Here is a 115343-nt window from a genome sequence, read left to right on the forward strand (position 1 = left end):
CAGAACTTTTATTGGCTACTTCCCCTCAAGTTGATCAAAAATACATTAGAGCTATTAAGAGTGCTGATAATAAACTCTACGATGATACAAATTTTTCATATTTGCTTTCTACTTGCATATCATTAACTAAAACTAGAAATCATAAATTAGTGAAATATCTTATTGATAAAAAAGAAAATTTAGAAAAAACATGTGACATTGATAATAGTCTTTTGTTAATCAATCAAAAAGTATTTTTATATGACAAGGTGGGAAATGATTTTAAAATGGGAAAGGCTTATCTAGTTAAAAATGACAAAGTCCAAGTTAAGGATTATTTTTTTAAAAAGAATGAGTTATGGCTGTATGTTGATTACAATAATTCTGTAAAAAAATGGATTCCAAGTAAGTCAGTGAATTTATAAAGGATCCTATACCTATTACTTAAAAGATTATGGCTGTAAAGACATGAATAAATTATTTCATGGGTTTTGATACTCCTTGAAAATTAGTGAACTGTTCAATTGGGCTATAAAAATACTTTAAGCACTTGGATGAGCCCTCTACCTCTGTATTGATAGTGGTTAGGGCTTTCTAAAGTAATAATTTTTTATGTTGTCATTGTTTATTTTCTTAGTTCTGTTTTTTGATGCTCTGTGTGCCGTAGAACAAGAGTGAATGCATTAATCCACTGCAAGGATACTTTCGGTACTTGGCTAAAAACAATATAAAATAATGATTTGTATCTGGATGGTCTTTGTATTTTTCTAACCAAACTATTTGACTGTATACTCATAGTTCAAGTTATATAATATAAAAAAGAAGGCTGTTTTTCCTAAGATTAATCGAGACGTATCTATGATGAAAGTACTGTCAATCTTATTCATAAGTTTAGTTTGTTCAATGGGGATTTTAGCTCAACAGCCAAATCTTGTGCCTCATCAGGTAAACTTAAAAAATGGGAAGCGCTTTTCTTTAAATCTTCCAGCAAATTACGAAATTATTCCAGCGGCTGAGGGCATAAAGCGAGTTCGTTTTTTTAGTAAAGCTCCCGATGGCAGAATGTTTGTAACAGATATGCACGATTTGACTGATAATAAAAAAGGCATCGTTTATATTTTGGATGAATGGAACCCTGAAACGGGAAAATTCGGCAAAATTATTCCTTATATGACGGGGTTGAAGAACCCTAATTCAGTTCAATTTTATACAGATTCTTCCGGGCAAGATTGGTTGTATTTAGCGGAAACTAATCAACTAACCCGACGAAAATTTACCAAAGGTGAAATTAAACCAACCGATAAAGCCGAAGTTTTAGTGACTTTTCCTGACTACGGTTTAAGTTATAAATATGGTGGTTGGCATCTAACGCGAACAATTGCTGTGGGTGGGAACGGGAAAATTTACGTTTCAGTCGGCTCAAGCTGCAATGCTTGTACCGAGAAAGAAAAAGTTCGGGCAACAGTATTAGAAATGAATCCCGATGGTTCGCAACAAAAGATTTTTGCTACAGGTTTACGCAATGCAGTCGGTTTGAAATGGGTTGGTAATTTTTTATTTGCCACCAATCAAGGTGTGGACCATTTAGGTAAAAATAAGCCTGATGAAACTTTTTATGCACTCAAACGTGATGCAGATTATGGCTGGGCTTCATGTTATTCGTCGAATGGTAAAATTTTGGCAGATCCAAAATTTAAACGTCCGTCAGGTTGCAAAAATGTATTGCCTCCTTATGCCTATTTCCCTGCGCATTCATCTGCACTTGGTTTTGACTATTTTGATCATCCCAATACAGACGACACCATCAAAAATTCTTTTTTAGTTGCTTTACATGGTTCTACCGATGCCACAATTGGTCATGGTTATAAAATTGTGATTATGCGTAAAGGGCAAAAATTACAGACATTTATGGATGGTTTTTTAGTGGGCAAAAATGTCTATGGGCGGCCTTGTGATATTTATCGGGTAGATGAAAATTCATTTTATTTTTCTGATGATAAGAGCGGTGTGATTTATTATGTTCGGCAAAAAGCATCTTCCTAAATTTTCAACTTTTCTAAAAATTTAGGAGTTAGTAAAAAGAACATGGCTGAGGATACAAAATTCAGGTGAAAGTAAAAATATAAATTGTCGATAAATCTTTGGAAGCCGTACTAGATTAGCAAAGTATTCATCTATGAAAATGAATCTAACCTATTACTATTGTTAAAGTTGTTGTGATTGTCTCAATCATTTTATTCTCTAAATAAACCTACGAAGTTGTAGGTTTATTATTGTAATCAACTTTGAGAAATTACTGCGGTCTCGCCACATCACCACTTAAGCTTTCAGGCAATGCTAAAACAGTCACGTCTAACTCTTCTAAAGCGTCAGGACGGGCAACCACAAGCGCAATATAACCATTTTCAAATGCTGCACTGTTTACCACTTGAACACCTTTATTCAATTGTTCAGCTTGAGCAGGGGCAGGACCTGTACCTTGAATGACATGTAACCATGCTTTTGGTTTTGCCTTAAACCAGAGGCGTGCAATCACTTCCTGACCAAGGTAACAGCCTTTGTCATAATTGATTCCTTCACGTTGGTGTAAGCGTAATTCTTGTGGTTGAAATACATGTTCAATTGCTTGATTTATATAAGCCTGACCAGTTTGAATTGCAGCAATTTCCCATGCTGAAATATCGGTTTGTGTCGTTGAAAAATCTGTCGTTGAGCCGTTCAATGTTGGAAAAACTTGTCCAGTTTCTTCAAGCTTCATTTTAGAAAAAGCGCCGTATTTTTTAATATGTTTAGCAAATTCTTCGGCTTGATCTTGAGTCGTAACAATCTCTAAATGTTCAGGATTAATTTTTTTAAGCCATAAGCCAAAATGGATACGGCCTTTAAGATCACAAATCGCAGTGTATTGGGTGATATTTTCAGCCAAAGCTTCAACGTTTACAGTAACTTGACCTTGTAGAAATTTGATTGCATCAACACCAATCAAGGTAAATGAGGAGAAAGCTAGATCGCTCATGAATTGCTCGCTTATCTTAAATCTAATACTAAAGAATTAATCTTATTTTCAGCTATTTTTCAAAAAAAAGCAGATTTAGTGCAAATATTTTAATGAAGTTGTTACTAAATATTTCCAAAACCCCTGTTTTTATATCTAAGCTTATGAAATATAAACGATTTGGGAAATGGGTTTTCGACAGTGTACTATGCCAATCATTAGACACGCAGTACAAAATGATGCAAGAGGCACAAAACTAATGAATAACAACTATCGTAAACCACTGCAAGGTACCCAGCTCGAATACTTCGATGTGCGTCAAGCCGTAGAAGACATCCAGCAAGGCGCATATGCAAAACTTCCATACACATCAAAAGTATTGGCTGAACAGCTGGTACGCCGTTGTGATCCAGCCATTCTCGAACAGTCTTTAAAAGAACTGATTAATCGTAAACAAGACCATGATTTCCCTTGGTATCCAGCACGTGTGGTATGTCACGACATCCTCGGACAAACAGCATTAGTCGACCTTGCAGGTTTACGTGATGCGATTGCAGACCAAGGCGGTGACCCTGCTAAAGTTAATCCTGTTGTACCAACGCAGTTGATCGTTGACCACTCTCTAGCAGTGGAATACGGTGGCTTTGATCCAGATGCATTTGAAAAAAACCGTGCTGTAGAAGACCGTCGTAATGAAGATCGTTTTCACTTTATTGAATGGACTAAAACAGCATTTGAAAATGTCGATGTGATCCCAGCAGGCAACGGCATCATGCACCAAATTAACTTGGAGAAAATGTCTCCAGTGATTCAAAACCGTGAAGGTATCGCATTTCCAGATACTTGTGTCGGTACAGATTCACATACACCACATACTGATGCGCTAGGTGTAATTTCTATTGGTGTTGGTGGTTTGGAAGCTGAAAATGTCATGCTTGGTCGTGCATCTTGGATGCGCCTTCCAGACATAATCGGTGTGGAATTGGTGGGACAGCGTAAAGCTGGTATCACGGCAACAGATATTGTTTTAGCGCTTACAGAATTCTTGCGTAAAGAACGTGTAGTGGGTGCATATTTAGAATTCTTTGGTGAAGGTGCGGACAGTATGTCTGTAGGAGATCGCGCAACGATTTCCAATATGACTCCAGAATATGGCGCAACTGCGGCAATGTTCTATATCGACCAAAACACCATTGATTATTTAACCTTGACTGGTCGTGAATCAGACCAAATCAAATTGGTAGAAAGTTATGCCAAAGAAATTGGTCTTTGGGCATCAGATATGCAACAAGCAGAATACCCTCGGGTACTTCGTTTCGATCTTTCAACGGTAACACGTAATATTGCAGGTCCATCAAACCCACATGCACGTGTATCAACAGCAGATTTAAAAGAGAAAGGCATTGCAGGCGTAGTTGAAAACCGTACTGATGGTTTAATGCCTGATGGTGCAATCATTATTGCCGCGATTACCTCTTGTACCAATACCTCTAACCCTCGTAATACAGTTGCCGCAGGTTTGTTGGCACGTAAAGCAAATGAATTGGGCTTAGTACGTAAACCTTGGGTGAAATCATCATTTGCACCAGGCTCTAAAGCTGCTGCACTTTATCTTGAAGAAGCTGGCGTACTGGAAGATTTAGAAAAGCTTGGTTTTGGTATAGTGGCCTATGCATGTACGACCTGTAACGGTATGTCTGGTGCTTTAGACCCAAAGATTCAGCAAGAAATTATTGACCGTGATTTGTATGCCACTGCGGTACTTTCAGGTAACCGTAACTTTGATGGTCGTATCCATCCTTATGCAAAACAAGCATTCTTGGCTTCACCACCATTGGTGGTGGCTTATGCAATTGCAGGCACAATTCGTTTTGATATTGAAACGGATTCATTGGGTAATGACAAAGATGGTAATCCAATTTACCTAAAAGATGTTTGGCCATCGGATGCTGAAATTGATGCGCTGGTTAAAGAATCTGTAAAACCTGAACAATTCCGTAAAGTGTATATCCCGATGTTTGATTTGGGTGTGACAGAAAAATCAGAAAGCCCGTTATATGATTGGCGCCCGCAAAGTACTTATATTCGCCGTCCACCGTATTGGGAAGGGGCTTTGGCTGCACCACGTACATTGTCAAATATGCGTCCACTTGCAATCTTACCTGACAACATTACCACGGATCATTTATCACCATCGAATGCAATTATGATGGATTCGGCAGCGGGTGAATATCTGCATAAAATGGGCGTACCTGAAGAAGACTTTAACTCCTATGCAACGCATCGTGGTGACCATTTGACCGCGCAACGTGCAACTTTTGCCAACCCAAAACTGTTTAATGAAATGGTGGTTCGTTCTGACGGTACCATCAAGCAAGGTTCTAAAGCGCGTGTTGAGCCAGAAGGCGAAGTGATGCGTATGTGGGAAGCAATTGAGATTTATATGAATCGTAAGCAACCACTGATCATCATTGCTGGTAAGGATTATGGTCAAGGCTCTAGCCGTGACTGGGCTGCGAAAGGTGTTCGCCTTGCTGGGGTTGAAGCGATTGTGGCTGAGGGCTTTGAACGTATCCACCGTACTAACCTTGTTGGTATGGGGGTGTTACCACTTGAGTTTAAAGCTGGTACTGACCGTAAAACCTTAAAGCTTGATGGTACTGAGCTGTATAGTGTGATTGGTAATATTGCACCACGTACAGACTTAACTTTGGTGATTGAGCGTGCCACGGTTGATGGTAAGAGTGAAGTGATTGAAGTTCCTGTAACTTGTCGTTTGGATACTGAAGAAGAAGTGCATGTGTATGAAGCGGGTGGGGTATTACAACGCTTTGCACAGGATTTCTTGGAAGGGCAAGTGGCTTGATTGAGTTCTATTCTTTAAATCCTCCCCAACCCTCCTTTGAAAAGGAGGGAGTTCTGCTCTTTTAAAAAGAAGATTAATTGAGGATTAAAAGTAATTGATAGTGTTGTAAAAAAGCCCTACTGTTAAGTGGGGTTTTTATTTGGGGAATAAAATGTCTTTATTACGAAAAACTCAAAGTGATACGGTAAATTCTGATGAATCAATCACAGCTGAGCGCCTTTTAAATGTATTGTCACAGATGCCTGATGATTTTTATGAGGAAGAAAGAACAGATGAGCCACCTCAAGAAAGAGAAGAGCTTTAAATGGTTTACGATACTTAATGATTAAGCTGTAGCTCTCAAAAACAATAAATTTCTCTCTTGAAATCATTTCTTGCAAAAATGACACCATCATTTTTGGAAATAGACAGTAGACATACATCAAAATATGGTTATACTTTATTCACCATTTCTAAAACCTATGGAGAACAAAAATGGTTACTGCTGGCGAAAAACCCGGAACAGGCTTCTATTTTTGTGTCCAATGCGGACATCGCACTTACTTAGAAATTGGTACAGATCGTTTACCCCAGTGTACCAAATGCCTTGGCAATCAATTTAAAAAATAAGATTGCTAAGCCGCACAGATAAAACAGATACTCCCTGTTTTAAGCAAAAGCCCTATCCAGTGATAGGGCTTTTTGTTAATTTAATAATAGTTGAAAAGATAATGAGAAAAAGGCAGATAAATCATTATGGAAACAATCCTGAGTCTATGTATTGGCATTGGTTTAAGTGCCGCCTGCGGTTTTCGTGTATTTGTACCGTTATTGGTGATGAGTGTTGCATCACTGATGGGCTGGTTTGAGCCAATGAAAGGTTTTGAGTGGTTAGCGATACCATCGGTATGTATTGGCTTAGCTGTCGCAACCATTTGTGAAATTGGTGCGTACTATATTCCTTGGGTAGACAATGCTTTAGATACCATTGCAACGCCAGCAGCGATGGTGGCTGGAACATTGACCACCATGGCGGTCAGTACAGGTGAAATGTCACAGTTTGCGAGCTGGGCGGCTGCGATTATCGTTGGTGGTGGTACAGCAACAGCTGTACAAATGGGCACGGTTGCGGTTCGTGGTGTATCTACTGCAACGACAGGTGGAATAGCCAATCCTTTGGTGTCTACAGGTGAATGGATTGGGGCAATCGTGGTATCGGTATTATCACTTATCGTTCCTGTATTGGTGGTGATTGTTGGTATTATTTTGATGGTGCTAGCGGTTCGCTGGTTAAGAAAGAAAAAACAAGAAAGCGTTGTTCATCCATTGTAGTTAGTGTGTTTTAGCATTTGTGAAACAAGTGTTTATCAAGATTCAAAGAGGATAATGACTCAATTCAATTGGGTTGAGTCATTAAATTGGATTAAGTGTTTTCTGTTTTTTGACATAGGAAGTTGATTCACTCTAAATCGAATACAAAGACAAATTTCCCCAACAATAAATCAATAAAAGAGAGATTGATTTTTGCATCATAAAGGCATACTTTTATTATGGGATTAATAAAAACATCGTTTTTACGGATTTAATCTCAAGGTCTTTTTAAGAGTATTGGGGGAAACTTTTATGATGGACAAATTTATTATCAATGTAAATGCGCAAGCCAATGGTGTATATGAAGTACATAATGCAAGCAAAGCTTGTGAGCATTTACCTAAGGCGGAAAATCAAAATCTACTGGGTTTTTTTGCGACAAGTGAGTTGGCAATTAAACGAGCAAAGATGAATTGGCCTCGTGAAAAAATTAAGGGATGTGTTTGCTGTTGTTAAGAAGCTCATAGCCTTTAACCAGCACCAATTTTACCTGCTGTTCCATCTTTATGTGGTGGAACTGCATAACATTAAAAGGGATAGAACGTATATCTATTCAATTGAAATGTAAATTTTAAACGTCAATTGTTTGAAGTCACGACGAAAGCTTATGCTGACTCATTTTTTTAAATAACTTGAGAATTGAAAGATGCTGATACTTTTTACTGGTTGATATAAAAATAGAAAAATTAATAAAAACTTCATCAATAAATAATCTGATTTTTGTGATGAGTGTTTGATAAAAAGTAATAAATTTTAATGATTTAACATAAATATTTGTTTTAAAACAAAGATATAAATGCTATTAATAGCTCATAATATAAACATCACATGGATAGGTGAGAACAATGAGAAAGTTCGAGGTCGAGATCAATTTGCCTGCACAAGATATCGTATCATTTGAGGCAGAGGACATTGAGCAAATTCGTGCAAAATTTTATGCGATCAATTGGCGCCGTTTATTCCTGACACAGGGACAAGTTGAAAATTCTGATATTTCCTTTGCTGTACAGGACACGGAGACAGAACTTTATTTACATATCCAGTTAAATACACACTCGAGTAAAGCAGACCCTGTTTTTCAGATCGATAGCAATATCCAACTGGTTGTTGAAAGTAAAGAATTTTTGGGATTTTTAACGCGCAAAAAGAAATATGATGTGGTGTATAAAAACTTAAACCAAGCGCAAGTTTCAGATCAGCTCAGCTTATTCCTAAATGGGCAAATCGAAGAGATGACAGAACAATATCGACAATTGATGCATAAAAAAATGCTGCAAGAGCATCGTTTGGCATAATGACTAGAGATCGACATCTTTTATAAAAAGTAAGGAAGCTTGAGCTTCCTTATTGATCTGTAAAAAAAAGAATAAACGGGTTTGATTGTTTGCCCAAAAGATAAAATACACCTAGTGCATATAAAAATTAAATATAGTGATAAATTTTACAATTTGTAATTTAAAATCAATGATTAATTTATAATTTTTTGATTGGAGTCGTTATTAATTTTAAAGAGTGTTGTTACACTACAAATAGATTTTAAGGGTATGCGTTATAAAATAATGAACAAGTTTGAAATTCAAATTCAGTATCCTAATCACACCGATGAGCGTGAGATGGAGCAAGAGAGCGATTTAGACATTGCTGAGATATTGGCGAAATTTGAAAGTATCAGTTGGCGCCGTCAACGCGTTTTGCAATTACAATTGGATGGTCGAAACACTATTTTTACAGTGTTGAACTCAGTGTCAGAAGCATTTTTAAAAATTACATTAAATGCTTATGCAAAAAGTGAGGATTTTGAATTTAAGATAGAAAGCAATATCAAATTGATTTTTCAACAACGTGAATTATTTGGCTTGATGACACGGAAAAATAAAGAAGTATTTGCAATCAAACACAGTACGCTTGAACAGGTAAAAGCGAGTTTAACCGCATTTTTAAATCAGGATACCCAAGGCTTGGAAGATATTTTGCGTGATAGTAAAACAACCTCGCTAAAAGATGCGTCTTAAGTTAGTAGATTAAAGCGTGTGATCATTTAAATAGAATGACTAAAATGCAAATTTATAAATTAAATTTGCATTTTTTTTAGAATTTATGCAATAAAAAATCATTAAATAAGCTTTGTTGAAAAATTTTCTTTATTAAGTAACTTTTAAAGGAAAATTTTCCTAAAAAATAAAAAAATTAATCTATCTTAGGAAAATAATCCCGAGTCGATTTGGCTAATATTTATCTCAAGGATGTAAGGGATCGAAAAGAGTAGATTGCTGCCAGTTGCGTACAGCGTGAGTGCAGTACTTACCCACAAGGTCTCGATTCGGCTTAGGACGCTATAAACCATAAGTTTGTAGGCAATAGGATTAAAACTTACCAAGTTTTAATAGTTGAAGTAAACCAGAGTTGTTTTCCCACTCATCCTGAAAAATTCGATAAAAATAATGTGAAAATCTCAAATAAGACTCATCAATTAAGCCTATTCAAAAGTATTCAAAACATCAGAAAAATACATCAAAGCAAAATGATTTCATCACAGCATCACATTAAAATAAGTTCTATACTTTATTCAAATAATGACAGATATTGAAACCAAACAATGATAAAGAGTATTGCAATGAATGATAAAAATGAAAATCATATTTGCTTGATATGTAATCAAACTTTTTCACATGCGAATGTTGTTCCGCTCGGGGCTATACGTAAGGTTATTACTGAAGAAATTGCACGAGATTTTCCCAATTGGTCTGCGCAGGATTATATTTGTAAAGCAGATTTAACCAAATATCGTATGCAGTATGTGCAATCTTTGCTTCAATCGGAGCAGGGGGAGGTGTCAAACCTAGAGTATGAAGTGCTTAATAGTATGCAACAGCATGAATTAATAACAAAAAATACTGAAACACAACTCGAAAAAAAATGGACCATTGGGGAAAGGCTCGCAGATAAAATTGCGACTTTTGGCGGAAGTTGGACGTTTTTAATTTGTTTTATGCTTTTTTTAGTTGTTTGGATTTTATTAAACACAGTTGTGATCGTAAAACAACCTGCTGATCCTTATCCTTTTATTCTATTAAATCTTATTTTATCTTGTCTTGCTGCAGTACAAGCACCAATTATTATGATGAGCCAAAACCGTCAAGAAGCCAAAGACCGCTTACGCTCCCAAAATGATTATCAAGTCAATTTGAAAGCTGAATTAGAAATCCGTCATTTGCATGAAAAAATAGATCATTTACTCATTCACCAGTGGGATAAACTGGCAAAAATTCAGGAAATTCAATTGGATTTATTATCGGAAATGAATAAAAGAGAAATAAAAAAAGACGAGTGAAAGATTAAAAATACAGAAAAAGCTTTTGAGCGTTACGGCTCTTTGGGGTTTGCATCTTTGTTGATAAGAACAGAAATATATTCTCGATTTTTTAAATTAGTTTGCAATAAAAAATCATTTTAGAAATATAAAAGATAAAAAATCCTGAGATTGTGTTTGATTGCGGGAAATAATTCTAAATTTCACGAGAAAATCTTAATCTTAGGAAAATAATCCCGAGCCGATTTCGTTAATATTTATCTCAAGGATGTAAGGGATCGAAAAGAGTAGATTGCTACCAGTTACGTACAACGTGAGTGTAGTACTTACCCACAAGGTCTCGATTCGGCTTAGGACGCTATAAATCAAAAGTTTATAGGCAATAGGATTAAAACTTACAAAGTTTTAATAGTTGAAGTAAACCAGAGTTGTTTTCCCGCTCATCCTGAAAAATTCGATAAAAACTATATTTTACAATTCCATTTATTTGATCTCATTAACTTACCGACAAAGCAATTAACAAATTACCTATAAGAAGCTAAAAATCATCATATTCAAAACTTTACTTTATTGCATATTTTAACTATAAGTGACTCATTGACGTCTAAATTCGATTATTAAAATTAATTAAAACATCGATTTAATTGGATTTTTGAAGTGTTGTTGTTTTGGGTTCTGCAATTCAAGCTGTTGTAAAAGCTTGCTACTATTGGACAAAGGATGATGTCTAAATGATTAAACAATTGGAGACCTATCTGTTGATGAGTTCGATGGTTGTACGTCGTATTAGTTTGCTTTTTATCATCATCATTTTAGGTGCAATTGATCTGGCGACTGGCTATGAATACTCATTTGCAGTGTTTTATCTGATTCCTGTTTCTATTGCTGCTTGGTATGACAACAGGCATATCGCGATGATTACGGTTATTTTATCGGGGATTACTTGGTTATATGCTGACTATAGTGCAGGGCACCAGTATACAAATTCGATTATCCCTTTCTGGAATGCTTGTGTAAGGCTTGGCTTCTTTAGTGTTGTGGCTTTTTTATTGTTGAGAATAAAAAATAATTTGAATGAAATGACTTTAATGGCAATGAAAGATTCTCTGACATCGCTGAATAATACTCGTGCCTTTAATTTAGAGTATCAGGCACTAAAAAAGCGATATTGCAAAAAAGAACATACCTTAGCTGTCGCTATTATAGATTTAGATGGCTTTAAAGCGGTAAATGATACCTATGGACATAGCAAAGGTGATGATGTTTTAGTCGAGTTCGCTCATGTATTGCAAGCTGCGACACGCCATTCTGATGTGGTTGCTCGTATGGGAGGTGATGAATTTGTAGTGATCTTACAAGATACTGATTTAAAAGGAATCGAGGACTACGCAAAACGACTTAGAAATAGTTTCTTATTTAGTGGCTTAAAGCAAAAATTCGGTATTGATTTTAGTATGGGAATCCGTATTTACAATGAATTACCTGACAATGTCGATGATGCAACACATCAGGCAGATTTATTGATGTATCAGTCTAAAGCACAAGGTAAGTCACAAACAACAATTCATGCAATCTTATAGACAGTAGCCTTACAAGCAGTAATAAGGCTAAAGATTTTATTCCTTTATGCTATCAAGTGGATTCGATTTTATTTCCCCATTGCTTAAATAACGGCTTTCAATATAGTTAACCTGTCAAAAAACGCATACACAAGAATATAATTTTTATTAATTAATTAAATAAATTATATGAAAAAATCAATTGTTTAATTATAAAAAAGCTTGCAATGCCACACCTTAAATTCAACGTTTAAATCCCTTTGCGTAGGCGATGCCTCACTTTTCAGAGATGAAAAGTGACAAAAATCTTTTGTTTGGCGAGGGGTACGTCCTGTACCCCCGCCCAACGGCGACATCCATGTCGCCCCGCGGTAGGATAACCATCTAGGATTCAAAAGCACAAAAAATGAATTGTTAACCAACAGTTTCTAAAAGTTCATACAAAACATGAGCTTAATTTCTGATCAATGACTTGATAGATATCACTTATATGAATAATTAACTGGTTTAAATATAGTGACTTTTGAGTATCCGAATACGCTTCCAGTAAGCGGATACATATCAATAGTCTATAAATATTTTACTTCTAATGTGGTGATCAAGGTTTCTAAGAGTAATAACACATCAGTTTTCTTGCGTGCATCAATAAAAAATACAGGTAAATTTAGATTACGTTCCATCAACCATTGACGGTATTGGTGCGTTGGCTTATTCATATCATCATCGATATGGGTGACTCCAATCACAATGTTTTCACCATATTGTTTAAAAATATTGAGGTAATATTCGAGTTCATCTAAGGGGGTTGCTAAGCTATGATCAATCAACAGAATCGTACCAATTGCGCCTTTGCATATCACGCCCCACATAAAGTCAAAGCGACCTTGTCCTGGTGTGCCATACAGCCCAACTTTACTGCCATCATCTAGGGTTACTTCGCCATAATCGATTCCCACGGTTGTGTTTAGTTTTTTATGGCTACGATCATCGGTGTTAAATGCTTCTGTTGCTAATACAGGTACTTCTGATAATGATTTAATCGCTTCAGTTTTACCTGCCCCCATTGAGCCTGCAAAAACAATTTTATACTTTTGAATAATCATCGTGTATTTATCCCTTAAAATTTAAATCGACTTTTTAATTTGTTAAAAAAGCTTTTTAAAATCCCTTTTTCTTCCGTTTGCTCAGTATTACTTGGTGTTTTATCAAATAGACTTTCTTTTGCTGAAATCAGTTCAGCGTTATGGATGGCTAGATTCGCAGCAACAAAGTGCTGCACGGTTGCGACTGGAATGTTGAGTTTGTCTGAGACATGTTGGATCTCAGCCCCAGAAATAAAGCATGCACTTAGTTGTAACAGTAATTTCTTATCCAACTCATTGGGCTGAATCCAGAATTTGAGACGATAATATTTATCAGCCGCAGGTACGGTGATTAAATTGGGGTTTTTCCAAATTAGGTTAAATAACCAATTTTCTAAGTTGAATTGTCGTTTACGAGAAACTTTTATAAAGTCTGCAGTGACTGCCGCGGTATAGTGTATCGAGCGATCTGTTTGGTATTCTTCACGGGTGGCTTCTAGCCATGCCAGATGTGCATGATGGTCGATAATCGCAATCGTGCCGAGATGATCATTTAAAATGACTTTGCGACTGTCGTGATGGAAAAGCGCTGCAAAAAAATCAATTTCTTTGATTTCAAGTTGATCCTCAGCTTCATCATCGGGAACTTGGCTAAGTTCCAGCTGTTCTGTTTCGGTCTTATGCAGTAATTTGATATTGACCCAGTTTTTCAATGTGAATTCGTCATAAATCGGGATGCAGAGTAAATTGTCTTCGGCACTTTCTTTATGCTCACTATGTTTTGAAATTTTTAAATAAGGAATATTTTTATTTTGGATAATATTCTGGATATTATTATTTTCAAAAAACTGCTCATTGATCAAAATACAATTTATATTTTGATCTGAAACACTTGTCCAATTTATACCAATATTGGTTGGTAAAATTTTTCTAAGTCTTATTTTAAGATCGTCAGAGGTGGTTAAACCTAAGCCTGAAATTGCGATATTGATACATTGATTGTTCATAATATCACTTATCTAATATTAAAAAATTAAAGTGTAAACTGTTTTTTAACGGTCGCAGTTAGTTTAAGTTAACGCTAGATTTGTTCTTTTTCCAGTAAAATCATTTTTTTAATGTTTAATTGCTTGGCATTTAATCAGTATATTTCTTACATTATTATCCTCCTGTGTAAACTATTAATTTTTCTTAACGTTTAGAGAGTTTCATAGCTTTAAATTAACATTAGTTATTATAAAAAATCTATCTTAAAGTTAAATAAATTGCTTAGTTATTTTTATCAATAAAAGCTTAACTTAATAGTGATTTGAATGTTTATTATGATTGTGCATATTTTATCATTTATAATATTATTACTGTGATTTTAATCACGTGAAATGATTAAAATTACTTAAGTATTTTTTACATGAAAAAAAGCGATCATTTCGATCGCTTTTTATAATTTTTGATTATCAGACTAAATTAAGCAAAAAGCTTCGTCGCTGCTTCAAAAAGAATATACAAAACCACAAGTGCCACCACAGGTTCTGCAATTTTAGCCCAAGTTGGGTTTGCCGTTTCGGTTACTACGACATCTTGATGATCTGTATGAAGATCTGCTTTTTGAACATTGACCATTTGATTAAACTCCTTCATCGTTTCATCTAATGATATCTCTTCTTCGGGTACAGGTTGAGAGCCAATCAGTTCGGTTAGTTCGTTTGTTGACCAAACCCAATCTTTCGCCTGACCTGATAGGTGCTCAATTTGCCCAATCACCAATTCTCGAAGCCCTCGCTTACCTAAACTTCCAGCTGTTTCAAGCTGCTTTAATTCAGCAAGCTGTAGTTCAAGAATTTCCGTTGTTGCTGGTTCAAGTATAGATTTATCTAAACTGGATTTATTCTGAGTAGAGGTGGTGAGGTGTCGAGAAATTTCTTGGCTGTACAACTGATCTTGCGAAAGAATTTCTTGATACAACGCATCATCATCTTTACGCCATAGCGTAATGAGTTTACCCAACGTTAAAGCATTGAGTTCTTCAATATGTGCTATACGTTGAGCAGGCTCTAATTGAGATAATAGCTGAGGCTTTTGAATCTTTATCTGCTCAGCAAAGTATTGTACGAGATCAAAAGCCATTCAGTTCTCCTTGTTCTATTCTAAAATTCTTAAACTTGGTTTTTTCTTTGGTGCCTCAGTTTTAGTTTCTACTTCTTCACTAGTATTTGATTCTAAAACATCTTCATCTATTTGCACATTGGCATATTCATCAGGATCAAAGAATAATCCTTGTCCATTTTCGCGTGCATACAAGCCTAATACTGCATTTATAGGCACATAGATATCTTTAGATGCACCACTAAAACGAGCAGAGAAGGTAATTGCTTCATTGGTCATATTTAACATATGCACAGAATGTGGTGCGATGTTCAATACAATTTGCCCATCTTGTACAAATTGTTGTGGTACATCGGTATAGGGTTTGGTTGCGTCAACAAGTAAGTATGGCGTTAAATTGTTGTCGCAAATCCATTCATATATTGCGCGTGCAAGGTATGGTCGAGTTGGGGTTAAGTTCAATTCTTGTTCAGACATTAAAAAATACTCTATTGATTTGCGATCTAGAATTTTGCCAAAAATTCACTATATCTGTTTTTCTCTTTAAAAGTCATCGACTTTAAAAAAGCAGGGCGGCTAAAAATCCGTTGGCAATATAATAAAATTGGACGAGATTGCTGTTTCGGTAATTCAATTCCCATATGTTTTAACCGTATGAAAATTGGCGCTAACATGCAATCTAAAATTGTAAAGTTTTCAGACATAAAATAAGGATAATGTTGAAAAAGTGGGGTCAGGGATACCAAAGTATCTTTTAATTGTTTTTGTGCATTCTTTTTTGCAGCTTCATTAAGTGTATCCGGGTGGCGTAGCATAATGTCTGCAAGTTTCAGCCAATCTTGTTCAAAGCGCCAAATATACTGTCTTTGCTCTGCGCGTGGTGCAGGGGCATCCGCATAGAGTTTGTTTTGTCGATAACGGTCATCTAAGTATTCAGAAATAATACTGGTATTAAACAGCTTTAAATCATTTTCAATCAGCATAGGTAGTTGATTATATGGATTTAAACTGGCTAAATCTTCATCATCTTCTTCGACAATGATTAAGGTGTGTTTAATTTGTTTTTCTGCAAGAAGAAATCTAATCCAATGTGAACGAAAGTCATCCTCGTGGCTATACAACGTAATCCCTTGTTGAGGTGCATTTTCGACAGGCATATTCCAAAAACTAAGTGAAGTGAATAGAGTAGAATACTAAAAATAGACAATAAAATCATCTTAACTTTAATAAGCTTATGGTGGGTATTGCTATCAAGTAGATAGAAAACAAGGATAAACCTATGAATTTAATAAATAAGCACAGTAAATTAGCTTTGGCATTGCTGTTGATGATGGGTATTTCAAATACATATGCAAAGAAGCAATCTGTAGATGCTCAAGTACAAGAGGCTGCTGCTGAAGCAACCGAAGCCGCTGGAGCGGAAGTGGCTGGAGCAGGGGCCTTATGTAGTGCAGACGAGGCCTGTGATGTTGCGTCTGCTGCTTCTGAAGATGAAATGTATGGTGGGATCAAACAAGAATATGTCGTAAAAGGTTGTAAGGTGACGATCTATAACGATGGACCCGTGAAAATGGTCAATGTAAAGACCGATAAGCCGTGTAATGCACCGATCCCGAAAGATCATAAGTTTTCTAAGGAAACTCGAACTTATCAGGAAAATGGCTGTACGATTACAGAATCAAAAGCTGCTGATGGGATTTCTGACGCTGTCATGGACTGTTCTAAGCGAGATAAAACAAAATAACTTCGAATAGTTACCACATAAAAAAACCTCGGCAAATGCCGAGGTTTTTTGTCCGATTCGGTAAACGAATTAACGTTTAGAGAATTGAGGACGTTTACGAGCTTTACGTAAACCAAGTTTCTTACGTTCAACTTCACGAGCATCACGAGTAACGAAACCAGCTTGACGAAGAGCAGGTTTTAAAGTCTCGTCAGAAGCGATCAATGCACGAGTAATACCGTGACGGATAGCGCCTGCTTGACCACCGATACCACCACCAGCAACAGTGATGTAAAGGTCAAATTTTTCAGTAACTTCTAAAAGCTCAAGTGGTTGACGAACAACCATACGAGCAGTTTCACGACCGAAATACTGTTCAAGAGTGCGGTTGTTGATTACGAGTTTACCAGTACCAGCTGATAGGAAAACACGTGCAGTTGCGGTCTTACGGCGACCTGTACCATAGTTAGTAGCCATGTGCTGTATCCCTTAGATGTCCAAAACTTGTGGCTGTTGAGCAGTATGAGGATGCTCAGTACCAGCGTACACTTTCATTTTCTTGATCATCGCGTAACCAAGAGGACCTTTTGGCAACATGCCTTTTACAGCACGTTCGAAGATTTCTTCTGGTTTGTGAGCAACTAATTTTTCGAAATTAGTTTCACGAATACCACCAGGGAAACCAGTGTGGCGATAGTATTTCTTATCAAGTGATTTTTTACCAGTCACTTGTACTTGTTCAGCATTGATCACAACGATGTAGTCACCAGTGTCAACGTGAGGCGTATAAGAAGTTTTGTGTTTACCGCGTAAACGACGAGCGATTTCAGTCGCAAGGCGACCTAAAGTTTTGCCAGAAGCATCAACAACATACCAGTCGTGTTGAACTTCAGCTGGCTTAGCGCTGAGAGTTTTCATTAAACCACTACCTATTATAGTTGGTTTGGACTATGGAATCTGTCCAAACAAAAAGGAGTGCGAATTCTATCTGAAAAGAGTTAGAGTCGCAATTGAAATATTGAATTTCAAGCGCATCATTATATGGATAAACGTACCCAAAAGCAAAGCTTAGTTTGGATAAAATGTTGTAAGGTTTTCTGATTTATATTGGAATTGTGACGGGATTCATGAATAATTAAACTGATATAAAGAAAATAAGTCAGGCAAAAATGAAAATAATAAATTCAATAAAATTCGTTCTACTGCTATTGGGTATAGGTAACTTAAACCTGAGTTTTGCTCAAGCGGATTTTCTGGATCAGCAAGCCCAGTTCAATCAATTGAATTCAAAGAACATACTAGAAAATGAAAAAACATTGGGAAATGAAAAAATAAAACAAATCGGAAACACTAAGGAAGGAAAAGTAGCAAGAAAACAACAGCGAGAAGAACTGGATACGATTATAGATGCCAAATGGATGACGGCCGATTTTAGTGAAGAAATTCAATCCGCATATCCTTGCCAAGCGGTTGGACTGCTTATTCAAACGCAACACATCCCTATTGGTGAAGAAGTCGATGCAGTCGTGCAATGGAAGGATGATGACGATAGAAGCCGAAGTGGCGAATATACAGTCTATGGAAAAGTTGAACCTGACCAACGGGTTAGAATAATCTTTGATCAACATGTTGACCCAGCCAAGTGTGGGAAAGAGGTTGAATCGATGTTTGATTTCTCTGAGATCGATCAAGAGCAAGCTCAACCAGAAACTCGGCCAGCGACTAAAAGTCAGCTCTAAAGGATTCTAAGTTTCAATCATCTAAGTCTGATGAAATACAAAAATTGTTTACAATGGTCTTATATAGGTGGTTTGAGACATTGTTTTTGGTTTTTTTTTACATGATTTAGTTATATTCAATATAAAAATGAATTTGAATTAGAAATGATAATTTAGAACCGATGTATACTGTCTATGCAAGGTCTGTTAAAAGAGTTCTAGATGCTTCCTTTATATATAACCAGTGGTGAGCCTGCTGGCATTGGCCCAGATATTTGTTTAGATTTGGCAGATCGTATTGATGATCGTCCAGTTGTTGTATTGGCTGATATCAATATGTTGAGGGATCGTGCCAAAATTTTAAACAAAAGTATTCAGCTTATTGAATATCAAGGGCAGAGGGAGTGTTTGGCTCAAGGTCAGCTCTATGTGGAACATGTTCCTTTAGCCGTGGATGTTGTTTTAGGGATGTTAAACTCGCAAAACTCTGCATATGTGATCGAACAATTACGCCGAACTGCATACTATGCCATGCAAGGACTCAGTGTTGGTGTTGCTACAGCGCCAGTACAAAAGTCAATTATCAATGACGCAGGGATCCACTTCAGCGGTCATACGGAATATTACCAAGAGTTTGCTGGTGTGGAACGTGTGGTCATGATGCTTGCAACAAAAACCTTAAGAGTTGCTTTAGTGACCACGCATTTACCACTGCGGGATGTTGCAGATGCGATAACCAAACAGCGTCTCCATCAGGTAATTGATATTCTTATTCATGATTTAAAAACAAAATTTAAAATTAATCATCCGCGTATTTTGGTGTGTGGCCTAAACCCGCATGCTGGAGAGGGTGGCTACTTAGGTCATGAAGAAATTGATACGATCAATCCAGTGCTTGAAAGTTATCAAGCGCAGGGTATAGACATGAGTTTAAGTATGCCTGCTGATACTTTATTTACTGTGGATCATTTAAAAGGTACTGATGCTGTTTTAGCGATGTATCACGATCAAGGTTTACCTGTGTTAAAATCGCAGGGATTTGGCGAAGCCATTAATATTACTTTGGGTTTACCTTTTATTCGGACCTCAGTTGATCACGGTACTGCGCTCTCCCTTGCAGGTACAGGCCTTGCAAAAAGTTCAAGTTTGCATGTCGCTGTCGATTTAGCGCTTGATCTCGCTCGCTCGAATTAACTTTATTGAATAATAATTATTTGAATTTCAAACAAATGGAAAATGAGTAATGTCAATCATTAAGCATAAGAACAACCATATAACACCACAATCCATGAAGCGTTGTATAAAAAATAGCATAGCGGCTGTATTGATCGCCTCTATGCTATCTGCTTGCTCGAACCTTGCAATGGATCACAGTGTATGTGATTTACGGGTTTTATCACTGCAAATTCCAAGACAGTCACAAGATGTTGTGCAATATGCTGGTTCACTCACTGTAGATAATTTAAAGAACAGCCAAGAAAAATTTAATCAAGCATTGGCAATGGTGCATAAAAAATATGCGAATCATAGTGGCATGGATAAAATGCTTAAAGACGGAGAAGCAATCAATGCTAATATTGATCTTCTGGTAAAGCATCGAGATAAACTAATGGCTTTACAAGACTTCAGTATTTTTGTTCAAGAAATTATACCTGGTATTCAAGCTGAATATAATTTAGTGACAGATCGAATGGTTCGCTTAAACTACCCATCAGCTCAAGTTATCGTCTCGAAATATCAAGTTTTTGTGGGTGAACGTATGTTACGTTCAATGCAAGAAATATCCAGAGGTGGTAGAAATTCAGCGACCAGTATGGAAGATTTTCTGGCTGATTTTGAGGTATTGAATATCTACCTTGAAGCACAGCTTAAAGGAAATACTGAACTGGGTATAGATCGTGTTAAAGATGCAGAGATGCGTGAGGGCTTAGAGTCAATTCAAGAAGATGTTAAGAAAATCTTAGCGTCTGAGGTTATGAATCTTCTTCGAAAACCAGAGAATCTCGCTTTAGCATACAAAGCAGCGAGTGAAAATGTGACTAAATCTGATGAAATTTTTAATAGTCTAAGCAAGTTAGAGTCGAATACGCAATAGTGGTCATCAATCAATGTGGAGAATTTTATGTATCAAATTAATGCCCTAAACCCTAAAGATGAAGGGCATCATACGCGTAAGCGTTTTGGACAAAACTTCTTACATGACCAACGTGTGATTGCCAAAATTGTTCGTTCTGTTGCCCCGCGATCAGGGGAAAATATTGTTGAAATTGGACCGGGTTTAGCCGCTTTAACTTCACCTTTAAATGGTGAATGTGATGCTTTGACAGTGCTAGAACTGGATCGTGACTTGGCAGCAGGCTTGCCGGGTCGAGTACCACATCCTGAACGCCTCACCATCATTGAAACTGATGCGTTAAAATATGATTTTACTGAATTATTTCAGGAAGGTCGTCCTTTACGCGTGGTCGGAAACCTACCTTATAATATTTCAACCCCTTTGCTTTTCCATCTCTTGGAGTTTGGTGACAAAGTCAAAGACATGCATTTTATGTTGCAAAAAGAAGTGGTTGATCGTATTACCGCATCTCCAAACACCAAAGAATATGGGCGTTTGTCGGTGATGATTCAATACTTCTGCAAACCTACTTTCTTATTTGAAGTGCCACCGGGATCATTCAATCCACCACCAAAAGTAACATCTGCGGTATTCCGTTTAGAGCCTTATGCGACTAAACCAATTGTTGCTAAAAGTGAAAAATCCTTGGCTCGTTTGGTATCGCATGTGTTTACCCAACGCCGAAAAACATTACGTAATAGCTTAAAAGGCATGTTGGTTGAAGACGGTTTTGAAAATGCTGGTGTAGATCCAATGGCACGCCCAGAAACCTTAACATTAGCTCAGTTTGTTGCATTATCTGACCAAATGGTGGCTTAAATGGCGCTGGAAAAAGTCAGATATAATTATGTGATTGGTGATGTACAAGGGTGTTTTGAAGCACTGAAAGCACTGCTCAAAGAAATTCAGTTCGATGCTGATCAAGATTTTATTTGGTTTGCGGGCGATTTAATCGCGCGTGGTGAAAATTCAGTGGGTGCATTACGCTTTATCAAAAAATTATGCGAACAAGGCAATGCTGCGACAGTCCTTGGCAATCATGATTTAAATCTGCTGGCGGTTGCACGTGGGATCAAAAAACTCAAAGAAAAAGACCATATTGATGATGTTATTCATGCTTTAGAAAGTGATGAGTTGATTGATTGGTTGCGTAAACAGCCTTTGTGTTTATTTCCCAATGAAAAGACGATTTTGACCCATGCGGGTATCCCGAATATTTGGGATGCGGAAAAGACTGCCGCGTTGGCCAAAGAAGTAGAAGCAGTCTTAGCGCATGATGACTTTGCTGTGCTCGATTCATTTCTAAAAGAGATGTATGGCACTGAGCCAGATTTATGGGTTGATGATTTACAAGGTCATGCTCGCTTACGCTGTATTACCAATTATTTAACCCGTATGCGCCTGACTGATGCACAAGGTCGTTTAGAGTTTAGCTTTAAAGATGCTTTAGATGAGCCGATGCCAGCAGGTTTTCAGCCATGGTTTAAATTTGAATCGCAGACAGCAAAAACTCATCAGATCGTTTTTGGACATTGGGCAGCGTTGCAAGGTGAGCGCATCAATGCGCAAATCCAAAATGTCGATGGTGGTTGTGTTTGGGGGCATCAACTGCTGGCTTATCGACTAGAAGATCAAAAACTTTTTAGTGTCGATAATCCTGTTTTTTGATATGAATAAAGCCACAACATGTGGCTTTTATTTTGGGCAATATCACAAGATTCAAGCATAGTGCCAATGCACCATTTTCAATGATTTTAATCTTTTAAATGGCGAATTTATCTATCAATTAAAAAGCAAATTATTCTTGTCGAATCCATGTCTGACTTCGACCAATCAGCGAAATACCAAGATAGCCACGTAAGGTCAGGCGGTTTCCACTTGCATTTAAGCGGGCTTTGCCATGATAAATTTTTCCTCCGCGAGGATCCAGAACTTCACCACCGATATAGTTGTTTGGATTGTTTGGATCAGCTTTTAACTTTTGTAAAATAGTTAAGCCAATAATGGGTTTATTGGTAAAGGGTGCGGGGCAATTGCGACATTGTGTTAAAGCAGTTTCGCCAGGTGCAGGAAAATCTTTAATGATTTTGCCGACATAAGTATCATCTTTTAGTTTCTCGATTTGAATATGTGCACGAACATAACCTGTTTTATCATCAACAGTGCGCCATGTGCCAGTGATGTCAGCTGCATGTGCCCAGCTGATCATTCCCAGTAGCATACAACTGAAAATTCCTTTTTTCATAAGCATACCTATTTTCTTTTAAGTTTAAATGTTGTGATCAGTGAATAAAACCTTATTCACGAATCCAAGTTTGACTACGACCGAGTGCAGACACCCCGACATAACCTCTTAACATCAAGCGATTACCGTTTGAGTTGAGTTTGGCTTTCATGGAATAAATCTTACCTGTAAGTGGGTCAATAATTTTTCCACCGACATAATCTTCTTCACTGGTTTGTTTGAGATTTTTAAGAACATCCATACCTAAAATGGGCTTATTGGTATAAGGCGCTGGACAGTCTATACAGGTTTCTTTTGGAGTATAACCAGGACGTGGGGTAATTTTGATGATTTTACCGGTATATGTGCCATTGGCTTCTTTGCGTATTTCAAGCACAGCTTTAGATGAGCCAGTTTTATCATCGATATTTTTCCAAGTACCAGTGATATCTTTTGCCATACTGCTACAGCTTAAAACAGAAAATAATGTCCCTAAGATGAACTTATTAAACCTCATTTATTGATTCCTTATCAAAATGGGGGAAAGAATAGTTCATCTTAAGCTGAATAATTACTCTAGGCAATCATGTGAAAAGTAAACTAATTCACATTTATTTTATAAAAAGTATAAATGTTGGCAACCAGATGGCTGTGAACACCGCATTTACTGCCATTCCAAAGGCTGCATAACGACCTGCAACTGCGCCACGTTGCCAAGCTTGGGCCGTTCCGATGGCATGTGCAGCCAGTCCTAAAGCCAAGCCAGACGCACGTTCATCATTAATATTGCGTAAAATAATTGATGAAAATGCGGCTCCAATCACACCCGATAAAATAACGATCAAAATCACTAATGTGACTGGTGAGTGCAATAAAGTTGCAATATTGATTGCAATTGGCGTAGTCACAGCACGTGTGGCAAAGGCCATAATGGTCGGTTCCGACATATGCAGTAAATAAGCCAAGCTCATGGGTAATGCGACAGCACTGATACTGGCAAACACCAAGATCCCCACAACAGATTTCAGTGGTAAATCATCATAACGCATTGCGGCTAATGGAATAGCCAAGGCCACAGTGACATAACCGAGTAGGTGGCTAAATAGACCATTCATATCGGTATTGTATTTTTCATAAGGAATTTTAAAGATCATTAAAATTCCAATTACAAAAAACATGCCAATGACCAGAAGCGGAATTTGAGGAAAGCGTTTATTAATTGGTTTCGCTGCCAAATAGGCAATTAGCGTGATTAAAAACCCAGTGAGTACACTTAACATATCAGCCTCCTATAGCCACTTCTTCGCCATTTTTGCATAAATCCAGAGTGGAATCAGTGTGCTGACAAACATCACAACCAGAAATAAGGGGATCTCTTTTCCCATACTGACCAGCATGATTAATGAACCCGCACATATCGGTAGGAAGGCAAAGCCACTTTCTCTCATTAATTTATTATTGGTATCGACCAGACGGGCAGGGATTTTTTTGAATCTACGCCATAAAACCAACACAAACAGTAAGCTGAGTAGACCTGTTAAATTGCCCAATTCAGGATGATTAAATTGTGACATCACCAACACAGAAGCTTCACGAAAGAAGATGATAAGTCCTATTGTGAAGATCCATGCTTGCCAATCGATACCTTTTAACTGATCCATGTGTGTTTATTTATAAAAATTGATCTTTCACGTTTTAACCGATTTAGCGCTTTATTTCAAACTCTTCTAACGGCCTTTTAAATTGTTCTGCCTTATTTCCAAGGATTTCAACGAGCGGTAAATGTGCCTGATTGATGAGCTGTTCCAGTTTTTGTGGTGCCATGGCAACCACCAATTGTAAGTTGCCTTCATCATCATAATGCTCAGATTCGATGACGTTAAGATCGTAAAGTTGATTTTTTAACTTGCCATAAGCGGGTTTTAATTGCAGTTCAAAACGTTGAATTTGCCCCATCAAACATTCATGTACCGCTTTACGTAACAGGTCTAAACCTTGTTGTGTATGGGCTGAAACATAAACACGCTCAGGTTGGTGCGGTTTGGCATAAACGATTTTGGCTTCTTCTCCGCTTTGATCGATCTTGTTATAAACTCTTAATATTGGAACATCAGCACCAATTTCATTTAACACCGTTTCTACGGCATCAATCTGTTCCATAACATCTGGACTACTCGAATCGATGATATGTAGCAGTAAAGTGGCTTCTAAAGTTTCTTCCAAAGTTGCCTTAAAGGATTCGACTAAAGAATGAGCGAGATTGCGCACAAAACCAACAGTGTCTGCAAGAACAAGCGTGCCAATACCATCCCAATCTAAACGGCGTAAGGTTGGATCGAGTGTGGCAAATAATTGATCCGCTGCATAAACATCACTATTTGCTAAAATATTAAAAAGTGTTGATTTGCCTGCGTTGGTATAACCGACCAAAGACACAGTTGGAATATTGGCTTTTTGGCGCGCAGCACGGCCTTGAATACGTGTTTTTCGGACTTTTTCCAAACGATCTTTAAGCTGTTCCATGCGGATGCGTAATAGCCGTCGATCTGTTTCAAGTAAGGTTTCACCAGGTCCACGTAGACCAATACCGCCTTTTTGACTGTCCAAATTGCTACGGCTGCGGACTAAACGTGATGAAAGGTGATCTAACTGAGCCAATTCAACTTGCAGCTTACCTTCATGGGTACGGGCACGCTGCGCAAAAATATCCAGAATCAAACCAGTACGGTCAATCACACGACATTTTAAAATACGTTCTAAATTACGTTCCTGAGCGGGTGACAGTGCTTGGTCGAAAATAACCAACTCGACTTCATCTGCCTCAACTTGTTCAGCAATTTCTTCTGCTTTACCTGAACCAATAAAGAATTTAGGATCGGGTTTAATCCGTTGTACGCTTAAATGCTCTAATATATCCGCGCCCGCAGATTTAGCCAGTAATCGAAATTCTTCTGCATCAAGATCTTCTAAGATTTGAACATTCACACTGACTAAAATGGTTTTTTCACCACCTTGATTTTGATCAAAGTATTCCACAGATTGTAAAACTCAGACATTAGATTAGAAAAATCATTCTAAAGGATATTCTGTGTTAAATCCTAAGCCGTATGCAAAGTATTGCAATAAAATTATAAATATATGAATTTATGGTGAAATCTTAATTTGGGTTTTCCTGTTGTTTTAACAGGGGAGTTAAAATTTAGTAAAAATCCATAGCTGCTTGATGGCGCGTAATTTTGCCACAATTTAGCGTTGAGCTGATTTGGCTATTCATTTCGCACAGTAAATCAATGTTGTTGTCTTTAATGATGAATGCAAGTTGATTTAGATATGTATACAATAGTGTCAGTTTAATATGACATACATTTTGTTTAGTGAATATCTATGACTCAACAACAAGCAATCAAAAAGTCAAAATCATCGAAATTAAGTGCTTTATCTAAAGTCTTTTTGTACAGTAAAAAACTGGCATCAGGAACATCTGCTGTTGCAGAAGGCTTTTATCTGGTTTACCGCCATCAACTCTATAAAGATCCCAATAATCCTAAAAATACCCGTTATGTTCAGTATTTTTGTCGCCGTTTAAGTGAAGTATTTAATGTCGATGTGCGTGTACATGGTGATATTCCGCGTGAACCAGCATTGTGGGTGAGTAATCATATTTCATGGTTGGATATTGCTGTTTTAGGTTCAGGGGCGCGGGTATTCTTTTTAGCGAAAGCTGAAATTGAAAAATGGCCAGTTTTTGGCAATTTGGCTAAAGGTGGTGGAACCTTATTTATTAAACGTGGTTCAGGGGATTCGGTGCGTATCCGAGAGCAAATCGCTGAGTTCTTAAGTAAAGATATTCCAGTGTTGTTCTTTCCTGAAGCAACCACCACTGATGGTTCAAAAGTCAAAAAAGTACATGGTCGGATCTTAGGTGCAGCAATCGAAGCCAAGAAACCCGTACAAGTATGTGTGATTTGCTATGTAAATCAACACGGGAAATTAGATACCGTGGTACCTTTTATTGGCGAAACCACATTTGTTGAACATGTTCAAGCTGTGTTGGAAATGCCAAAGGTTGTGGCGCATCTCAAAACCTTTCCTGCGATTGCAACAGAAGGGCATACGGTTGAAAGCCTGACGCAACAAGTGCAAGTGATGATGCAAAAAGGTTTGGAAGATCTACAGAAAGAAGTCCTAACAGATTAACGATCTATTCAAAATGATGTCTCTGACTGTTTTGAATAGGCCAAGGGAAGCTGTCTGCGAGAGTGTGTAGGTTTATAAAACGTCTTTACTCAGCAGACAGAATATTTGTCACTGGAGCATAGTCATAACGAGGATTGTTCGAAAAAGAAAAAGTTAGGACGCCTGATTCCAGATTCAAAAATACAGTGAAGGCATTATTTTTTCTCAACGATATTGCCTCACTCATGCTCAACGTTTTTTAGATATTATACCGATCAATATTATTAACTTGACATAAATAAAATGGTTTTTGCTTTTTCCATCAGCCGATTTTACCTGACATCGCTATCGCGTTTGGCGGCATGGATGCCGCCGTTGGTCAAGGGTGATAAGGATATCCCCTTTGACCAACAAAGGGCTTTTGCTACTTTTCGCCCGAGAAAAGTAGAGCATCGCCTACGCAAATCGATCTAAACTTTTCTTAAAATATAAGGCAGTGAAAACACCATGTATTATGCAAATTTTCATGAATGGTCTTACTTTGCTTATTGAGTGCTTATACCATATATGTGAAACTATTCAGGATTACATAAAGCCCTCAATCGGCAACCAAGAAATCACCTTAATTCCTGCTTTTTGCCACCACTTCATTTTTGGCTCTTTTCTTAAAGTGACAATACCTTGAGGCGTTTCTTTGAGCCAGTTGATTTTATTCTGTGAATCTAAAACCAGCTTATAAGCATATTTTTTTAAATTATCGTCCATAGTTTTATGTACGGCAATCGCCAACGGTGGACTGTTGATAATGACCCCAATCTCAGTATTTAAGTTGGCTGAACGCGGGTCGAAATTAAATGAGCCAATAAACACTTGTTTATTATCTACAGCCATCAGTTTGGCATGCAAGCTAGAACGGCTTAAGCCTTTTAAGCTAACTTTGGCTTTCTTTGAGATTTCTTCTGAATTGGCATAGAGATTTTCTTCAGAAACGGCAGGCAGAAACTCATAAAGCTCGACCCCATTTTTTAATAAGTTATCTCGATATTTTGCATAAAATGCATGCACCAACGCGACATCATTGGCTTTGAATGAATTGGTCAGGACACGTACCTTGACGCCCTCATCTGCTAACTCGACCAGTTTCTTTGCGCCTTTTTTTTGCGGAACAAAATAAGCAGAAATCAGATCAACATTTTGAGTCGGGATATCTAAGCGTTTCACCATTTGGAAGTTAAGATGCTGTTCTTTTTTGGCCTTGGCCTGAATTTTATCAGGAGCATCTTTGACCACCTCTGCTTTGACCCAATCCAGTTGAATATTCTGATTGAGCCACTGATCAAAAGCATGGGTACGATTACTTAAATTCAAATAATTTTGAACCGTAATTTCTTGGTAATGGTGGGTCAATTGTTCTTTTAGACTGTCATAACGTAAGGTGTAGGTACTGTGATTGACAATATTTCTCACCGGATAAGCGTAGCTATGATTCCAGTATTCATCAAAGGAGTGGGTAATATCATCTACCGCTTGCCCCACCAACATCACATCTACATCTGAAAATTGGTAATTGTCACTGACGTTATAATATTGATTACTCATATTACGTCCACCAATTAATGAAATTTGATTGTCAGCAGTAAAGGTCTTGTTATGCATGCGACGATTGATACGTTTTAAATCCAGCACCATGTCGATGGGGCGAATACTTCTAAAACGGTAAGGGTTAAAAAGTTTTACTTCAATGTTTGGGTGTTGATCTAAGGCGAGATAAACCCCTTCCATTTGTTTGGCATTATTATCATCAATCAGTAAACGAACTTTAACACCGCGATCTGCGGCTTCAATAATTTTGTATAAAGCCAATGAGCCAATTTTGTCATTGTCCCAAATGTAATATTGCAAATCTAACGTTTTTTGTGCTTTTTCAATCAAATTGATGCGTGCTGCGATCGCTTCCAGTGGATCATACAGCACGTGATAACCAGTTAACTCTGGGTTTTGCGCTTTTAACGGGGAAATAATTTGCGCCAAAGGAGTGTCTTTGGTTTCTATATCATAGGCATATTCGGGTGTAATATTTTCTTGTCGAGGAAGGGTTGAACAGGCAGAAAGGCTGAGTAATAGGCAAGAACCAATCATCACCCAAAATTTTGACACATGGTGATTGTGAGCTTTTTGCTGTAATTGGGTATTACGATTGATCGTTCTTTGCATAATATTTTCTAAGATTTCTCAGAGCTAGAGTATAATTGCCTGAGGATATATTGACAATTCGTCGATGTTTGCCGAAATGCAATCCATTTATGAAATGCCAATGTAGCCTTTTCAAAAGATAAATAAAGAGATGACAAGTACACGCGACTTGCGAGATTGAATATGTTTCCAACCCTAACTGTTACATCAATTTTTTATCTCTGCTTCATTGTGCTTGCGATATGGGGAATAAGCCAAGCATGGTTAAGTCAATCTAGAACTGAAACGATCCATCCTTTTAAGTCTTTCGTCCATTTACTGGCATTCTACCTGTCTTATTTATTAATTCCGTTGTTATTTTTTAGCATTTATGCAGGATATATCGGAAAATTCTCATTACATGAAAGTATTTTTATTTTCTTGCTCAGTGCATTGCTGATTTATGCACGCTTTATTGAACCACATCGAGTTCATGTTCAGCATATACAATATTCGTTGGGGCAGGAGAAAACCTTCACTCAACCGATTAAAGTTGCGTTGCTTGCAGATTTACACATTGGTCTGTTTTCTGGACATGAGCGACAGCTTAAAACAATTGTCAAAAAAATTAATTTGGCTCAACCCCATTTTGTCGTGGTTGCAGGGGATTGGACCTATGAACCTGAAAATAAATTGGTTGAAGAACTGGCGATTTTAAAACAGATCGAAGCTCCGGTTTATTCAGTAAATGGTAATCATGATGAGCAGTATCCGGGACCACCGATTCAAGCCTTATTGGCCAGTGCCTTAGAGGCCAATAACGTTATGGATATTGAAGGTAAAATTGTTGAATTTGATGATTTTCGCTTAATCGGTGTCGGGGACTTATGGGCAGGCAAGGCGGATATGCGTTATATGCCCGATTTACCTCAAGACAAACCGTGGTTAATTTTGTCACATAACCCCGATACGGTAGATATGGTGCCACAGTTGCCTACACGTCCGTTGATGCTGTCTGGACATACTCATGGTGGGCAAGTTGAATTGCCGTGGTTGACCAGTTATGTGATGAAAAAAGTTTCTATCCTCGGTCATAAACGAGGCTTGTATCAGCATGAAAATGCCGATGTATTTGTCAGTGTCGGTACCGGTATGGTGGGTGTGCCTTTTCGGTTTAGAGTACCACCAACCATTGATATTATTGAGCTGAGTTAATTTTCGTACTAATCAATCATGTTTTAAAATAGTAAAAGGCTGCAATCCCAATCAAAACAAGAAACCCAATCAATAGCAGCATGCTGCTGGACTTATTCTGATGACTCAAGTCTTCCACCCCTGAGGTTTGAACCGAAGCGTGAGTAGGGCTTGTTGAATCATAAGATGAAGACTTTGCTTGTGATGAGGTATTTTGCGTCTGTCCTTGCATAAAATTTTCGGCAAATTTGGATAAAGCATCTGGTTGAGTCAAATCGATTTGGAATTGTTTTTTGATCTCTTGCCAGTCGGGATGTTGATCATTGATTTCAATGGTTTTACCATCCTGATTGGTCATTTTCACCGTACTTGATGAAAAGTTGAATTCGAAGGAGTTGCTTTCATTTTTTATATTCGGCATTTCGCCTGATAAAATTTGAGGGTTTGCTTTAAAAGCCTGAAGCGCATCTGATGATTCGTATAGGATGCGGACTAATTTTTTTGCTGCGGTTGGATCTAGTTGAAGTTGTGCAATAAGGAATTGTTCTGCTTGTTCTGTTCGATGGTGTTCAAGCAGATCAAGCAATGTTTGTAATTGTGTTTGATTCAATTGGTACATACGCACCTCGAATAATTTAAATGCTGAGGACAATAGCGTTTAGTTGAATGGCTTTCTTTTGGCTGTTTTAAACTTTATTCGTCATCCTGCATTGCACATTCAATTTTATTGCCATGTTAAATTTTATCGCGGTGTTGCATCTTATTGCTTGATAAAAAATTGATAGGCAATCACAGCAACAATCACAATAACAACAATGCGTATAAAAATAGCTAAGCCTTTTTTCTTGGTTTGATCTTCAATACCGACAGGTTGGGTTGTTGCGCTGGATGGGCGGGGAATTGACTGAACATTATGTGTCGAATTGACAGCGCTATCACGTGCTTTGGCTTTCATTGCAGCAATGTAGGCAGCAGCCGAATCATATGTTTCACCTTGCGTAAAATGACGCATAATTTCATCCCAGTCAGGATGATGTTCATCAATCAACACTTTTTGATGATCTTGGTATAACACATAGATTTCACCAGTTTCAAAATTCGACTGAATTGCTTTATAGCGAGGATGCTGACTGTCATAAAAATCATCATCGAACTGAAACTGATTGATTGCTAAATTGGGATTTTCAGTGAGCTGTTCTACAAAGTCTTTGGCATCTTTTAGCCCAAGGTTTGAATTTTCCATGACCAGTTTAATCGCTTCAATTTTACGATTTTGTTGGATCAGGACAAGAATGTCTTGTTGAGGAATTTGCAAGTGTATATCACGGGAACTATCACTTTGAGCTGTATCTGCAAATGCGAAGTTGTATGCGCTTTCTGTCAGATTTTCTACATAATCCTTGGCTTCTTTCAAGCCTAAATCTGAATGGTCTTTGACCCATTTAACTGCTTCAACTTTACGACCTTGTTGAATCAGTAACAGAATTTCTTGTCGTTGTTGTGGGTTAAAGTTTGGCATCATGCACCTTTCATTATTGGTTTAATCATCAATGAATATTGATCAACAACAGACCCTAATCATAGAATTAATTCAATTTTTATTACAAATTGATGCCAAATAAAAGTAGTAATTTGTGTGCGAATAGGCAATATTTTAAAACTGTCATAAAACTTTGCTATTGTAAAAGTCATAATATTTATAACCTTAAAAGAGGGCTTGGCCATGACTCGTGATTTTGAAAAATTCCCAGAAGATGATAACGGTAATCTACTTTGGCAAATGCACGAAGATGGTGATGATTTAGAAGAGGTACATGAAATCGAGTTTTCTGTGTATTTTAAAACACAAGAACTCGCTGAAAAATGTGCAATCTATCTTTTACACGAAGAGCAAAAAATTTCACTGTATTTGGATGAAGAAGTGCAACCCAATGAATGGGTGATTACGGTATATGTTCATCTGATTCCAGACTACGAAGATGTTGTTGATTTAGAGCAATGGTTTAGTAAAATTGCTGAGCAGTTTGAAGGTGAATATGATGGTTGGGGATGTACAACCTATATATTTGATGATGAAGACGATGAAGAATAACAGTCTTTAGATGACGCATATTGTTTTAAAAGCATATCCTTGTTGATATGCTTTTTTTTAAGTTTCAGACTACTCAAACCATACAAATGAAAGCTTTGTACAGCGCTAAACTTGATTTTCAACAACAATAATAGTCAAGGAAATGAGTATGAGTAATACGGTAAAGTTACATCGCGTTTTTAGTGCACCACCAGAGCGAGTCTATAAAGCTTTCTTAGACCCAGATGCAATTGTAAAGTGGATGCCTCCACATGGTTTTACAGCAAAACTTCATCAAATGGATGCAACGGTTGGTGGTTCTTATCGAATGTCATTTACCAATTTCTCTACAGGTACAATCCATTCATTTGGTGGAACTTATGCAGAGCTGATTCCCAACCAACGCATACGATATTTTGATCGATTTGATAATCCTGAACTCGCTGGCGAAATTGAAGTAATCATTGAAATAAAAGGTGTGCTTGTCGGAACGGAAGTCAATATTACCCAGTCAGGTATTCCTAAAGTGATTCCTGTTGAGGCTTGTTATTTGGGATGGCAAGAGTCTTTGCAATTACTTGGTCTCTTGGTCAATCCAACAATTCCAGATCAATAAACTTGCGTGAGTGACCTATAAACTATCGCTATAGATCTCTTTGGTATTTATATCATTCATCTATCATCCATTAAACGGGCAATACAATTCAATCATTGATTGCCTGAGTAAGCACCAAGCCTCGTCTATGTTTGCAGACGCAGGCTAAGCTTTGATGGGGACAAGGTGTTTTTATGACCCCATTGTCACTTTGCACAACTATATTTCTCATCATTTGGAATAATTTTAGAATAACTTCGGTTCGGAATAACAATGACGATTTATAGCAAACGAATTTATGATGCGGTTTTAGAAACAGATGGTCAACGAATTCTGGTTGATCGCTTGTGGCCACGTGGTATTAAAAAAGACGATGCTAAGATTGACTTATGGCCGAAAGAAATTACCCCATCAAATGAACTCAGAAAATGGTATCACGAAGATAGCGAAAACCGTTGGGATGAGTTTCAACAACGTTATCGCGTTGAATTATCACAGGTTACAGTACAGTTAGAAGAACTGCGGAAACTTATAGCACAAGGTCCTATAACCTTATTAACGGCGGCCAAAAATCAAGGGCGAAATCATGTCAGTGTTTTGCTGGATGTGTTAAATCATAAAGCCTAGTTTTAATGATCACGGTTGATTTTAAATTATTCCTTATATTTATTATGGTTTTTAAGTTGATGAAAAATCTTAAAATGCTATGATTGTGATTTGAACCAAAGTTGAGCTTATTATGTCTTTGCCACATTGTCCAAAATGTAATTCAGAATATACCTACCAAGATAGCGATTTATTGATTTGCCCAGAATGTAGCTATGAATGGAAAGATGGCGAGCAAGTAACAGCAGATGACAGCGTGACGATTAAAGATGCTGTTGGCAATATCTTGGCAGATGGCGATTCAGTGACAGTGATTAAAGACTTAAAAATTAAAGGTTCTTCTGCAGTGGTTAAGGTAGGAACTAAAGTCAAAAGTATTCGTTTACTGGTAGACAGTAATGATGGGCATGATATTGATTGTAAAATTGATGGCATAGGTCCCATGAAATTAAAGTCAGAATTTGTGAAAAAAGCTTAATTTTTTTGAGGTTCATCAATGATCACAGCAATTCAACTGTGATCATTTTTTTGTCTATATCATTTTTCTCGAATAATAATTTTTGAGGTCAGTTCTGCTTTGGAGCTAACGCCTAACTTTTTCATTAAATTTGCTTTATGCACTTCTATGGTCCGATGCGACAGCTCTAATTTTCGTGCAATTTCTTTACAAGTAAATCCATTGACAATCAATTGAGTAATTTCTGATTCACGTTTAGTCAGTTTTTGCTTAGAAGACAACACCTGATCTTTACGTTCAAAATGCCAGACCATCAATTTAAAGGGGTCTTCAGGTGTTAAGGTTTGCCCATGGGTATGTGTCCAAAAGATTTCGCCATTTTTGTGCTGCATAAAGCGCTGATCAGAATAATAATGGCTTTTTTTTAACAATAAGCTTTGCAATGCATCATTCCCGACCTTTTCATAATCCTCAAGGCTAGGAAAAATTTTGACTATGGATTGCTCAATTAATTCACCACGCTCATAGCCAAACAGATTGGCAAATGCAGCATTCATTTCCATCATGTGGCGATAACTTAATACAACAATCGGTGCAGGGCTAAAATCAAATGCGATTTTATTATAGTTCATAATAAGCATCCTTACTTAGTATAATAATGAATATAACGCGATAGCGAGAAATAACAAGTATTCGATCGTTGATTTTTTATAATAGGATGAAAACTAAATAGATTATTTTTGTGTTGTTATACATATAAATTTAGTATTTTGAATAGTTTGTAATGGATCACATTTTTTATATTTAACTTTAGTCTATATTGGTGGATTTTTGTATAAGTAATTGTATTTGATTTATTTTTTGAGTTTTAAAAACTACTTAAGTAATTAAGGGTGTTGACTGAAAAAAGCAATTGATTCACATTGATGATAAGAAGCACTCAGGTTATTTAGAATTTTTTATCAGGATAAATCAATATTAATCTTGGCTTCTTATTTTAAGTTATTTGTGTAAAAAGAATTAGATCACCTTAATAAATATAATCAGGATGGATTATCTCTAAGGTGATGAATGGATGACAATACTAAGAATTGGGCGAGGTAGCGATGGAGCATATACAAGGATCAGGTCCTCAACAACCGAAAAAGTCTTCACACCGTCTGGCGGGTATCTCCAGCATGGTTGGAACGACAATAGAGTGGTACGACTTTTTTATTTACGGTGCAGCCGCAGCATTAATTTTCAATAAACTGTTTTTCCCCAACCTTGATCCATTAACAGGTGTCTTGGCTGCGTTTGCCACATACGCTGTTGGCTTTATTGGACGTCCGTTGGGAGGCATTATCTTTGGTCATTTTGGGGACAAAATTGGTCGAAAAACCATGTTGCTAACCACACTGATTATGATGGGGATTCCGACCGTTTTAATTGGTCTATTGCCAACCTATGAAAGTATTGGATATTGGGCGACATTTTTTCTGGTGATTTTACGTTTTGTTCAAGGTATGGCAATGGGCGGCGAGTGGGGCGGTGCCGTGTTGATGGCTGTGGAGCATGCTCCTGAAGGCGGTAAAGGCTTTTGGGGAAGTTTGCCTCAAGCAAGTGCTGGTGGTGGTTTAATGTTGGCCTCGATTGCATTGGGTTTGGTTTCACTTTTACCCGAAGCAAGTCTATTTAGTTGGGGCTGGCGTCTGCCTTTCCTTGCCAGCATTTTATTATTAGGTGTGGGTTGGTATATCCGTGTCAAAGTGCCTGAGTCACCAGATTTTGAAAAAGTAAAACAACAAGCACAAGAAGTTAAAGTTCCAGCAATGCAGGTCTTTAAAAATCATCCGCGCGAATTACTCACGATTATCTTTGCCCGTGCTGCTGAAAATGCATGGTTCTATATTGCCTCTACTTTTGCCTTAGCCTACACCACAACCAAATTAGGTATTCCTCGCCAAGACATTTTGTTTGCAACGATTTGTGGTGCAGGCTTAATCATGGTGATGACGCCATTATGTGGACATCTATCCGACAAAGTTGGGCAGCGTAATATGTTTATGTTTGGTCTAGTGGTCCTTGCATTGTATTGCTATCCGTTCTTTAGCATGTTGGATACCAAGGACCCAGTCTTGGTATGGACCGCAATTGTTTTAGCAATCGGTGTGGTGTTCCCGATCATGTATGCGCCACAGTCTCAGTTATTTGCTCGACAGTTTCCTGCCGAAATTCGCTACAGTGGCATCTCGATTTCAGTTCAATTCGCAGGTGTATTAGGCGGTGGACTGGCACCATTGATTGCCACCAAATTACTAAGTATTGGTAATGGTAGTCCGCATTTGATTATTACCTACATCATGAGTATGGCGATTTTCGCAATCTTCTGTAGCTTCTTTATGAAGCGTGATGATCTTAGCCCCGCGAGACAGCGTAAATCAGTGAAAAGCAAATTGTCTGTTTAATGCAAAGTAGTGATTCAAAGCAAAGCATTGCAATCAATCATTCAATTTACCACGCTTAATTTTCAGGAATGAATATGAATATTTCCTTTATCGGTCTTGGGAATATGGGGCTTCCTCGCTAAAGCGGTCATGGAAAGACCGACTTCAGTAGCATTTTAAATTTAGTTTCAGTCGCAATGTGAAGGAAAAATCAGGATGAACACTTTGATCGGACATTATATTTCAGGTCGTCATATCACAGAAACTCAACATTCAGGCCCAGTATTTAATCCCTCTACAGGTGAAGAAATTGCGCGTTGTGCTTATGGCGATGCAACCGTGATTGATACTGCCGTAAAAGCTGCGACATCAGCAAATGCAAAAAAATGGGCAAAAGCTTCACATGCTACACGCTTGCAAGTTCTGTTTAAATTACGTGAATTAATGATTGCCAAAACAGCTGAATTGGCAGAAATCATTGGTCGTGAACATGGCAAAACCATTGCCGATGCAATCGGTGAAATTGGCCGTGCGATTGAAGGAATTGAATTTGCCTGTAATGCACCGCAGATTACAAAGGGTGAATATGCACGTAATGTTGCAGGCGACATCGATGTGTTCTCTGTACGGGTTCCTGTGGGTGTGGTGGGCTGTATTACCCCGTTTAATTTTCCCATCATGATTCCTGCTGTCATGATGGCCATGGCTGTTTCTGTGGGGAATTCAATAGTTTGGAAACCGTCTGAAAAAGTGCCTTCGGCTGCATTATTTTTTGCAGAGTTATGGAAAGAAGCCGGTCTTCCAGACGATGTATTTAATGTTGTACAAGGGGATAAAACAGCAGTCGATGCATTACTTGAACACCCTGAAATCGCAGCTGTGAGCTTTGTGGGTTCTACCCAGATTGGTGAATATGTTTATCAAAAAGGTACCTCACATAACAAACGTGTTGCAGCATTTACTGGTGGGAAAAATCACATGGTGGTGATGCCTGATGCCGATCTTGAAGCGGCTGCAAATGCCTTTGTTTCAGCAGGGTTTGGTTCAGCCAGTCAGCGTTGTATGGCGGTATCATTGTTGATTCCCGTAGGTGCTGAAACGGCAGATCACTTACGCCAACGTATCGTAGAAAAAATCAAAGCATTGAAAGTTGGAGCATACAATGATCCGACTGCAGATTTTGGTGCGGTGATTAGTGCGCAATCGCAACAATCTGTTTTAAAGGCAATTGATCAATGTATCGCAGATGGTGCTGAGTTGGTGGTGGATGGTCGTGATTTTAAACATCCAGAGTATGCCAACGGCTATTATATTGGTCCGACTTTATTTGATTATCTATCTATGGATATGGATTTTTATCAACAAGAAGTTTTTGGCCCAGCGCGAGGAATTTTACGCGTCAATAGTTTAGATGAGGCAATTGCTGTGACCAATAGCCATGAATATGGCAATGGTTCGGTGATTTTTACCCGTGATGGAAAGTCAGCACACCGCTTCTTTATGGAGGTTGAGTCCGGCATGATTGGTGTTAATGTGCCTGTACCACTCCCAGTGAGTTATTTTAACTTTGGTGGTTTGCGACGTTCAAAATTTGGTGAGTCGCATTTATATGGTCCAGATGCCGCTCGTTTCTATACCAAGTTAAAATCTGTTTCACAAAAATGGCCTGATCCTGAACAACAAGATCAAGCCATTTCTTTGGCATTTAAAATCACCTAATTGACTTAATGTCGATGATCAGCCAGCAGATGCTGGCTTTTTTAGCTGTGAGTGAAAGTCAGATATATTGAGTGTTGTGTTCTTTATAATGTTGCGCTATGAGTAAACCGTCCCGAAACATTGCATAGATCAAGAACTCAAAGCTGCAAGTCGATTGCACTGTGCAGCTTTGTTCATCCCTTAAATATTATTGGCTTGCTGCAATTCCGATTTTTTTAACATTTAATCGTTGTGCTGCTGCCATTACCATTGCCACATCCTTATATTCAGTCAGTTTATCGGGCTGCACTTTAATCGGATCTTGATCTGATTTCTGTGCAACACCTGCAAATAAAACTTCTAGCGCTTGTTTATTTTCTACAGCTTGATCATTCCAAAAGACTTTACCTTGAGGGTCAATACGTAAGGTGACTGGCTCAGGTGGCTTCTCATTGGTTGGTGGTGGTGCGCCATTGGGCAAGTCAATATTGATCGCATTATTTGGAATTGGGATGGTGATAATAAACATAATCAACAACACCAACATCACATCAATAAGTGGTGTCATATTGACATCTAACATCACATCATCATCGTCTTTATTGGCACCTACATTCATACCCATAAACTGTTCCTTTTTTCGATTATGGTGCGGCAACAGGTGTCGTGACAAACGCGATTTTGCCGATACCTGCTTGCTTAGTAGCACTAATGACTTCATCAATCGCTTCAAATTTTGTCACTTGATCACCACGAATATGTACCTCTGGCTGTGGGCGTTTTGCTGCCTCAGCCTGTAAACGGTTGATCAGTGTATTTTTATCTGCGATATACTTTTCGTTCCAAAAAATATCCCCCGCTTTATTGACGGCGATTTGTACATTAATCGGCTTGGTGACATATGGTGTATTTTTTTCCTCAGGCAACTTGACTGGAACCGTGTGAATGGCAACGGGGACGGTGATTAAAAATATAATCAGCAGAACCAGCATAATATCCACCAAAGGTGTGGTGTTAATCGCAGAAATTACATCATCTTCGTCATTGCCTGAATTGACTGTCATGCTCATAATAGATACCTCATTTATTTCGCATCACCACTGTTTTTGATCTCGCCACTGAGTAGAACAGTATGTAAGTCAGAACCAAAAGTACGTACATTATCCAATACTGCTTTATTACGGCGGGTGAGCCAGTTATAACCAAGTACCGCAGGCACGGCTACAGCAAGACCGATTGCAGTCATGATCAGTGCTTCGCCGACAGGTCCAGCAACTTTATCAATAGAGGCCTGACCCGAAATGCCAATTGCAGTAAGTGCATGATAGATTCCCCAAACTGTACCGAACAAACCAACGAATGGTGCGGTAGAACCGACAGTTGCAAGAAATGCTAAACCACCACTTAAATGACTTTGGATTTTATCAATTGCACGTTGAATCGACATTGTGACCCAAGTGTTAAAGTCGATACGTTCAAGTAGGTTTCCGCCATGTTTTTTGGTTGAGTTAATGCCTTTTTCAGCAATAAAACGGTAGGCACTTGCTTCGCCTAGTGTTCCCGCAGCGCCGTCAATTGATGCAGCATCCCAAAATTTGGCTTCAACTTCTTTACCTTGACGCTTAATTTTTGCCTGCTGAATAAACTTGGTCACCATGATGTACCACGTTCCAATCGACATCAGGACCAAGATAAATAAGGTTGATTTAGCAACAATATCACCTTCGCGCCATAGTGCTTCTAAACCGTAAGGGTTGTGAACAGCTTGTGTTGTTGCTGGTTTAGGTGGTGGTGTATGTGTTTCACTGGTTGTTGTATTGGTTGCCGTTACAGTCGCAGGCGTTGTAGTGGTTTCTTCTGCAAATACACTAGATACAGGCAGTAGGGTGCTTGCAGTCAAAATCCCAACAGAAGCAAATAGTCGTACAGATTTCAGCGTTTTATTCATCATTTATCTCCAAATTTTTATTTAATTGATTACTGCAATACAAATTCATAAGGTATGTCGTACCAAGAATCTTGAGGTTCACCATTCTTTAACGCAGGTTTAAACGTACATAAGCTATAAGCTTTCGCAGCCGCTTTATCTAAGCTTTTACTCCCACTCGATTTTTTAACTTTGGCCTCTTTAACTTTTCCATCACTACCCACAAATACCGAAATAAGCACTTCACCTTGCTCTTCATTTTGTAAGGCTTCACGCGTGTACCCTGGTGCTTTACAACCCGCTTCTCCACTCGATACACCGCGTGTTTCACCTGCAGGTTTGGGTTTTGCAGGTTCAGGTTTTGCTGTCGTTTCTGGCTTTGGCGTCGGTGTCGGCTCAGGACTTTCTGAGGTTTTTGGCGTTGCTGTGGGTGTCGGTGTAGCCGTCTGCTTTGGTGTTGCTGTAGGTTTTTCCATTGGTTTTTCAGTCGGCTTTGGCTCTGGTGTTTTCAACACTTTCTGCACCAACTTTGGCAGTTCTGGTGGCTTTTCAATGGGTTTAGGTTTTTCTGGTTCAGGTTTTTTGTCCTGAATAATCAGTAATTCAACAGGTTCATCCGCTGGTTTTTCAACTGTCTTGGATAAACCCGTAATCAAGCCATAGAGAATGATTAGATGCAGTAAGATGACTGCTCCAATCCCGATCAGGCGTTTGGAAGAATTATTTTCTAATTCTGAAAAATTCTTGCCCATTGCTACTCCTGAAATGAGAGACAAACAATAAATAGTAAAAGAGAGACGATAAAAAAATTCTGTTCAATTCTTTTGTTTGGCTAAGTGAATGAATCAATTTCGCAAACACCATGACTTGATTAGGCCTAGACAATGTTTGCGAAATGCACAATTAGAATTTATAAGTTGCTCTGACGTAATATGCGCGACCAGTTGGGTCTGCATAACTAGAGTCATAACCGTATTGGAAGTTATCAGTCACGTTGGACGCAGGCGGATCTTGGTCAAAGATATTTTTGATCCCACCAGTGAGTTCTAAGTTCTTGAATCCGCTATAAGTGCCCGCAATGTTATAGAGGATATAGTCGCTAACTCGATGGTTATCATATTTGGCTTCACCAATAGAATTTGAGTCTTTATAACCACGGCTAAACTGTTGCTCAAAGATCATTTTCCAGTTGTCGTAACTCCAATTGACATTGGCAACATGTTTCCAGCGGGAATAGACTTGTTGGTTATAATAGCTACCTGCACGGCTGATCCATTCACCGCCTTTCTCTTCTTGTTTGTCATATTTAATGACATAGGTCCCATCAATACCAAAACCAAAACGTCCTGTTTTAGTCACAGGCGTAAGATAGTTCAAACTTAAATCAACCCCTTGAGTTTTAATTCCACCCATATTGATCAAAGTGGTACTCACATATTTGATTCGTCCATCTGCATCTCGGACAAATAAGCTTGAATATTTACTTGGGTCAGCAAAAATAATTGAATCGGTAATCGTATCAATCAGATTGTCTACTTTGATGTTGTAGTAATCTGCTGTAAATACCAGATTTTTGATTGGCTCAAACACAAGTCCAGCAGTATAAGATGTTGACTCTTCAGCTTTTAAGTCGGGATTTCCACCTTGCATACGTTTAAATTGAACATTACATTCAGTTTGGTATTGTGGTGAAGTTGCAGTACCACCGGGGCAGAGCACAGGGTCATTGTATTTTGAACCTGTAAAGGTCTGACTTTGAGGTGAGTTGATGTCATATAAGCTTGGTGCACGGAAACCTGTGCTGTATGAGGTACGGAACATTAATTGCTTTAACGGTTCCCAACGTAAAGCGACTTTTGGATTGAAGGTATCGCCAAAATCACTATAGTCATCATAACGTGCTGCAAGCTGCGCTTCTAAATTGGCTAAAATCGGGATATGTAATTCAGTGAATACTGCAGAGATATCTCGATCACCCTTACTCACAGGTTTATCTGGATCTATACCGCTACTAGGTACTTGTCTGACGATCTCAGCATTAATTTTTTGATCCCAATTTTGTTTGGTAAAACTACCACCTAAGGCAAATCCAACCTCACCCGCGGGTAGTGTATAGATTGGACGAGATACAGTGACATCAAAAGAGGTTGAGTCTAAGCTGGCTTTATTAGTATCCCCATTGACTTCAAAAGATTTCCAAATATTAGCATCAGCGGAAGGGCCAAATGGATTGAGTGAACCGTCATTTAAAGCAGCTTGAACTTTACTTTGATTGAGGTAACCCGCATTAAAGCTATCGGTTGCTTCACTTTTTGCATAGGTTAAACCTGCATTGATATCCCAACCATAAGCTTCACCCTCAATTCCTGCAAATGCACGATGTGAGTCATTGGTTGTTTTGCCTGAACGGTTTCCACCTTGCGAACGCAGATAGAGTTGTAAATCTCCATCGCTGAGTCCAGTTACTGCGGGGACAATGCCTTTGCCAGGATAATATTGACTTGTCGAGGGTAGAGTGACTGAACGGCTATATACATCAGGCGCGATCGAAGTGGTAACTTCGTTACGCGAGAAGATATATTCTCCAATCAGATTAAATTTATCTGAAAGTTTAAAGGTTCCGCGGCCAAGTGCTGAAATTGTTTCAACTTCTGGGGTAATCCCAATCAGTGCTTGGGTATTGAGATAACATAATCCGCCATCGGCAGCGACATTTGGTGTGTTATTACAATTTGTATTGCCGTATGGATTTGCCAAAATATTGTTTTTGGGATCAAAAATATTTGCTGGGAAGGCATTTGCTGAGCTGGCATCTAGGCCGAGCTCAGGAATTACACCACCACGGCGACTGATCTTGCGGTCTTTTGCCATGATATTGTTGGTTCTACGATAATCGACTACACCATAAATGTTAAAGCCTTGTTCATCCAGATTGCCATAACCCCCAAAGATGGAAATATCTTGTTTATCACCACCACTGGCTTCGGGTTGAGTTGCACCCACACTGATGTTGAGACCTTCAAAAGATTTTTTGGTTATAAAATTGATGACACCACCAATTGCATCGGCGCCATAAACCGCAGATGCACCGTCACGGAGAACTTCGATACGTTCAACCATTGCCATTGGAATAATATTGAGGTTGGTGGTTGATGTACTAAACGGGCTATAAGCCAGACGACGACCATTCAATAAGACCAGGGTTTTATCTGTGCCTAATCCACGTAAATTGGCTGATGAACCCTCGGTATTACTTGCCCCCACATTTTGAGAGGTAGAAAAACCAGCTTGGTTGGAACTGACTTTGGTCAGTGCTTCTTCGACAGTGGTTACCCCTTGTTTGGCTAGATCTTCACCTTTAATAATCGTAATGGGAGAAGCACTTTGAGCTGCAACCCCTTTAATTGAAGACCCTGTAACGGTGACTTTGGCTACTTTTATTGGCTGTGTTGTTTCTTCAGTTTCTGCTGCATGCGCTAGCGATAGGCACATCATACTTAGACTAAGCGTACTTAATTTTAGTAACGTTTTCCCCATCGTTGGCGATCCCAAAGTGCAAACATTTTTGTTTACTTTCATATTTTCAGACATCCGTTTTTTTTTGTACTTAGCGATATTGCTGCATTGCTTTCTAGCAATTCAAGTGCCAACTATCTAATTATATGTTTTAAAAATATACAAAAAAATGATAAGAATTTACGTGACTAGTGTTTAATCTCCTTATTCATCCGTGACTTGATAGTAGAAAAATAAGTTTGGAAGTCGCCCTGATTAATGTTAATACAATATGAAGATGTGATTAAAAAATACTCAATAGACTTTAGTTTTTCTTTATATTTGGTTGTTAATTAAAGAGTTTAACTATATTTAATGAGTGGTATAACTATTAATTATGGCTTTATTTTTGCTATTAATTATTTTAAATCAAAAGATTAAATGAGTATTTATAGTGTTTGATAAAATAAGTGATCAATTTTGGAACGTGTGTGTACTTAAATTGTGCATTATGAGTAGTTCTGATAAATGATATCTGAATTTAATATTTAGATTGGTGCTGAAGATGACGATAGGATGTCAGTCACAGATAATCATTGAATAAATGTGATTTTATTACGGTAAAAATAAACAAAATTTAGAAGAGGTAAGTGTAGTGGCATGATATTCGCTTTGTATTTAATACTGTTATATCGTTCAATTTTTCACTATTGTTAATTTAACGTTCTGGTTCGGCACCAAAGCAGCAATCGACAGGATGATGGTGCTGCCAGTATTCTGTTTAAATAATTTGATGAATAAAAATACATAGGTGTGAATTTGGAATCCAAGCTTTTACAATTTGCGTTGTTGGTCGGTGCAATGGGTTGTGGGGAAATGGCGATTGCGAAAACGCCTGCACAACCGAATAAAATCCTGAATTTGGCTTTTGAAGCACCAGATGATGGTTTTGATATGGTGAAAACCTATAATTTCTACAGTGGAAATATTGCGGAGGCGATATTTGAACCCTTACTCAAATATGATTATCTGGCTCGTCCCGTGGTATTGGTGCCCAATACGGCACAAGCCTTGCCAAAAATAGAACAAGAGGGCAAGGTCTATACTTTTAAAATACAACCCGGTATTTATTTTACCGATGATCCTGCGTTCAAAGGCAAACGACGTGAGCTGACTGCCCAAGATTACATTTATTCGATTCAACGTGTGAGTGATCCGAAAAATCATTCGCCTACCTATTCTTTTATTGATGGCAAAATCCAAGGCTTAGAGCAAGTGGTTGCCAATGCGAAAAAGACAGGCAAGTTTAATTATGATGCGCCCATTTCAGGGCTTAAAGCTTTAGACAAATACACCCTACAATTCACCTTAACCCGTGCAGATTATAATTTCCCTTATATTTTGGCCTATGTCACTTTTAGCGGAACAGCGCGTGAAGTTGTTGAGTTTTATGGTGATCGTATCGGGCAGCATCCTGTAGGTACAGGCGCTTATCAACTGAGCAAATACGTACCACGCAGTAAAATTGAGCTGGTGGCAAATCCTGACTATCGTGGCTTTATTTGGAATTATAAATCGACAGGAACGGCATGGGATAACCAACTTGTCAAAGAGATGTCGGGTAAAAAAATGCCCCAAGTCGGTAAGGTTGTCGTGAGTATTATTGAGGAAGAACAGTCAAGGTGGTTGGCATTTAAGTCAGGTCAATTGGATTTTGACAAATTAACTTCAAATGCGGTTCCACAGGCTTTAAACGGCACACAATTAAAACCAGAACTTAAACAGCAGGGCATTCAACATTTTCCCAATAAAGACCCTGAAATCACCTATACCATGTTCAATATGAAAGATCCGATTGTGGGGGGGTATAGTCTAGATAAAATTGCACTACGCCGTGCTATTACCTTGGCATATAATCAACAGGAAGCGATTAAGCAACTTTATAAAGGTCAAGCGGTTAGAGCTGAAATGTTGGTACCAGATGGGGTACAAGGGCACAATGCTCAATATAGAAGTAGTGTTGCCTATAACCCGTTATTGGCCAATAAATTACTGGATCGATTTGGTTATAAAAAAGGCAAAGATGGTTATCGAACTTTACCCAGCGGGAAGCCGTTTACGCTGAAATATAATACTGAAAATAGCTCAAGCTCAGTCATTCATTCTGAGTTGTGGAAGAAAAACTTAGATGCTATTGGGGTGCGTGTTGAATTTAAGGTCAGTAATTTTGCCGATAATTTAAAAGAGGCCATGCAGTGTAAACATATGATTTGGGGTGGGGCATGGATTGCTGATTTTCCTGAAGGAGAAAATTTTGCCCAATTGCTTTATGGTCCAAACTCAGGCAAAGGAAATTTAAGTTGCTATCAATCCAAAGCTTATGATGCACTGTATCAGCAAGCGTTAACTTTACCGCCACAACAACGAACGCCGTTTTATGAAAAAATCAGTCGGCAGATAGAGGCAGATAACCCTTGGATTATTCATAGTACCCGTATTCGCAATTGGCTGTTGCAACCACAAGTTCAAGGCTATAAAGCACATCCAATGATCAATACCGTTTGGCAATACCTTGATGTTCAGCCAGTTAAAAAATAACCAGATGAAGTTGAATAAAATGATGAAGGATGATTTAAAGCAAAAGTTAAAGCAGATTGGGGTTAGTGCATTCTTGGGCGGTATGCTCCTGACAGGCACGATGAATGTATTTGCCAAAAGCCCAGCGGATCCAAATAAAGTTTTACGTTATGTTTTCCCCGTTGCAGAAACAGGTTTTGATCCAGCAGGCACCCAAGATCTTTATTCTGCACATGTGCATAATTCAATATTTGAAGGCTTATATACCTACGATTATTTAGCAACACCCGCCAAATTAGTCCCCCGTACCGCGGTGAGCCTGCCTGAAGTCAGTGCTGATGGTTTAACCTACACCTTTAAAATTCAAAAAGGTATTTATTTTGCCAAAGATCCTGTATTTAAAGGCAAAGCCCGTGAATTAACCGCGCAAGACTATGTTTATTCTTATAAACGGTTGTTAGACCCTAGCTTGCATTCGCCCAATAGTTGGTTGTTTGATGACAAAATTCTAGGCATGGACAAAGTGCTTGAGCAAGCTAAAAAAACAGGCAAGTTTAATTATGATCTACCTGTTGCGGGGCTTCAGGCCACAGATCGTTATACCTTGGTGATTAAACTAAAACAAGTTGATCAAAACTTCCCAATGTTGTTGGCACATCAACCAGCTGGTGCAGTGGCACGAGAAGTGATTGAACACTATCGAGATCGGTCTGGTTTTGCCATGGCCCATCCTGTCGGAACAGGTCCCTATGTCTTGGCAAAATGGACACCTGGCTCACGGATTATCCTGAAAGCCAATCCAGATTATCGTGGTTATGTTTGGGATTTCAAAGCATCCACGCCAGAAGATCAAAAAATTGTGGATGCGATGAAAGGCAAAAAAATGCCGCAAATCGGTGTGGTCGATATTCAAGTGATGGAAGAATCACAATCACGCTGGTTATCATTTAGTAAAGATGAAACTGATTTATTTGTGTTGGATGGTGATCTCAGTGTTCAAGCCATCCAGGATGGTCAGCTTAAACCCGAACTTGCTAAAAAAGGTATTCAACTTTCCCGTATTGCCGATCCTTCAATTGATTATTATTACTGGAATATGCAAAACCCTGTTGTTGGTGGTTTGAGTAAAGAAAAAATTGCTTTACGCCGTGCCATGGCAATGGCCTTTTCACCTGATAATCAAATTAAGATTTTGATGAAGGGTGATGCACAACGCTTACAATACCCCATTCCTTATGGGGTGATTGGGCATGATCCAAACTATAAAACCAGTATTCCTTATTCCGTTAAAGCGGCCAATCTACTGTTAGATCGTTATCACTATAAGGTTGCTGCCGATGGCTGGCGTACCTTGCCGAATGGCAAACCCTTGCTGATTGAATTAACTGTTTATGGAAATAGTACACGTAGTCAGCAAAGTGCTGAATTTTGGAAAAAGACTTTAGACAATATCAAGGTCAAAATGACCACCAAATCCTTGCCTTTTGCGGAAGGTTTAAAAGCTGAAAAACAATGCAAAACCATGTTTAAGGGATCAGCTTGGATTGCCGACTATCCCGATGCCGATAACTTTATGCAGCTGTTTTATGGAAAGAATATCCATGCAACCAATAGTGCATGTATGAAAATTCCTGAATATGATCGCTTATATGAACAAACCCAAAAATTGAAACCGGGTCCTGAGCGTGATGCTTTATATCATAAGATGGCGCGAATATTAGAAGTGTATATGCCGGTACAAATGGCATCGACGCGTTATCGCAATGCTTTGGCGCAACCGCGTGTCATCGGCTTTAAAAAGCATCCGATTATTCCATCGGAATGGATGTATTTTGATATGAAAAAATAACCTCTATCAAAAGCTTAAAAATAAACAGATTGAAATTTGAAAATGAATAAATGAAAGATTGGAGAAAATGAAAATGAAGCGATTTAAATTAACCACACTCTGTATGTTATCCATGGGTATGGGGCAATGGGCCTTTGCAGAAACCGAACGCAGTACTTTACCCAAGTTTCAGGCCAAAGATATCCCGGCCCAATGTGATGCAAAAATTGCAGACGTTAAAACCAAGTTGGCTGAATTTGCCAAAGTTAAACTCAAAAATAATGCGCCTGCTGGAGCAGTATTGGCAAAGTGGGATCAAATTTTTGCAGAGTTTGAAGATTTTTATGGGCCAATTAATTTAGCCAGTAATGTTGACCCAAGCGCAGATTTACGTAAAGCCGCAGAAGATTGCGAAGTTAAAATCAGTCAGTTTCAAACTGAAGTGTATCAAGATGGAAAGCTTTATCAGCAAATTAAAAAAACCAAAGCCAGTGATGAGATTGACCGTAAATATCGCCAAGATATTTTAGATGGTTTTGAAGATACAGGGGTACAACTTCCCGCAGAAAAACAAGCACGTTTAAAAGTGATTTTAGATGAATTGACCAAGATTCAACAAGAATATGCCCGCAATATTCGAGATAATCCTGAAAAATTAGAATTTACCCCAGCCGAATTAAAAGGCTTACCAGAAAGCTATATTGCCAATCTAAAGAAAAATGAAAAAGGCAATTACCTGTTGGGTTTTGACTACCCAGAATACCGTCCTTTTATGGAGTTGGCAGACAGTGATGATGCGCGTAAACGTTATCAAATTGCTTATACCCGCCGTGGTACTGAAAAGAATTTAGTGTTGCTTAAACAAGCGATTGATTTACGGCATGAACTTGCACAATTATTCGGCAAAGCCAGTTATGCCGATTGGGCATTGAAAAATCGTATGGCCAAGAATCCTGAAACGGTCAATAAATTCCTCAATGAGGTACATAGTAGGGTTGCGCCATTAGAGAAAAAAGAAGTGCAAACACTGCGTGAATTTAAAGCCAAGACCTTAAATATCCCAGTGGAAAAAGCGGAAATTAACCGTTGGAGTGAGGGCTATTGGAGCGAAAAATTACGCCAAGAAAAATACAAAATTGACCAAGAAAAAATGCGTGAATATTTCCCGACCCAAGCATCACAAGATTGGTTATTTGCAATTTCATCAAATCTATATGGGATTGAATTTAAGCCTGCCAAAGTTGATGTCTGGCAAGATGAAGTTGAATATTACGATGTCACAGATCGGAAAACAGGTCAGCTTTTAGGTGGTTTATATATCGATAAATTTCCACGTGAAGGAAAGTATGGTCATGCAGCGGTGTGGGGAGTTAAGGGTGGCAGTACCCTGACCCAGCGTAAACCGATTTCAGCCTTAGTCACCAACTTTAACCGCAAAGGTTTAAACAGTGATGAACTGGAAACTTTTGTGCATGAGTTTGGACATGCCTTACATGGAATTTTGTCAAACACCCGTTATGCCTCGCAATCTGGTACTTCAGTCGAGCGAGATTTTGTTGAAGCACCGTCACAGATGTATGAAGAATGGGCACGCCGTAAAGAAACGCTGTCGACCTTAGCCGATTATTGCAAACCAGCCTGTCCACGTGTCGATGATGAATTGATTGGCAAATTAAAAGCCGTGAAAAACTACGGTCGTGGCTTGTTCTATTCTCGTCAAACCTTATATGCACAATACGATATGGCACTGCATACCGCAGATGCTTTAAAAACCCAGCCTTTAGAAGTATGGAAAAAACTCGAAAATCAAACCGCCTTAGGGTATGTACCAACCACAGAATTTCCAGGGCAATTTGGTCATATTATGGGCGGATACCAAGTCGGCTATTATGGCTATATGTGGTCTGAAGTGATGGCCTTAGACATGCTTTCTGCTTTTGGCGATAACTTAAATAATCCAGAGGTTGGAGCACGTTATCGTAAAGCGATTTTGTCACAAGGTGGACAAAAGAAAGCAGAGCAGCTGGTGGTTGATTTCTTGGGCAGAGAACCGGATAACAAGGCATTCTTTCAAGAAATTACTGGTCAACGTGATTAAAAGGAATTAGAACTATGCTGGCATATATCACGCGCCGTATATGGCAAATGATTCCGACCATGTTGGGAGTCGTGTTGCTGATTTTCTTTCTATTTAACTGGGTTGGCGGAGATCCTGCTTATATCCTTGCTGGAAAAATGGCAAACCCTGAACAGATTGAAAATATTCGTCAGCAACTTGGGGTAGATCAACCATATTACGTTCAATTGTGGATTTTTATTAAGCAAATCCTGACTTTTGATTATGGCAATAGCTGGAGTACTGGGGAATCGGTTTCAAACATTATCCTGACCCGTTTAGGTCCATCGCTGACCATCATCATTCCACTGACAATTTTACAAACCGTGATTTCAATCATTCTGGCCTTGGCTGTTGCATCTGTACGTGGTTCATTGACGGATCGTATGGTGATGTTGTTATGTACCATTGGGATGTCGATCAGTATTTTGGTCTATATCATCGTATTTCAATACGGTCTTGCCTATAAGCTGGGATGGTTCCCTGTACAAGGTTGGAGTGATAGTCTCAGTGAAAATCTATTGCAATACGCACTATTGCCGATCTTAATCATGTTGGTGGTGAGTATTGCACCGACTTTACGTCTATACCGTAGCTTTGTCTTGGATGAAGTCAATCAGGACTATGTCCGTACTGCACGGGCAAAAGGGGTCGGTGAGGGACGTATTTTAGGCGTACATGTGCTGCGTAATGCATCTATTCCGATTATTACCGATGTGATGTCGAGCCTGCCAGCGTTATTGATTGGGGCATTTTTAATTGAGCGATTTTTTGGTATTCCGGGGATTGGGCGAGAAGTCATTATTGCAGTAGAACGAAGCGACTTTCCAGTGATTAAGGCAATCACGGTCTATGTTGCCGCTGCGACCATGATTTTTAACCTGATCGCTGATTTGATTTATAAAGTGGTTGATCCACGCGTACAGTTGAAGTAGGTGGGATGATGCTCGGAATTTTATCGAAAAAAGTAGACGCCCAAGAACAACAGACTTCTCCCGGTTTATGGCGATTGGCAATGCGACGTTTAAAAGCAGATCGTATCGCTATGCTGTCGTTATTGGTGTTGCTGTGTTATTTCATCATATTGGTACTCTCCATGACGGGTGTGGTTGCATCAAATTGGAATAAAGAAGTAGCTGTGAGTTATGCGCCACCTACATTTATCGGGGCAGATCAAAATACACAAGATTCTGCAAAGAAAGCCGCAACTGTAGAGGCCTTACCTGAAAATCCTGTTGATCCTTTAAAAGATGTGATCAAGGAGTTAAATACTGAAATTGCAACAGAACAAGCTTCAGGTGGCGCGATTGACTACTACGGTATTCAAGATCCGCTTGCAGAAGATATGAAAGCTATTGATCAGCAATTGGGTGGGCATTTACTTGATCAGCAAAGTGAACTCAAACAAACCTTGCCTTTTGGTGCGGATAAATGGGGACAGGATGTTGTACTCAAAACCATTAAAGGCGCAGAAACGTCAATTATTGTGGGCTTGGTCTCGGCGTTATTGGCCGTGGTAATCGGCACATTCTTAGGGGCAATTGCTGGTTACTTTGGTGGTTGGGTCGATGATGTTCTAAACTGGTTTTATAACATTTTTACCTCGATACCTTATCTATTGTTGGTGTTGGCGATTGCAGCTGTATTGCAACAAAAGGGCATTCTTTCCATTGTTTTAATTCTTGGATTAACGGGTTGGACTGGGGTATTTCGTTTAATTCGTGCTGAATATATGAAACATAATTCACGCGAGTATGTGCTGGCAGCCAAAGCGATTGGTGTCAGTAATACCCGACGGATGTTTGTGCATATTTTCCCTAATGTAAGCCATATTGCTTTGGTTCAGATGTCGATCTTGGTGGTTGCATTTATTAAGTCTGAAGTGATTTTAAGCTTCTTGGGCTTTGGTGTACCTGTGGGTGTGGTGTCATGGGGCAGTATGTTGAATGAAGCGCAAAGTGAGCTGATTTTAGGTAAATGGTGGCAATTGGTGGCAGCCTCAGTAGCCATGGCCGTGCTTGTGACCGCATTTTCAATGTTTACAGATGCATTGCGTGATGCATTAGACCCTAAACTAAAATAAGGAGCTTAAAGATGTCAGAACAACAAGCGACACCTCCTGTGCTACTCAGTGTTGAAAATCTGAGTGTGAGTTTTAAGGGTGAAAATAAGCAATTTATTGAAACCGTAAAAGGTATTTCATTTCAGATTCCTGCCAATACCACCGTGGCCTTGGTTGGGGAATCTGGCAGTGGCAAATCAGTAACTTCATTGGCAACTATGGGTTTATTACCCAAAGGCCAATCTCGTATTGCTGAAAACAGTAAAATTATTTTTGAAGGCAAAGACTTACTCAGTTTAAGCAGTAAACAAATGCGTGCAATGTGTGGTAAAGACATTGCTATGATTTTTCAGGAACCGATGTCATCACTTAATCCTGTGTTTACAGTGGGTGATCAAATCGCTGAAATTATGCGTATTCATTTAAATATGGGGCGTAAACAAGCACGACAACGTACTTTGGAATTACTCACTGAAGTTGGGATTCCATCCCCTGAAAGCAAGATTGATGCTTACCCCAGTCAACTGTCTGGTGGTCAACAGCAACGGGTCATGATTGCCATGGCAATCGCCTGTGAACCCAAATTACTGATTGCTGATGAGCCGACCACAGCATTAGATGTCACCATCCAAAAACAAATATTGGATTTGTTGGAGGCTTTACGTAAGCGCCGTCAAATGTCGATGTTGTTTATTACCCATGACTTGGCATTGGTGAGTGAAATTGCCGATGAAGTGATTGTGATGCGTCATGGTGAAATTCGTGAACAAGGTTTAGCAAAAGCTGTTTTAGAACAGCCACAAGATGCTTATACCAAAGCATTATTATTATGCCGTCCGCAACTTTCGCATCGTCCATATCGTTTACCAGTCATTAGTGATTTTATGCAAGCCCAAGATGTGCCAGTGACTGAGGCAGTGAGTTTGCCTGAGGTGGATTTTGCGGAGCGCAAGCGCGGCCTAGTTGGCGGTGAAGAAATTATTTTAGATGTGCGTGATTTAAAAAAATCATTTTTTAGCCGTAAAGGGCTATTTGGCAAAGATGAATTTCAGGCAGTCAAAGGGGCATCTTTCCAACTGGCGAAAGGGAAGACTTTAGGGCTCGTTGGGGAGTCTGGCTCAGGTAAAACCACCATTGGTTTATTGTTGATGCGTTTGCAGCAAGCTTCTGGCGGCCAAGCTTTATTTCAAGGTAAAGATATTTTGGCAATGTCTGAAAAAGAGTTTGCCCAGTATCAACGTAAGATTCAGATTATCTTTCAGAATCCCTATGCCTCACTTAATCCGCGTTTTACCGTGGGGCAAATTTTGATGGAGCCGATGCAAGTTCATAAAATTGGTGCAAATGATACTGAACGTAAAAAGATGGCTTTAGAATTACTGGAAAGAGTAAGCTTACCTGCGCAAGCCTTTGATCGTTATCCGCATGAGTTTTCTGGGGGGCAACGTCAACGTATTGCAATAGCACGCTGTTTAACTTTAAAACCTGAAATTTTAATCTGTGATGAATCGGTATCGGCACTTGATGTATCGGTTCAAGCACAAGTCCTAAACTTACTTCAAGATCTACAAGATGAATTTGGCTTAAGTTATATTTTTATTTCACATGATTTGTCTGTGGTGAAATATATTTCGGATCAAATTATGGTGATGAACCATGGTGATATTGTTGAAATCGCCAATTCGGATGAGTTATATCAATCACCACAACATGACTATACCAAACGCTTACTGAGTTCAATTCCACAAGGAACCAGACAGGTTGTCTAGATTTTTGCTATGTGAGAGCTGCTGGATTTAGTTGCTGCCAGTCCGTTAAGGATTTTAAATCTTCCTCTTTGCGAAGTTGATACTTCTCACCTTTGAAAAAGGAGGGGGTTTTGTATTACTAAAGTTAATTAATTTAGTCTCAGCTAGCTCTCCCTCTTTTTCTAAGTGGGAGAGCAACAGTCGTAGTAGCGTAAGGAGTATTTTTATTGATATATAACACGATTAAACTGATGCGTTTTGTTTAGGAGAAATATACTTACGATAGATAGGCATAAGAATAGGCAGTAATAGAAAATGAAATAGGCTGGTTGCACAACTGATTAGAATAAAAGTGATTATATCAGGTGGTGAGTAAATCAGTATTATTACACCATAGACTGGAATAACAATCGGTAAGATTGAACAGACTGTATAGCTAAGAAATGGTCTGCGAATGGCTGTTTCTGAGCAAAGTAAATAGGCATAGCTCCACATCCATAGGCCATAAATTGAGCATAAAATGACAACCTGAAAAAGTGGGTAACCATAATCCTGTGGTTTCTTTCTAAGAAAATTGATCAGATACTCTGAATAAAACAGCCCTTGATATGCTATCGATATAGACGCAATAAACCAGATAAGAAATAAGGGAATGAGGATCAGGTATTTTTTATTCATATTGTTATTACCATATTAAGATCATATTGCTTAAAGGGTTTTGCACTGTTTTGTTTATAACACAAGCTGAGGCATAGCCTACAGGAATATATTTAAACCTTAATGCATGATGTAGCGCATAGTTTAAACGAAAAAAAAGCCACTATTTAAAAATAGTGGCTTTTGCTCTTTAAGTCTATTCAGAACTTAGAACTTTTTAAAACCTTTTGTCACAACAAATGGTTTTTTCTTTTCAGGTTGTTCACTACGTTCTTGGCGATCTGAACGATCTAGACGCTCGTTTGGATTATAACGACCTTCTGAACGATTACGGTTTTGTTGATTGCCATAACGGTTTTCAGAACGGTTGCTATTAAAACTATTACCACGGTTGTCAGCACGGTCATTGTTGTAGCTGTTGCCACCAGAACGTGCTTTATTAAAGCGGTTTTCTGAGCGTTCATTGCGATTGTCAGTACGGTTTTCAGTGCGATTTTGACCATATTGATTTGCACTTGGCTGAGCATCACGACGATCATTTTGATGGTTGTGAGCTTCATCACCTTCGCTATCACGACGTTGTTGACGCAGGAATCCACCACGACGCGCAGCCATAGGTTTATCTTGCATACGTTCAGTACGACGTTTTGCCATACCAAATAAACCTGTACCTTGACGTGGTTTCAGTTCAACAGCTTTGGTTAAATTATCGATATCAGTTTTATCAAGTTCCATCCAACGACCTGTACGAAGTTCACGAGGCAAAATCACAGTACCGTAACGAGTACGGAGCAAGCGACTTACTTTTAGACCTTGTGATTCAAAAATACGGCGAACCTCACGGTTACGACCTTCTTTTACAACGACTTGGTACCAGCGATTGATCCCTTCACCACCAATTTCAGAGAAAGATTCAAATTTTGCTGGACCATCATCTAAAACAACGCCATTTGTCATGTTGTTTTTGAGTTGAGGCGTTACTTCACCCATGACTCGAACTGCATATTCACGTTCGATTTCATTTGAGGGATGCATTAAACGATTGGCAAGTTCACCATCATTTGTAAAAAGTAATAAACCTGTTGAGTTGATATCTAGACGACCCACCATCACCCAACGGTCATTGGAAATCGGGGGTAAGTGATCAAACACAGTCGGGCGAGATTCTGGATCATTACGAGAACAGATTTCACCTTCAGGTTTGTAGTAAATCAATACACGACGACGAATTTCGTCTTCAATTTGGAACTGAACTTTACGACCATCGATGCGAAGCTCATCACCTGGTTCAATACGTTCGCCCACTTGAGCAACCTGCCCATTGACACTTACACGACCAGCGGCAATGACCTCTTCCATATAACGGCGAGAGCCCAAACCCACTCGTGCGAGTACCTTTTGCAATTTTTCACTCATGACAGCATAACCTTAGAAATAATCATCAACAGTGCACCTATTTAAGACTTGGCAGCTTGCGCATCCAAAATCATAAAAGCTTCCTTGGCATCCTGTAGGGGAGGCAATTGATCTAAAGACACTAGACCAAAAGCATTTAAAAATTGTGGCGTTGTCACTAACAACGCGGGTCTACCTGGGAGTTCTCGGTAACCAGATTCTTTAATCCAGTTCCAATCAAACAAAGTCCTGAGTATTTGACTATTATTTGTAACCCCTCGTATTTGCTCAATATCAGCACGGGTTACTGGCTGATGATAAGCGATCACTGCAACTGTTTCTAACAGTGACGGCGATAATCGAGTTGGTCGATCTGGCCAAACTTGCGCAATCACGTTGCGGTATTTTGCCCGCACTTGAAAACGATAACCTTGTGCGGTTTCGACAAGTTCGATTGAACGACCATGTTGTAACACAGACAATTGCTGTAAATACTGTTGCAACTGTTGTTTAGAATACTGATTTTGAAATGCTTCTTTTAAGCGAGCAAGCGATACAGGGGCATCACTTGCAAAGATAATCGCTTCAAGTTGCATCAGAACTTCGTGATGTAATTCATCAATATTAAAGGCATTATTTTGATCAATGGTCATGCCGTTGCTCCTTGAATTGCAAGCGGGGCCTCAACACCAGAAGAAATAATTTGGACTTTTTGCTGACGAGTCAGCTCCAAGATTGCCATAAATGTAACCACCATGCCCATTCGACCTTGGTTTGGCTTGAGTAATTCTTGGAAACTGAGAACTTCTCCAGATTCAATCATATATTCGATATAAGCAATGCGTTCTTCAAGTAATACAGGTTCTTGTTCAATCTTATGGGTTACGGGTTCAGGACGGTTAAAAATGCAATACAAGGCATCTTTTAACATCTCAACCTCATAACCTTCATACACTTTTGGAATATGACCAATCGCAACATGGGTCGCAAAAGTATCTCGGTCTAAAACAGGCATCTGGCCTAAACGTTCAGCTGCTTTTTTAATCCGTAAATAGGTTTCTAAGCGATCGATTAATTCCTGTTTTGGATCTTTTTCAATATGAATGGTTTTGGGTTTTGGCAATAACAAGCGAGATTTTAAATCTGCCAATAATGCTGCCATTACCATATAGTCAGCGGTTAACTCGATATTTAACGATTTCATACCGTCCATATAAGACAAGTATTGTGTTGCAATCGGGGCAATATCTAACTGTAAAAGATCGAAACCATTTTTTTGAATCAGATAAATTAAAAAGTCGAGTGGTCCTTCGAAATGTTCAAGCAGAATTTCGAATGCAGCAGGAGGAATATATAAATCCTCTGGAATTTCTTCTTGCCATTCATCCAATACACGGATGTTGGAAATGGATTCCATAGGATGCTGAGTTGCTTGAGTCATTACAGTTTATTAGCCACGCGAATTTTCAAAGGCATGTTTTATTCGTGTTACCACTCAATAGGTACAATAGGAGAGGGTGGTGACGAATTACAAAAAGATATTTGGCTTATTTTAATGGAAAAGTTAAGAGGAATACATTGTTTAATTATAAAAACCATAAAAAAACCTGAAAATAAATAGGGAATATTTCGTTTTGTAATGATTGAACTCGACTAAGTTACTCATTTTTATTGTAAATTTTTATATATTTTTAAGAAAAAATTTATCCAAATTTTAATCGCATAATGTGAAGTGGATCAACTTTATATGTTGGGTGAGTTTGAATTGTTAGATTTTTTTACTTTCAATCTATTCTTTGCAAAATGATACTGACTCTATTATTGCATGCTTAAAATTATAATTTTGCCCAAAATATTATGATGTTATTTAGTTGATTTTGGATATAAATGGATGGCGTATAAACATCTCAGCGAAAGCGTTTAAGACTATAAATATGAAATAAATTAACCAAAGATAAGTTGCATATTCTTATATAAACCTCCCCTCTTATTTTTGTTTGGACTGTGTGGTGAATTTGTTCAAAATACAAATAAAGTAGTTGCTGAATAGATTGAATAATTTATAACCATGTACTAAAATAAGTACAATAAATTGTACTCAAAATAAAAGGGGCGGCAATGAAAGTTGTAACTTATTCTGATCTCCGAAAGAACTTAGCAACTGTACTGGATGGGGTCATCGATGATCATTCTCCTGTATTGATTACTAGACAGAACAATCAAACGGCTGTATTGATTAGCTTAGATGATTTTAATGCCTATGAAGAAACAGCACATCTTCTTAAAAGCCCTGCGAACGCAAAGAGATTGCGTGACTCAATTGCCCAGATTGAAGCAGGTAAAACAATGAATCGAGAGCTGATTGAAGAATGATTCTAAGTTGGAGTGATCAAGCTTGGGATGATTACCTATACTGGCAATCTACAGATAAGCAAACACTAAAAAGAATTAATGCATTGATTAAAGACATTAAACGTTCACCCTTTGATGGAATTGGTAAACCTGAACCGCTCAAACATGATTTAGCAGGCTATTGGTCAAGGCGTATTGATCAAGAAAATCGCATCGTTTATAAGGTTACATCAGATTCAATTATCATTGCGATGTGTCGCTATCATTATAGTTAACTGTAAAATTAATAAAAAAATGTGTGACAGCATATGAAAATTTGAAGTTATTAGAATCTTTGAATAGTTGACTTTTACCTAACAGCCCCACAATCAAAATAATACTTTCGATCTTCATTTCTTCTTAATTCACTAAGCCAAGAAAAAAGCCAAATAGCAACCAACACAATACGGCGCAACATATTAGCAATCACATCAATTTGTTTGTATACACTTTTAACAGCATTTTTGGTCACTCATCTATTGAGTTTTGATCAAACATCCCAGCCTCACAATCCATTTATTCATGTTGCTCACTCCTAAACATGAATTTGGTTCACTTTTTTGTGAAATTATATCATTTTTATTCATGTACGGATTGCGGTATAAATTACACCAAGCGCTTCACGATAGACAAGATTATCGTTGATTCTGAATTGAGCGACCAAGTACAAGTCAGAAAATACGGGAAATACTATTGACTGGATAGATCCAAAGATAAATTGGATGGTTCAGAAAGAGCATGAAAAAAATTCAGGTTTATTTCAGAAATTAGGGTATCAGATCATCATGAGTAAAGATTTTACATTTACGATTAAGAGCATTAGTTTCGACGAAAACTATCATCCCTCTAATAATACGCGTATCACAACCAACTTTGCCAATTTAGCAAGAGGTGAGAGTCGCCATGACAATTTGCGCAATACCCTAACGATGATTGACAATCGTTTTAATGCCTTAGCGCATTGGGATAATCCAGAAGCAGATCGTTATTCTGTTGAGCTCGAAATCATTTCAGTTGATATTGATATCGAAGGCAACGGTGAGACTTTCCCTACGATTGAAATATTGAAAACCAATATTGTTGATCACAAAAATAATCAACGTATTGAAGGTATTGTGGGCAACAATTTTTCTTCTTATGTGCGTGATTATGATTTTAGCGTATTGCTGTTAGAACATAATAAAAATAAAGATCAATTTAGCCTGCCAGAAAACTATGGTGAGCTTCATGGGAAGATTTTCAACGCATTTGTAAATTCAAATGCGTATAAAGAAAACTTTAAAAAGTCACCTGTGATTTGTCTTAGTGTTTCAAGTAGCAAGGTGTATCACCGTACTGCAAATGTGCATCCAGTATTGGGTGTTGAATATCTGCAAGATGAATATTCATTAACAGATGAATACTTCGGAAAAATGGGTTTGCAGGTTCGTTATTTTATGCCGCCTAATAGTGTTGCGCCTTTGGCATTTTACTTCCGTGGTGATTTGTTGAGTGATTACACTAACCTTGAGTTGATCGGGACTATCAGCACTATGGAAACCTTCCAAAAGATTTACCGACCTGAGATTTACAACGCGAATTCTGTGGCAGGTAAATCTTACCAACCAAGTTTAAAGCATCAGGATTATTCACTTACTCGTATTGTGTATGACCGAGAAGAGCGTGGCCAGTTGGCGATTAAGCAAGGAAAATTTACTGAAGAGCAGTTCATCAAGCCATACAAACATATCCTTGAGCAGTGGTCTGCAAATTACGTTGCTTAATTTACCTAAATAGACAAGATTATTGATTATGAAAATATTATTACCGACTTCAACTGCTGGCAGCTTACCAAAACCTTCTTGGCTTGCTGAGCCTGAAAAACTTTGGTCACCTTGGAAATTACAAGATGAGCAATTAATTGAAGGCAAACAAGATGCTTTACGCTTGTCATTGCAAGAGCAACAACACGCTGGAATCGATATTGTTAGTGATGGCGAACAAACGCGCCAACACTTTGTTACCACGTTTATTGAGCATCTGAATGGTGTTGATTTTGAGAAACGTGAGACTGTACGCATTCGTAATCGCTATGATGCAAGCGTACCAACTGTTGTCGGTGCTGTGTCTCGTCAAAAGCCTGTTTTTGTTGATGATGCCAAGTTTTTACGTCAACAAACCAATCAGCCGATTAAATGGGCGTTGCCTGGTCCAATGACCATGATTGATACGCTGTATGATGCGCACTATAAAAGCCGTGAAAAACTTGCTTGGGAATTTGCCAAAATCCTCAATGAAGAAGCCAAAGAGTTAGAAGCTGCGGGTGTGGATATTATCCAATTTGATGAACCTGCATTTAATGTGTTTTTTGATGAAGTCAACGACTGGGGTGTTGCGACTTTAGAAAGAGCACTTGAAGGGCTTAAATGTGAAACTGCGGTGCATATTTGCTATGGTTATGGCATCAAAGCCAATACAGATTGGAAAAAGACTTTAGGTTCAGAATGGCGTCAATATGAAGAAGCGTTCCCTAAACTTCAACAATCTAAAATTGATATCGTTTCTTTAGAATGCCAAAACTCTCGTGTACCAATGGATTTAATCGAATTGATCCGTGGTAAGAAAGTAATGGTTGGTGCTATTGATGTGGCAACCAATACCATTGAGACAGCAGAAGAAGTTGCCAACACATTACGAAAAGCACTTCAGTTTGTAGATGCAGATAAGCTTTATCCATCGACCAACTGTGGTATGGCTCCTTTATCTCGTGAAGTTGCAAGAGGCAAACTTAATGCCTTAAGTGCTGGCGCAGAAATCGTTCGTAAAGAACTTAGCCGCTAGTATTCAACGATATTGTGGTGTAAAAAGGGTGACCTGTTTGGGTGAATGGATATCCAAGACCCAACGGGAAACCCTGATCACAATTTAGAGAACATCTGTTCTACTGAGAAACTCATCCAGATGCAGTGCCTACATGACGGAATAGCAGGGTAATGCTAAATCTAAAAAAGTACGGTTCAATTTAGGAACAATGAAATGATTGAAGCAACAGACTTTAGAAATGCAATGTCTTTGTTGACCAGTGCAGTCAGTGTCATTACCACGACAGGTTTGTCTGGTCGTTACGGATTTACTGCGTCTGCCGTATGTAGTGTGACGGATTCACCTCCGACTTTATTGGTCTGTATGAATAAAGCGGCGAGTTCGCATGTGCATTTTGTTGAAAATAAAATTTTAACTGTAAATGTTTTAAGTGCACATCATCAGCATATTTCTAAAGCGTTTTCGTCTAAATTAAGCCCAGAAGAACGATTTAAACATGGCGTTTGGACAGAATTAGAAACTGGCGCACCAGTTTTAGATGATGCTTTGGTGAATTTTGATTGTGAGATTGAGCAAATTCAAGAAGTCGGAACACATACGATTTTTATTTGTCGTATCGTGGCGATTCAACAAAGTGAACATGATCAAAGCTTGGTTTATTTTAATCGTTCTTATCATCATGTTGGGCAGACCGAGGTTGCTTAACGCCAGTTTGCTTTTTGGTTTACGCCTTATGCCAGAGCTAAAAATAATAAGGCGTGTTGATCGGTTGAATTGATCAAATACGCTGGTTTAATACAATCATAATCAATTGTTTAATTGATTGAAAAATAATAATAATTTTAATGTTTTACATAAAATTCGACATTGACACCCGAAAAATCTCCGATTATTCTTTGCTGGCTGGCCTACATTGCCAGTCGGTTTTGACAGACCGTTGCCTAAGTGCATTGAAAAAACTTGTTTTTTTAATGTAGACTCGTTCGTCCCTCTTTTTGTTGCGGTAGGACGGGAGGGGGACGCCTTCGGGCGTGCTGATTCTTAGGTTCAGTCTGTCAACCCTCTTTCGTTCTGCCACCATAATTTTTATACATTGGCAGAATTTTGAATTGTTCAGGAGTTGGCCATGTATTTTATTCGTACACCTTCAGATTAGTGTTTAGCACGGTTTAACAGCCTTTGGGCTTTTAGGCATTGGCTGGTTATACCTAAAAAATATCAACAATAAAACTTGAGATCCACTCTGCTTACCTTTTGAAGCCTTTGATGCTTCTTTGTTTATAACAAGATTGAGAGTGGTTTTATTTCATTAGAACAAAAAATATTTTATATGGAAAATATATGTCAAATTTATATATTTCATTTCGGGCTTTAAGGGTGCTCGACACCTCACGAAACCTCTTCAACACATACGGTTTTCATCATGTTGGGGTTAATCGTATTAGTGAGTCTGCCAAAATCACTAAAGCCACGTTTTATAAATACTTTCATTCTAAAGAACGTTTGATTGAAAGGAGTTTAACCTTTCAAAAAGACGCATTGAAAGAAGAAGTATTTGCGTTGATTTATAGACAGAGAGACTTTACTGTTTATGAAAAGCTTAAGCGAATTTTCTTTCTACACGCCAATGTAGAAGGGCTATACCATTTGTTGTTTAAGGCAATTTTTGAAATAAAAAGGTGTTATCCGAATGCCTATCAGATCGTGGTTGAATATCGAAGTTGGCTAATTTATGAAATTTATATATTGCTATTAAAAATCAATCCAAATGCTGCAAAACAAGATGCGCAGATGTTCTTGTTTGTGATTGATGGGGCAATGGTTCAGCTTCAGGGTGAAAACAGTGTGGATGATCGGGAGAGGTTGGTGGGGTGTTTTTTGGATGGGTTGGGGTAGTGTTGTTTGAGGGCTTATCGATCTATCTCTGTTCATGATTGATAGGGATATTTTTTGAAAGTTAAATTGAGCTTTTATCGTTATTTGATTTGAGTTTATCCCAAAAAAATTAAATGATTTAAATTCTAGTATTGCTTGGCTTTATTTTTAATAAAATTATGGTATCAAGCCATGCACTCAATACTTGCCCCTAGGTATCAATACCTAGAACTTCTTGAGTCCGAAAATGTGACTCAGGTTGAGGTTGTATGTCGGTTGGATAAGTCACAATTTTATATCTCTAATGTTGAAATTTTGGAAAGAAGACTTGATGTAATTGAGTTGGATTTTTTTGCAAAAAAAATAAACTATTAATCTTTATTAGTATGATCGAAAATATTGATAAATTATGAGGCTAGTTCTAGTTAATTTATATGAATTTTTAAAATGGTTAGGTGTTAAAAGATAAAATTTAATCTATAATGATACCAATTTTATAATATAATTTTAAACATCATGATGATACCAGGTAATTTAATAACAAAAGCTCAAAATGATAAATTAGTAATTTTTGTCGGAGCTGGTTTGTCGATGAATTGTGGTTTGCCTAATTGGAGTAATCTAACAATAGAAATTCTTGAAGGTTTACGAGACTACAATGATAAAAGTGATAAATATATATCTGCAATTAAAGATGATATTTTATCTCCTGTGGAAGTTCTTAATAAAATTGATAATTTAAAAGTTCATGCAATTGAAATTCTAGATAAAGTTATTAGGTCTCATGACGATAAAAAGCCATCTACTACACATCAATTTTTAGGTAATATTTCGTCTAAAATTATTACTACAAATTATGATAACTTATTAGAAAAACAATACCCAGATTTTGAGAAAATATCATATAATAATAGATATAAAGTTTCTAAATTATCAGATTATGGGAAATATATTTTTAAAATTCATGGTGATATTAGTGAGCCTGATAAATGTATTTTTTTCCCATCTCAATATAATTCTCTTTATAACTTAAAGGAAGAGGCTTCAATATTTGAACTAAAAAAAATAATTTCAGATAAATCAATTCTTTTTCTGGGATTTAGCTTGTCCGACCCATATATTAATCATGTTATGAATTTTGTTAATGAGCTCTATGATGGATATACACAAGAGCATTTTTTAATTACAACTGAACGACCTTTAGGGTTGGATTCTCGTATAACTTCTATCTTAATAGATTCTTTTGATCAACTAGATCTTTGTTTAAGTGAAATTGTTAATAAAATAACACCAGTTATTTCTCAAGGTTGTGAAAAACCTATAGAAGAAGATAATAATTTAAATGCAAGTAAAGGAAGTGTCAAAAATTTTGAATTAGAAATACCACCTAATAATAAGTTTTGGGTGGGTAGGAAAAAAGAGGTACAAAATATTTCTGTTGAAATATTTAAAGTTATTTTTATTACTGGTATAGGTGGACAAGGAAAATCAGCATTAGCCGCATATATCTTAAAAGATTCTTTACAAAAAGATTTATATGAGTTTGTCGACTGGAGAGATTTTAAAGAGGAAACAAATAGATTTCAAACAAAGCTAATATCTTTAATTGAACGATTAATGGGTGGTGATTTTGATATAAAAGATTATGATAATTTATCTACAAATGATTTAATTGATTTATTTTTTAAAAATCTTAGTGATAGAAGAATCTTATTTGTTTTTGATAACATTGATAGCTATATTGACTTGGAGTATTTTACTCCTTCTGGTAGTATGAAATATTTTTTTGAAAAAGCACAAGAATTACCTCATAATTCAAAATTCATTTTTACATGCAGACCATTTATTAGAGAAGCAGGTTCATATTTTTATCAAATAAAACTTGATGGTCTTTCAGAAGATGAATGTTTTGAAATTTTTGAATTATATAAGATCTCTGTTAATAGTAGCCAATTGAATGAATTGTCGCAAAAATCATATAAATTAACTAAAGGTCATCCTTTATGGATAAATCTAATAGCAGCACAGGCATCAAGAGGAATAGATACAGTCAATGCTTTTGTTAAAAGTATTGAAGATAAAACAAATTTTAATGAAGAAGCTTTTTCATCTATTCTATCTGAAAAAATATTAAATGAAGTATGGTACTCTTTAAATGAAAAACAAAAAAATCTTTTACGAGGGGTCGCTGAATCAGTTAAACCAGAGACGATATCAAGTCTTAAAAAAATTATGGAGTCTGAACTTAATAACAATCAATTTGATAAAGCTTTCCGAGTATTAAATAATCTAAATTTGATTGAACTTAAATCATCTAATTTTAATGAGGATTTAGTTGAACTACACCCATTAGTTAAAGAGTTTATAGTTTCTAAATTTCCTGCTAATGAGCGTTCTAAATTTATAACACTTTTAGTTCAGTACTATGACAAATTTATTTATATTTTAAAGCCACGGTTAAATGAAAATTTGAGTTTTTCAGACTTTCAAAATTGGATTTCTAAGATTGAATTACATATAAATAATGCTGATTATCTAACTGCATTAACTGTTCTGGAGGAGGTTAGTTCTCCTATATTATCAGCAGGTTATGCTGAAGAGTTTTTAAGAGTTTCACAAAAGCTGTTTGGTTTTATAAGTTGGAAAACTGCCATTGATAATGAGTATCCATATTTTCACAGCTTATTTTTCAAAATGACTACTACTTTAACTCAATTTGGTTTATTTACAGAATCTGAAAGTCTTTTACAAGATTATTCAGAAGCAATACCAGGGAAAAGTAATCACTATCTTTTATATTGTAGTGAAAAATGTTATTGCTTTTGGTTCCAAGAAAAGTACAAAGAGGCTATTGAAGTTGGTGAATATGGCGTTCACTTATTAGATGAATCAGGCGTATCTGATATTTCATCATTAAGACATAATCTTGCATTAGCCTATCGCGATTCTAGATCTACAGAGAATGTTCAAAATTCTTTAAAGCATTTTTTAAGAGGTGAACAACTTGAAAATGTATTAAATAATGTTAATGAAGATTTAGGTGGTCATTTTTATGGAAATATAGGTCGGTGTTTAGAATTTTTGGGCGATAAAGATAATGCATTAACTTGCTATTATATTTCTTTAAGTATTTTGGCTAAAGAGAATAATAGTTATTCTATATTAAATATCGGTTATGCTGCCTCATGGATATTTAATATATTAAAATCCTCCAAGGAGAAAATAAATTCTTTATATTTTTTTAACTTAGCGATTGATCGTTGGGAAAAAACAGCTCCTCCTAAAGCGGAGAAACTTAAAAATGACTTAGATTTTGTTTCTATTGATAGTCAATTGCGTTTACAAATAGAAAATATCCCGCAGTGGAAAATTTTTAATTTTTGTAAAGAGCAGGCTAACCTTGGTGCCATGAAAGGCTATATAAATTTTACTAATAGTTTTTCTTAAGGTGAATATAAAAAATAGAGCCATTAGGCTCTATTTTTTTAATGACAACTTATATGCCACTTCTTACCAGCTCAACGCACCACCAGTTTGATAATCAGTTACACGCGTTTCAAAGAAGTTTTTCTCTTTACGCAAGTCCATCATTTCAGACATCCACTGGAATGGGTTGTTTACACCAGCAAACTGCTCAGGTAAACCTAACTGTGCTAAACGGCGGTTACAGATGAATTTTAAATATTCTTCCATCATCGCTGCGTTCATACCCAATACACCACGTGGCATTGTGTCACGCGCATATTCGATTTCAAGCATAGTACCTTCAAGAATCATCTGAATGATTTCTTCTTGGAATTCAGCAGTCCACAAGTTTGGATTTTCGATCTTGATTTGGTTAATCATGTCGATACCAAAGTTCAAGTGCATAGACTCATCACGTAAGATGTATTGGAATTGCTCAGCAACACCATTCATCTTGTTACGACGCCCCATAGACAAGATCTGGCTGAAACCACAGTAGAAGAAGATCCCTTCAAGTACGCAATAGAATGCGATCAAGTTACGCAGTAAGATTTGATCGTTTTCTGGTGTACCAGTTTGGAAGGTTGGATCACATAAAGACTGAGTATATTTCAAGCCCCACGCTGCTTTACGAGCAACTGACGGAACTTCACGGTACATGTTGAAGACTTCGCCTTCATCCATACCTAAAGATTCGATACAGTATTGGTAAGCATGTGTGTGAATTGCTTCTTCAAATGCTTGACGCAAGATGTATTGACGGCATTCAGGGTTGGTGATGTGACGGTAAATCGCCAATACCAAGTTATTTGCAACCAAAGAATCCGCAGTAGAGAAGAAACCTAATGAACGCATCACGATGGTACGCTCATCTTCGGTTAAGCCATTTTCAGACTTCCAAAGTGCGATATCGTGGTTCATGTTGACTTCTTGTGGCATCCAGTGGTTTGCACACCCGTCTAGATACTTTTGCCAAGCCCACTCGTATTTGAACGGTACAAGTTGGTTTAAGTCAGCGCGACAGTTGATCATGGCTTTATCATCAACTTGTACACGTTGCGCACCCATTTCAAGCTCTTCTAAGCCAGGTGCAACATCTAACTTTTCTAAGGCGTGAGATGCTCTTGCCAACGAATCGGTTGGATTTGTTGATCTTGCTGTATAGGTTCCAGTGGATTGTGTAGTTGCCACATTCTGCGATGACTGCTTTGTATCAGATACCACTTGCGAATCAGTCGTTTTTTTCTGTTCGACGGGCGCAGGCTGGTGAGCTTGTGCAGCTTGTTTCTGTTCATCATCTTCAAAATCGTCCCAACTTAGGATAGACATCGTTGTTCTCTCTTCGTTGTTAATATCTATGTTCGACATCTCACAATGGAAGATGTCACTACTATACGCTTATTCTGTGCAAGCAAAATTAAGTTTTGCCGATAGTTGTTTTGTTCTTGTTCGAAAGAACAGATATCCACACTACTTATTTTGCTTACGCTTTTGCTGCTTACGGATCGCAAAGAATGCATAGACCGCAGGCACGTAAAAAACTAAAAAGGCTAAGATCAGCACGATTACGCCTAACTCATAGTTATGACTTAAATGGAACATTTCTTCGCCTTTTATAATTTCAGATTTTTTGAATCCCCCTAAGTCCCTCTTTTTTTAAAGGGGGGACTTTATTCCCCTTGAGGATTGGGGAGGATTACTTACTGACAAGCTTCACAATCTGGATTGTCGATTGAACATGCTTGTGGTACTGGTGCTGCTTGAGCGAAACCATCTTCTTCAGCAGGCGCTTCGGGTTTGGTTTCTTGAGCAACCGCAGCCACTGGTGCAGCAACAGTTGTTGCTTTTACTGCGTTTAAAGCACCCGTGTTAATGGTTGATTTTTCCGCAGAGGTTGCACCTAATGCACGGAGGTAATAAGTGGTTTTAAGACCACGTAACCAAGCCATCTTATAAGTGATGTCTAGTTTCTTACCATTTGCACCAGCGATATAAAGGTTCAATGACTGTGCTTGGTCGATCCATTTTTGACGACGTGATGCAGCATCTACGATCCAACGTGTATCGACTTCAAATGCAGTCGCAAAAATTGCTTTTAACTCTTCAGGGATACGTGCAATTTTTTGTACTGAACCCTCAAAGTGTTTCAAGTCGTTAACCATCACAGAGTCCCAAAGACCACGATCTTTTAACGCACGTACCAAGTACGGGTTGATCACTGTAAATTCACCAGAAAGGTTAGATTTTACATAAAGGTTTTGGAACGTCGGTTCGATAGACTGTGAAACGCCACAAATGTTTGAAATGGTTGCTGTAGGTGCAATCGCCATCACATTTGAGTTACGCATACCGTCTTTTTGAACTTTAGTACGTAATGTATCCCAGTCCAAACGTTGAGTACGGTCAACTTCAAACATACGCTCTGGACGTGATTTTGCAACGATATCTAAAGAGTCGATTGGCAGGATCCCTTGATCCCACAATGAACCTTTAAATGTTGAATACACACCACGTTCAACAGCAAGGTCGCTTGATGTTTGAATCGCGTAGTAGCTGATTACTTCCATCGATTCATCAGCAAAATCTACCGCTGCATCAGAACCATAACCCATACCCAATTCATATAAAGCATCTTGGAAGCCCATGATACCCATACCGACAGGGCGGTGTTTCATATTTGAATTACGTGCTTGTTCAACTGCGTAGTAGTTGATGTCAATTACGTTGTCGAGCATACGAACAGCAGTTTTAACTGTGCGCGCTAATTTTTCACGGTCTAAAGCACCACCTTGAACGTGTTGTACAAGGTTGATTGAACCTAAGTTACATACTGCGATTTCATCTTTATTGGTATTTAAAGTGATTTCAGTACATAAGTTAGATGAATGCACTACACCTACGTGTTGTTGTGGTGAACGTAAGTTACATACGTCTTTGAATGTGATCCAAGGATGACCTGTTTCAAACAACATCGATAACATTTTGCGCCATAAGTCTTTCGCACGGATTTTCTTATGCAGCATGTTGTTTTCTTTTGCGATGCCTTCGTAGTAAGCATAGCGTTCAGCAAATTCACCGCCAGTTAAATCATGCAAATCAGGCGTTTCAGATGGCGTGAACAGTGTCCATTCAGCATCTTCAATCACACGTTGCATAAACAAATCTGGAACCCAGTTAGCCGTGTTCATGTCATGGGTACGACGACGGTCATCACCAGTGTTTTTACGAAGCTCTAGGAATTCTTCAATGTCCAAGTGCCAAGTTTCAAGGTATGCACATACTGCACCTTTACGTTTACCACCTTGGTTTACTGCAACAGCAGTATCGTTGGCAACTTTAAGGAAAGGTACAACACCTTGTGACTTACCATTGGTACCTTTGATATATGAGTTCAAGGCACGCACTGGTGTCCAGTCATTGCCTAAACCACCTGCCCATTTAGAAAGAAGGGCATTGTCACGCATCGCACCATAGATGTCGTATAGATCATCTTGAATGGTGGTTAAGTAACAGCTCGACAATTGTGGGCGTAACGTACCTGAGTTAAACAGTGTCGGTGTAGACGCCATATAATCGAAGCTAGACAATAAGTCATAGAATTCGATTGCACGGTCTTCACGCTGTTCTTCATTTAATGCAAGTCCCATTGAAACACGCATAAAGAACAATTGCGGAAGTTCGAAACGTACATCATTTGAATGAATGAAGTAACGGTCAAATAAAGTCTGTAAACCTAAATAGGTAAATTGGTTTGAACGTTCTGGTTTGATCGCTGCTGCCAATTTCGCAAGGTCAAAGTTTAAAAGCTCAGGAGAGAGAAGCTCAAGCTCGATACCTTTGTTTAAATAAGTTTCGAGCGCATCGCCTTCAATAGTATCTGTGGCTAAACCTAAGAATTTTAAACCTGTCGCAACCAAGTCATCACGTAATAAACGTGCAGTTACATAAGTATAGTTTGGTTCTTGTTCGATACGGGTACGTGTCGCCATCATCATTGTGGTTGAGATGTCTGACTGTTTTACACCGTTATATAAGTTTTTAACTGTTTCATCGACAATGGCTTGAACATTGATGCCTTCTAAGCCTTCACTTGCTTTTTCAATCGTGGCTTGAAGTTTGCCCAAATCTAGAGGCTGAAGCTGACCGTTCGCATCTGTGATTTGTAAGGTTGGGTGATGATGAGCACCGGTTTGTTTACGTGCATCAGAACGTTGTTCACGATAGATCACATATGCACGTGCAACTTTTTGTTCGCCTGTACGCATAAGCGCCAATTCAACTTGGTCTTGAATTTCTTCAATGTGAATTGTTCCGCCAGAAGGTAAACGACGATTAAAAGTATTCATCACCATCTCTGTGAGCTGAGTGATGCGATCATGAATACGGCTTGAATCTGCACTTTGTTGACCTTCTACAGCCAAAAAAGCTTTACCAATTGCTACAGAGATTTTATCTGCATCAAAAGCGGCAACATCACCAGTGCGTTTAATCACTTGTAGTTGACCAGGGGTTGTAATGGCGTTCATTGTCAGCGTAGCTCCATTGTCATCATTGTTATGTTTATGGACCATTTGAATCGGACAAACTGCAAAATTTGTTGTCACGATGTTTGAGGACTAAACACAATACTTAGTGGTTTAATTTAATTTAGAACACAAGATACGGTAATTTTAAGGGTAGATCAATATTGACATTTCAAGAATATTTTATCCCTGAAAAGTAAATTTTTATTTGCATCTTTTTACCTCAAAGCGTCATTTTTGTTATATGCCTTATGAGACAAGCACATAGCATAGCAAAGACTCCGCAGAGTGCTTATAGATAAGTGTGTGGATAACTCAAAAAACGATAAACTGATGAGACAGAATATGAACAATGAAATATTTTGTATAAAAATTAGTCCAGCTATTGATTGTCTTGAAGAAATTTAAAAATGATGTGTATTGATTTTATAAAACTGCCTACAATTCAATAGTTAATAAAAATATAACAAATTGATACGCTCATGTATCAGTTTGGTGAATGAGGTCTTGTTTACATTGTAAACGTGTGTATATTGCAAAACATAGTGTGTTGAATCTGCGAGATTTGTAGCAGACTCCAAAATCAAATATAGGGGCAAATAGATGAGCCAAGAAGAAAAGTTACCAAAGATTCTGATTGTTGAAGATGACGAGCGCCTAGCTCGCTTAACTCAGGAATACTTAATTCGCAATGGATTGGAAGTTGGGGTAGAGCCAGATGGTAACCGTGCGATTCGCCGCATCATTGCTGAACAACCAGACTTGGTTGTGTTGGATGTGATGTTGCCGGGTGCAGATGGTTTAACCGTTTGTCGTGAAGTTCGTCCACATTATCATCAACCGATTTTGATGTTGACTGCACGTACTGAAGATATGGACCAAGTTCTTGGTTTAGAAATGGGTGCAGACGACTATGTTGCTAAGCCTGTTCAACCGCGTGTATTGCTTGCACGTATTCGTGCATTATTACGTCGTACAGATAAAGCACCTGAAGATGAAGTTGCACAACGTATTGAATTTGACGATCTTGTGATCGACAATGGCGGTCGTTCAGTGACACTTAATGGTGAGTTGGTTGATTTCACCAGTGCTGAATATGATCTACTCTGGTTATTGGCATCGAATGCAGGCCGTATCTTATCGCGTGAAGACATCTTTGAACGTCTCCGTGGTATTGAATATGATGGTCAAGACCGTTCGATTGACGTACGTATTTCACGTATTCGTCCAAAAATTGGTGATGATCCTGAAAATCCGAAACGTATTAAAACTGTACGTAGTAAAGGTTATTTGTTTGTTAAAGAGACTGGTCTATAAACGATGGGTCAGTCATCTAAGATGCTTGTCCATCACAGGACAGGCATAAAGAAGGTTAGTTTGCGTGTCTAAACACAGTATATTTTTGCGCATCTATGCAGGATTAGTCATTCTTGTTGTGTTGGTTGCCTTGTTTGGATATTTACTTGTCCAAATAATTAATTATCAACGTGCGCAGGAATATCGTGAGTCTCTCACAGATGGAATTTCATTTGTGATCAGTGAAGGTGTGGCACGTCAGCAAACTGAACAGCAGCGCCTAGATTGGATTTCAGATGCGTCTGATCTATTAGAACTTCCCATTTATTATCTCGAAGCACGCAAAGTTGACTTATCTCGTACTGAAGAAAAACGTATAGAAAGTCAAAAAGCAGTGGTGCGTTATGATGCGGAACAAGGGATTGCCTATCTAGTTATAGGGATCAGAAATGACCCCAAGCACTATTTATATATCAAAGTCGATCAAATTGGCGAACGCCAAATGAAGGCACTTCCGGTATTTATTCTGGATTATTTGGTCTATTATCCCGGTCAAGAACAAGAATATCTTAAGAAAATTCAACAACATTTCTCTTATCATGTTGGTGTGGAAAAGATTTCTCAGCTCAATCTCGATTCCGAGCAAATTGGTCGTTTAAGATCAGATCAAAGTGTGATTTTATGGCGTGACAGTGCAACTGTACGTGGTACCACCATTTCGATTGTTTCACCCTTACCAAACTCACCTACAGATGTGTTAGTGCTTGGCCCCGTTCCAATGTTTAACTGGATGCCCGTCAAATTGGCAGCAGGAATTACATTGCTGAGTATGTTCTTACTCTGTTTGGGGGTGTATGGCTTGATTGTGCCGATGCAACGCAAGTTGAAACAGGTGAATGAAGCCTTGGATGTGATGAGAACAGGGGATATGTCGCAACGTGTACCTGTTGAAGGTTATGATGAAATGGCCAGTCTAGCCACCAGTTATAACAGCATGTCTGACCATATACAGCGTTTGATTGAAGCACAGCGTGAGTTAATGCGTGCAGTATCACATGAGTTACGTACACCTGTGGCGCGAATCCGTTTTGGTATGGAAATGCTGGCAGATGAAGATGACCATGAATATCGTTTGCAACAAGTCGAGATGATTGATAAAGACATCGAAGCGTTAAATACGCTGATTGATGAAATCATGACCTATGCGAAATTAGAGCAAGGTACACCATCATTAGATTTTGAAAAAATTGTATTGATTGATGTATTAAAACAGGTTGCGGTAGAAACTGAAGCATTAAAAACGCAAAAGATTATCCATCTTAATCCACTTTCATCTGATGTGATTGTGGATGCAGAACGTCGTTATTTACATCGTGTTGTACAAAACTTGGTGGGAAATGCGATACGTTACTGTGATCATCAGGTCAATATTAGTGGTGGCGTCAATCACCAGACCAACATGGCCTATGTCTGTGTGGAAGATGATGGCCCAGGGATTCCAGAGGAAGACCGTAAACGTGTGTTTGAAGCATTTGCACGTTTAGATGATAGCCGTACTCGTGCTTCGGGTGGTTATGGTTTAGGGCTTTCAATTGTTAGTCGTATTGCGTATTGGTTTGGTGGGACGATTGAAGTCGATCAAAGCTCAGATTTGGGTGGTGCAAGATTTACCATGTCTTGGCCTGTAGAGCGTTTTAAAAAGAAAAAAGCTTAACTGTTAAATCATGCTGTTAAATATTATCAATTAAGCGCTATTTGACTTGGTTTATCAGTCATTTTTAAAGTCATTATTTAAGATAAAACCACCCTCATCCTAACCTTCTCCCAACGGGAGAAGGGACGTTCAATACAAAAATTCACTCAAAAATATTGGATGCCTTTTGATCTATATTTTTAGAAGATTGGAATTGCTACATCCACGGCAATGCGAGAAGTTGGGGTCAGAAAATGACAAATGAAAATATTTTTCTAAGAGAATTTCCAATATATAAAGAATCAATGATAAAAATATTGAATCTTATGATTTCTGATGACTATGAGGAATTGGTGAAAAATAAACTGGCCTATCCATCAACGGCAAGTGAATATAGAGTTGCTGTAAATGAATTTGTGCATTTAAGTGGATTTGTGAAAATGACACAAATCCCTGACGATGTACTGGAGGATACAGAGGTTTTCTCTCTCAAAGGAGATCGTGTTAATAAACATATAATCGATGTCCAATTATGGTTTGATGATTCTAAATCAGATTTATATGCTGTTTTTTGTGCGCCAATAAATGCAAGTAAACTATTACATTTGTATGATATTCGCGTTATGTAAAAATAACGATATCTATCGGAACATCAAAACGTACTCTATTGTTGACCTTTCTAAGCATAATTAGGTAGACCAAACTGAATAGCTTGAGCATTGATGTTAATCATATCCATTAAGGAAATTTGAATGGTGAACGCTAATTTTGATATTACTATTGATCATGCATTTAATGGAAATGGGCATCCTGCATTTATAATAAAAATTGCCAACCAATTTATTGAAATTAATATTTATATTTCAATTGACCAAGTGGAAGAATTGAAAAAAATAACAACAGATACTGTTACTTATATACAGGCAGGAGAATCTGCCAACAGCCCAGTTCATTGGAAAAAAGATGATGATGGCGAGATTTATATTTTGATCGGGGAGGATTGTGAATCTTGGGATATCGTATTCACCATCAGCATTGATTTAATTGCAGAAATTATCACAGGTATTGATGATCTTATATAAAATTGAGTTTTTTATAAGGTTTTGAAGTCACTCCGAATGATCAAGGTTTATTTTTGCATCTTCGGTTTCAAAGGCCATTGGTAGTATTGGTCTATACTGCCGCCAGTGAACTGATCCATGCCATCAACCTAGCATGCGATACTGGGTTCGACAAAGTCATCAGCTTCGAGCACGACGCCATAGGACAGCGATCCTGTTGGGCTTCGTGCAGTGTGGAATACTAGATGAATAAGAAGAATGCTATTGCGGACTGAAGGCTTAGTTTGAAATAAAAAAACCACCGAAAAATTTCGGTGGTTTTTTTATGTCTGGATGTTGTCCAGTCTAGATCTTATTGTTGAAGCGTTGCATCAGGCGCAATGATTGGCTTGCTGTCTCGCAATGCTTGTAATGCATCATGATTAAAGTCAATCAATAAGCTATTTTGTTCAGCGTCAATTTTATAACTGCTAATGATTTTTTGGTCACCTTGAATGGTATCAATACGATATTCATCCGCGATATTTAAAATCCCTTCTAGATTTGTCGTGGTTGCGGCAAGATCTTGGCGGAAAAGCTCATAAACATCTCTTAGATCAAAAATTGCATTTTGTGCATCAGCGTGTTTTTTGACGTAATTTTCAATATGACGAATCAGTAATTGTGCAAATAAAAAATAGTTTGGCTTGCTGCTGAATTCCATCTTGTTTTACCCCTAAATTATTGATTTAAAGTTGTTCATATTGAATAGCATATACATAAAAGTAGTTCAATGTGTATAGGCTCTGTAGACAATTCGTCTAAGTTTGCGACAATGAACACCTTTTATTGCAATTGGGTGTTAAATATACAATTTATTGATTTAAGTGGCGATAAGTTACTCATCTTTCAAACGGCTTTAGTTTGGGCCAGTTTGGGTGAGCTTAAGTGTGAGGTATGTGCGAAAAATGACATGATTGACGGTGCGGACTATTTCGAAAATTTAAATCAGAAAATCATAAGAGGGCACAAGGTAGGTCAAAAGTAGGCATTGAACATTTGGCGCTGGATGGTTTAAAGCGGGTTATTTCACTGAAACAAGTTGGTTTTGATAATAGTAAAGTATAAAAAATTATAAATAACTTTGTAATATTTAAAAATTATCACAATAAGATAATTTTTATCACTTGATTGATCTAATGTGACTATTTTACCACATAGAATGTAACAAAATATTTTAGATGGTAAATCCTTATATTTGTAGAAATTAGCCAATTAAATCGCAGAAAAGCATGGATAAATCGAAGCTTTTATTTGGACTGAATCAGATTAAGCTACTGATTTGTCATTTTTAATTCATGATTAAAAAATAAACTTCGGAAAAACTAATAAGAATAGGAATAGAAATTTGATAAAACGATAAGTCAGCGCTGTATCGCTGTGAATCAGGAAAAATTATAGCTTTTGTCTAAAAAATCATCCGAAAGACTTAGAGCTATTAACTAGCAACAGATGACATCAATCGGGTACAATTGACCAGATTTATTTTGTGTTTGGTGTATTTGCAAGGCCAATACATACATTCTTTGTTAAATAATAGGCCTGCCAGGAGTTATCCCCGCATGAGTGCCATTACTCCATACGATTGGGCAATCATTGCCTTCGTGATCGGCGTGACATTTTTATGTGTCTTTATGCTCACCGTTCCTTTGCTCCTTGGGGGTAAATCATGGGGACGTGCGAAGCAAGAGCAATTTGAATCAGGTGTGGTTAGTGCTGGTGGTGCACGTATCCGCTTGTCTGCGAAGTTCTACCTTGTTGCAATCTTCTTTGTTGTATTCGATTTGGAAGCCCTCTATTTATATGCATGGGCGACATCTGTACGTGAAGTAGGTTGGGTTGGGTTTTCAGCTGCAGCTGTATTTATTTTAGTTTTACTCGTTGGTTTGATTTATGAATTATCCACAGGTGCATTGAACTGGTCACCTTCAGATAAACGTAAAATCGCAGGGATTAAACCTAAAATTGGTTCACCAAATATGGACCTTGCAGAAATTACTCGCTTCAATTCAATTGAAGAGTTGGTGATGGATCCTACTGGAACTATTCCAGCTCAATCTTCTGGTCGTGTGAAAGATAAAACACCGACCATGTCTCTGAACAAGGAGTAACTCGGGAATGAAATATACTTTAACCCGTGCGAATCCAGAAGCTGAACAATATCCGCTTCAAGATCGTCAAATTGTGACAGATCCACTTGAAGAAGAAGTGAATAAAAATGTGTTCATGACTCGCTTAGAGGATGTGGTACACACAGCTGTAAACTGGGGCCGTAAAAACTCAATATGGCCTTTTAACTTTGGTACATCTTGCTGCTACGTTGAATATGCAACCACGTTAACCGGTGTGCATGACTTGTCGCGCTTTGGTGCCGAGGTTATTCGTGCTTCGCCACGTCAGGCAGATTTGATGATCGTTGCAGGAACTTGCTTTGTTAAAATGGCACCTGTAATTCAACGTTTGTATGAACAAATGCTTGAGCCTAAATGGGTGATTTCAATGGGTGCTTGTGCAAACTCTGGTGGTATGTACGACATCTATTCTGTTGTACAAGGTGTGGATAAAATCATTCCTGTTGACGTGTACGTTCCAGGTTGCCCACCACGTCCAGAAGCATTGATTCAAGCCTTGATGTTATTGCAAGACCAAATTCAATTAGAACGTCGTCCGCTCTCTGCGGTAATCGGTGATGATCTTCAGCCAGTGTATAAGCCAAAGATGATGCCAGAACGCGACCGTAAGAACGCTGAACGTATTGCAGTGAAAAACTTACGCTCTATGGATGAAATTGAGTAATTTTTTCTGATGAGTATTTGACATATCTGATGGATATGGTCATCAGGGAATTTGACAGAATTTGTATTAAATAGGAAGCCAAGCCAATGGCTGAAACTGAAATTGCTATGCCAGAATCGACTCCAGTTGATTCCCGCCCAGCATTTGCAATTGTAGAAGATCTCAAAGCCAAATTTGGCGAGAACTTTTACGTGCAACCGACGTTTGAAGATTTTCCGACGGTCTGGGTTGAGCGCGCACGTGTACAAGAAGTTCTAATGTACTTGCGTACAGTACCACGTCCTTATGTGATGCTGTTTGACTTATCTGCGGTCGATGAACGTTTGCGTAACAACCGTGATGGTTTACCTGCATCTGATTTCACAGTGTTCTATCACTTACTTTCATTAGAACGTAATAGTGATATTCGTATCAAAGTGGCGTTGAGTGAGAACGATATTAACGTTCCAACAGCGACCAATATTTGGCCAAATGCCAATTGGTACGAGCGTGAAGCTTACGATATGTTTGGGATCAATTTCGAAGGGCATCCAATGCTTCGTCGTATTTTGTTGCCAACTTATTGGGAAGGTCATCCACTACGTAAAGAATATTCTGCACGTGCGACTGAATATACACCGTACATGCAAGACAAGGCTAAACAAGATTTCGAACAAGAACATCTTCGTTTCGTTCCAGAAGATTGGGGTCTAACACGCGGTAACGCCGATGAAGACTTTATGTTCTTGAACTTAGGGCCTAACCATCCATCTGCGCATGGTGCATTCCGTGTAATTTTGCAGCTTGATGGCGAAGAAGTGAAAGATTGTGTGCCTGATATTGGCTATCACCACCGTGGTGTGGAAAAGATGGCTGAACGTCAAACTTGGCATTCATTTATTCCATATACAGACCGTGTTGACTACTTAGGTGGTTGTGCGCAAAACATGCCTTATGTCATGGGTGTGGAGCAACTTGCAGGGATTACCGTTCCTGATCGTGCGCAATGTATCCGTGTCATGATGTCTGAATTATTCCGTATCAATAACCACTTGTTGTATATCGGTACTGCGATTCAGGATGCCGGTGGTATGACACCCGTATTCTATATGTTTGCGGATCGTCAAAAAATCTATGACGCAATTGAAGCGATCACAGGTTTCCGTATGCACCCAGCATGGTTCCGTATCGGCGGGACAGCACATGACCTTCCAAACAACTGGCAAAAACTGATTCGTGAAATTCTCGAATGGATGCCAAAACGTTTGAAGGAATATCATACTGCTGCATTGAAAAACTCAGTATTTGTGGGCCGTACCCGTAATGTTGCGCAATACGATGCTAAATCAGCATTGGCTTGGGGTGTAACAGGTACAGGTTTACGCGCGACAGGTATTGATTTTGATGTTCGTAAATATCGTCCATACAGTGGTTATGAAAATTACGATTTTGAAGTGCCGTTAGAGTATGAAGGCGATGCTTACGCGCGTGTGATGGTTCACTATCGCGAAATCGAAGAGTCGTTAAAAATCGTCAAACAGTGTTTGGATAATATGCCTTCTGGTCCTTATAAAGCGGATCATCCATTGGCAGTTCCACCACCAAAAGATAAGACTTTACAAGATATTGAAACTTTGATTACGCACTTCTTGAGCGTGTCATGGGGTCCTGTAATGCCAGCTGGTGAAGCCTCTGTAATGGCAGAAGTGGTGAAAGGTGCGTCTAACTATTACTTGACTTCAGATAAGTCAACCATGAGTTACCGTACCCGTATTCGTACGCCTACTTTCACCCACTTGCAGCAAATTCCTTCCGTGATTAACGGCAGTCTTGTATCTGACTTGATCATTTATTTAGCGACAATTGACGTCGTTATGGCTGACGTGGATCGCTAAGGGGTAAACGCATTATGATGATTTTGACTGATAAAAAGCCACGTGTGAATGTTGAAGGAATTCTGACCAGCGAAGAAATCCATGAAATTGAACATCACATGGGTCACTACCCATACCCACGCGCAGCGTCTTTGGATGCTTTAAAGTGTGTACAACGCCGTAATGGTTGGGTGGATGACGCGCAGTTACATGCAATTGCTCAATTATTGACAATTACAACTGCGGATTTAGAAGGTGTTGCAACATTCTATAACCGTATATACCGTCAGCCTGTAGGTCGTCACGTAATTTTATTATGTGATTCGATTGCATGTTTCTTGATGGGTGCGGAAACTTTAGCAGAAGCTTTCCAACGTGAACTGGGTATCCAATTTGGTCAAACGACAGCTGATGGTCGTTTTACTTTATTGCCGATCTGCTGTTTAGGGAACTGTGACAAAGGTCCAACCCTAATGATTGATGAAGATACACACGGTTTGGTTGAAGTGACTTCTGTGAAACAGTTATTGGAGAAGTATGTATGAATACCGAACCAAGACCAATTTATGGCGAAGGAAACCCTGAAACTCACCCATTAACATGGCGTTTGAGTAAGCAGGAATTTGTTCGTAGTGCTGATGACTATGAAGCTTTAGAAGGCTATGCAGGCTTTAAAAAAGCGCTTTCTATGCCACCTAAAGATGTTCTTGAAGTCATCAAAGCAGCGACTGTAAAAGGTCGTGGTGGTGCAGGTTTCCCAGCAGGGATTAAATGGTCATTGATGGCACCCAATGATGGTGGTCCTCGTTACCTAATCTGTAATGCCGATGAAATGGAACCGGGAACATTCAAAGACCGTTTGTTGATGGAAAAACTTCCACATCAATTGATCGAAGGGATGTTGATTGCAGGTTATACCCTCGAAGCGACTCAGGGTTATATCTTCATTCGCGGTGAATACATTGAAGCTGCACAATACTTAAATGAAGCTTTAGAACAAGTGCGTGCTAAAGGTTATTTGGGTGACAACATCTTAGATACAGGTTGGAATTTTGACCTGCATGTGCATACCGGCGCGGGGCGTTATATCTGTGGTGAAGAAACTGCATTGATTAACTCACTCGAAGGTCGTCGTGCAAACCCACGTACTAAGCCTCCATTCCCGCAAGTTGCAGGTGCATGGGGCCGTCCGACCATCGTAAACAACGTAGAAACCTATAACAACTTGCCAGCAATTATGTTGCGTGGGCCTGAGTGGTATATCGGTTTGTCTGCGGGTAAATCTAAAGATCCAGGCACTAAAATTTATGGTGCATCAGGTAAAGTGACTTTCCCTGGTCTTTGGGAATTGCCTTTTGGTACGACTGCACGTGAAGTGATTGAAGACTATGCTGGCGGTATGCGCGATGGTCTTAAACTGAAAGCATGGTTACCGGGTGGGGCATCGACTGACTTCTTGGCTGCTGAACACATTGATCTTCCAATGGATTCAGAAAGCATTATGAAAGCAGGTTCTCGTCTAGGTACATGTTTGTTAATGGTCGTTGATGAAACCCAGTGTATGGTTTCTGCAACGCGTAACTTAGAAGAATTCTTTGCACGTGAATCATGTGGATTCTGTACGCCATGCCGTGATGGTTTACCTTGGGCGGTCAAAGCACTTGTCGCAATTGAGAAAGGTGAAGGGAAGATGGAAGACATTCAACATCTTCAAGAACTGACTCGCAAATTGTGGATTGGTAAAACATTCTGTGCTCACGCACCAGGTGCGATGGAACCATTGATGGGTGCACTCAAATATTTCCGTAGCGAGTTTGAAGCTAAAGTGACAGATCGTCCTGTAGCCCAAACCAGCCACGTAGAACAAGTTTAAGGAATTCGACTATGGCTACAATTCATGTCGATGGAAAATCGTATGAAGTCAATGGCTCGGAAAACTTGCTACAAGCATGTTTGAGTCTTGGCATCGACATCCCATATTTTTGTTGGCATCCAGCTTTAGGTTCTGTCGGTTCTTGCCGTCAATGTGCTGTTACTCAATATGCGAATCCAGAAGATACTCGTGGTCGCTTAGTAATGTCATGTATGACTCCTGCATCTGACAATACCTTTATTTCGATTGAAGACAAAGAAGCAAAAGATTTCCGTGAATCGATTGTGGAATTCTTAATGACCAACCACCCACACGACTGTCCAGTCTGTGAAGAGGGTGGTCATTGTCATTTACAAGATATGACAGTAATGACGCAACATGATCGTCGTCGTTATCGTTTTACCAAACGTACGCATCACAACCAAGAGTTGGGTTCTTTCATTGCACATGAGATGAACCGTTGTATCGCATGTTACCGTTGTGTTCGTTACTACAACGATTATGCCGGTGGTACAGACTTTGGTGTTTATGCCAATGCATCACGTGTCTACTTCGGTCGTCCAGAATCAGGCACTTTAGAGTCTGAGTTCTCTGGTAACTTGACTGAAGTGTGCCCAACAGGTGTATTTACCGATAAAACCCATTCGGCACGTTATAACCGTAAGTGGGACATGCAGTATGCGCCTAGCGTATGCCAAGGCTGTTCTTCAGGTTGTAACATCTCTCCGGGTGAGCGTTATGGCGAATTACGTCGTGTAGAAAACCGTTTCAATGGTGACGTTAACCAATATTTCCTTTGCGATAAAGGTCGTTTTGGTACGGGTTATGTGAACCGTGAAGATCGTCCACGTCAGCCACAATTCCGTGCTGCAACAGAAGTTAAAACTGTTTCTGTTGATGTGGCACTGGACTCAGTGATTGAAAATGTTCAAGGCAAAAAAGTCTTGGGTATTGGTTCTCCACGTGCATCATTAGAATCAAACTATGCGTTGCGTGAGTTGGTTGGCCAAGAAAATTATTCAACAGGTCTTTCTCAAAAAGAACAGAACTTGGTTGAACTTGCTGCATCGATTATGCAAGCTGAGGGTGTTTATAACCCAAGTATGCGTGAAATCGAAAGCTATGATGCAGTCTTGATCTTGGGTGAAGATTTAACACAAACTGCACCACGTATGGCCTTGTCTGTTCGCCAAGCTGCGAAAAACAAAGCCAAACAAATGGCCGCAGACCGCCGTACCCAAGATTGGTTAGCTGAACCTGTAAAACGTATTGGTCAGGATGCAAATTCTCCAATCTATATCTTGGCTGCAACACAAACACGTTTAGCTGATATTGCTGAGGGTGAAGTTGTTGCTTCTCCAAACGATATTGCACGTTTAGGTTTTGCGATTGCTGCGGGTGTAAACGGTGATGCGATTCTTGGTTTAGATGATGATGCTAAAGCATTTGCACAAACCATTGCGGATACGTTAAAAGCTGCGAAAAAACCATTAATCATCTCGGGTACTAGCTTACAAGATGCTGCCATCATGGAAGCTGCTGCACAAGTTGCACAAAACCTAGGTGGAAATGCAGGCTTAACATTGACAGTTCCAGAAGTGAACTCAATGGGTATGGCTTTGTTTGGTGGTTTAAGCCTAGAACAAGCATTTGCTCAAGATTATGAGTCAATCATTATCGTTGAAAATGATTTGTTCCGCCGTTTACCTGCTGTACAAGTTCAGGCTGCTCTAGACAAAGCGCAAAGCGTGATTGTGCTTGATCATTCTGAAACTGAAACCGTAAAAGCGGCGGATGTTGTCTTGTCTGCTGCAAGCTTTGCAGAAGGCGATGGAACAGTGGTCAGCCAAGAAGGTCGTGCGCAACGCTTCTATCAAGTTTATGACCCAAGCTATTACAAACCAGAATATGCCATCAAAGAATCTTGGCGCTGGTTACATGCCATTGAAACGGGTGTGAAAGGTAAAGCGATCTCGTGGACATTGCTGGATGACGTAATTGAGTCTGTGGTCAAAAATGTTCCAGTTCTTGAAGCGATTCAAGATGTTGCACCTGATGCGGGCTACCGTGTTCATGGCTTGAAAATTGCCCGTGAACCGCGTCGTTACTCAGGTCGTACTGCAATGCGTGCACCATTAAACGTACATGAGCCAAAACAACCTGTCGATGTCGATTCCGCATTAACATTCTCTATGGAAGGTTATGTTGGACCGCAAAGTGCATCGTCATTGGTTCCATTTGCATGGGCACCGGGTTGGAACTCACCACAAGCTTGGAACAAATACCAAGATGAAGTGGGTGGTCACCTTAAAGGTGGTGATTCAGGCGTTCGTTTGTTTGATCGCTTAGTAAAACGTCCTGCACGTAGCTATGTGGCGCCAACTGCGGTTGTGGCAAATCCAGAGAGTTTCCGTCTGGTTCCAATGCATCATATTTTTGCTTCAGGTGAATTTACGATTAAAACACCGGTGATGGAATCGCGTATTCCAGAAGCGACTTTTGCCGTGGGCGAGCAAGATGCAGCACGTTTAAATGTTCAAGATGGTCAACAACTGACAGTGAAAGCAGGCGAAACGACGATTAGTCTTCCTGTGCATGTGATTGAATATTTACCAACAGGTTATATCGGTTATCCAGTCGGCCAAGCACCAACAGTTTCACTTGCTGAACCTGTATCTGTAACGGTAGGAGTGTAATCATGAATGAATCTTTACGCGCACTACCGACATGGGCACAAGACTGGCCAATCGCTTATTCAGTGATTCAAGCCATCGTAATTTTGTTGGTTGTGGTTTTACTGGCCGCTTTGATGTCATTTATTGAACGTCGTTTGCTGGGCTTATGGCAAGACCGTTATGGACCAAACCGTGTTGGTCCTGGCGGAATGTTCCAGATCGTTGCCGACATGTTGAAAATCATGTTCAAAGAAGACTGGACACCAAAGTTTGTAGATAAGTTAACCTTCCGTTTAGCACCAGCAGTGGCAATGGCGACTGCAGTACTGTCATTCATGGTTATTCCTGTTTCACCTTACTTAGGTGTTTCAGACATGAGTATCGGTCTATTGTTCTTTATGGCAATGGCAGGTATTGCAGTATATGCGGTGTTATTTGGTGGTTGGGCATCTAACAACAAATATGCGTTATTGGGTGGTCTACGTTCAGCAGCACAAACCATTTCTTATGAAGTCTTTTTAGGGATTTCATTGATGGGTGTGGTGGCAATTGCAGGTTCATTTAACTTGCGTGACATCGTAGAAGCACAACGTGATGTATGGTTTGTGATTCCGCAATTCATTGGTTTCATGATCTTCGTGGTTGCGGGTGTTGCGGTAACGCATCGTCATCCATTTGACCAACCAGAAGCTGAACAAGAATTGGCAGAAGGTTACCATGTCGAATATGGTGGTATGAAATGGGGGATGTTCTTCGTTGCTGAATACGTCAACATCATTCTAATTTCTGCACTGATCGTGACTTTATTCTTTGGCGGTTGGTTAGCACCATTTAATTTAAATATTCCATTCATTCCAGATGCGTTCTGGTTCATTGCGAAAACAGCATTCTTTGTAATGATGTTTGTCTTGGCACGTGGTTCTTTAATGCGTCCACGTTATGACCAAGTGATGAATTTTGGTTGGAAAGTGTGTTTACCACTTGCATTGGTCAACCTTTTGGTGACTGGTGCTGTGATTCTGATGAATCAGGCCTAGGACAGCAGGGAGTACAAAATGTATAAAATTCTAGCTGGCGTAGGATCAATTGTTCGTTCGTTGTGGATGGTGTTTAGCCATGTCACACGCAAACGCGATACGATTTTATATCCAGAAGTGCCAGCCGAACAAATCGTACCTCCACGCTACCGTGGTCGTATCGTATTAACACGTGACCCAGACGGTGAAGAGCGTTGCGTTGCGTGTAACTTATGTGCGGTTGCATGTCCTGTTGGTTGTATTTCATTGCAGAAAGCTGAAAAAGATGATGGACGTTGGTATCCAGAATTTTTCCGCATTAACTTCTCACGCTGCATTTTCTGCGGTATGTGTGAAGAAGCATGTCCAACAACTGCCATTCAGTTAACACCAGATTTTGAGTTAGGCGAATATGTCCGTCAGGATCTTGTTTATGAGAAAGAAAACTTACTCATTTCAGGACCGGGTAAATACCCAGACTACAATTTCTACCGTGTAAGTGGTATGGCAATTGATGGTAAAGAAAAAGGTCAAGCGCAACGTGAAAGTGCGCCTGTAGATGTACGGAGCTTATTACCATGATGTGGCCATTTTATTTAATGGCTCTCGTGGCCATTGTTTCGACGATTCGTGTTGTGACCAACACCAATCCAGTACATGCTTTATTAAGTTTGATCGTTTCTCTACTTGCTGTTGCAGGGATCTTCTTGATCATTGGTGCACCATTTGCAGCTGCGCTTGAAGTGATTGTTTATGCGGGTGCGATCATGGTGTTGTTCGTATTCGTGGTCATGATGCTCAACCTTGGTCAACATACAGTTGACCAAGAACGTAAATGGTTGACTTCAGATGCTTGGGCTTATCCAGCACTCATGAGCTTCTTAGTGGGCTTATGTTTGGTTTGGGTATTAGGTTCAGACTATACCCAACATGGTGCAGTACTTGGAACTCAAGTGATTGGACCTAAAGCAATTGGTCAAGCACTCTTTACCCACTATTTATTATTGGTTGAAGTTGCCGCAATGTTATTGCTTGCAGCATTGGTTGCAGCATTCCACTTAGGCAAACGTGAACCGAGTGCAGCAGAGGATAAACAGTAATGGGCAACATTCCTTTAGAACATGGTTTGATCGTCGCAACTATCCTTTTTGCACTGGGTTTTTACGGTGTAATGGTGCGACGCAACCTATTATTTATGTTAATGAGCCTTGAGATCATGATGAATGCAGCAGCATTGGCATTCGTTGTGGCAGGAAGTGCATGGGCACAACCTGATGGTCAAATTATGTTTATTTTGATCCTCACACTTGCTGCGGCAGAGGCTTGTATCGGTCTAGCGATCGTCCTCCAGTTCTATCATCGCTTCCATCATCTGGATGTAGATGCTGCTAGTGAGATGCGCGGATGAGTTATTTATATTTAACGATTTTATTTCCGCTGATTGGCTTTGTCCTTTTAGCGGCAGGACGTAATAAACTTCCTGAAAATGTAGCAGCAATTATTGGTGCGGGTTCTGTTGGCCTTTCTGCCTTATTTGCATTGATTGCAGGCATGGACTTTGTTAAGCAGGGTTCAGTTGCGCAAGCACAGCATTTATGGACTTGGTTCAATGTAGGCGGTTTTGCACCGGGTGTAAGTTTGCATCTTGACGGCTTGTCATTGTTAATGATGGGCATGGTGACAGGTGTAGGTTTCCTGATTCACATCTTTGCAACTTGGTACATGCGTGGTGAAGAAGACTTCGCACGTTTCTTCTCATACTTCAATTTATTCGTTGCAAGCATGTTGGTGCTTGTATTGGGTGACAACTTAGCGTTGTTATTCTTAGGTTGGGAAGGCGTAGGTCTGTGTTCTTACCTGTTGATTGGTTATTACTACCAAAACCCTGCAAATGGTTTTGCGGCAATTAAAGCATTTACAGTAACGCGTGTTGGTGATGTATTCTTACTGATCGCATTGTTCTTGCTTTACCAACAATTTGGTACTTTACACATCGGCACGATTGTTGCCAATGCTTCACAAGTTCTCGCACTTGATCATAACTTGGCATTGATCACGTCATTGATGTTGTTCTTGGGTGCAGCAGGTAAATCTGCGCAAATCCCATTACAAACATGGTTGGCAGATGCAATGGCTGGTCCGACACCAGTATCTGCATTGATCCATGCTGCAACAATGGTTACCGCGGGTATCTACTTATGTTGCCGTATGTTCTCTGTGTTTGAAATGACACCAGAAGTGATGCAGTTCATTTCGATTACGGGTGCTGTAACATTGTTGGTTGCTGGCTTTGCGGCTTTGGTTCAAACAGATATCAAACGTATTCTGGCTTACTCTACCATGAGTCAGCTCGGTTATATGTTTATGGCTGTGGGTGCAGAAGCGTATCAAGCAGGTCTGTTCCATATGCTTGCACATGCATTCTTTAAGGCATTATTGTTCTTGTCTTCTGGTGCGGTGATCTTGGCTTACCATCATGAGCAAAACATCTTTAAAATGGGTGGCTTGTTCTACAAAAATAAATTCTTATTTGCTTGCTTCGCGATTGGTGGTGGTGCACTTGCTGCAATCCCATTTATCACGATCGGCTTCTTCTCAAAAGATGCAATCTTGGGTGCTGTTTGGGCGCAAGGTCAATCTGTCGCATTGTATAACTCATTGTATTGGGTTGGTGTTGCGGGTGCATTCTTAACTTCGATTTATACATTCCGTTTAATTTGGGTTGTATTTTTCGGTGAAGAAAAAACACATTATCACGAAATCAAAGGTGCAACGTATTGGGCGCCTTTAGGTATCTTGGCTGTTCTTTCAACAGGTTTGGCTTACTTCTTAAAAGCGCCAGTGATGAACATTTTAAATGCAGCACATATCCCTGCATTTGAAGTTTCTCAAGCGATTGAAGAAGGGATGCATGGTGCAGAACACCTTGCAGTCGGTATCGCATTGGTCGGTTTAGCTGTAGGCGTGGTGTTATTTGCTTTCGCTTATAAAGCGGTGCAAGGTTTTGCAGCCACTTCATTTGGTGCTGGACTTGCAAATATCTGCCGTAATGCATTTGGTTTCGATTCTTTATATAACCTTGTGTTTGTTCAACCTTATTTACTCATTGCGAAAATTTTAGGTCGTGACCCAATTGATGGTTTATGGCTGGTATTACCTGCAATCGTAAATAGTGGGAATAAATTTACAAGTACCCGTCAAACAGGTTCATTACGTGAATATGCATCAAGTATGTCACTCGGTGTAGTGGTATTGCTGATGATCTTGATCGTGATTCAGGTAGTGGGGAAATAAGATGGAAATCACAAACAATTGGATTTTACCCGCACTGATTCTTGTACCTTTTATTGCAGGTTTCGCGTGTTGGTTGGTCGATAAACTTGATAAACATTTGCCACGTTATATCGCATTAGTCGGTATGCTCGTTACATTGGGCTTAACACTGATTTTGTGGAAACAAGGTGGCTTTAGCTATGAGTTGGGGGCGAAGACTCCAACTTGGGCAGCAGAATTTTATTTACCTTGGATTAAATCACTTGGTATTAACATTCATTTGGCTGTAGATGGTCTTTCATTGCTGATGGTGGGATTGACTGCATTACTGGGTGTACTTGCAGTTGGTTGTTCATGGGGTGAAATTCAAAAGAATGTCGGCTTCTTCCACTTAAACCTGTTATGGTCTTTGGGTGGGGTAATCGGGGTTTTCCTTGCAATTGATATGTTCTTGTTCTTCTTCTTCTGGGAGATGATGCTGGTACCTATCTACTTCTTGATCGCACTTTGGGGTCATAAAGGCGCAGACGGTAAATCACGTGTTTATGCTGCAACCAAGTTCTTTATCTATACCCAAGTCGCAGGCTTGATCATGCTCATCGGGATCTTAGGCTTAGTGGTCTACGGTTCTCAGATGTCAGGTACGATTAGCTTTGACTATAACTACTTACTTGCTGTTGCAAACACTTTAGATGCTCAGGCACCACATATTGCCTATGCATTGATGATCTGTTTCTTTATTGGTTTTGCGGTCAAGCTTCCAGTATTTCCATTACACGGTTGGTTACCAGATGCCCATGCACAAGCACCTACAGCAGGTTCTGTAGACTTAGCGGGTATCTTGATTAAAACTGCTGCGTACGGTTTACTGCGCTTTGTATTGCCATTCTTCCCAGCAGCATCTGCACAATTTGCCGATATTGCGATTATTTTAGGTTTGATTGGTATTTTCTACGGCGCTTGGTGTGCTTTCCAGCAAACAGATATGAAACGCCTGCTTGCTTATACTTCTATTTCGCATATGGGTTTCGTATTACTTGCACTTTATGCCGGTAATATTCTGACATTCCAAGGCTTAATGATCATGATGTTGGCACATGGCTTGTCATCTGCTGCATTGTTCATTATGTGTGGTCAAGTGTATGAACGCTTACATACCCGTGACTTACGTTTGATGGGTGGTATTCGTGGTCAATTCCAGTATTTACCATTCTTCTTGATGTTCTTTGTCTCTGCGCTTGTGGGTATTCCAGGTCTAGGTAACTTTATTGGTGAATTCCTGATCTTGATGGGTTCATTTGCTAAGTTCCCAACATTTACCATCATTGCGGCAATTAGCTTGGTCTTTGCTGGTCTTTATGGTTTGATTCTGATCCACAAAGCTTTATTTGGTACGCCAAATGAAGAACAGAAAAAGCATTATGAAAGTCCATTAAAAGACTTGAATGTACGTGAAACAGTAATTCTATTGATCTGTGCATTTGGCTTATTATGGTTAGGTGTGTATCCACAAAGCTTCCTTGATATTTCTCACTCAAGTATGGCGTGGTTATCAAATAGCTATATTCCAGTTCAAGAAGTTGTTGATGCGGCACAACAAGTCGTATCTCAACAAAATGTGGAGATCCAATAGTCATGAACTTCACTATGTCATTTTCGGGTCTCATGCCTTTAGCACCAGTTTTTATTGTTGCTTTAACCGCTGTAGTGGTGATGATCCTAACCTCGATCAAGCGTAATCATAATTTGATTGCGACTGCATCGGTGGTGGGTTTAAACCTTGCTGCAATTGATATTTTATTCATGATGTTTGGTGGTTCATTTGCACCATCAAATGTGATGAACATGTTTGTGGTTGATCCATTTACATTGTTTTATCAATTTATTGCAGTAGTTGCTGCACTCGCATGCTGTACGTTATCTCACGCTTATATTGAAACCTATAAAGATAATCGTGAAGAGCTTTATATCTTGATGTTGATCTCTGTAACAGGGGCAATGTTAATGGTGGCAAGTTCTCACTATGCGTCGTTCTTTATTAGCTTAGAGCTTTTGTCAATTCCTGTGTATGGCTTATTGGCATATACGCATCAGCGTGGAAAATCGCTAGAAGCAGGCGTAAAGTATTTGGTACTTTCTGCAACCGCTTCAGCAATCTTGTTGATGGGTATGGCATACGTTTATGCTTATACCGGTACATTGTCATTTACTGATTTCCCTGGTTTGTATGGAAATCAGTTAGCACAAGTGCAACAAATTGCGTCTTTGGCTGACTTTATTGAACAGTTAAAAGGTTTCCTTGCTCAACCAATGATTTTGTTGGGTTCAGGATTAATCGTGATTGCGATTGCGTTTAAATTATCGTTGGCACCATTTCATAAATGGACACCAGATGTTTATCAAGGTGCGCCTGCGCCAATCGCGACCTATCTTGCAACTGTTGCTAAAGTTGCAACCATTGGTTTATTAGTACGATTTATTTTAAGTTCAGGTTTCATTCTTGTACCGTCTATCGTGACTGTATTAACTGTGATCGCTGTACTTTCGATTTTAGTCGGTAACTTCCTTGCATTACGTCAAGTCAACTTAAAACGAATTTTGGGTTATTCATCGATCGCCCATTTCGGTTATTTATTGATTGCTTTGATTAGTTTAGGTTATGCAAGTTTAGGCAGTGTAAGTGTCTATGTGGTGACTTATACCTTAACTACGATTGGTGCTTTTGGTGCTGTCGCGTTAATGTCGAGCCCATATAACAATGTTGATGAAGCTGAGTCGCTTGCAGATTACCGTGGTTTATTCTGGCGTCGTCCAGTACTGACTGCGACCTTAACAGTGATGATGCTTTCTCTTGCAGGGATTCCATTAACCGCTGGTTTTATCGGTAAGTTTATGGTGGTGATTGCTGCTGTAACCACAGAACATTGGTTCTTGGCTGCTATGGTCGTGGTGGGTAGTGGTATTGGTTTGTATTACTACTTACGTGTGATGATCGTGATGTATATGACTCCACCAGATAATCCTCGTATTGATGCGGTTGATCATTGGGGACAAAAAGTGGGTGGTTTGATGGTGCTCGGCGCTGCTGCTTTGGTATTGATCATTGGTGTTTATCCAGATCCAATCATCAACTTGGCGTTAAAATCAGAAATTTTATCTCCTTTACATTTCTTGATGAGCCAACAACACTAATCGCAATAAAATCCTGCTATTAACAAAAAAAGCCCTCATTCATTGAGGGCTTTTCTTATCTCTGATATAAAAAACATTTATAATAATGGAAATTTACTTTTATCCTTTTAGGTGTCCTCCCGTGTCTATTCAAGAAATTCGTCATCCACTTATTCGTCATAAATTAGGTTTATTACGCCGTGCTGACATTAGTACTAAGAATTTCCGTGAACTCGCTCAAGAAGTAACCATGCTTTTAACTTATGAAGCAACCAAAGATTTACCTGTGTGTGATCATGAGATTGATGGCTGGAATGGTAAAGTCACAGTAGACAGAATTGCGGGTAAAAAAATCACTGTAGTACCAATTTTACGTGCTGGTATTGGCATGTTAGAAGGTTTTTTAAATCTTATCCCAAGTGCTAAAGTTTCAGTTCTCGGCTTAGAACGTGATGAAGAAACTTTGGAAGCACGTACTTATTATAAAAAATTGGTTCCAGATGTACAAAATCGTTTAGCCATGATTATTGACCCAATGTTGGCGACAGGTTCATCTTTGGTTGCTGCGATTGACGTGTTGAAAGCAAGTGGCTGTAAAGATATCCGTGTTATGGTTTTGGTTGCTGCGCCTGAAGGGATTAAACGTGTTGAAGCCGCACACCCTGATGTGACGATTTTTACTGCTTCAATTGATCAAGGTTTAAATGAACAAGGTTATATCGTGCCAGGTTTGGGTGATGCTGGAGATAAAATTTTTGGCAGTGTGCAAAAAGATTAAAATTTAGTATCATCGAAGGAGGCTATAGGGGCCTCCTTTTTAATGATAAGAGAATAAAAAATGTTTAGAAAAGGGACTGTTACCTTTTTCGATAATGATTTAAGGCAAGGTCTAATTGAATTAAATGATCATCAACAAATTGTTTTTAAATTAGAAGATTTTTCAAATCAGTTGCTTCTTCCTCAAATTGGTGAGCGGATTAAATGTGTCGTTTTAGAGCAAGATGGTGGTTTATTCGCCAAGTTTATCGTACGTTTAGATCATAAAAATTATGTGAATGATCAAAACAAGCCCTCCGTTCCACATCTTTATTCAGAAAATACCTATGAGCATATTAGAAATGTTCGCAAAGCGCTGAAAAAGAGAAGGGGATTAGCTGATGGCTTACAAAACCCTCAAACGAAAATTCACACCGAACAAGGCATTTTACCTGACGCTATTTCAGATATTGACTTGGTTGCACAACAACAAGACATCTTTGTGGAGCCCATTCAAACAACAATCAATGACCCAGTGCTTGAAGAATCGGACGGAGATTTAAATCAAGCCAAAGAGATTGAACCTGTAGCGCAAACACAAGTTGACCTTTCCATTAAAGTTATCCAGAATACTGAATTGCAAGACCAAACTCATACAGTTGCTAACATTAAACCTATTGAAGAAAGTGTTGCTGATACTGTTGTTGATGTGGGGGGAGTGGGTCGAAATATTGAAATCGCTGAGGGCAATCAGAGCGCAGTGTTGCTTAGATCCTTAGGGGTGATAGAAGATAGTCAAAATTTTAAAGGGGATGATTTATATTTTAACAGCCAAATTGATCGGCAGTTGCTTGAAAAGCATATGGATTTAACTGCATTTCAACATTTAATTCAAAAGTTGAAAGTTAAATTTTTATATTCCAAACGCAAACAAGCTGTCAAGAAAATTCGATCTGAAAAGCGCAAGACGTTGAACCCTTGGGTGGTGATCGTCGCGGTGGTGATATTCATTGCGGTAAGTTCTGTGATGTATGCAATGGATCGTTATAAGCAGTACAAAGTTGAGGCTGAAATGAGACTTCAACAATATCAACAAGAACAAAAGGACAAGATTAAACAGCAGAAACGAAAGGCATATTCACACTAAACATCTGAAACGAGTTGAATATATTTTACGATTCATACTTATTTTAAAAGAGAAGTTATATGTTTTATTTGGGGCAAATCATTGAATATCATCATGATAAAGGTTACGGACTTTTATTGGATCATAATTCAGCGCAATCTGTAATATTTTACATCGCTGATTTTCCAAAAGAAGGTGGTCAACCGAAAAAAGGGGAAACCATAAAATATGTAATCATCAATGCACATGGAACATTGAAAGCACATCAAATGATTCGTTTAGATGTTGCGATGAGTAATGACTTAAAAAATAAAAAGATCAATATTGATAAGCAAAAAAATATTTTAAGACGAAGTAAAAATGAAGGGCAGAAATTCGGTTTTATGTCTGTGGTGATTTTGGTGATTGTTTTTGGCTTCGTTTATTTTAGTTTTGCGACATGGAATCAATACCAAACCTATCAGGAAGAACAACATGCTAAATTTGCACTGTTAGAACAACAGCAGAAGCAAATCGTTGAGCAACAGCGCAAAGAGATTGGTTATGTCAAACCGGTAAAGTTTAGTGAAAAATCCCAAAATGCTTTAAACAGTCATCATCATTCAGTGCAAAAACAGAATGAAGCAGAATCGGTACAAAGCAACACCACTGTATTGACAACAGCATCAACGGAAAAATCACCTTATCAATGCGATGGTCGTACCCATTGCAGCCAAATGACATCTTATGATGAGGCGGTATTTTTTATTAAAAATTGCCCCAATACACAAATGGATGGTAACCATGATGGTCGACCATGTGAACGGCAATTTGGTAAGTAGCTGTGCGAATCGAATAATTATAAAAAAAGCTCCAAGAGGAGCTTTGATTTTAACCATTTTCACAAAATTTTAGAAAGGCTCTTAAGCCCGGTCCTTGGTACTTTTGACGATGTACCAGCATATATAGTGGGCGAGCAAGTTGCCAGAATGGGGTATTTAAAATCACCAATTGCCCTTTGTCGAGCAAAGGCTGAATTGCCAATTTAGAAATACAGGACATTCCTAGACCACCAGCAACGATTTTTAAAATCGCTTCATTATGACCAAGGGTTAAGCGGATATTGGCATCTTCAAGATCTTTTAGAATGGCATTGTCAAAGACTTCACGTGTTCCAGAACCTTCTTCACGTAAAATCCATTCAACATGCTGGAAGTCAGACTGCTTTAATTCACGATGTAAATTTGCCAGTGGATGATTAGGCGAACAACATACTGCGAGTTCGTCATCGCGCCAGTGAATACATTGAAGTTGTGGTAGGAAGCATGAACCTTCAATCAATGCCAAATCGAGTTGGAATTGGTTGACCGCTTCAATCATTTGGCGGGTATTACCAACTTGGAGCTGTAAATGCGCTTGAGGTTGAACTTGTAAAAAGTTTGCCATTAAGTCGGGCATTAAATAATCACTGATGGTCAGTGTTGCACCAATCCGTAAATCAATACTTTGTAGTTCACCTTTGGCTGCTTGTTCAAAGGCTTCACAGCGACCTAAGATTTCTAAAGCTTGAGGAAGTAAGAAACGACCAAGATCATTAAGCTGTAAGCGCTTACCAAGACGATCGAAAAGCGGAGCACCCAGTCCATCTTCTAAATCTGCCAAAGCCATACTTGCCGCACTTTGAGTCAACCGAACCGCATCACTTGCTTTGGTCACGGTACCTTCTTGAGCGACAGCAACAAAAACCGCCAACTGGCGTAAAGTCATTCGCATAAGTAGAGCCTTAACATTTTAATATTCATAGATTATATAGTCATGCTACCATGAGGACTATGTTTGATGCCACGAAGAAATCATGTCAATTGAAAAATTTAGCATAGAAAAGGTTTTGTCTGTTCAGCGTTGGACCAATACACTTTTCAGTTTCACCATGACTCGACCTGCCCATTTTAAGTTTACCGCAGGGCAATTTGCTCGCATTGGTTTAAAAGTGGGTGATGATTTGGTGGTAAGGGCATATTCCGTGGTTTCATCCCCATTTGATGAAACACTCGAATTTTTTTCAATCGTTGTTCCTGATGGTGCATTTACCTCCAATTTACAGCATTTACAAGTTGGTGATGCGCTTTATTTGGAAAAAATCCCCTATGGATTCTTAACCTTAGCACGTTATCAACTGCCATTGCCTAAAGATTTGTGGTTGTTGGCAACAGGTACAGGTTTAGCACCCTTTATTTCGATGCTACAAGATTTTGAAACTTGGTCAAAGTACGAAAAAATTAATTTGGTGTATAGCGTAAGAACTGAATCTGAATTGGCTTATGTTGATCGGATCCAAGAGATTGCCCAGCTTTTTGGTGAGGGGCATACAGACTTTAAATTTATCCCGATTGTTACGCGTGATCCCAATGCCGCTTTACATGATCGTTTACCGATTTTGATTGAAAATGGTGAATTGGAAAAAGCCGCTGATTTAAAATTCAATGCAGATACCACCCATGTCATGCTATGTGGGAATCCACAAATGGTAGATGACACCAAAGCCGCATTAAAAGCCCGTGGTTTAACGATGAATCGTCGCGGTGAAGGCAATATTGCTGTAGAGAATTATTGGTAAATCACTGGATAGGCATCAGCAATTTTATCAATCATTTTAGATGAGAGAAGCGGCTAAGCGTCTTCTCTTAAATTCTTTCATGTCAGAACCAAATACTTTTTAGCTTAAAGATGATTGCTGAGTGAGTGGTGCGTATGCTGTTAATCGCTCGGTTGAATAAGCTTTTGCATCAACACGTGTATCTTGATTGAGCATCAATTGTCTTAATAACTGTGCTGAAGCAGGTCCCATACATAAGCCATTACGGTAATGTCCAAAATTTGCCCATAAATTATTCAGTTCAGGCATTTTTCCAATATATGGAATGCCTGTTGGTGAACTTGGACGTAATCCTGCCCATTGCTTAACGATGGGGAAGTTTGCCAATTCAGGCACCATTTCGATACAGGCTTTATAAATATTTTGTTGTGTTTGTACATTTGGACGTTTATCAAATCCGATATGGTCCATGCTTGAACCGCATACGATATGACCATCTCGGCGTGGGATCAAATACATCACATTGTTCATACACATGGTGGGTAGCCAGTTTTCAGGGGTTTTAAATAACATCATTTGTCCCTGAACGGGTTCTACTGGGATCGAAAGCTGTAATTGTTCTGCCCAGCAATGTGACCATGCACCCGTTGCAATCACAAATTGGTCTGCGACAAAACGTTGTCCATTGGCACTTTCAACAGACTGAATTTTTTGATTTTGAATATTAAATTTTTCGATCCATGTATTTTCATACACTTCAACTTGAGGGTGTTGTTTGAGATAGCTGATCAGTGATTTAAGAAGTCGCGGATTTCTAACATTGGCTAAATGTGGAAAATAAATTGCATGTTGAAACTGTGCTGAAATATGGGAGTTGACGCTTTCAAGCTGCTCTCTTTGCAGGTATTCACAATGCTGCATCGGTTCTTGATGTTGGTCTTTATAATTCAATCCAAGCTCAAAATCTGCTTCGTCAAAAATTAACATTCCCGTGTCATGGATTTGAAAGTCTATCCCTGTTTTAGGTTGTAGTTTCTCATTCCATTGTTGGTAAAGTTGTTTGCCGTGTTGTGCCAGATGATTGACTTCATTGGGATATCTCCACGGATACATGGGTGACAGAATACCGCCACCCGCCCATGAAGCAGCATGTCCAGCATGTTGTTGATCGAACAGGGTGATGGTGCAGCCTTGTTCAACAAGCTCAAGCGCGCTGAGTAAGCCACTTACTCCAGCACCAATAATGGCGATATGCATTGTGTATTCTGTACCAATTTAGATTTTTAATCCCCACCTGCAAAAGCAATACTGCTTATCTTTTGAAAGAGGAGACTTTCCATTCACGACTGAATCAGTAATGGGCTCCTCCCTTTTTAAAAGGTGAGGAACCATGAGTTCAGTAAGGGAGGGATGATTTACTTCATCTCTTTTAATTGACGTGCTGCATCTTCTGCATAATAGGTCCAAATACCATCTGCACCTGCACGACGGAAGCACATTAAGGATTCCATAATCACGCTTTCAGATAACCAGCCATTTTGGATGGCTGCTGCAAGCATGGCATATTCACCACTGACTTGATAAACAAAGGTCGGGACACCAAAGGTATCTTTAACTTCACGTACCACATCCAGATACGGCATACCGGGTTTGACAATCACCATGTCCGCACCTTCTTGAATATCAAGGGCGATTTCATGCAGTGCTTCAGCACGATTACCGACATCCATTTGGTAGTTATACTTATTACCACCTTTTAGGTTGGATGATGAGCCAACTGCATCGCGGAAAGGGCCGTAGAAACTAGATGCGTATTTTGCAGAGTACGCCATGATGCTGGTATAAATAAAATCATTACTTTCTAAAGCTTGGCGGATTGCACCAATACGGCCGTCCATCATGTCACTTGGCGCGATCACATCTGCACCTGCTTCAGCATGGCTTAAGGCTTGTTTGATCAGGCATTGAACCGTTTCATCATTTAATACATAACCTGTATCGTCAATAATGCCGTCCTGACCATGTGTGGTATAAGGATCTAATGCACCATCCGTGATGAGTACCATCTCAGGCAGTTCTTTTTTTAACAAACGTAAAGTATTTTGAACTAACCCGTCTTCATGCCATGCAGCTTCAGCTGTTAAACTTTTGTCTTGTTGTGGTGTAACCGGAAATAAGGCAAGTTTTGATACACCAAGTTCTAATAGGGTTTCTGCTTTCTTCAACAATAAGTCTGCTGACAATCGTTGAACATTTGGCATACTTGGTACATCTTGGCTTTGGTTTTGTCCCGGAAGTACAAATACTGGATAAATGAGATGATCTGCTGTGAGTTGAGTCTCTCTTACCATTGCTCGAAGCTTATCGTTTTTACGGATACGGCGCATACGAGTAGCTGGAAAAGCAGGACGATTGAACGTATAAGTCATAACAATCTCGATGTTCAGTATTAAACTAGGCATATATTGTAGCCCTTTCATATATTTTTTGGGAAAAAGCTGAAAATTTTTCTCAATATTGGTTTCGAAATGATGATGAGTGATTCTTCTAAAACTGATTCTGCGCCTAGCGAATCGCAAAAAAAGTGGACTGGTAATTTACATTTAGGCGCGAAAGCAGATCTAAATGTGGTGCTTAACCAACTCACTAAAGCGTTTAATGGTTCGCCTTATTTTTCACATAACAATATGCAAATGCGTGTTGTTAATGATGAGATTGAAGGCTATATCGAAATGAAACCGTATTTGATTGGCAATGTCGCATTTCAAATTTTACATGGTGGTGTGGCCGCGACATTGCTGGATAGTATTGGTGGAATTGTGGCAATGGGGGAGCTGTATAAACGTGCAGAACCAGACCAATTGCCAGACACGTTAAAGAAAGTTTCTCGTTTAGCAACAGTTGATATGCGTGTGGATTATCTTGCACCTGGGCGCGGTGAATACTTTATTGCCAAAGCTGAAACCTTGAGAATGGGGCGTAAAGGTTGCACCATGCGTATGACGATGTTCAACAATGAAGGTAAGGCGATTGCAACAGCCACTGCTTCTTATGCCTATTGATCAAGCTGACTAAGTGTACTAATCAGTACACTTTTGTATTCATTGTGTCAATATAAGCCAGTAAAATACATATTTTGCTGGCTTATTTTTTCTTAAAAAAATATGAATATCAATAAGATTGACCTCTTTTGTAAAGATAAACTATAGAGTAATATTTTTATTCTCATAATATGATTTTTACCTGTAAAATTGGGCACCACAATTTTAAGAAGTTGACTTATTCAACCATCAAGCAACGTCATATAGATATGATTAAGCAGTTTTTCAGTTTATATCTCCAAAATGCAAAGATGTTTTGACAAGTCCAAGTAAGCTAGGAACATGCGATGACTGACGCGCAAACGACGAATGCCTCTCCAAATGATGAAAATCAAGCGCAAGCAGATTTGGAAGCCAAACAAAAACGTAAAAAAATGCTGAAGATTTTTGCCATTATTGTTGTTGTAGCTGCAATTCTATATGCAATTTGGGCTTTTATTTTTGGCAATATTGTTGAAACGGACAACGCCTATGTCGGTGCTGAAACTGCTGAAATCACCTCAATGGTCAGCGGACAAGTTGCTGAGGTTTTGGTCAGTGATACTCAACAAGTGAGAAAAGGCGATGTACTTGCGATTATTGATAATCGTGATGCAAAAATCGCTGTTGCAGAAGCTGAAGCGGCGTTGACCAAAGCCAAGCGTCAATATACACAAAGCTCGGCAAATAGCAGTTCATTGTCCTCACAGATTTTAGTCAGTGCAGATGATATTAACAGTGCCAAAGCACAAGTGGCGCAAGCCGATGTGGCGTATCAACAAGCACAGCAAGAATTTGCACGCCGTCAGCAGTTAAGCGCGACAGGTGCAATCTCTAAAGAAGAATTTAGCAAAGCACAAAGTGCTTTAAACAATGCCAAAGCAAATGTCGATGTGGCAAAAGCAGCATTGGCGCAAACAGAATCTAAGCGTAAAGCTGCACAAAGTAATTTAGATGCCAATGAAGCTTTAATTCGGGGGACCTCACAAAGTTCAACCCCTGATGTATTGGTGGCTCAAGCTAAACTTGATCAAGCACTTTTAGATTTACAACGTACAGAAATTAAAGCGCCGTTAGATGGTGTGATTGCCCGTCGTAGTATTCAAGTTGGGCAGCGAATTGCACCTGGGACAAGTTTGATGAAAGTGGTGCCTTTGGCTGAACTTTATGTGGATGCAAACTTTAAAGAAAGTCAGTTGCAAAACGTGAAAGTTGGTCAGAAGGCAACGCTCACTTCAGACCTCTATGGCAAGAAAGTAGAGTATCACGGTACGGTGATCGGCTTTTCTGGTGGTACAGGTTCAGCATTTGCGTTGATTCCAGCACAAAATGCGACAGGTAACTGGATTAAAGTGGTTCAACGTCTACCTGTACGTATCAAACTCGATCCTAAAGAGTTGGCTGAGCATCCATTACGTGTGGGTTTATCCATGAATGCTGAGGTTGATACCTCTTCAGCGAAGTAATCACTTATGAATACAGCAACGTTTCAAAGTGAGCTTAAAGGTGGGCGTTTACTTCTTGCCGCCTTCTTTTTAGCACTTGCCAATTTTATGGTCGTACTGGATATGACCATTGCCAATGTTTCTGTGCCCCATATTACCGGAAGTTTAGCAGTATCAAGTTCTCAAGGGACTTGGGTGATTACCTCCTATGCCGTTGCTGAAGCCATCTGTGTACCTTTAACTGGTTGGCTTGCAGGACGTTTTGGTGCTGTTCGGGTATTTACCATCAGTCTGATTGGCTTTACCACATTTTCAATTCTTTGTGGCTTATCCAATAGCTTGGCGATGTTAGTGATCTGCCGTATCGGACAGGGTTTATTTGGTGGTCCAATCATGCCACTCAGTCAAACTTTGTTGATGCGTATTTTCCCACCTGAAAAGCATTCCCAAGCAATGGGGATGTGGGCAATGACGACGGTTGTTGGGCCGATTCTGGGCCCTATTTTAGGTGGTACGATCAGTGATAATTGGTCATGGCATTGGATTTTCTTTATCAATATTCCAGTGGGTGTGATTTGTGCTGTTGGGGTGATGCGCCTATTAAAAGTTGCTGAAACACCGATTGCTAAACTCCCGATTGATACCATTGGTCTAACGCTGCTGATCGTTTGGATTGGCGCATTACAGTTAATGCTCGATTTGGGGCATGAGCGGGATTGGTTTAATAACAGCTTTATTTGTATTTTGGCTGTGATTTTGGTGGTTGGATTTATTGCCTTTTTCATCTGGGAATATTATGAAAAACATCCTATCGTCAATATACAAATTTTCCGATACCGTGGTTTTACTATAGCAACAATCTCATTGGCCTTTGCCTTTGCCGCATTCTTTGGCAGTATTGTACTCATTCCACAATGGTTACAGATTAACTTGGGCTATACCGCATCTTGGGCAGGTTATCTGACTGCGACAATGGGCTTTGGTAGCTTGATGATGTCACCTGTGGTTGCCAAACTTGCGACTAAATACGACCCGAGAGCTTTGTCGAGTTTTGGGCTGATGATTTTGGGTGGTGTCACATTAATGCGTTCATTTTGGACCAGTGATGCTGACTTTATGGCGCTGGCGTTACCACAGATTATTCAAGGTTTTGCGGTACCGTTCTTCTTTATCCCACTGTCTAATATTGCTTTAGGTGTGGTACGTCCAGATGAAGTGGCTTCTGCTGCGGGTTTGATGAACTTTATGCGAACCATGGCAGGCGCAATTGGTGCATCTATTGCTGTGACCATTTGGGATGATCATACCAAGCTGGCACGTAGTGAAATCGTGTCGACTATGCATGTTGAGGAAACTCAGCGTAACTTGGTCAATAGTGGCTTTAGTCCTGAAATGGCGTTGGGTACCATTTCCAACTTGGTGGATAAAGAGGCTTTAACGCTTTCGGTTAATCATGTGTTTTTGATCTTTGCGATGATCTTTATTTTTGCAGGATTGATTATTTGGTTATGTCCAAAACCGAAAGGGAATGTCGGCGCAGGGCATGCACATTAGAATTTAAGTTGTATAGAAGCCTACTGAAAAGTGGGCTTTTTTATCGCTACAATGACAACAGATCAAGACTATTTTTTGCTATTTTATCTATTGATCAAGATCAGGGTATAATACAGCGATTGTGTACCGCGATGAGTAATATGTATGAAGCCTGAATTCCAGCAAGGAAAAATTAAACAATACGATGCCGATAGAGGCTTTGGCTTTATTGGTGGACTTGAACAAGATATTTTCTTTCATATTTCAGATTTTCCGCTTGCAGAGGGTGAGCCAAAGCGAAATGAAAGAGTTAAATTTATCGTTGTTGAAAATAACGGCAAGTTAAAAGCAACCAAAATTGAGCGTGTTGAAGATCAATCAGCAAAAGCCAAAAAGACCAGAATTGTTGAAAACAATAAGTCGATTACCAATAATTTGTTGTCTAATTTTAGAAAGTAATAACGTGGGCTCGACCTTATTACACCTTTAACTTGCTGAAAAAAATGATCTTGGCGGAGTCTTATTGAATTCTCATTCAGTTTCAGGATCAGCCTGCGGCTCGCCCTACTTTTGTTTCGACATGAGGAGCTAAGCTCCTCAAGGGTAACCATCTTGCGCAGCTACATCGCTGCTCACCGCAAAACTCGTCGACCACCAGCAACGCATTCAATGAATCGCAGAAACAATACTTTATCAATGAAGTCCTGCCTCAGACAGTTGCGGATGACGTTTCCGAGTATCATATTTCATCAAGAGTTTTATATCGAACTCAGGTTAATAGATATTTGGTTTCAAGGGCATTTGATTTAAATGCCTTGTATCTCTAAAAGACCAATTAAATTTAATGTTTTGCCAGCTATCTATTGGCATTTGTGTATGAACAGGATCAGAGTAAATAATTGGGCCATCCCATTTTGAATGATCCTAGGGATTATTGTGGATAGGGATTTCCCCTTAAATTCCTAAAATCATCTGATAGGGTTTAAACCCATCCAATACGACATTAGCAATCAAATCAATAAATGGTCCAGTATTATCATTCGCCATCCATTGATCTAACGCTTCATAGTAAGCTAATCGATTTTCTACAGTAATTACACTTGGTGGATAACCCGCTTTAAGCAATTCAAGGTTCATCAATAACCGAGATGTGCGACCATTTCCATCAACAAAGGGATGGATCGCTACGAAATCTGCATGAACTTTGGCTGCTCGTTCAACTGGGTGTAATTTATGAGCATCACGATTATACCAATCAATAAACTGAGCCATTTTGTCATTGAGCAATGTGTGGTCTGGTGGGGTAGTCGTAGCACCTGAGATTAAGACATTTTGTTGACGGTATCGCCCAGCATTTTCATCATCAATATTTTTTAAGATGAATTGATGAATATTACGAATTTGCCATTCTGAAAAGGGTTCTTGCCTTTTGATAATATCTTCAACATACAAAATTGCATCACGATGATTGATCGCTTCAAAATGCTCTCTTAATGCTTTACCACCTATCGTAATTCCTTCAAGGACAACCTTGGTTTCTAACAAGGTTAAAGTATTGCCTTCAATGGCATTGGAGTGATAAGTCCAACGTAATATGAGGTCTTCGTGTAGATTTTTGACAATTGTAGATGAAAGAGGTCGATGCTGATCTAATTTAGCTTTTAAATCATCAATGATCTCAAACATGTTTTATCTCTACAGACGAAATAAAATGATCATACATGAAAAAATGATTGCAATAAAATCTAACCGCTACCTCTATCATTCGCTGTATGGCGAGGAGAGCTATTGTAGGCATTAGAGTCGTTAATTAAAGTATGCTTTGGGTCATTTAATCATTATAAAATTCAATTGTTTAATATTTATTTTTAATAAAGTGCTAAGGATTTAAGATCAACTTTTTCCTGAACGGAGGCATCTATCAAGCCTCTCAATTTATGCACAAGTCCCTCTTTAATAAAAAGGGACTGGCTCGTATTTTATAAAAGGGTTTCGGATTAAGAAACCGAATCATCCAAATTTGGTGCTAACCAACGCTTCGCTTCATCCAAAGTCCAATTCTTCCGCTTTGCATAATCTTCTAGCTGATCCAACGCAATTTTACCCACGTTAAAATATTCAGACTGTGGGTTGGCATAGTAGAAACCACTGACACTTGATGGTGGCCACATTGCAAAACTGCTGGTTAATTGGGTACCAATCTTATCTGTGGTGCCTAACCAATCAAACAAAGACGCCTTTTCAGAATGCTCAGGGCAAGCTGGGTAGCCCGGTGCAGGACGAATACCGACATACTTCTCTTTGATTAATTCTTCATTAGAGAGTTGTTCATCTGCTTGATATCCCCAGAACTCTTTACGAATACGTTCATGCAAGTGTTCTGCAAACGCTTCAGCAAAACGATCACCCAAAGACTGAGCAAGAATGGCGGAGTAATCATCCCCTTTGGCTTTATACTCATGCGCCATTTCTTCCGCACCAAAAATTGAAACGGTAAAACCACCCAAGTAGTCTTCGGCTTGTGCTTTGGTTGCAACAAAATCAGCCAAAGACAAATTCGGTTTACCTGTGACTTTATCCGATTGCTGACGAATATGATGGAAGGTATGAGTTACAGATTGACCATCTTCGCTAAAGACCTCAACAGAATCTGCGGCTGAACGGTTTGCAGGATAAATCCCAAAAACGGCACGCGCATCGAAACGTTTATTGTCAATAATGTCTTTTAGCATCGCCTGAGCCTGATTATATAAATCAGTTGCAGCTTCACCGACAATCTCATCGTGTAAAATTTTCGGGAATTTACCTGCCAGACTCCAAGAAATAAAGAATGGTGTCCAGTCAAAATATTCCACTAATGTATCAAGTGGATAATCGGTTAAGGTTTGCAAACCAATAAAGTTAGGTTTTACTGGTGGATTGGCGGCAAAGTCAATTTTTAGACCATTTTCAATGGATTCTGTATACGACAATTTAGCTGCTTTTGGTTGCTTATTGGCAATACGTTCACGTACTTTTTCATATTCAGCACGATGCTCATCGACAAATTTAGGCTTCATTTCAGGAGACAGCAGGGTGGTTGCAACACCCACCGCACGAGAAGCATCAGCAACATAGATCACTGCATCATTTGAGTATTGCGGATCAATTTTTACTGCAGTATGTGCTTTCGATGTGGTTGCACCACCAATCAACAGTGGGATTTTAAAGCCCTTGCGTTGCATTTCTTTTGCGACAAACACCATTTCATCAAGCGATGGGGTAATCAAACCTGATAAACCGATAATATCGACTTTTTCATCAATCGCAGTTTGTAAAATTTTCTCGCAAGACACCATGACACCAAGGTCAACAATGTCATAACCATTACACCCAAGTACAACACCGACAATGTTTTTACCAATATCGTGTACATCGCCTTTTACAGTCGCCATCAACACTTTACCTTTGGATTGGCTGCCTGTTTTTTCAGCTTCAATGTACGGGTTTAACCATGCTACAGCTTGTTTCATCACGCGTGCAGATTTGACCACTTGAGGTAAGAACATTTTACCTGAACCAAATAAGTCACCGACCACATTCATACCATCCATCAATGGACCTTCAATCACATCAAGTGGACGTTTGGACTTTAAACGGGCTTCTTCAGTATCTTCATCGATAAAGCTAGTAATCCCTTTGACCAATGCATATTCAAGACGCTTTTCAACAGGTTCATTACGCCATTCAAGGTTTTCAACCTGTTTTTGAGCAGCACTTTGACCACGGTACTGTTCAGCAACTTCAAGCAATTTTTCAGTTGCATCTTGACCGCTTTCACCTTGATTCTGATTGAGAATGACATCTTCAACAGCGGCTTTCAGCTCTTTCGGAATATCATCATAGATGGCCATCTGCCCCGCATTGACAATCCCCATGGTCATGCCTTGTTTGATGGCATAGTAAAGGAATACAGAGTGAATGGCTTCACGCACAGGTTCATTGCCACGGAAAGAGAATGATACGTTCGACACACCACCAGAAATCATGGCATGTGGTAAGTTTTGTTTAATCCAGCCTGTTGCTTCAATAAAGTCCACCGCATAGTTATTGTGCTCTTCAATCCCTGTTGCGACAGCAAAAACGTTCGGGTCAAAAATAATGTCTTCCGCAGGAAAACCGATTTCATTCACGAGCACATCATAAGAACGCTTACAGATTTCACGTTTACGTGTGGCAGTATCTGCCTGACCGGTTTCATCAAATGCCATCACAATGACTGCTGCACCATATTGACGGCATAAACGTGCTTTATGGACAAACTCGTCATAACCTTCTTTTAAGGAAATCGAGTTAACAACAGGTTTACCTTGTACACATTTTAAACCTGCTTCAATGATTTCCCATTTAGAGGAGTCAATCATGATTGGCACTTTAGAAATTTCAGGCTCAGATGCAACCAGATTTAAGAAATGTACCATCGCATTTTGCGAATCGAGCATTCCTTCATCCATATTGATGTCAATGATTTGCGCGCCTGAAACGACTTGTTGTAATGCAACATCAAGTGCTTCAGCAAAGTTTTCTTCACGGATTAAACGGAGAAATTTTTTAGAACCCGTGACATTGGTACGTTCACCGACATTGACGAACAATGAATCGTCATAAATATTAAATGGCTCTAAACCACTGAGGCGACATGCAGGCTTGATGTCAGGAATTTTACGTGGTGGTATGTCTTTGACCGCATTATAAATGGCACGAATATGGTCAGGTGTTGTACCACAACAGCCACCAGTGATATTGATCAAACCACTTTCAGCAAATTCTTTTAAGAAGGCTGCTGTTTCTTCTGGTGTTTCATCATAGCCACCAAATGCGTTCGGTAAGCCAGCGTTTGGATGCGCTGAAACAAAAACATCGGCAACATCTGATACAGTTTTGACATGTGGACGCATGGCATCTGCACCCAAGGCGCAGTTAAATCCAATCGACAATAAATCGCCGTGACGAACAGAGTTCCAGAATGCTTCTGCAGTTTGTCCTGTTAAGGTACGACCAGAAGCATCAGTAATTGTGCCTGAAATCATCAGCGGTAATTCACGGCCAAGCTGTTTAAAGACTTCTTTTACCGCAAAAATTGCTGCTTTACAGTTTAGTGTATCAAACACCGTTTCAATGAGAAGGATGTCTGCGCCACCTTCAATTAAAGCATGCGTGGCTTCAATATAATTTTCTTTGAGTTCATCAAAGGTAATGTTACGAAACGCGGGATCATTCACATTTGGTGAGATAGAACAGGTACGTGATGTTGGCCCCAATACCCCAGCAACAAAACGTGGTTTGTCAGGGGTTGAGTATTTTTCACAAGCAGCTTTGGCAAGGCGGGCTGCTTCAAAGTTAATCTCATGGACTAAATCTTCCATGTGATAGTCAGACATTGAAACCCGTGTGCCGTTAAAGCTATTGGTTTCAATAATGTCAGCACCAGCATCTAGGTAAGCTTCATGGATGCCTTGAATAATTTGTGGCTGAGTTAACACCAGAAGGTCATTGTTGCCTTTTAAATCAGATGCCCAGTCAGCAAAACGCTCACCACGGTAATCAGCTTCTTCCAGTTTATGGCGTTGGATCATAGTTCCCATTGCACCATCAATAATTAGGATGCGTTTGGCAAGAAGCTCTTTTAACGTGGTAAGCGTGGACATTAAAACTCTCAATAAAATCGGATTTTAAAAATAGCCGATATGTTATCAGAATGTAGACTTTCAAGGTACCAATCTTGACACACTTCCTGATGACAGATTTTTGATTTAGAAAATTTAAAAAAATTCAAATAATTCATTCTAAAAAATCATGCATTTAGGGGCATACATGATTTTTTTGCACAAGCGTAAAAAAATGTTGAAACCTTAAGTTTAAGTGTTAATTTAATCACATAATTTATTATAAATGTGAGATAAGAACATGAATAAGGTCTATAAAATCGTTTGGAATGAATCTTTAGGCACTTGGTGTGCGATTTCTGAGGTATCTAAGACACGGGGTAAACGATCTTCTGTTAAAACAACTGTTGCAGGTGCGTTATTGGCAGTTTCAGCATTGACTATGTCGAGTATGGCAGGGGCGATAGTCGTGGGGTTCAGTAATAATGTGACGGATCTACAGAATAACAATGTTTTGGGAAATAATAATACGCTCCCCAATACCCAAAATACGACTGTATTGGGGAATAAAAATACAGCGACACAAAGTAATACTTTAGTTTTGGGGAACAATGTCACAAGTAATCAAGCCAACAGTGTGGTTTTAGGAAATGAATCTACAGATCGTGTAGCAACGACAGTAAATCAAGTCGCCATTAATGGTGAAGACTACACAGTTGCAGGTGCTGGTTCTGCAGCAAATGGTGTAGTGAGTGTGGGTAAAGTTGGTGGTGAGCGTCAAATCATCAATGTTGCTGCTGGTGAAATTAGCGCCAGCAGTACAGATGCAGTGAACGGTTCGCAGTTATATGCAACTCACAAAGCCATTGTTGATAGTCAAACCCATTATTTCAGTGTTAATGATGGCGGTACTCAAGGTAATAACTACAATAATGATGGTGCAACTGGAAAAAATGCTTTAGCTGTGGGTGTAGGTGCTAAGGCGGTTGGTGAAAATGATATTGCTATCGGTTCTGGTGCGCAAGCAATGGGTGGTCGTGCCGTGGTAATCGGCCTCAATGCGGGAAGTGGAAATATTTCAGATGGAGATGCCAATGTATTGATTGGTCTGAATGCTGGCACTAACAATGATGGTCGTTGGAATACGAGCGTTGGTTCGAATAGTGGGGATAACACCAAAGGACAAAGAAATACAGCTTTAGGTGACTATGCTGGTCGTGATGTCACAGGGAATGGCAACATCGGATTGGGCGCAAGTGCGGGCGTAAAAGTTACAGGTGAAACTAATCTTGCTGCGGGTGCGTCGGCTGGAGGTAATGTAGAGGGAAGCCATAATACCGCTTTGGGTAGAACATCAGGTGTTGATGTAATTGGTAACTCAAATACTGCGACTGGACTGGACTCTGGCAGTATGGTTAGGGGAAGTAGTAACTCAGCTTATGGTCAGATGTCTGGGCGCAGTGTTACTGGCGATAGAAATGTGGCTATTGGTGTAAGTTCAGGCAGCAATATTTCAGGCAACTACAATGCTGCATTAGCTTATGGAGCAGGTAACAACGGTGTGGGAAATCTTAACACTGCTTTAGGCTTTACAGCGGGTAGTGAAGTCAACGGTGATTCCAATAGTGCAGTAGGTGATTCAGCAGGACAAAGAGTTATAGGTAACCAAAACACTGCTCAAGGTCGGGTGGCAGGCCAAGATATATTTGGTCACCAAAATACAGCAGTAGGTGCAGGAGCTGGTTCTAGTGTGGGTACCAAGACAAACGATAGTAATTATAACAGTGCTTTGGGTATTAATGCGGGGCGTAATGTCCAAGGTAACAGTAATCTTGCTCTTGGTGATACTGCGGGTAATAACGTTACGGGTAGTCGGAATGTCGCTTTGGGGCGAGCAGCGGGTCAAGGTCTAAACAATGTAGATGATGCCACTAGTTTGGGCAGTGGGGCTAAGGCTGCTGTTAGTAACAGTGTTGCTTTGGGTGCAAATAGTGAGGCGATCCGTGATGTAAACAGTGAAGTTGCTTATGTACCACGAGGTACTACGATTGTTGCAGCCAATGCGGCGGGTGGTGAAGTGTCAGTGGGGACGGTTGGAAAAGAACGCCGTATTACCAATGTTGCAGCGGCAAGCCAAGATACTGATGCAGTAAACCTATCACAACTTAAAGCAGCTCAGGCTGCGGCTTCTACTCATTATTTCAGTGTTAATGATGGCGGTACTCAAGGTAATAACTACAATAATGATGGTGCAACTGGAAAAAATGCTTTAGCTGTGGGTGTAGGTGCTAAGGCGGTTGGTGAGAACGCAATTGCCATTGGCAATGTCACTAGTGATGCTGCAAATAGTATTGCGATTGGGAATAATAATTCCCTAAGTAATAGCGCAAGTTCTAGTACGGCAATTGGTCACAATAACAATGTTACAGGTAATGAGGCTATAGCTTTAGGTGCTAACAATACTGTAAAAGATTTCTCCGGTGTTGCAGTCGGCAGTTATAACAATGCAGAGGGGTATCGTTCTATTGCGGTCGGTGCGGAGAATAAAACAAAAGGTCAATGGTCTTCTGCATTTGGTGTTTGGAATATAGCCGAGGGAGAGCGAGCTACAGTTTTAGGTGCCAATAATACAATCCAAGGTACTCGTGCGCTAGGTATGGGCGTCGCCAACGAGATTTCAAGTGCAAGTGAATATAGTTCAGCTGTTGGCGCATTTAATAAAATCACTGATAGCACGAAGTCTTTGACTGCGGGTTTTCGTAATACGGTGACTGGTGGTGATAAAAATAGTGTTCTCGGGAACGAAAATACACTGAATAATGCTAAGAATACGACTGTATTAGGCAATAAAAATACAGTTGCTCAAGATAATACTCAAGTCCTAGGTAACAATGTCACAACAACTCAAGCCAACAGTGTGGTCTTAGGTAACGCATCCACAGATCGTGCAGCGAGTGTTGTAGATAAAGTCACTATTAATGGCGATGATTATGCATTTGCAGGTGTAGGATCAACAGCCAATGGTGTTGTCAGTGTGGGTAAAGTCGGTGGTGAACGTCAAATCATCAATGTAGCTGCAGGTGAAATTAGTGCAAGTAGTACAGATGCCATTAACGGTTCACAATTGTATGCGACAAACCAAGCAATTGAAAAACTTTATGCTGGTGCAGGGGATACGACTCATTATGTCAGTATCAATGATGGTGGTACCCAAGGCGGGAATTATAATAATGATGGGGCAATAGGTAAAAATGCTGTAGCAGTAGGTGTGGGTGCGAGTGCAACTGGTGATGGTGCTACTGCGCTTGGCCTTAATTCCTCTGCCAAGAGTAAAGATGCGGTTGCGCTTGGAACGGATACGCATGCCGAGTTGGAAGGTAGTGTTGCACTTGGTAAAGGCTCAGTTGCTAATACTGCAGCGGGTATCGCTGGCTTTGATCCATTGACAGGTTTTGGTTCTAGCAATACTGGGAGTACATGGCGAAGTAGTGCAGCAGCATTTTCCGTGGGGGATGTCTCAAGGGGAATCACTCGTCAAATTACTGGGGTAGCAGCGGGTACTGCAGATACAGACGCGGTCAATGTTGCACAATTAAAGGCTGCAATATCTAAAGCCAATGAAGCTAAGGGTTCTACAGAAACTGTAAGTGCAGGTAAAAATACTGAAGTAACGAAAACCACTAAGGCAGATGGCTCAACCGATTATCAAGTTGCAACCAAAGATGATGTCAGTTTTGATTCGGTCACGGTGGGTAATATTAAAGCTGATTCACAAAACAATACCATCAGTGGTTTGGCTGACGGTAAGGTGAGTGCTGATTCTGATCAAGCCATTAATGGTAGTCAATTACATGATACCGCTGAAAGCGTTGCAAATGCATTGGGCGGAAATGCAAAAGTTAATCCAGATGGAACGATCAAAACCAGTAATATTGGAAATACAGGTAAAGACAATGTGCATGATGCAATTGCTTCAATACATGGACAGGTTGCCGGTGCTAAAACCAGCGTGTCTGCAGGTAAGAACACTGTTGTAAACAGTAGTACCAATGCAGATGGTTCAAATAACTATCAAGTGGCTTTAGCAGAGGATATTCAGTTAAATTCTGTTACTGCGAATCAAGTCACAGCAAAGCAAGTTACAGCGAATAAGGTCAATGTGGGTAAAGTCACGATTGATGGGACAACCAATAAAGTCAGTGGTTTAGCAAATGGTGAAATTACCTCAACCTCTACGGATGCCATTAACGGTTCACAATTACACCAAACCAATAGCAGTGTGGCGCAACATTTAGGTGGCGGCTCAACACTGAACAAAGATGGTTCGATTGGTGCACCTACCTATAACGTTGCAGGGGGAACCTTCCATAATGTAGGGGATGCCTTGGGCGCTATAGATACTCGGGTAAGTAATCTGGAACAAGCTTTCTATGACACCAATAAAAATATGGATGACTTGCGTAACGATACTTATGCGGGTATCGCAGGTGCGATGGCGGTAGGTAACTTACCACAACCCACTGAAGCGGGTATGAGTATGGTTAGTGCGGGTGTCTCGGGTTACCGAGGTGAAACTGCTGTAGCAATCGGGGTGAGTGCCATTACTGACAGCAATAAGATCGTCTGGAAAATGGGTGCTTCTGCTGACAGCCGTAGCAATATTGGTGGTGCAGTGTCTATGGGCTATCAGTGGAAATAATTTTAATTAAACATAAGTATTCAATTTACATTCAGGATCAGCTTTCGAGATGAGCTTAAGTCAAAAACTCAGTGTTTACAGAACACTGAGTTTTTTTGTAATCATTTTATGTATTGATTGAAAACTAAATGGTGGATTGGCTTTTTAAAGCAAGTCTTTAAAAAAATGTATGAAAAATTGCTTGGATAATCTCTTTATTTTTTGCACATTATTTGTCTAACACATACAATTCACAGCGATTTATTACTGATGTTGGGTACTTTGGCGAAAGGCATATTGTTGGCGCTAAACTTGCATAGATTTGATAAATTGGGGTTATGGGAAAACATTTAAAAATAAACTTAAAAGCATGTTTGTTTTTTCATCAATTTGTCATAAATTTCATGAAAAATAGCAATGCCAAATGATGAATAGCTTAAATTGGTCTGAAATATTACAAATATTATTTCAGCCTGAAATATAATATTATGTAAAAAATGTATTGATTTTATTGGTGTAAGATACTAATTATAAATAATAAAGATATTAATTTTGTCGCTTATGTAGCGAAATACTGAAGTGAAATAATTATAAATTTCACTTCATATGACCTCTATTTGTCATATAATTGTCACAATTTAATTGAACAATAAGCGCATTCTAATATTCGCTAACTTTCTGCATGAATTCGAATTTACCTCCCGTCTCAGATTCTGCACAATCGTCTCAAGCTACTAAATCGACGAATGTCCATGTACCTACACCGAAATTTTTTATGCCGGTGTTTCTGACGATCATTATTGCTACCTTGATTTATATTGGGGTGCAAGTTAGTGCAGATTTAGCACATGTTCCACCGTTAAGCCTTTATTCAGTGATTCTTTTAGCGACAGCGTTATTTATCGCTTTGGGTTTTGAGTTTGTAAATGGTTTTCATGATACAGCCAATGCTGTAGCAACTGTGATCTATACCAATGCATTGCCTGCACCTGTAGCAGTGATGTGGGCAGGCTTTTGTAACTTCCTTGGGGTAATGGTTGCCAGTGGTGCAGTTGCGTATGGAATTATTGCCTTACTTCCTGTTGAATTGATCATGAATGTAGGCAGTGGCGCTGGTTTTGCTATGGTTTTTGCCATGCTGATTGCGGCGATTTTGTGGAATTTAGGGACTTGGTTCTTAGGTATTCCGGCATCGAGCTCTCATACCTTGATTGGCTCCATTTTGGGTGTAGGCATCATGAACTACATTTTGCACGCTTCAACGGGTGCAAGTGGAGTAGACATGGATCAAGTGCTTAAAGTGGGTAAAGCATTACTGTTTTCTCCTTTGATTGGTTTTGCATTTGCAGCAATTGTATTTTTGATTGTTAAAAAAATATTTAAAAAACAACTTGAGTTGTTCCAACCCCCTGAAGGTAATAAGCCACCACCACCTTTGATTCGTGCGATTTTGATTTTCACTTGTACCGGTGTAAGCTTTGCACATGGTTCAAATGACGGTCAAAAAGGTATGGGTTTAATCATGCTGATTTTGATTGGTATTGTGCCTTTGGCTTATTCGTTGAATAGAGGATTAGACCAACAGCATTTACAGTCATTCTCACAATTGTCTGGTCAAACTGCGACGGCAATTTATGCACAGCATGCCGATATTCCAGATGAACAAGCGCGTGTAACCATTACTAAATTTATCCAAACCAAAGAAATGAATCCCGAAGTTGTTCCTGCATTGGCCAGTTTGACTGATCATTTGGGCGAGCGTGTTGGTAAATTCGGTGATCTCAAAGATATCCCCGAAGCTGAAGTATCTTCATTACGTAATGATATGTACTTAAGCACCACAGCTTTTAAACGCTTGGATAAAGCGGATCAACTTCCAAAAATGGATGAAGCTCAAGGCAAAGTGGTAAAAGAGTATCGCAAAAACTTAGATTCTTTCCTTCAATATATTCCAAACTGGGTAAAAGTTGCTGTGGCATTGGCACTAGGTTTAGGAACAATGGTGGGATGGAAACGTATTGTGGTTACTGTGGGTGAGCGTATTGGTAAACATCATATGACCTATGGTCAAGGGATGTCTGCTGAACTTGTAGCAATGTCTACAATTGCTGCTGCAGATGGTTTTGGTTTACCTGTTTCAACCACACATGTACTGAACAGTGCGGTTGCGGGAACCATGGTTGCCAACAAAACTGGATTGAATTTTGCAACAGTCAAAACGATTCTTTCTGCATGGATTTTTACCTTACCTGCAACGATTTGTTTATCAGGCGGTTTATTCTGGTTATTTTTAAAAGTATTTTAATTTAAAAGCTAGAGTTGGCGATTGTTTTAAAATTTGAATGATCGTTGTTGCTTGAATTAAAAAGAAAATGAGTGCACTCTGGTGCACTTTTTTTATTTGGATAATGAAATTTTAAATTATGAATAACACAATTTCACCATTGAAAAAAACTTATAAAAAAATTAAGGTGTGGT

The 115343-nt window shown here is 39.1% G+C and carries 99 protein-coding genes and 2 pseudogenes (1 of these 101 cut by a window edge); 66 read left to right on the top strand and 35 right to left on the bottom strand.

Annotated features, from left to right (window positions below):
* Together AC07WY_RS10310 and AC07WY_RS10315 are read left to right on the top strand one after the other, a co-directional pair.
* Nucleotides 1-404, top strand: partial view of a hypothetical protein gene (locus AC07WY_RS10310; protein ID WP_494736324.1) — the 3' portion only. It extends 232 nt beyond the left edge of the window; the window shows 404 of its 636 coding nt (coding positions 233-636); its start codon lies beyond the left edge, outside the window; the stop codon is at nucleotides 402-404.
* A 433-nt stretch (nucleotides 405-837) separates the two neighbouring features.
* The gene (locus AC07WY_RS10315) at nucleotides 838-2022 is read left to right on the top strand and encodes a PQQ-dependent sugar dehydrogenase (RefSeq protein WP_494736325.1); all 1185 of its coding nucleotides are present in this window, start codon (nucleotides 838-840) and stop codon (nucleotides 2020-2022) included.
* Nucleotides 2023-2272: 250 nt separating this feature from the next.
* Here the strand turns inward: AC07WY_RS10315 and ygfZ are convergent, their stop codons facing one another.
* Nucleotides 2273-2995 (bottom strand): CAF17-like 4Fe-4S cluster assembly/insertion protein YgfZ, encoded by a 723-nt coding sequence (ygfZ, locus tag AC07WY_RS10320; RefSeq protein ID WP_151956805.1) that lies wholly within the window; start codon nucleotides 2993-2995, stop codon nucleotides 2273-2275.
* Nucleotides 2996-3233: 238 nt separating this feature from the next.
* On the opposite strand from ygfZ, the gene acnD reads away from it, so the two are divergent.
* The 9 genes from acnD to AC07WY_RS10365 all read left to right on the top strand — a co-directional run bounded on the left by acnD (nucleotide 3234) and on the right by AC07WY_RS10365 (nucleotide 12080).
* On the top strand, nucleotides 3234-5840 hold the full coding sequence (gene acnD, locus AC07WY_RS10325) for a Fe/S-dependent 2-methylisocitrate dehydratase AcnD (RefSeq protein ID WP_262780648.1): 2607 nt from the start codon (nucleotides 3234-3236) through the stop codon (nucleotides 5838-5840).
* 151 nt (nucleotides 5841-5991) lie between these two features.
* Nucleotides 5992-6144 carry a hypothetical protein gene (locus AC07WY_RS10330; protein ID WP_171287899.1) on the top strand — a complete coding sequence of 51 codons (153 nt, stop codon included), beginning with the start codon at nucleotides 5992-5994 and terminating at the stop codon, nucleotides 6142-6144.
* A gap of 170 nt (nucleotides 6145-6314) precedes the next feature.
* Complete coding sequence (locus AC07WY_RS10335; RefSeq protein ID WP_004722968.1) at nucleotides 6315-6449, top strand: zinc ribbon-containing protein; 135 nt, start codon at nucleotides 6315-6317, stop codon at nucleotides 6447-6449.
* Between the two features lie 126 nt (nucleotides 6450-6575).
* Entirely contained in the window at nucleotides 6576-7151 is a 576-nt protein-coding gene (locus AC07WY_RS10340) for a DUF4126 domain-containing protein (RefSeq protein ID WP_151956807.1), read from the top strand.
* A gap of 291 nt (nucleotides 7152-7442) precedes the next feature.
* Nucleotides 7443-7646, top strand: a complete 204-nt coding sequence (locus AC07WY_RS10345) for a hypothetical protein (protein WP_081407350.1) — start codon at nucleotides 7443-7445, stop codon at nucleotides 7644-7646.
* 389 nt (nucleotides 7647-8035) lie between these two features.
* Nucleotides 8036-8485: a hypothetical protein gene (locus AC07WY_RS10350; RefSeq protein ID WP_004819197.1), complete on the top strand. Its 450-nt coding sequence runs from the start codon at nucleotides 8036-8038 to the stop codon at nucleotides 8483-8485.
* A gap of 249 nt (nucleotides 8486-8734) precedes the next feature.
* On the top strand, nucleotides 8735-9202 hold the full coding sequence (locus AC07WY_RS10355; protein WP_004819199.1) for a hypothetical protein: 468 nt from the start codon (nucleotides 8735-8737) through the stop codon (nucleotides 9200-9202).
* 602 nt (nucleotides 9203-9804) lie between these two features.
* On the top strand, nucleotides 9805-10521 hold the full coding sequence (locus AC07WY_RS10360) for a DUF1003 domain-containing protein (RefSeq protein WP_004819201.1): 717 nt from the start codon (nucleotides 9805-9807) through the stop codon (nucleotides 10519-10521).
* Between the two features lie 710 nt (nucleotides 10522-11231).
* The gene (locus tag AC07WY_RS10365; protein ID WP_494736326.1) at nucleotides 11232-12080 is read left to right on the top strand and encodes a GGDEF domain-containing protein; all 849 of its coding nucleotides are present in this window, start codon (nucleotides 11232-11234) and stop codon (nucleotides 12078-12080) included.
* 548 nt (nucleotides 12081-12628) lie between these two features.
* On the opposite strand, the gene AC07WY_RS10370 is transcribed toward AC07WY_RS10365, so the two are convergent.
* The 5 genes from AC07WY_RS10370 to AC07WY_RS10390 form a co-directional block, all read right to left on the bottom strand.
* The gene (locus tag AC07WY_RS10370) at nucleotides 12629-13162 is read right to left on the bottom strand and encodes a GTP-binding protein (RefSeq protein WP_239046409.1); all 534 of its coding nucleotides are present in this window, start codon (nucleotides 13160-13162) and stop codon (nucleotides 12629-12631) included.
* Between the two features lie 14 nt (nucleotides 13163-13176).
* Nucleotides 13177-14148: a hypothetical protein gene (locus AC07WY_RS10375; RefSeq protein WP_494736327.1), complete on the bottom strand. Its 972-nt coding sequence runs from the start codon at nucleotides 14146-14148 to the stop codon at nucleotides 13177-13179.
* A gap of 457 nt (nucleotides 14149-14605) precedes the next feature.
* Nucleotides 14606-15265, bottom strand: a complete 660-nt coding sequence (locus tag AC07WY_RS10380) for a hypothetical protein (protein WP_004819206.1) — start codon at nucleotides 15263-15265, stop codon at nucleotides 14606-14608.
* Between the two features lie 15 nt (nucleotides 15266-15280).
* Complete coding sequence (locus AC07WY_RS10385; RefSeq protein WP_004722950.1) at nucleotides 15281-15721, bottom strand: ClpXP protease specificity-enhancing factor; 441 nt, start codon at nucleotides 15719-15721, stop codon at nucleotides 15281-15283.
* 26 nt (nucleotides 15722-15747) lie between these two features.
* Entirely contained in the window at nucleotides 15748-16401 is a 654-nt protein-coding gene (locus AC07WY_RS10390) for a glutathione S-transferase N-terminal domain-containing protein (RefSeq protein WP_004722947.1), read from the bottom strand.
* Between the two features lie 170 nt (nucleotides 16402-16571).
* On the opposite strand from AC07WY_RS10390, the pseudogene AC07WY_RS10395 reads away from it, so the two are divergent.
* Nucleotides 16572-16880, top strand: a pseudogene (locus tag AC07WY_RS10395) (hypothetical protein); the annotation flags it as partial.
* A gap of 177 nt (nucleotides 16881-17057) precedes the next feature.
* Here AC07WY_RS10395 and rpsI read toward each other — a convergent pair.
* A complete protein-coding gene (rpsI, locus tag AC07WY_RS10400; RefSeq protein ID WP_004647927.1) occupies nucleotides 17058-17444 on the bottom strand; it encodes a 30S ribosomal protein S9 in 387 nt (128 codons plus the stop codon).
* Nucleotides 17445-17456: 12 nt separating this feature from the next.
* A complete protein-coding gene (rplM, locus tag AC07WY_RS10405; protein WP_004722943.1) occupies nucleotides 17457-17885 on the bottom strand; it encodes a 50S ribosomal protein L13 in 429 nt (142 codons plus the stop codon).
* Nucleotides 17886-18175: 290 nt separating this feature from the next.
* Here rplM and AC07WY_RS10410 point away from each other — a divergent pair, with 290 nt between their 5' ends.
* The 5 genes from AC07WY_RS10410 to AC07WY_RS10430 all read left to right on the top strand — a co-directional run bounded on the left by AC07WY_RS10410 (nucleotide 18176) and on the right by AC07WY_RS10430 (nucleotide 22469).
* Nucleotides 18176-18706 (top strand): hypothetical protein, encoded by a 531-nt coding sequence (locus tag AC07WY_RS10410; RefSeq protein ID WP_494736328.1) that lies wholly within the window; start codon nucleotides 18176-18178, stop codon nucleotides 18704-18706.
* Between the two features lie 201 nt (nucleotides 18707-18907).
* Nucleotides 18908-19879: a 4-hydroxythreonine-4-phosphate dehydrogenase PdxA gene (gene pdxA / locus AC07WY_RS10415; protein WP_494736329.1), complete on the top strand. Its 972-nt coding sequence runs from the start codon at nucleotides 18908-18910 to the stop codon at nucleotides 19877-19879.
* 49 nt (nucleotides 19880-19928) lie between these two features.
* Nucleotides 19929-20780, top strand: a complete 852-nt coding sequence (locus AC07WY_RS10420; protein ID WP_419334961.1) for a pilus assembly protein PilJ — start codon at nucleotides 19929-19931, stop codon at nucleotides 20778-20780.
* A 27-nt stretch (nucleotides 20781-20807) separates the two neighbouring features.
* Nucleotides 20808-21620, top strand: a complete 813-nt coding sequence (rsmA, locus tag AC07WY_RS10425) for a 16S rRNA (adenine(1518)-N(6)/adenine(1519)-N(6))-dimethyltransferase RsmA (RefSeq protein WP_419334959.1) — start codon at nucleotides 20808-20810, stop codon at nucleotides 21618-21620.
* Nucleotides 21621-22469 (top strand): symmetrical bis(5'-nucleosyl)-tetraphosphatase, encoded by an 849-nt coding sequence (locus AC07WY_RS10430; RefSeq protein ID WP_244015123.1) that lies wholly within the window; start codon nucleotides 21621-21623, stop codon nucleotides 22467-22469. It abuts the gene before it with no gap.
* A gap of 130 nt (nucleotides 22470-22599) precedes the next feature.
* Here AC07WY_RS10430 and AC07WY_RS10435 read toward each other — a convergent pair whose 3' ends face one another.
* The 5 genes from AC07WY_RS10435 to hflX form a co-directional block, all read right to left on the bottom strand.
* A complete protein-coding gene (locus AC07WY_RS10435; RefSeq protein ID WP_494736330.1) occupies nucleotides 22600-23046 on the bottom strand; it encodes a DUF2147 domain-containing protein in 447 nt (148 codons plus the stop codon).
* Nucleotides 23047-23098: 52 nt separating this feature from the next.
* The gene (locus AC07WY_RS10440; protein ID WP_004819221.1) at nucleotides 23099-23542 is read right to left on the bottom strand and encodes a DUF2147 domain-containing protein; all 444 of its coding nucleotides are present in this window, start codon (nucleotides 23540-23542) and stop codon (nucleotides 23099-23101) included.
* Nucleotides 23543-23636: 94 nt separating this feature from the next.
* Nucleotides 23637-24305 (bottom strand): LrgB family protein, encoded by a 669-nt coding sequence (locus AC07WY_RS10445; protein ID WP_004722933.1) that lies wholly within the window; start codon nucleotides 24303-24305, stop codon nucleotides 23637-23639.
* 9 nt (nucleotides 24306-24314) lie between these two features.
* Nucleotides 24315-24686, bottom strand: coding sequence for a hypothetical protein (locus AC07WY_RS10450; RefSeq protein WP_034610058.1), 372 nt, complete (start codon nucleotides 24684-24686; stop codon nucleotides 24315-24317).
* 43 nt (nucleotides 24687-24729) lie between these two features.
* Nucleotides 24730-26061 (bottom strand): ribosome rescue GTPase HflX, encoded by a 1332-nt coding sequence (gene hflX / locus AC07WY_RS10455; protein WP_419334956.1) that lies wholly within the window; start codon nucleotides 26059-26061, stop codon nucleotides 24730-24732.
* A gap of 348 nt (nucleotides 26062-26409) precedes the next feature.
* Here hflX and AC07WY_RS10460 point away from each other — a divergent pair, with 348 nt between their 5' ends.
* Nucleotides 26410-27222 carry a lysophospholipid acyltransferase family protein gene (locus AC07WY_RS10460; RefSeq protein ID WP_419334955.1) on the top strand — a complete coding sequence of 271 codons (813 nt, stop codon included), beginning with the start codon at nucleotides 26410-26412 and terminating at the stop codon, nucleotides 27220-27222.
* A 564-nt stretch (nucleotides 27223-27786) separates the two neighbouring features.
* Here AC07WY_RS10460 and AC07WY_RS10465 read toward each other — a convergent pair.
* Entirely contained in the window at nucleotides 27787-29415 is a 1629-nt protein-coding gene (locus AC07WY_RS10465; RefSeq protein WP_262085147.1) for a phospholipase D family protein, read from the bottom strand.
* A 162-nt stretch (nucleotides 29416-29577) separates the two neighbouring features.
* On the opposite strand from AC07WY_RS10465, the gene AC07WY_RS10470 reads away from it, so the two are divergent.
* Nucleotides 29578-30588 carry a metallophosphoesterase gene (locus tag AC07WY_RS10470; protein WP_494736331.1) on the top strand — a complete coding sequence of 337 codons (1011 nt, stop codon included), beginning with the start codon at nucleotides 29578-29580 and terminating at the stop codon, nucleotides 30586-30588.
* A gap of 16 nt (nucleotides 30589-30604) precedes the next feature.
* Here the strand turns inward: AC07WY_RS10470 and AC07WY_RS10475 are convergent, their stop codons facing one another.
* Together AC07WY_RS10475 and AC07WY_RS10480 are read right to left on the bottom strand one after the other, a co-directional pair.
* The gene (locus AC07WY_RS10475; RefSeq protein WP_419334952.1) at nucleotides 30605-31186 is read right to left on the bottom strand and encodes a hypothetical protein; all 582 of its coding nucleotides are present in this window, start codon (nucleotides 31184-31186) and stop codon (nucleotides 30605-30607) included.
* Nucleotides 31187-31327: 141 nt separating this feature from the next.
* The gene (locus AC07WY_RS10480; protein WP_494736332.1) at nucleotides 31328-32089 is read right to left on the bottom strand and encodes a ribosomal protein L7/L12; all 762 of its coding nucleotides are present in this window, start codon (nucleotides 32087-32089) and stop codon (nucleotides 31328-31330) included.
* 201 nt (nucleotides 32090-32290) lie between these two features.
* Here AC07WY_RS10480 and AC07WY_RS10485 point away from each other — a divergent pair, with 201 nt between their 5' ends.
* The 4 genes from AC07WY_RS10485 to AC07WY_RS10500 all read left to right on the top strand — a co-directional run bounded on the left by AC07WY_RS10485 (nucleotide 32291) and on the right by AC07WY_RS10500 (nucleotide 34317).
* Complete coding sequence (locus AC07WY_RS10485) at nucleotides 32291-32659, top strand: ribonuclease E inhibitor RraB (RefSeq protein ID WP_004722917.1); 369 nt, start codon at nucleotides 32291-32293, stop codon at nucleotides 32657-32659.
* A 148-nt stretch (nucleotides 32660-32807) separates the two neighbouring features.
* Nucleotides 32808-33254 carry an SRPBCC family protein gene (locus AC07WY_RS10490; RefSeq protein WP_004722915.1) on the top strand — a complete coding sequence of 149 codons (447 nt, stop codon included), beginning with the start codon at nucleotides 32808-32810 and terminating at the stop codon, nucleotides 33252-33254.
* Nucleotides 33255-33506: 252 nt separating this feature from the next.
* Nucleotides 33507-33860 carry a DUF488 domain-containing protein gene (locus tag AC07WY_RS10495; protein WP_494736333.1) on the top strand — a complete coding sequence of 118 codons (354 nt, stop codon included), beginning with the start codon at nucleotides 33507-33509 and terminating at the stop codon, nucleotides 33858-33860.
* 112 nt (nucleotides 33861-33972) lie between these two features.
* A complete protein-coding gene (locus tag AC07WY_RS10500; protein WP_034610071.1) occupies nucleotides 33973-34317 on the top strand; it encodes a zinc ribbon domain-containing protein YjdM in 345 nt (114 codons plus the stop codon).
* Between the two features lie 59 nt (nucleotides 34318-34376).
* Here the strand turns inward: AC07WY_RS10500 and AC07WY_RS10505 are convergent, their stop codons facing one another.
* Nucleotides 34377-34928: a PAS domain-containing protein gene (locus AC07WY_RS10505; protein ID WP_494736334.1), complete on the bottom strand. Its 552-nt coding sequence runs from the start codon at nucleotides 34926-34928 to the stop codon at nucleotides 34377-34379.
* A gap of 474 nt (nucleotides 34929-35402) precedes the next feature.
* Between AC07WY_RS10505 and AC07WY_RS10510 the strand changes: the two genes are divergently transcribed.
* The gene (locus AC07WY_RS10510; protein ID WP_034610073.1) at nucleotides 35403-36743 is read left to right on the top strand and encodes an MFS transporter; all 1341 of its coding nucleotides are present in this window, start codon (nucleotides 35403-35405) and stop codon (nucleotides 36741-36743) included.
* A gap of 195 nt (nucleotides 36744-36938) precedes the next feature.
* Nucleotides 36939-38441, top strand: coding sequence for a CoA-acylating methylmalonate-semialdehyde dehydrogenase (locus tag AC07WY_RS10515; RefSeq protein ID WP_004722906.1), 1503 nt, complete (start codon nucleotides 36939-36941; stop codon nucleotides 38439-38441).
* Nucleotides 38442-38628: 187 nt separating this feature from the next.
* On the opposite strand, the gene AC07WY_RS10520 is transcribed toward AC07WY_RS10515, so the two are convergent.
* The 5 genes from AC07WY_RS10520 to AC07WY_RS10540 form a co-directional block, all read right to left on the bottom strand.
* Nucleotides 38629-39045 (bottom strand): ExbD/TolR family protein, encoded by a 417-nt coding sequence (locus AC07WY_RS10520; RefSeq protein WP_494736335.1) that lies wholly within the window; start codon nucleotides 39043-39045, stop codon nucleotides 38629-38631.
* 19 nt (nucleotides 39046-39064) lie between these two features.
* On the bottom strand, nucleotides 39065-39490 hold the full coding sequence (locus AC07WY_RS10525) for an ExbD/TolR family protein (RefSeq protein ID WP_262085154.1): 426 nt from the start codon (nucleotides 39488-39490) through the stop codon (nucleotides 39065-39067).
* A 14-nt stretch (nucleotides 39491-39504) separates the two neighbouring features.
* Complete coding sequence (locus AC07WY_RS10530) at nucleotides 39505-40371, bottom strand: MotA/TolQ/ExbB proton channel family protein (protein WP_262085155.1); 867 nt, start codon at nucleotides 40369-40371, stop codon at nucleotides 39505-39507.
* A gap of 26 nt (nucleotides 40372-40397) precedes the next feature.
* Nucleotides 40398-41099 (bottom strand): energy transducer TonB, encoded by a 702-nt coding sequence (locus tag AC07WY_RS10535; protein WP_494736336.1) that lies wholly within the window; start codon nucleotides 41097-41099, stop codon nucleotides 40398-40400.
* Nucleotides 41100-41250: 151 nt separating this feature from the next.
* Entirely contained in the window at nucleotides 41251-43926 is a 2676-nt protein-coding gene (locus tag AC07WY_RS10540) for a TonB-dependent receptor (RefSeq protein ID WP_494736337.1), read from the bottom strand.
* A 723-nt stretch (nucleotides 43927-44649) separates the two neighbouring features.
* Here AC07WY_RS10540 and AC07WY_RS10545 point away from each other — a divergent pair.
* The 6 genes from AC07WY_RS10545 (at nucleotide 44650) to AC07WY_RS10570 (ending at nucleotide 54194) form a co-directional block, all read left to right on the top strand.
* Complete coding sequence (locus AC07WY_RS10545; protein WP_494736418.1) at nucleotides 44650-46440, top strand: ABC transporter substrate-binding protein; 1791 nt, start codon at nucleotides 44650-44652, stop codon at nucleotides 46438-46440.
* A gap of 19 nt (nucleotides 46441-46459) precedes the next feature.
* Nucleotides 46460-48268, top strand: coding sequence for an ABC transporter substrate-binding protein (locus AC07WY_RS10550; protein WP_390883695.1), 1809 nt, complete (start codon nucleotides 46460-46462; stop codon nucleotides 48266-48268).
* 67 nt (nucleotides 48269-48335) lie between these two features.
* Nucleotides 48336-50345, top strand: coding sequence for a M3 family metallopeptidase (locus AC07WY_RS10555; protein WP_494736338.1), 2010 nt, complete (start codon nucleotides 48336-48338; stop codon nucleotides 50343-50345).
* 14 nt (nucleotides 50346-50359) lie between these two features.
* Complete coding sequence (locus AC07WY_RS10560) at nucleotides 50360-51298, top strand: ABC transporter permease (RefSeq protein WP_004722891.1); 939 nt, start codon at nucleotides 50360-50362, stop codon at nucleotides 51296-51298.
* Nucleotides 51299-51306: 8 nt separating this feature from the next.
* Nucleotides 51307-52446 (top strand): ABC transporter permease, encoded by a 1140-nt coding sequence (locus tag AC07WY_RS10565; RefSeq protein ID WP_419257423.1) that lies wholly within the window; start codon nucleotides 51307-51309, stop codon nucleotides 52444-52446.
* An 11-nt stretch (nucleotides 52447-52457) separates the two neighbouring features.
* Nucleotides 52458-54194: an ABC transporter ATP-binding protein gene (locus AC07WY_RS10570; RefSeq protein ID WP_494736339.1), complete on the top strand. Its 1737-nt coding sequence runs from the start codon at nucleotides 52458-52460 to the stop codon at nucleotides 54192-54194.
* Nucleotides 54195-54416: 222 nt separating this feature from the next.
* Here AC07WY_RS10570 and AC07WY_RS10575 read toward each other — a convergent pair whose 3' ends face one another.
* The 4 genes and pseudogenes from AC07WY_RS10575 to AC07WY_RS10590 form a co-directional block, all read right to left on the bottom strand.
* Nucleotides 54417-54851, bottom strand: coding sequence for a hypothetical protein (locus AC07WY_RS10575; protein ID WP_494736340.1), 435 nt, complete (start codon nucleotides 54849-54851; stop codon nucleotides 54417-54419).
* Between the two features lie 507 nt (nucleotides 54852-55358).
* Nucleotides 55359-56246 (bottom strand): annotated as a pseudogene (gene rluB / locus AC07WY_RS10580) (23S rRNA pseudouridine(2605) synthase RluB); the annotation flags it as partial.
* Nucleotides 56247-56287: 41 nt separating this feature from the next.
* On the bottom strand, nucleotides 56288-56878 hold the full coding sequence (scpB, locus tag AC07WY_RS10585) for an SMC-Scp complex subunit ScpB (RefSeq protein WP_419334936.1): 591 nt from the start codon (nucleotides 56876-56878) through the stop codon (nucleotides 56288-56290).
* Nucleotides 56875-57666, bottom strand: coding sequence for a segregation and condensation protein A (locus AC07WY_RS10590; RefSeq protein ID WP_151956826.1), 792 nt, complete (start codon nucleotides 57664-57666; stop codon nucleotides 56875-56877). Before AC07WY_RS10590 ends, scpB begins: the two co-directional genes overlap by 4 nt.
* A gap of 677 nt (nucleotides 57667-58343) precedes the next feature.
* Here AC07WY_RS10590 and AC07WY_RS10595 point away from each other — a divergent pair.
* The 8 genes from AC07WY_RS10595 to AC07WY_RS10630 all read left to right on the top strand — a co-directional run bounded on the left by AC07WY_RS10595 (nucleotide 58344) and on the right by AC07WY_RS10630 (nucleotide 66740).
* Nucleotides 58344-58598: a type II toxin-antitoxin system Phd/YefM family antitoxin gene (locus tag AC07WY_RS10595; RefSeq protein ID WP_234622515.1), complete on the top strand. Its 255-nt coding sequence runs from the start codon at nucleotides 58344-58346 to the stop codon at nucleotides 58596-58598.
* Nucleotides 58595-58852: a Txe/YoeB family addiction module toxin gene (locus AC07WY_RS10600; RefSeq protein WP_234622516.1), complete on the top strand. Its 258-nt coding sequence runs from the start codon at nucleotides 58595-58597 to the stop codon at nucleotides 58850-58852. Before AC07WY_RS10595 ends, AC07WY_RS10600 begins: the two co-directional genes overlap by 4 nt.
* Nucleotides 58853-59401: 549 nt before the next feature.
* Nucleotides 59402-60379: a DUF1852 domain-containing protein gene (locus AC07WY_RS10605; protein ID WP_034610135.1), complete on the top strand. Its 978-nt coding sequence runs from the start codon at nucleotides 59402-59404 to the stop codon at nucleotides 60377-60379.
* Between the two features lie 28 nt (nucleotides 60380-60407).
* On the top strand, nucleotides 60408-61436 hold the full coding sequence (locus AC07WY_RS10610) for a methionine synthase (RefSeq protein WP_004819267.1): 1029 nt from the start codon (nucleotides 60408-60410) through the stop codon (nucleotides 61434-61436).
* A 195-nt stretch (nucleotides 61437-61631) separates the two neighbouring features.
* On the top strand, nucleotides 61632-62123 hold the full coding sequence (locus tag AC07WY_RS10615) for a flavin reductase (RefSeq protein WP_004722874.1): 492 nt from the start codon (nucleotides 61632-61634) through the stop codon (nucleotides 62121-62123).
* Between the two features lie 636 nt (nucleotides 62124-62759).
* Nucleotides 62760-63314 carry a TetR/AcrR family transcriptional regulator gene (locus AC07WY_RS10620; protein WP_494736341.1) on the top strand — a complete coding sequence of 185 codons (555 nt, stop codon included), beginning with the start codon at nucleotides 62760-62762 and terminating at the stop codon, nucleotides 63312-63314.
* 171 nt (nucleotides 63315-63485) lie between these two features.
* Nucleotides 63486-63668: a helix-turn-helix domain-containing protein gene (locus AC07WY_RS10625; protein ID WP_494736342.1), complete on the top strand. Its 183-nt coding sequence runs from the start codon at nucleotides 63486-63488 to the stop codon at nucleotides 63666-63668.
* Nucleotides 63669-63809: 141 nt separating this feature from the next.
* Nucleotides 63810-66740 carry an SIR2 family protein gene (locus AC07WY_RS10630; protein WP_494736343.1) on the top strand — a complete coding sequence of 977 codons (2931 nt, stop codon included), beginning with the start codon at nucleotides 63810-63812 and terminating at the stop codon, nucleotides 66738-66740.
* Nucleotides 66741-66803: 63 nt separating this feature from the next.
* Here the strand turns inward: AC07WY_RS10630 and AC07WY_RS10635 are convergent, their stop codons facing one another.
* The 3 genes from AC07WY_RS10635 to AC07WY_RS10645 form a co-directional block, all read right to left on the bottom strand.
* Entirely contained in the window at nucleotides 66804-68087 is a 1284-nt protein-coding gene (locus tag AC07WY_RS10635; protein ID WP_494736344.1) for a ribonucleotide-diphosphate reductase subunit beta, read from the bottom strand.
* 141 nt (nucleotides 68088-68228) lie between these two features.
* Nucleotides 68229-68360 (bottom strand): preprotein translocase subunit YajC, encoded by a 132-nt coding sequence (locus tag AC07WY_RS10640; RefSeq protein ID WP_004722859.1) that lies wholly within the window; start codon nucleotides 68358-68360, stop codon nucleotides 68229-68231.
* A gap of 98 nt (nucleotides 68361-68458) precedes the next feature.
* A complete protein-coding gene (locus tag AC07WY_RS10645; protein WP_081407422.1) occupies nucleotides 68459-71329 on the bottom strand; it encodes a ribonucleoside-diphosphate reductase subunit alpha in 2871 nt (956 codons plus the stop codon).
* A gap of 555 nt (nucleotides 71330-71884) precedes the next feature.
* Here AC07WY_RS10645 and bfmR point away from each other — a divergent pair.
* From bfmR to AC07WY_RS10665, 4 genes are all read left to right on the top strand, one after another.
* On the top strand, nucleotides 71885-72598 hold the full coding sequence (bfmR, locus tag AC07WY_RS10650) for a response regulator transcription factor BfmR (protein ID WP_004722855.1): 714 nt from the start codon (nucleotides 71885-71887) through the stop codon (nucleotides 72596-72598).
* Nucleotides 72599-72662: 64 nt separating this feature from the next.
* Nucleotides 72663-74291, top strand: a complete 1629-nt coding sequence (gene bfmS / locus AC07WY_RS10655; protein ID WP_004722852.1) for a sensor histidine kinase BfmS — start codon at nucleotides 72663-72665, stop codon at nucleotides 74289-74291.
* Nucleotides 74292-74524: 233 nt separating this feature from the next.
* Nucleotides 74525-74899, top strand: a complete 375-nt coding sequence (locus tag AC07WY_RS10660) for a DUF7668 domain-containing protein (RefSeq protein WP_494736345.1) — start codon at nucleotides 74525-74527, stop codon at nucleotides 74897-74899.
* A 123-nt stretch (nucleotides 74900-75022) separates the two neighbouring features.
* A complete protein-coding gene (locus tag AC07WY_RS10665) occupies nucleotides 75023-75352 on the top strand; it encodes a hypothetical protein (RefSeq protein WP_494736346.1) in 330 nt (109 codons plus the stop codon).
* Between the two features lie 331 nt (nucleotides 75353-75683).
* On the opposite strand, the gene AC07WY_RS10670 is transcribed toward AC07WY_RS10665, so the two are convergent.
* Nucleotides 75684-76034, bottom strand: coding sequence for a hypothetical protein (locus AC07WY_RS10670; protein ID WP_004722847.1), 351 nt, complete (start codon nucleotides 76032-76034; stop codon nucleotides 75684-75686).
* Nucleotides 76035-76932: 898 nt separating this feature from the next.
* On the opposite strand from AC07WY_RS10670, the gene AC07WY_RS10675 reads away from it, so the two are divergent.
* The 16 genes from AC07WY_RS10675 to AC07WY_RS10750 all read left to right on the top strand — a co-directional run bounded on the left by AC07WY_RS10675 (nucleotide 76933) and on the right by AC07WY_RS10750 (nucleotide 94730).
* The gene (locus AC07WY_RS10675; RefSeq protein WP_004722844.1) at nucleotides 76933-77481 is read left to right on the top strand and encodes an NADH-quinone oxidoreductase subunit A; all 549 of its coding nucleotides are present in this window, start codon (nucleotides 76933-76935) and stop codon (nucleotides 77479-77481) included.
* A 7-nt stretch (nucleotides 77482-77488) separates the two neighbouring features.
* A complete protein-coding gene (locus tag AC07WY_RS10680) occupies nucleotides 77489-78166 on the top strand; it encodes a NuoB/complex I 20 kDa subunit family protein (protein WP_004722842.1) in 678 nt (225 codons plus the stop codon).
* An 86-nt stretch (nucleotides 78167-78252) separates the two neighbouring features.
* Entirely contained in the window at nucleotides 78253-80040 is a 1788-nt protein-coding gene (nuoC, locus tag AC07WY_RS10685; RefSeq protein WP_004722840.1) for an NADH-quinone oxidoreductase subunit C/D, read from the top strand.
* Between the two features lie 14 nt (nucleotides 80041-80054).
* Nucleotides 80055-80564 carry an NADH-quinone oxidoreductase subunit NuoE gene (gene nuoE / locus AC07WY_RS10690; RefSeq protein ID WP_004722839.1) on the top strand — a complete coding sequence of 170 codons (510 nt, stop codon included), beginning with the start codon at nucleotides 80055-80057 and terminating at the stop codon, nucleotides 80562-80564.
* Entirely contained in the window at nucleotides 80561-81892 is a 1332-nt protein-coding gene (nuoF, locus tag AC07WY_RS10695) for an NADH-quinone oxidoreductase subunit NuoF (protein WP_004819326.1), read from the top strand. Before nuoE ends, nuoF begins: the two co-directional genes overlap by 4 nt.
* An 11-nt stretch (nucleotides 81893-81903) precedes the next feature.
* Nucleotides 81904-84588 (top strand): NADH-quinone oxidoreductase subunit NuoG, encoded by a 2685-nt coding sequence (nuoG, locus tag AC07WY_RS10700; RefSeq protein WP_494736347.1) that lies wholly within the window; start codon nucleotides 81904-81906, stop codon nucleotides 84586-84588.
* Between the two features lie 2 nt (nucleotides 84589-84590).
* Nucleotides 84591-85604, top strand: a complete 1014-nt coding sequence (nuoH, locus tag AC07WY_RS10705; protein WP_004819331.1) for an NADH-quinone oxidoreductase subunit NuoH — start codon at nucleotides 84591-84593, stop codon at nucleotides 85602-85604.
* An 18-nt stretch (nucleotides 85605-85622) separates the two neighbouring features.
* Nucleotides 85623-86165, top strand: coding sequence for an NADH-quinone oxidoreductase subunit NuoI (nuoI, locus tag AC07WY_RS10710; protein WP_004722835.1), 543 nt, complete (start codon nucleotides 85623-85625; stop codon nucleotides 86163-86165).
* Nucleotides 86165-86683, top strand: a complete 519-nt coding sequence (gene nuoJ / locus AC07WY_RS10715; protein WP_171066894.1) for an NADH-quinone oxidoreductase subunit J — start codon at nucleotides 86165-86167, stop codon at nucleotides 86681-86683. Before nuoI ends, nuoJ begins: the two co-directional genes overlap by 1 nt.
* Nucleotides 86683-86991 (top strand): NADH-quinone oxidoreductase subunit NuoK, encoded by a 309-nt coding sequence (gene nuoK, locus AC07WY_RS10720; RefSeq protein WP_004722831.1) that lies wholly within the window; start codon nucleotides 86683-86685, stop codon nucleotides 86989-86991. The genes nuoJ and nuoK overlap by 1 nt, the downstream gene beginning before the upstream one ends.
* A complete protein-coding gene (nuoL, locus tag AC07WY_RS10725) occupies nucleotides 86988-88877 on the top strand; it encodes an NADH-quinone oxidoreductase subunit L (RefSeq protein WP_004722828.1) in 1890 nt (629 codons plus the stop codon). The genes nuoK and nuoL overlap by 4 nt, the downstream gene beginning before the upstream one ends.
* Before the next feature lie 7 nt (nucleotides 88878-88884).
* Complete coding sequence (gene nuoM / locus AC07WY_RS10730; protein WP_171066950.1) at nucleotides 88885-90489, top strand: NADH-quinone oxidoreductase subunit M; 1605 nt, start codon at nucleotides 88885-88887, stop codon at nucleotides 90487-90489.
* Nucleotides 90490-90491: 2 nt separating this feature from the next.
* Nucleotides 90492-92048, top strand: a complete 1557-nt coding sequence (nuoN, locus tag AC07WY_RS10735) for an NADH-quinone oxidoreductase subunit NuoN (RefSeq protein WP_004819337.1) — start codon at nucleotides 90492-90494, stop codon at nucleotides 92046-92048.
* Nucleotides 92049-92169: 121 nt separating this feature from the next.
* A complete protein-coding gene (gene upp, locus AC07WY_RS10740; protein WP_004722821.1) occupies nucleotides 92170-92805 on the top strand; it encodes a uracil phosphoribosyltransferase in 636 nt (211 codons plus the stop codon).
* A 60-nt stretch (nucleotides 92806-92865) separates the two neighbouring features.
* Entirely contained in the window at nucleotides 92866-93930 is a 1065-nt protein-coding gene (locus tag AC07WY_RS10745) for a hypothetical protein (RefSeq protein ID WP_262085172.1), read from the top strand.
* Between the two features lie 59 nt (nucleotides 93931-93989).
* Entirely contained in the window at nucleotides 93990-94730 is a 741-nt protein-coding gene (locus tag AC07WY_RS10750; protein WP_494736348.1) for an excalibur calcium-binding domain-containing protein, read from the top strand.
* A 49-nt stretch (nucleotides 94731-94779) separates the two neighbouring features.
* Here the strand turns inward: AC07WY_RS10750 and gigC are convergent, their stop codons facing one another.
* On the bottom strand, nucleotides 94780-95661 hold the full coding sequence (gene gigC, locus AC07WY_RS10755) for a LysR family transcriptional regulator GigC (RefSeq protein ID WP_004722815.1): 882 nt from the start codon (nucleotides 95659-95661) through the stop codon (nucleotides 94780-94782).
* Between the two features lie 82 nt (nucleotides 95662-95743).
* On the opposite strand from gigC, the gene AC07WY_RS10760 reads away from it, so the two are divergent.
* Nucleotides 95744-96505, top strand: a complete 762-nt coding sequence (locus tag AC07WY_RS10760) for a ferredoxin--NADP reductase (RefSeq protein ID WP_494736349.1) — start codon at nucleotides 95744-95746, stop codon at nucleotides 96503-96505.
* A gap of 99 nt (nucleotides 96506-96604) precedes the next feature.
* Here the strand turns inward: AC07WY_RS10760 and thiO are convergent, their stop codons facing one another.
* Together thiO and hemB are read right to left on the bottom strand one after the other, a co-directional pair.
* The gene (gene thiO, locus AC07WY_RS10765) at nucleotides 96605-97741 is read right to left on the bottom strand and encodes a glycine oxidase ThiO (protein WP_494736350.1); all 1137 of its coding nucleotides are present in this window, start codon (nucleotides 97739-97741) and stop codon (nucleotides 96605-96607) included.
* A 158-nt stretch (nucleotides 97742-97899) separates the two neighbouring features.
* On the bottom strand, nucleotides 97900-98913 hold the full coding sequence (gene hemB / locus AC07WY_RS10770; RefSeq protein ID WP_016539219.1) for a porphobilinogen synthase: 1014 nt from the start codon (nucleotides 98911-98913) through the stop codon (nucleotides 97900-97902).
* A 99-nt stretch (nucleotides 98914-99012) separates the two neighbouring features.
* On the opposite strand from hemB, the gene AC07WY_RS10775 reads away from it, so the two are divergent.
* The 4 genes from AC07WY_RS10775 to AC07WY_RS10790 all read left to right on the top strand — a co-directional run bounded on the left by AC07WY_RS10775 (nucleotide 99013) and on the right by AC07WY_RS10790 (nucleotide 103001).
* Nucleotides 99013-99546: a thioesterase family protein gene (locus AC07WY_RS10775; RefSeq protein ID WP_494736351.1), complete on the top strand. Its 534-nt coding sequence runs from the start codon at nucleotides 99013-99015 to the stop codon at nucleotides 99544-99546.
* 326 nt (nucleotides 99547-99872) lie between these two features.
* On the top strand, nucleotides 99873-101030 hold the full coding sequence (locus tag AC07WY_RS10780; protein WP_004722805.1) for an HlyD family secretion protein: 1158 nt from the start codon (nucleotides 99873-99875) through the stop codon (nucleotides 101028-101030).
* Between the two features lie 6 nt (nucleotides 101031-101036).
* Nucleotides 101037-102563, top strand: coding sequence for a DHA2 family efflux MFS transporter permease subunit (locus AC07WY_RS10785; RefSeq protein WP_004819350.1), 1527 nt, complete (start codon nucleotides 101037-101039; stop codon nucleotides 102561-102563).
* Nucleotides 102564-102707: 144 nt separating this feature from the next.
* Complete coding sequence (locus AC07WY_RS10790; RefSeq protein ID WP_004819352.1) at nucleotides 102708-103001, top strand: cold-shock protein; 294 nt, start codon at nucleotides 102708-102710, stop codon at nucleotides 102999-103001.
* Nucleotides 103002-103496: 495 nt separating this feature from the next.
* Here the strand turns inward: AC07WY_RS10790 and AC07WY_RS10795 are convergent, their stop codons facing one another.
* Entirely contained in the window at nucleotides 103497-104228 is a 732-nt protein-coding gene (locus tag AC07WY_RS10795; protein ID WP_262085176.1) for a Fic family protein, read from the bottom strand.
* Between the two features lie 311 nt (nucleotides 104229-104539).
* Nucleotides 104540-108229: a methionine synthase gene (gene metH / locus AC07WY_RS10800; RefSeq protein WP_494736352.1), complete on the bottom strand. Its 3690-nt coding sequence runs from the start codon at nucleotides 108227-108229 to the stop codon at nucleotides 104540-104542.
* A gap of 259 nt (nucleotides 108230-108488) precedes the next feature.
* On the opposite strand from metH, the gene AC07WY_RS10805 reads away from it, so the two are divergent.
* Both AC07WY_RS10805 and AC07WY_RS10810 read left to right on the top strand, forming a co-directional pair.
* Nucleotides 108489-112886, top strand: coding sequence for a YadA-like family protein (locus AC07WY_RS10805; protein WP_494736353.1), 4398 nt, complete (start codon nucleotides 108489-108491; stop codon nucleotides 112884-112886).
* 661 nt (nucleotides 112887-113547) lie between these two features.
* Nucleotides 113548-115170 (top strand): inorganic phosphate transporter, encoded by a 1623-nt coding sequence (locus AC07WY_RS10810; protein ID WP_262085179.1) that lies wholly within the window; start codon nucleotides 113548-113550, stop codon nucleotides 115168-115170.
* The last annotated feature ends 173 nt before the right edge of the window (nucleotides 115171-115343 follow it).

The sequence above is a fragment of the Acinetobacter sp. GW821-FHT01C12 genome (genome assembly GCF_059422625.1).

Bases quoted from the DNA above. Each gene is read 5' to 3' on its own strand.
- AC07WY_RS10315 (WP_494736325.1), top strand. From the start codon at position 838: ATGATGAAAGTACTGTCAATCTTATTCATAAGTTTAGTTTGTTCAATG.
- ygfZ (WP_151956805.1), bottom strand. From the start codon at position 2,995: ATGAGCGATCTAGCTTTCTCCTCATTTACCTTGATTGGTGTTGATGCA.
- acnD (WP_262780648.1), top strand. From the start codon at position 3,234: ATGAATAACAACTATCGTAAACCACTGCAAGGTACCCAGCTCGAATAC.
- AC07WY_RS10330 (WP_171287899.1), top strand. From the start codon at position 5,992: ATGTCTTTATTACGAAAAACTCAAAGTGATACGGTAAATTCTGATGAA.
- AC07WY_RS10335 (WP_004722968.1), top strand. From the start codon at position 6,315: ATGGTTACTGCTGGCGAAAAACCCGGAACAGGCTTCTATTTTTGTGTC.
- AC07WY_RS10340 (WP_151956807.1), top strand. From the start codon at position 6,576: ATGGAAACAATCCTGAGTCTATGTATTGGCATTGGTTTAAGTGCCGCC.
- AC07WY_RS10345 (WP_081407350.1), top strand. From the start codon at position 7,443: ATGATGGACAAATTTATTATCAATGTAAATGCGCAAGCCAATGGTGTA.
- AC07WY_RS10350 (WP_004819197.1), top strand. From the start codon at position 8,036: ATGAGAAAGTTCGAGGTCGAGATCAATTTGCCTGCACAAGATATCGTA.
- AC07WY_RS10355 (WP_004819199.1), top strand. From the start codon at position 8,735: ATGCGTTATAAAATAATGAACAAGTTTGAAATTCAAATTCAGTATCCT.
- AC07WY_RS10360 (WP_004819201.1), top strand. From the start codon at position 9,805: ATGAATGATAAAAATGAAAATCATATTTGCTTGATATGTAATCAAACT.
- AC07WY_RS10365 (WP_494736326.1), top strand. From the start codon at position 11,232: ATGATTAAACAATTGGAGACCTATCTGTTGATGAGTTCGATGGTTGTA.
- AC07WY_RS10370 (WP_239046409.1), bottom strand. From the start codon at position 13,162: ATGATTATTCAAAAGTATAAAATTGTTTTTGCAGGCTCAATGGGGGCA.
- AC07WY_RS10375 (WP_494736327.1), bottom strand. From the start codon at position 14,148: ATGAACAATCAATGTATCAATATCGCAATTTCAGGCTTAGGTTTAACC.
- AC07WY_RS10380 (WP_004819206.1), bottom strand. From the start codon at position 15,265: ATGGCTTTTGATCTCGTACAATACTTTGCTGAGCAGATAAAGATTCAA.
- AC07WY_RS10385 (WP_004722950.1), bottom strand. From the start codon at position 15,721: ATGTCTGAACAAGAATTGAACTTAACCCCAACTCGACCATACCTTGCA.
- AC07WY_RS10390 (WP_004722947.1), bottom strand. From the start codon at position 16,401: ATGCCTGTCGAAAATGCACCTCAACAAGGGATTACGTTGTATAGCCAC.
- rpsI (WP_004647927.1), bottom strand. From the start codon at position 17,444: ATGGCTACTAACTATGGTACAGGTCGCCGTAAGACCGCAACTGCACGT.
- rplM (WP_004722943.1), bottom strand. From the start codon at position 17,885: ATGAAAACTCTCAGCGCTAAGCCAGCTGAAGTTCAACACGACTGGTAT.
- pdxA (WP_494736329.1), top strand. From the start codon at position 18,908: ATGCTTCCTTTATATATAACCAGTGGTGAGCCTGCTGGCATTGGCCCA.
- AC07WY_RS10420 (WP_419334961.1), top strand. From the start codon at position 19,929: ATGTCAATCATTAAGCATAAGAACAACCATATAACACCACAATCCATG.
- rsmA (WP_419334959.1), top strand. From the start codon at position 20,808: ATGTATCAAATTAATGCCCTAAACCCTAAAGATGAAGGGCATCATACG.
- AC07WY_RS10430 (WP_244015123.1), top strand. From the start codon at position 21,621: ATGGCGCTGGAAAAAGTCAGATATAATTATGTGATTGGTGATGTACAA.
- AC07WY_RS10435 (WP_494736330.1), bottom strand. From the start codon at position 23,046: ATGAAAAAAGGAATTTTCAGTTGTATGCTACTGGGAATGATCAGCTGG.
- AC07WY_RS10440 (WP_004819221.1), bottom strand. From the start codon at position 23,542: ATGAGGTTTAATAAGTTCATCTTAGGGACATTATTTTCTGTTTTAAGC.
- AC07WY_RS10445 (WP_004722933.1), bottom strand. From the start codon at position 24,305: ATGTTAAGTGTACTCACTGGGTTTTTAATCACGCTAATTGCCTATTTG.
- AC07WY_RS10450 (WP_034610058.1), bottom strand. From the start codon at position 24,686: ATGGATCAGTTAAAAGGTATCGATTGGCAAGCATGGATCTTCACAATA.
- AC07WY_RS10460 (WP_419334955.1), top strand. From the start codon at position 26,410: ATGACTCAACAACAAGCAATCAAAAAGTCAAAATCATCGAAATTAAGT.
- AC07WY_RS10465 (WP_262085147.1), bottom strand. From the start codon at position 29,415: ATGCAAAGAACGATCAATCGTAATACCCAATTACAGCAAAAAGCTCAC.
- AC07WY_RS10470 (WP_494736331.1), top strand. From the start codon at position 29,578: ATGTTTCCAACCCTAACTGTTACATCAATTTTTTATCTCTGCTTCATT.
- AC07WY_RS10475 (WP_419334952.1), bottom strand. From the start codon at position 31,186: ATGTACCAATTGAATCAAACACAATTACAAACATTGCTTGATCTGCTT.
- AC07WY_RS10480 (WP_494736332.1), bottom strand. From the start codon at position 32,089: ATGATGCCAAACTTTAACCCACAACAACGACAAGAAATTCTGTTACTG.
- AC07WY_RS10485 (WP_004722917.1), top strand. From the start codon at position 32,291: ATGACTCGTGATTTTGAAAAATTCCCAGAAGATGATAACGGTAATCTA.
- AC07WY_RS10490 (WP_004722915.1), top strand. From the start codon at position 32,808: ATGAGTAATACGGTAAAGTTACATCGCGTTTTTAGTGCACCACCAGAG.
- AC07WY_RS10495 (WP_494736333.1), top strand. From the start codon at position 33,507: ATGACGATTTATAGCAAACGAATTTATGATGCGGTTTTAGAAACAGAT.
- AC07WY_RS10500 (WP_034610071.1), top strand. From the start codon at position 33,973: ATGTCTTTGCCACATTGTCCAAAATGTAATTCAGAATATACCTACCAA.
- AC07WY_RS10505 (WP_494736334.1), bottom strand. From the start codon at position 34,928: ATGAACTATAATAAAATCGCATTTGATTTTAGCCCTGCACCGATTGTT.
- AC07WY_RS10510 (WP_034610073.1), top strand. From the start codon at position 35,403: ATGGAGCATATACAAGGATCAGGTCCTCAACAACCGAAAAAGTCTTCA.
- AC07WY_RS10515 (WP_004722906.1), top strand. From the start codon at position 36,939: ATGAACACTTTGATCGGACATTATATTTCAGGTCGTCATATCACAGAA.
- AC07WY_RS10520 (WP_494736335.1), bottom strand. From the start codon at position 39,045: ATGGGTATGAATGTAGGTGCCAATAAAGACGATGATGATGTGATGTTA.
- AC07WY_RS10525 (WP_262085154.1), bottom strand. From the start codon at position 39,490: ATGAGCATGACAGTCAATTCAGGCAATGACGAAGATGATGTAATTTCT.
- AC07WY_RS10530 (WP_262085155.1), bottom strand. From the start codon at position 40,371: ATGATGAATAAAACGCTGAAATCTGTACGACTATTTGCTTCTGTTGGG.
- AC07WY_RS10535 (WP_494736336.1), bottom strand. From the start codon at position 41,099: ATGGGCAAGAATTTTTCAGAATTAGAAAATAATTCTTCCAAACGCCTG.
- AC07WY_RS10540 (WP_494736337.1), bottom strand. From the start codon at position 43,926: ATGAAAGTAAACAAAAATGTTTGCACTTTGGGATCGCCAACGATGGGG.
- AC07WY_RS10550 (WP_390883695.1), top strand. From the start codon at position 46,460: ATGATGAAGGATGATTTAAAGCAAAAGTTAAAGCAGATTGGGGTTAGT.
- AC07WY_RS10555 (WP_494736338.1), top strand. From the start codon at position 48,336: ATGAAAATGAAGCGATTTAAATTAACCACACTCTGTATGTTATCCATG.
- AC07WY_RS10560 (WP_004722891.1), top strand. From the start codon at position 50,360: ATGCTGGCATATATCACGCGCCGTATATGGCAAATGATTCCGACCATG.
- AC07WY_RS10565 (WP_419257423.1), top strand. From the start codon at position 51,307: ATGCTCGGAATTTTATCGAAAAAAGTAGACGCCCAAGAACAACAGACT.
- AC07WY_RS10570 (WP_494736339.1), top strand. From the start codon at position 52,458: ATGTCAGAACAACAAGCGACACCTCCTGTGCTACTCAGTGTTGAAAAT.
- AC07WY_RS10575 (WP_494736340.1), bottom strand. From the start codon at position 54,851: ATGAATAAAAAATACCTGATCCTCATTCCCTTATTTCTTATCTGGTTT.
- scpB (WP_419334936.1), bottom strand. From the start codon at position 56,878: ATGACCATTGATCAAAATAATGCCTTTAATATTGATGAATTACATCAC.
- AC07WY_RS10590 (WP_151956826.1), bottom strand. From the start codon at position 57,666: ATGACTCAAGCAACTCAGCATCCTATGGAATCCATTTCCAACATCCGT.
- AC07WY_RS10595 (WP_234622515.1), top strand. From the start codon at position 58,344: ATGAAAGTTGTAACTTATTCTGATCTCCGAAAGAACTTAGCAACTGTA.
- AC07WY_RS10600 (WP_234622516.1), top strand. From the start codon at position 58,595: ATGATTCTAAGTTGGAGTGATCAAGCTTGGGATGATTACCTATACTGG.
- AC07WY_RS10605 (WP_034610135.1), top strand. From the start codon at position 59,402: ATGAGTAAAGATTTTACATTTACGATTAAGAGCATTAGTTTCGACGAA.
- AC07WY_RS10610 (WP_004819267.1), top strand. From the start codon at position 60,408: ATGAAAATATTATTACCGACTTCAACTGCTGGCAGCTTACCAAAACCT.
- AC07WY_RS10615 (WP_004722874.1), top strand. From the start codon at position 61,632: ATGATTGAAGCAACAGACTTTAGAAATGCAATGTCTTTGTTGACCAGT.
- AC07WY_RS10620 (WP_494736341.1), top strand. From the start codon at position 62,760: ATGTCAAATTTATATATTTCATTTCGGGCTTTAAGGGTGCTCGACACC.
- AC07WY_RS10625 (WP_494736342.1), top strand. From the start codon at position 63,486: ATGCACTCAATACTTGCCCCTAGGTATCAATACCTAGAACTTCTTGAG.
- AC07WY_RS10630 (WP_494736343.1), top strand. From the start codon at position 63,810: ATGATGATACCAGGTAATTTAATAACAAAAGCTCAAAATGATAAATTA.
- AC07WY_RS10635 (WP_494736344.1), bottom strand. From the start codon at position 68,087: ATGTCTATCCTAAGTTGGGACGATTTTGAAGATGATGAACAGAAACAA.
- AC07WY_RS10640 (WP_004722859.1), bottom strand. From the start codon at position 68,360: ATGTTCCATTTAAGTCATAACTATGAGTTAGGCGTAATCGTGCTGATC.
- AC07WY_RS10645 (WP_081407422.1), bottom strand. From the start codon at position 71,329: ATGGTCCATAAACATAACAATGATGACAATGGAGCTACGCTGACAATG.
- bfmR (WP_004722855.1), top strand. From the start codon at position 71,885: ATGAGCCAAGAAGAAAAGTTACCAAAGATTCTGATTGTTGAAGATGAC.
- AC07WY_RS10660 (WP_494736345.1), top strand. From the start codon at position 74,525: ATGACAAATGAAAATATTTTTCTAAGAGAATTTCCAATATATAAAGAA.
- AC07WY_RS10665 (WP_494736346.1), top strand. From the start codon at position 75,023: ATGGTGAACGCTAATTTTGATATTACTATTGATCATGCATTTAATGGA.
- AC07WY_RS10670 (WP_004722847.1), bottom strand. From the start codon at position 76,034: ATGGAATTCAGCAGCAAGCCAAACTATTTTTTATTTGCACAATTACTG.
- AC07WY_RS10675 (WP_004722844.1), top strand. From the start codon at position 76,933: ATGAGTGCCATTACTCCATACGATTGGGCAATCATTGCCTTCGTGATC.
- AC07WY_RS10680 (WP_004722842.1), top strand. From the start codon at position 77,489: ATGAAATATACTTTAACCCGTGCGAATCCAGAAGCTGAACAATATCCG.
- nuoC (WP_004722840.1), top strand. From the start codon at position 78,253: ATGGCTGAAACTGAAATTGCTATGCCAGAATCGACTCCAGTTGATTCC.
- nuoE (WP_004722839.1), top strand. From the start codon at position 80,055: ATGATGATTTTGACTGATAAAAAGCCACGTGTGAATGTTGAAGGAATT.
- nuoF (WP_004819326.1), top strand. From the start codon at position 80,561: ATGAATACCGAACCAAGACCAATTTATGGCGAAGGAAACCCTGAAACT.
- nuoG (WP_494736347.1), top strand. From the start codon at position 81,904: ATGGCTACAATTCATGTCGATGGAAAATCGTATGAAGTCAATGGCTCG.
- nuoH (WP_004819331.1), top strand. From the start codon at position 84,591: ATGAATGAATCTTTACGCGCACTACCGACATGGGCACAAGACTGGCCA.
- nuoI (WP_004722835.1), top strand. From the start codon at position 85,623: ATGTATAAAATTCTAGCTGGCGTAGGATCAATTGTTCGTTCGTTGTGG.
- nuoJ (WP_171066894.1), top strand. From the start codon at position 86,165: ATGTGGCCATTTTATTTAATGGCTCTCGTGGCCATTGTTTCGACGATT.
- nuoK (WP_004722831.1), top strand. From the start codon at position 86,683: ATGGGCAACATTCCTTTAGAACATGGTTTGATCGTCGCAACTATCCTT.
- nuoL (WP_004722828.1), top strand. From the start codon at position 86,988: ATGAGTTATTTATATTTAACGATTTTATTTCCGCTGATTGGCTTTGTC.
- nuoN (WP_004819337.1), top strand. From the start codon at position 90,492: ATGAACTTCACTATGTCATTTTCGGGTCTCATGCCTTTAGCACCAGTT.
- AC07WY_RS10745 (WP_262085172.1), top strand. From the start codon at position 92,866: ATGTTTAGAAAAGGGACTGTTACCTTTTTCGATAATGATTTAAGGCAA.
- AC07WY_RS10750 (WP_494736348.1), top strand. From the start codon at position 93,990: ATGTTTTATTTGGGGCAAATCATTGAATATCATCATGATAAAGGTTAC.
- gigC (WP_004722815.1), bottom strand. From the start codon at position 95,661: ATGCGAATGACTTTACGCCAGTTGGCGGTTTTTGTTGCTGTCGCTCAA.
- AC07WY_RS10760 (WP_494736349.1), top strand. From the start codon at position 95,744: ATGTCAATTGAAAAATTTAGCATAGAAAAGGTTTTGTCTGTTCAGCGT.
- thiO (WP_494736350.1), bottom strand. From the start codon at position 97,741: ATGCATATCGCCATTATTGGTGCTGGAGTAAGTGGCTTACTCAGCGCG.
- hemB (WP_016539219.1), bottom strand. From the start codon at position 98,913: ATGACTTATACGTTCAATCGTCCTGCTTTTCCAGCTACTCGTATGCGC.
- AC07WY_RS10775 (WP_494736351.1), top strand. From the start codon at position 99,013: ATGATGATGAGTGATTCTTCTAAAACTGATTCTGCGCCTAGCGAATCG.
- AC07WY_RS10780 (WP_004722805.1), top strand. From the start codon at position 99,873: ATGACTGACGCGCAAACGACGAATGCCTCTCCAAATGATGAAAATCAA.
- AC07WY_RS10785 (WP_004819350.1), top strand. From the start codon at position 101,037: ATGAATACAGCAACGTTTCAAAGTGAGCTTAAAGGTGGGCGTTTACTT.
- AC07WY_RS10790 (WP_004819352.1), top strand. From the start codon at position 102,708: ATGAAGCCTGAATTCCAGCAAGGAAAAATTAAACAATACGATGCCGAT.
- AC07WY_RS10795 (WP_262085176.1), bottom strand. From the start codon at position 104,228: ATGTTTGAGATCATTGATGATTTAAAAGCTAAATTAGATCAGCATCGA.
- metH (WP_494736352.1), bottom strand. From the start codon at position 108,229: ATGTCCACGCTTACCACGTTAAAAGAGCTTCTTGCCAAACGCATCCTA.
- AC07WY_RS10805 (WP_494736353.1), top strand. From the start codon at position 108,489: ATGAATAAGGTCTATAAAATCGTTTGGAATGAATCTTTAGGCACTTGG.
- AC07WY_RS10810 (WP_262085179.1), top strand. From the start codon at position 113,548: ATGAATTCGAATTTACCTCCCGTCTCAGATTCTGCACAATCGTCTCAA.